At 70.8% G+C, this 114,138-nt stretch carries 103 protein-coding genes, 1 tRNA gene and 4 pseudogenes (1 of these 108 only partly in view); 68 read left to right on the top strand and 40 right to left on the bottom strand.

Going from position 1 to position 114,138, the window contains the following annotated elements:
* Positions 1–437, bottom strand: partial view of a hypothetical protein gene (locus tag AC07FV_RS17515; protein ID WP_479088181.1) — the 5' portion only. Its footprint begins 325 nt before the window's first position; the window shows 437 of its 762 coding nt (coding positions 1–437); its start codon is at positions 435–437; the stop codon falls past the left edge of the window.
* 66 nt (positions 438–503) lie between these two features.
* On the opposite strand from AC07FV_RS17515, the gene AC07FV_RS17510 reads away from it, so the two are divergent.
* Positions 504–1,958 (top strand): hypothetical protein, encoded by a 1,455-nt coding sequence (locus tag AC07FV_RS17510; RefSeq protein WP_479088179.1) that lies wholly within the window; start codon positions 504–506, stop codon positions 1,956–1,958.
* Positions 1,948–3,693 (top strand): GTPase, encoded by a 1,746-nt coding sequence (locus tag AC07FV_RS17505; RefSeq protein ID WP_479088177.1) that lies wholly within the window; start codon positions 1,948–1,950, stop codon positions 3,691–3,693. The genes AC07FV_RS17510 and AC07FV_RS17505 overlap by 11 nt, the downstream gene beginning before the upstream one ends.
* A 474-nt stretch (positions 3,694–4,167) precedes the next feature.
* Here the strand turns inward: AC07FV_RS17505 and AC07FV_RS17500 are convergent, their stop codons facing one another.
* From AC07FV_RS17500 to AC07FV_RS17475, 6 genes and pseudogenes are all read right to left on the bottom strand, one after another.
* On the bottom strand, positions 4,168–6,261 hold the full coding sequence (locus AC07FV_RS17500; RefSeq protein WP_479088175.1) for an ATP-binding protein: 2,094 nt from the start codon (positions 6,259–6,261) through the stop codon (positions 4,168–4,170).
* 33 nt (positions 6,262–6,294) lie between these two features.
* A complete protein-coding gene (locus AC07FV_RS17495) occupies positions 6,295–7,443 on the bottom strand; it encodes a hypothetical protein (RefSeq protein WP_479088173.1) in 1,149 nt (382 codons plus the stop codon).
* Positions 7,444–7,460: 17 nt separating this feature from the next.
* Positions 7,461–8,339 (bottom strand): hypothetical protein, encoded by an 879-nt coding sequence (locus AC07FV_RS17490; RefSeq protein ID WP_479088616.1) that lies wholly within the window; start codon positions 8,337–8,339, stop codon positions 7,461–7,463.
* A gap of 48 nt (positions 8,340–8,387) precedes the next feature.
* Positions 8,388–8,534, bottom strand: a pseudogene (locus AC07FV_RS17485) (DNA methyltransferase); the annotation flags it as partial.
* An 808-nt stretch (positions 8,535–9,342) separates the two neighbouring features.
* A complete protein-coding gene (locus tag AC07FV_RS17480) occupies positions 9,343–9,534 on the bottom strand; it encodes a hypothetical protein (RefSeq protein WP_479088171.1) in 192 nt (63 codons plus the stop codon).
* Positions 9,531–10,619: a DUF1152 domain-containing protein gene (locus AC07FV_RS17475; protein ID WP_479088169.1), complete on the bottom strand. Its 1,089-nt coding sequence runs from the start codon at positions 10,617–10,619 to the stop codon at positions 9,531–9,533. The genes AC07FV_RS17480 and AC07FV_RS17475 overlap by 4 nt, the downstream gene beginning before the upstream one ends.
* A gap of 85 nt (positions 10,620–10,704) precedes the next feature.
* Between AC07FV_RS17475 and AC07FV_RS17470 the strand changes: the two genes are divergently transcribed.
* The 14 genes and pseudogenes from AC07FV_RS17470 to AC07FV_RS17405 all read left to right on the top strand — a co-directional run bounded on the left by AC07FV_RS17470 (position 10,705) and on the right by AC07FV_RS17405 (position 19,906).
* Complete coding sequence (locus AC07FV_RS17470; RefSeq protein WP_019527047.1) at positions 10,705–11,445, top strand: GntR family transcriptional regulator; 741 nt, start codon at positions 10,705–10,707, stop codon at positions 11,443–11,445.
* A gap of 280 nt (positions 11,446–11,725) precedes the next feature.
* A complete protein-coding gene (locus tag AC07FV_RS17465) occupies positions 11,726–12,163 on the top strand; it encodes an ATP-binding protein (RefSeq protein ID WP_479088166.1) in 438 nt (145 codons plus the stop codon).
* Between the two features lie 89 nt (positions 12,164–12,252).
* A complete protein-coding gene (locus AC07FV_RS17460; protein WP_479088164.1) occupies positions 12,253–12,981 on the top strand; it encodes a GntR family transcriptional regulator in 729 nt (242 codons plus the stop codon).
* A 126-nt stretch (positions 12,982–13,107) separates the two neighbouring features.
* Positions 13,108–13,458: an SCO3933 family regulatory protein gene (locus tag AC07FV_RS17455; protein ID WP_024884492.1), complete on the top strand. Its 351-nt coding sequence runs from the start codon at positions 13,108–13,110 to the stop codon at positions 13,456–13,458.
* A 5-nt stretch (positions 13,459–13,463) separates the two neighbouring features.
* Complete coding sequence (locus AC07FV_RS17450) at positions 13,464–14,837, top strand: FtsK/SpoIIIE domain-containing protein (protein ID WP_479088162.1); 1,374 nt, start codon at positions 13,464–13,466, stop codon at positions 14,835–14,837.
* Between the two features lie 80 nt (positions 14,838–14,917).
* Positions 14,918–15,547, top strand: coding sequence for a DUF2637 domain-containing protein (locus AC07FV_RS17445; protein ID WP_479088160.1), 630 nt, complete (start codon positions 14,918–14,920; stop codon positions 15,545–15,547).
* Between the two features lie 20 nt (positions 15,548–15,567).
* The gene (locus AC07FV_RS17440) at positions 15,568–15,759 is read left to right on the top strand and encodes a hypothetical protein (RefSeq protein ID WP_358873514.1); all 192 of its coding nucleotides are present in this window, start codon (positions 15,568–15,570) and stop codon (positions 15,757–15,759) included.
* A complete protein-coding gene (locus AC07FV_RS17435) occupies positions 15,759–15,956 on the top strand; it encodes a mobile element transfer protein (protein WP_479088158.1) in 198 nt (65 codons plus the stop codon). The genes AC07FV_RS17440 and AC07FV_RS17435 overlap by 1 nt, the downstream gene beginning before the upstream one ends.
* A gap of 10 nt (positions 15,957–15,966) precedes the next feature.
* On the top strand, positions 15,967–16,161 hold the full coding sequence (locus AC07FV_RS17430) for a hypothetical protein (RefSeq protein ID WP_358873513.1): 195 nt from the start codon (positions 15,967–15,969) through the stop codon (positions 16,159–16,161).
* Positions 16,162–16,175: 14 nt separating this feature from the next.
* On the top strand, positions 16,176–16,433 hold the full coding sequence (locus AC07FV_RS17425) for a SpdD protein (protein ID WP_479088156.1): 258 nt from the start codon (positions 16,176–16,178) through the stop codon (positions 16,431–16,433).
* A 131-nt stretch (positions 16,434–16,564) separates the two neighbouring features.
* A pseudogene (locus AC07FV_RS17420) lies at positions 16,565–17,886 on the top strand (replication initiator).
* Positions 17,859–18,053 carry a helix-turn-helix transcriptional regulator gene (locus tag AC07FV_RS17415; RefSeq protein ID WP_031039432.1) on the top strand — a complete coding sequence of 65 codons (195 nt, stop codon included), beginning with the start codon at positions 17,859–17,861 and terminating at the stop codon, positions 18,051–18,053. The pseudogene AC07FV_RS17420 and the gene AC07FV_RS17415 overlap by 28 nt, the downstream one beginning before the upstream one ends.
* The gene (locus AC07FV_RS17410; protein WP_479088154.1) at positions 18,050–19,423 is read left to right on the top strand and encodes a tyrosine-type recombinase/integrase; all 1,374 of its coding nucleotides are present in this window, start codon (positions 18,050–18,052) and stop codon (positions 19,421–19,423) included. The genes AC07FV_RS17415 and AC07FV_RS17410 overlap by 4 nt, the downstream gene beginning before the upstream one ends.
* A 300-nt stretch (positions 19,424–19,723) precedes the next feature.
* Positions 19,724–19,906 (top strand): hypothetical protein, encoded by a 183-nt coding sequence (locus tag AC07FV_RS17405; RefSeq protein ID WP_479088152.1) that lies wholly within the window; start codon positions 19,724–19,726, stop codon positions 19,904–19,906.
* A 487-nt stretch (positions 19,907–20,393) separates the two neighbouring features.
* Here AC07FV_RS17405 and AC07FV_RS17400 read toward each other — a convergent pair.
* Positions 20,394–20,465, bottom strand: a tRNA-Arg gene (locus AC07FV_RS17400).
* A gap of 230 nt (positions 20,466–20,695) precedes the next feature.
* On the opposite strand from AC07FV_RS17400, the gene AC07FV_RS17395 reads away from it, so the two are divergent.
* From AC07FV_RS17395 to AC07FV_RS17270, 26 genes are all read left to right on the top strand, one after another.
* On the top strand, positions 20,696–21,160 hold the full coding sequence (locus tag AC07FV_RS17395) for a response regulator (protein ID WP_479088150.1): 465 nt from the start codon (positions 20,696–20,698) through the stop codon (positions 21,158–21,160).
* Positions 21,161–21,249: 89 nt separating this feature from the next.
* Positions 21,250–22,290, top strand: a complete 1,041-nt coding sequence (nrtL, locus tag AC07FV_RS17390; protein WP_479088148.1) for an ArgS-related anticodon-binding protein NrtL — start codon at positions 21,250–21,252, stop codon at positions 22,288–22,290.
* Positions 22,291–22,308: 18 nt separating this feature from the next.
* Positions 22,309–23,700 (top strand): diaminopimelate decarboxylase, encoded by a 1,392-nt coding sequence (gene lysA, locus AC07FV_RS17385; protein ID WP_479088146.1) that lies wholly within the window; start codon positions 22,309–22,311, stop codon positions 23,698–23,700.
* A 164-nt stretch (positions 23,701–23,864) separates the two neighbouring features.
* Positions 23,865–25,157, top strand: a complete 1,293-nt coding sequence (locus tag AC07FV_RS17380; protein WP_383646477.1) for a homoserine dehydrogenase — start codon at positions 23,865–23,867, stop codon at positions 25,155–25,157.
* Between the two features lie 6 nt (positions 25,158–25,163).
* On the top strand, positions 25,164–26,222 hold the full coding sequence (gene thrC, locus AC07FV_RS17375) for a threonine synthase (RefSeq protein ID WP_479088144.1): 1,059 nt from the start codon (positions 25,164–25,166) through the stop codon (positions 26,220–26,222).
* Positions 26,223–26,540: 318 nt separating this feature from the next.
* Entirely contained in the window at positions 26,541–27,470 is a 930-nt protein-coding gene (gene thrB, locus AC07FV_RS17370) for a homoserine kinase (protein WP_479088142.1), read from the top strand.
* Positions 27,471–27,882: 412 nt separating this feature from the next.
* Complete coding sequence (rho, locus tag AC07FV_RS17365; protein ID WP_479088140.1) at positions 27,883–29,964, top strand: transcription termination factor Rho; 2,082 nt, start codon at positions 27,883–27,885, stop codon at positions 29,962–29,964.
* A gap of 210 nt (positions 29,965–30,174) precedes the next feature.
* A complete protein-coding gene (locus AC07FV_RS17360; RefSeq protein WP_479088138.1) occupies positions 30,175–31,941 on the top strand; it encodes a trypsin-like serine protease in 1,767 nt (588 codons plus the stop codon).
* 340 nt (positions 31,942–32,281) lie between these two features.
* Positions 32,282–33,427: an LCP family protein gene (locus AC07FV_RS17355; protein ID WP_479088136.1), complete on the top strand. Its 1,146-nt coding sequence runs from the start codon at positions 32,282–32,284 to the stop codon at positions 33,425–33,427.
* A 148-nt stretch (positions 33,428–33,575) separates the two neighbouring features.
* Positions 33,576–33,800: a 50S ribosomal protein L31 gene (gene rpmE, locus AC07FV_RS17350; protein WP_018571447.1), complete on the top strand. Its 225-nt coding sequence runs from the start codon at positions 33,576–33,578 to the stop codon at positions 33,798–33,800.
* Positions 33,801–33,908: 108 nt separating this feature from the next.
* Positions 33,909–34,985: a peptide chain release factor 1 gene (gene prfA / locus AC07FV_RS17345; protein WP_479088134.1), complete on the top strand. Its 1,077-nt coding sequence runs from the start codon at positions 33,909–33,911 to the stop codon at positions 34,983–34,985.
* Between the two features lie 51 nt (positions 34,986–35,036).
* Positions 35,037–35,882, top strand: coding sequence for a peptide chain release factor N(5)-glutamine methyltransferase (prmC, locus tag AC07FV_RS17340; RefSeq protein WP_479088132.1), 846 nt, complete (start codon positions 35,037–35,039; stop codon positions 35,880–35,882).
* A 50-nt stretch (positions 35,883–35,932) separates the two neighbouring features.
* Entirely contained in the window at positions 35,933–36,580 is a 648-nt protein-coding gene (locus tag AC07FV_RS17335) for an L-threonylcarbamoyladenylate synthase (protein WP_053137111.1), read from the top strand.
* On the top strand, positions 36,577–37,257 hold the full coding sequence (locus AC07FV_RS17330) for an arsenate reductase/protein-tyrosine-phosphatase family protein (RefSeq protein ID WP_053137114.1): 681 nt from the start codon (positions 36,577–36,579) through the stop codon (positions 37,255–37,257). Before AC07FV_RS17335 ends, AC07FV_RS17330 begins: the two co-directional genes overlap by 4 nt.
* A gap of 123 nt (positions 37,258–37,380) precedes the next feature.
* Complete coding sequence (locus AC07FV_RS17325; protein WP_479088602.1) at positions 37,381–38,637, top strand: serine hydroxymethyltransferase; 1,257 nt, start codon at positions 37,381–37,383, stop codon at positions 38,635–38,637.
* Between the two features lie 130 nt (positions 38,638–38,767).
* Positions 38,768–40,063, top strand: coding sequence for an MraY family glycosyltransferase (locus AC07FV_RS17320; protein WP_479088130.1), 1,296 nt, complete (start codon positions 38,768–38,770; stop codon positions 40,061–40,063).
* Positions 40,064–40,351: 288 nt separating this feature from the next.
* Positions 40,352–40,786 (top strand): Cg1360 family ATP-synthase-associated protein, encoded by a 435-nt coding sequence (locus tag AC07FV_RS17315; RefSeq protein ID WP_383646510.1) that lies wholly within the window; start codon positions 40,352–40,354, stop codon positions 40,784–40,786.
* Positions 40,787–40,996: 210 nt separating this feature from the next.
* Positions 40,997–41,836, top strand: coding sequence for a F0F1 ATP synthase subunit A (gene atpB, locus AC07FV_RS17310; protein WP_383646513.1), 840 nt, complete (start codon positions 40,997–40,999; stop codon positions 41,834–41,836).
* Between the two features lie 76 nt (positions 41,837–41,912).
* The gene (gene atpE, locus AC07FV_RS17305; protein ID WP_004925497.1) at positions 41,913–42,134 is read left to right on the top strand and encodes an ATP synthase F0 subunit C; all 222 of its coding nucleotides are present in this window, start codon (positions 41,913–41,915) and stop codon (positions 42,132–42,134) included.
* Positions 42,135–42,175: 41 nt separating this feature from the next.
* Positions 42,176–42,736 (top strand): F0F1 ATP synthase subunit B, encoded by a 561-nt coding sequence (locus AC07FV_RS17300; RefSeq protein WP_383646517.1) that lies wholly within the window; start codon positions 42,176–42,178, stop codon positions 42,734–42,736.
* Complete coding sequence (locus AC07FV_RS17295; protein WP_479088128.1) at positions 42,733–43,548, top strand: F0F1 ATP synthase subunit delta; 816 nt, start codon at positions 42,733–42,735, stop codon at positions 43,546–43,548. The genes AC07FV_RS17300 and AC07FV_RS17295 overlap by 4 nt, the downstream gene beginning before the upstream one ends.
* 162 nt (positions 43,549–43,710) lie before the next feature.
* A complete protein-coding gene (atpA, locus tag AC07FV_RS17290) occupies positions 43,711–45,300 on the top strand; it encodes a F0F1 ATP synthase subunit alpha (RefSeq protein ID WP_383646523.1) in 1,590 nt (529 codons plus the stop codon).
* A gap of 21 nt (positions 45,301–45,321) precedes the next feature.
* A complete protein-coding gene (locus tag AC07FV_RS17285) occupies positions 45,322–46,239 on the top strand; it encodes a F0F1 ATP synthase subunit gamma (RefSeq protein ID WP_383646525.1) in 918 nt (305 codons plus the stop codon).
* A complete protein-coding gene (gene atpD, locus AC07FV_RS17280) occupies positions 46,239–47,687 on the top strand; it encodes a F0F1 ATP synthase subunit beta (protein WP_383646528.1) in 1,449 nt (482 codons plus the stop codon). Before AC07FV_RS17285 ends, atpD begins: the two co-directional genes overlap by 1 nt.
* 130 nt (positions 47,688–47,817) lie before the next feature.
* The gene (locus AC07FV_RS17275; protein WP_271320396.1) at positions 47,818–48,192 is read left to right on the top strand and encodes a F0F1 ATP synthase subunit epsilon; all 375 of its coding nucleotides are present in this window, start codon (positions 47,818–47,820) and stop codon (positions 48,190–48,192) included.
* A 142-nt stretch (positions 48,193–48,334) separates the two neighbouring features.
* A complete protein-coding gene (locus tag AC07FV_RS17270) occupies positions 48,335–48,781 on the top strand; it encodes a DUF2550 domain-containing protein (RefSeq protein ID WP_383646530.1) in 447 nt (148 codons plus the stop codon).
* 70 nt (positions 48,782–48,851) lie between these two features.
* On the opposite strand, the gene AC07FV_RS17265 is transcribed toward AC07FV_RS17270, so the two are convergent.
* The 3 genes from AC07FV_RS17265 to AC07FV_RS17255 all read right to left on the bottom strand — a co-directional run bounded on the left by AC07FV_RS17265 (position 48,852) and on the right by AC07FV_RS17255 (position 52,632).
* Positions 48,852–50,675 (bottom strand): glycosyl hydrolase family 18 protein, encoded by a 1,824-nt coding sequence (locus AC07FV_RS17265; protein WP_479088125.1) that lies wholly within the window; start codon positions 50,673–50,675, stop codon positions 48,852–48,854.
* 122 nt (positions 50,676–50,797) lie between these two features.
* Positions 50,798–51,439, bottom strand: a complete 642-nt coding sequence (locus AC07FV_RS17260) for a response regulator (RefSeq protein WP_479088123.1) — start codon at positions 51,437–51,439, stop codon at positions 50,798–50,800.
* Positions 51,436–52,632, bottom strand: coding sequence for a sensor histidine kinase (locus tag AC07FV_RS17255; RefSeq protein WP_479088121.1), 1,197 nt, complete (start codon positions 52,630–52,632; stop codon positions 51,436–51,438). Before AC07FV_RS17255 ends, AC07FV_RS17260 begins: the two co-directional genes overlap by 4 nt.
* A 152-nt stretch (positions 52,633–52,784) precedes the next feature.
* On the opposite strand from AC07FV_RS17255, the gene AC07FV_RS17250 reads away from it, so the two are divergent.
* Positions 52,785–53,420, top strand: a complete 636-nt coding sequence (locus AC07FV_RS17250) for a hypothetical protein (protein WP_479088119.1) — start codon at positions 52,785–52,787, stop codon at positions 53,418–53,420.
* On the opposite strand, the gene AC07FV_RS17245 is transcribed toward AC07FV_RS17250, so the two are convergent.
* Entirely contained in the window at positions 53,417–53,989 is a 573-nt protein-coding gene (locus tag AC07FV_RS17245; protein ID WP_479088117.1) for a cob(I)yrinic acid a,c-diamide adenosyltransferase, read from the bottom strand. The genes AC07FV_RS17250 and AC07FV_RS17245 overlap by 4 nt on opposite strands.
* A gap of 319 nt (positions 53,990–54,308) precedes the next feature.
* Here AC07FV_RS17245 and AC07FV_RS17240 point away from each other — a divergent pair, with 319 nt between their 5' ends.
* The 3 genes from AC07FV_RS17240 to AC07FV_RS17230 all read left to right on the top strand — a co-directional run bounded on the left by AC07FV_RS17240 (position 54,309) and on the right by AC07FV_RS17230 (position 58,627).
* Complete coding sequence (locus tag AC07FV_RS17240; RefSeq protein ID WP_479088115.1) at positions 54,309–55,157, top strand: 3-hydroxyacyl-CoA dehydrogenase family protein; 849 nt, start codon at positions 54,309–54,311, stop codon at positions 55,155–55,157.
* Positions 55,158–55,335: 178 nt separating this feature from the next.
* Positions 55,336–55,659 (top strand): STAS domain-containing protein, encoded by a 324-nt coding sequence (locus tag AC07FV_RS17235; protein ID WP_003973611.1) that lies wholly within the window; start codon positions 55,336–55,338, stop codon positions 55,657–55,659.
* 271 nt (positions 55,660–55,930) lie between these two features.
* Entirely contained in the window at positions 55,931–58,627 is a 2,697-nt protein-coding gene (locus tag AC07FV_RS17230; RefSeq protein WP_479088113.1) for an ATP-binding protein, read from the top strand.
* A 78-nt stretch (positions 58,628–58,705) separates the two neighbouring features.
* On the opposite strand, the gene nucS is transcribed toward AC07FV_RS17230, so the two are convergent.
* Complete coding sequence (gene nucS / locus AC07FV_RS17225; protein WP_053137172.1) at positions 58,706–59,377, bottom strand: endonuclease NucS; 672 nt, start codon at positions 59,375–59,377, stop codon at positions 58,706–58,708.
* A 278-nt stretch (positions 59,378–59,655) separates the two neighbouring features.
* Here nucS and AC07FV_RS17220 point away from each other — a divergent pair, with 278 nt between their 5' ends.
* The gene (locus tag AC07FV_RS17220) at positions 59,656–60,048 is read left to right on the top strand and encodes an SCO5389 family protein (RefSeq protein ID WP_356604622.1); all 393 of its coding nucleotides are present in this window, start codon (positions 59,656–59,658) and stop codon (positions 60,046–60,048) included.
* A 72-nt stretch (positions 60,049–60,120) separates the two neighbouring features.
* On the opposite strand, the gene AC07FV_RS17215 is transcribed toward AC07FV_RS17220, so the two are convergent.
* Complete coding sequence (locus AC07FV_RS17215) at positions 60,121–61,149, bottom strand: LLM class flavin-dependent oxidoreductase (protein ID WP_479088111.1); 1,029 nt, start codon at positions 61,147–61,149, stop codon at positions 60,121–60,123.
* A gap of 254 nt (positions 61,150–61,403) precedes the next feature.
* On the opposite strand from AC07FV_RS17215, the gene AC07FV_RS17210 reads away from it, so the two are divergent.
* Positions 61,404–61,736 (top strand): ATP/GTP-binding protein, encoded by a 333-nt coding sequence (locus AC07FV_RS17210; protein ID WP_479088109.1) that lies wholly within the window; start codon positions 61,404–61,406, stop codon positions 61,734–61,736.
* A gap of 6 nt (positions 61,737–61,742) precedes the next feature.
* Here AC07FV_RS17210 and AC07FV_RS17205 read toward each other — a convergent pair whose 3' ends face one another.
* From AC07FV_RS17205 to mce, 7 genes are all read right to left on the bottom strand, one after another.
* Complete coding sequence (locus AC07FV_RS17205) at positions 61,743–62,612, bottom strand: ABC transporter permease (RefSeq protein ID WP_479088107.1); 870 nt, start codon at positions 62,610–62,612, stop codon at positions 61,743–61,745.
* Entirely contained in the window at positions 62,609–63,880 is a 1,272-nt protein-coding gene (locus tag AC07FV_RS17200) for an ABC transporter ATP-binding protein (protein ID WP_479088105.1), read from the bottom strand. Before AC07FV_RS17200 ends, AC07FV_RS17205 begins: the two co-directional genes overlap by 4 nt.
* 162 nt (positions 63,881–64,042) lie before the next feature.
* The gene (locus AC07FV_RS17195) at positions 64,043–64,819 is read right to left on the bottom strand and encodes an ABC transporter permease (RefSeq protein ID WP_356604632.1); all 777 of its coding nucleotides are present in this window, start codon (positions 64,817–64,819) and stop codon (positions 64,043–64,045) included.
* Positions 64,816–65,787, bottom strand: coding sequence for an ABC transporter ATP-binding protein (locus AC07FV_RS17190; RefSeq protein WP_479088103.1), 972 nt, complete (start codon positions 65,785–65,787; stop codon positions 64,816–64,818). The genes AC07FV_RS17195 and AC07FV_RS17190 overlap by 4 nt, the downstream gene beginning before the upstream one ends.
* A gap of 110 nt (positions 65,788–65,897) precedes the next feature.
* On the bottom strand, positions 65,898–66,833 hold the full coding sequence (locus AC07FV_RS17185; RefSeq protein ID WP_356604636.1) for a coiled-coil domain-containing protein: 936 nt from the start codon (positions 66,831–66,833) through the stop codon (positions 65,898–65,900).
* A gap of 207 nt (positions 66,834–67,040) precedes the next feature.
* Positions 67,041–71,021: a polarized growth protein Scy gene (gene scy / locus AC07FV_RS17180; protein WP_479088101.1), complete on the bottom strand. Its 3,981-nt coding sequence runs from the start codon at positions 71,019–71,021 to the stop codon at positions 67,041–67,043.
* Positions 71,022–71,254: 233 nt separating this feature from the next.
* A complete protein-coding gene (gene mce / locus AC07FV_RS17175; RefSeq protein WP_356604640.1) occupies positions 71,255–71,695 on the bottom strand; it encodes a methylmalonyl-CoA epimerase in 441 nt (146 codons plus the stop codon).
* Positions 71,696–71,844: 149 nt separating this feature from the next.
* On the opposite strand from mce, the gene AC07FV_RS17170 reads away from it, so the two are divergent.
* The 3 genes from AC07FV_RS17170 to AC07FV_RS17160 all read left to right on the top strand — a co-directional run bounded on the left by AC07FV_RS17170 (position 71,845) and on the right by AC07FV_RS17160 (position 75,628).
* On the top strand, positions 71,845–73,068 hold the full coding sequence (locus tag AC07FV_RS17170) for an acetyl-CoA C-acetyltransferase (RefSeq protein ID WP_383646579.1): 1,224 nt from the start codon (positions 71,845–71,847) through the stop codon (positions 73,066–73,068).
* Positions 73,069–73,116: 48 nt separating this feature from the next.
* Positions 73,117–74,073, top strand: coding sequence for a methylmalonyl Co-A mutase-associated GTPase MeaB (meaB, locus tag AC07FV_RS17165; protein WP_479088099.1), 957 nt, complete (start codon positions 73,117–73,119; stop codon positions 74,071–74,073).
* 163 nt (positions 74,074–74,236) lie between these two features.
* A complete protein-coding gene (locus AC07FV_RS17160; RefSeq protein ID WP_479088097.1) occupies positions 74,237–75,628 on the top strand; it encodes an MFS transporter in 1,392 nt (463 codons plus the stop codon).
* Here AC07FV_RS17160 and AC07FV_RS17155 read toward each other — a convergent pair.
* A pseudogene (locus AC07FV_RS17155) lies at positions 75,586–76,197 on the bottom strand (PepSY domain-containing protein); the annotation flags it as partial. The gene AC07FV_RS17160 and the pseudogene AC07FV_RS17155 overlap by 43 nt on opposite strands.
* Before the next feature lie 132 nt (positions 76,198–76,329).
* Between AC07FV_RS17155 and AC07FV_RS17150 the strand changes: the two are divergent.
* Positions 76,330–76,998 carry a response regulator transcription factor gene (locus AC07FV_RS17150; RefSeq protein ID WP_479088096.1) on the top strand — a complete coding sequence of 223 codons (669 nt, stop codon included), beginning with the start codon at positions 76,330–76,332 and terminating at the stop codon, positions 76,996–76,998.
* Complete coding sequence (locus AC07FV_RS17145; protein WP_479088094.1) at positions 76,995–78,443, top strand: sensor histidine kinase; 1,449 nt, start codon at positions 76,995–76,997, stop codon at positions 78,441–78,443. Before AC07FV_RS17150 ends, AC07FV_RS17145 begins: the two co-directional genes overlap by 4 nt.
* Here the strand turns inward: AC07FV_RS17145 and AC07FV_RS17140 are convergent, their stop codons facing one another.
* From AC07FV_RS17140 to AC07FV_RS17125, 4 genes are all read right to left on the bottom strand, one after another.
* Positions 78,444–78,920, bottom strand: a complete 477-nt coding sequence (locus tag AC07FV_RS17140) for a MarR family winged helix-turn-helix transcriptional regulator (RefSeq protein ID WP_383646591.1) — start codon at positions 78,918–78,920, stop codon at positions 78,444–78,446.
* A 101-nt stretch (positions 78,921–79,021) separates the two neighbouring features.
* Positions 79,022–79,798, bottom strand: a complete 777-nt coding sequence (locus AC07FV_RS17135) for an AIM24 family protein (protein WP_479088092.1) — start codon at positions 79,796–79,798, stop codon at positions 79,022–79,024.
* A complete protein-coding gene (locus AC07FV_RS17130; RefSeq protein ID WP_479088090.1) occupies positions 79,795–80,445 on the bottom strand; it encodes an AIM24 family protein in 651 nt (216 codons plus the stop codon). The genes AC07FV_RS17135 and AC07FV_RS17130 overlap by 4 nt, the downstream gene beginning before the upstream one ends.
* A gap of 2 nt (positions 80,446–80,447) precedes the next feature.
* Positions 80,448–81,080 carry an AIM24 family protein gene (locus tag AC07FV_RS17125; RefSeq protein WP_053137225.1) on the bottom strand — a complete coding sequence of 211 codons (633 nt, stop codon included), beginning with the start codon at positions 81,078–81,080 and terminating at the stop codon, positions 80,448–80,450.
* Positions 81,081–81,277: 197 nt separating this feature from the next.
* Between AC07FV_RS17125 and AC07FV_RS17120 the strand changes: the two genes are divergently transcribed.
* The 6 genes from AC07FV_RS17120 (at position 81,278) to AC07FV_RS17095 (ending at position 84,982) form a co-directional block, all read left to right on the top strand.
* Complete coding sequence (locus AC07FV_RS17120) at positions 81,278–81,622, top strand: DUF3817 domain-containing protein (RefSeq protein WP_356604660.1); 345 nt, start codon at positions 81,278–81,280, stop codon at positions 81,620–81,622.
* Positions 81,619–81,912 (top strand): MTH1187 family thiamine-binding protein, encoded by a 294-nt coding sequence (locus AC07FV_RS17115; protein ID WP_053137231.1) that lies wholly within the window; start codon positions 81,619–81,621, stop codon positions 81,910–81,912. The genes AC07FV_RS17120 and AC07FV_RS17115 overlap by 4 nt, the downstream gene beginning before the upstream one ends.
* Before the next feature lie 84 nt (positions 81,913–81,996).
* Positions 81,997–82,506: a MarR family winged helix-turn-helix transcriptional regulator gene (locus AC07FV_RS17110; protein ID WP_356604664.1), complete on the top strand. Its 510-nt coding sequence runs from the start codon at positions 81,997–81,999 to the stop codon at positions 82,504–82,506.
* Positions 82,507–82,562: 56 nt separating this feature from the next.
* Positions 82,563–82,904, top strand: a complete 342-nt coding sequence (locus tag AC07FV_RS17105; RefSeq protein WP_361016645.1) for a DUF3817 domain-containing protein — start codon at positions 82,563–82,565, stop codon at positions 82,902–82,904.
* Between the two features lie 92 nt (positions 82,905–82,996).
* Entirely contained in the window at positions 82,997–84,697 is a 1,701-nt protein-coding gene (locus tag AC07FV_RS17100) for an acyl-CoA mutase large subunit family protein (RefSeq protein ID WP_479088088.1), read from the top strand.
* 60 nt (positions 84,698–84,757) lie between these two features.
* Positions 84,758–84,982: a hypothetical protein gene (locus AC07FV_RS17095; RefSeq protein WP_479088086.1), complete on the top strand. Its 225-nt coding sequence runs from the start codon at positions 84,758–84,760 to the stop codon at positions 84,980–84,982.
* On the opposite strand, the gene AC07FV_RS17090 is transcribed toward AC07FV_RS17095, so the two are convergent.
* Positions 84,979–85,617, bottom strand: a complete 639-nt coding sequence (locus AC07FV_RS17090) for a TetR/AcrR family transcriptional regulator (protein WP_479088084.1) — start codon at positions 85,615–85,617, stop codon at positions 84,979–84,981. The two genes, AC07FV_RS17095 and AC07FV_RS17090, sit on opposite strands and share 4 nt — an antisense overlap.
* A 235-nt stretch (positions 85,618–85,852) precedes the next feature.
* Between AC07FV_RS17090 and AC07FV_RS17085 the strand changes: the two genes are divergently transcribed.
* From AC07FV_RS17085 to AC07FV_RS17070, 4 genes are all read left to right on the top strand, one after another.
* Entirely contained in the window at positions 85,853–86,827 is a 975-nt protein-coding gene (locus AC07FV_RS17085) for a tetratricopeptide repeat protein (protein ID WP_479088082.1), read from the top strand.
* Between the two features lie 655 nt (positions 86,828–87,482).
* Entirely contained in the window at positions 87,483–88,115 is a 633-nt protein-coding gene (locus AC07FV_RS17080; RefSeq protein WP_479082555.1) for a DUF6230 family protein, read from the top strand.
* Positions 88,116–88,234: 119 nt separating this feature from the next.
* Positions 88,235–88,873, top strand: coding sequence for a DUF6114 domain-containing protein (locus AC07FV_RS17075; protein ID WP_479088080.1), 639 nt, complete (start codon positions 88,235–88,237; stop codon positions 88,871–88,873).
* Positions 88,863–90,269: a hypothetical protein gene (locus AC07FV_RS17070; RefSeq protein WP_479088078.1), complete on the top strand. Its 1,407-nt coding sequence runs from the start codon at positions 88,863–88,865 to the stop codon at positions 90,267–90,269. The genes AC07FV_RS17075 and AC07FV_RS17070 overlap by 11 nt, the downstream gene beginning before the upstream one ends.
* 106 nt (positions 90,270–90,375) lie before the next feature.
* On the opposite strand, the gene pyk is transcribed toward AC07FV_RS17070, so the two are convergent.
* The 3 genes from pyk to pta form a co-directional block, all read right to left on the bottom strand.
* Positions 90,376–91,806 carry a pyruvate kinase gene (gene pyk, locus AC07FV_RS17065; RefSeq protein WP_356604680.1) on the bottom strand — a complete coding sequence of 477 codons (1,431 nt, stop codon included), beginning with the start codon at positions 91,804–91,806 and terminating at the stop codon, positions 90,376–90,378.
* 73 nt (positions 91,807–91,879) lie between these two features.
* On the bottom strand, positions 91,880–93,094 hold the full coding sequence (locus tag AC07FV_RS17060; RefSeq protein WP_479088076.1) for an acetate kinase: 1,215 nt from the start codon (positions 93,092–93,094) through the stop codon (positions 91,880–91,882).
* Positions 93,091–95,184: a phosphate acetyltransferase gene (pta, locus tag AC07FV_RS17055; RefSeq protein WP_479088074.1), complete on the bottom strand. Its 2,094-nt coding sequence runs from the start codon at positions 95,182–95,184 to the stop codon at positions 93,091–93,093. The genes AC07FV_RS17060 and pta overlap by 4 nt, the downstream gene beginning before the upstream one ends.
* 272 nt (positions 95,185–95,456) lie before the next feature.
* Here pta and AC07FV_RS17050 point away from each other — a divergent pair, with 272 nt between their 5' ends.
* Positions 95,457–96,482, top strand: a complete 1,026-nt coding sequence (locus AC07FV_RS17050; RefSeq protein ID WP_383646629.1) for an ATP-dependent 6-phosphofructokinase — start codon at positions 95,457–95,459, stop codon at positions 96,480–96,482.
* Between the two features lie 49 nt (positions 96,483–96,531).
* Here AC07FV_RS17050 and AC07FV_RS17045 read toward each other — a convergent pair whose 3' ends face one another.
* The 6 genes from AC07FV_RS17045 to AC07FV_RS17020 all read right to left on the bottom strand — a co-directional run bounded on the left by AC07FV_RS17045 (position 96,532) and on the right by AC07FV_RS17020 (position 103,016).
* The gene (locus AC07FV_RS17045; RefSeq protein ID WP_479088072.1) at positions 96,532–97,245 is read right to left on the bottom strand and encodes a helix-turn-helix domain-containing protein; all 714 of its coding nucleotides are present in this window, start codon (positions 97,243–97,245) and stop codon (positions 96,532–96,534) included.
* A 153-nt stretch (positions 97,246–97,398) separates the two neighbouring features.
* Complete coding sequence (locus AC07FV_RS17040) at positions 97,399–98,238, bottom strand: carbohydrate ABC transporter permease (RefSeq protein ID WP_479088070.1); 840 nt, start codon at positions 98,236–98,238, stop codon at positions 97,399–97,401.
* 1 nt (position 98,239) lies between these two features.
* A complete protein-coding gene (locus AC07FV_RS17035) occupies positions 98,240–99,184 on the bottom strand; it encodes a carbohydrate ABC transporter permease (protein WP_479088068.1) in 945 nt (314 codons plus the stop codon).
* A complete protein-coding gene (locus AC07FV_RS17030; protein WP_479088066.1) occupies positions 99,181–100,557 on the bottom strand; it encodes an extracellular solute-binding protein in 1,377 nt (458 codons plus the stop codon). The genes AC07FV_RS17035 and AC07FV_RS17030 overlap by 4 nt, the downstream gene beginning before the upstream one ends.
* Before the next feature lie 102 nt (positions 100,558–100,659).
* A complete protein-coding gene (locus AC07FV_RS17025) occupies positions 100,660–101,361 on the bottom strand; it encodes a response regulator (protein WP_479088064.1) in 702 nt (233 codons plus the stop codon).
* The gene (locus tag AC07FV_RS17020) at positions 101,358–103,016 is read right to left on the bottom strand and encodes a sensor histidine kinase (RefSeq protein WP_479088062.1); all 1,659 of its coding nucleotides are present in this window, start codon (positions 103,014–103,016) and stop codon (positions 101,358–101,360) included. Before AC07FV_RS17020 ends, AC07FV_RS17025 begins: the two co-directional genes overlap by 4 nt.
* Before the next feature lie 154 nt (positions 103,017–103,170).
* On the opposite strand from AC07FV_RS17020, the gene AC07FV_RS17015 reads away from it, so the two are divergent.
* From AC07FV_RS17015 to AC07FV_RS17000, 4 genes are all read left to right on the top strand, one after another.
* Positions 103,171–104,565: a cation:dicarboxylate symporter family transporter gene (locus AC07FV_RS17015; RefSeq protein ID WP_479088060.1), complete on the top strand. Its 1,395-nt coding sequence runs from the start codon at positions 103,171–103,173 to the stop codon at positions 104,563–104,565.
* Between the two features lie 168 nt (positions 104,566–104,733).
* Positions 104,734–105,132, top strand: coding sequence for a MerR family transcriptional regulator (locus AC07FV_RS17010; protein ID WP_479088058.1), 399 nt, complete (start codon positions 104,734–104,736; stop codon positions 105,130–105,132).
* A gap of 11 nt (positions 105,133–105,143) precedes the next feature.
* Positions 105,144–105,458 carry a thioredoxin family protein gene (locus tag AC07FV_RS17005; protein ID WP_479088601.1) on the top strand — a complete coding sequence of 105 codons (315 nt, stop codon included), beginning with the start codon at positions 105,144–105,146 and terminating at the stop codon, positions 105,456–105,458.
* A 140-nt stretch (positions 105,459–105,598) separates the two neighbouring features.
* The gene (locus AC07FV_RS17000) at positions 105,599–107,851 is read left to right on the top strand and encodes a HelD family protein (protein ID WP_479088056.1); all 2,253 of its coding nucleotides are present in this window, start codon (positions 105,599–105,601) and stop codon (positions 107,849–107,851) included.
* Between the two features lie 15 nt (positions 107,852–107,866).
* On the opposite strand, the gene glgB is transcribed toward AC07FV_RS17000, so the two are convergent.
* The 4 genes and pseudogenes from glgB to AC07FV_RS16980 all read right to left on the bottom strand — a co-directional run.
* Entirely contained in the window at positions 107,867–110,431 is a 2,565-nt protein-coding gene (gene glgB / locus AC07FV_RS16995; RefSeq protein ID WP_479088054.1) for a 1,4-alpha-glucan branching enzyme, read from the bottom strand.
* Between the two features lie 52 nt (positions 110,432–110,483).
* Positions 110,484–111,884, bottom strand: coding sequence for a maltokinase N-terminal cap-like domain-containing protein (locus tag AC07FV_RS16990; RefSeq protein ID WP_479088052.1), 1,401 nt, complete (start codon positions 111,882–111,884; stop codon positions 110,484–110,486).
* Between the two features lie 99 nt (positions 111,885–111,983).
* Positions 111,984–113,684, bottom strand: a complete 1,701-nt coding sequence (treS, locus tag AC07FV_RS16985; protein ID WP_479088050.1) for a maltose alpha-D-glucosyltransferase — start codon at positions 113,682–113,684, stop codon at positions 111,984–111,986.
* Positions 113,681–114,138, bottom strand: a pseudogene (locus tag AC07FV_RS16980) (alpha-1,4-glucan--maltose-1-phosphate maltosyltransferase); the annotation flags it as partial. The pseudogene AC07FV_RS16980 and the gene treS, both read right to left, overlap by 4 nt.

Genomic DNA, 114,138 nt, shown 5'->3' with positions numbered 1-114,138 from the left:
GCTTCGGCGGACCCCGTCCTGAGTGCGTAGGCGTACGCCAACATCGCGTCTCTGTAGTGACGATCACGAGCGTGCAGCTGAACGTAGCAGTTCCGGAGCCCATCGATTCTGCGCTGCTCGGCATCAACCCGCTGTTCTGCGAGGCGGGCCCCCCTCTCTCCCTCCAGTCTCCGTAACTCCGCCCGGTGCGCCAGCACTTGAGTGACCACTGCGGAAGCCAGCGTGCCGCCCACACCCACGATGGCGACGACTACAGAGATCATCGCTCCGGACATCCCTACCCCCTTCGTTCTCGCACGGGTCCCGCCGACGACGAGACGGTAACGAAGCTCGTACGGCTCATCACACCGGCACGAAGGCGGCCGTCGCTCAGCCTCTGGGTCGGCTCCGTCACGTACCTCGACACGCCCGGTGTCGCGGCCAAGGACGACGACCATGACGCCACGCACGCCCGGGCCGCCTGTGACGACGCCGACGCGGTCATATGGAACTACGCCGACACCTTGCGCGACGAGGAGTCCACCGAACTCGTGCGGCTGCTCCGCTCCGGGAAACCGCTGCTCATCGTCGTCAACGTGAAGAGCCGGGTCGTCGAACCGCACCGCCTGAGACGCTTCGCCGACGACCCGGCCAGGGAGTTCGAGCAGGTCGCGGGGCACACCGCCCGGATCGAACAGGTCTGCCGTGCCGCCGGAGCCGCTCCGCCCGCGGTTCTTCCCGTCCACTCGGGGGCCGCACACGAAGCGCTGTCCACGCCGGACCGTGAGCTGGGCGACCGGGCCCTCCGGGCCAGCCGGCTGCCCGAGCTGGAGCAGTCCCTCACCCGGCTGCTGGCCGAGCGGGCGCTTCCCCTGCGCGCCGTCCGGCTGGCCGACGGGGTCCGGGCGCCGGTCGCCGCCGTTCACGACCGGCTCGCCCGTGAACTCCGGGGGATCGATCTCGCGCTCGACGCGCTCGAACGCAAGACGGAAGACGACCGGACCGCGGTTCTCAGAACCCTCCGGACGGCGGGTCGGGACACACGCGACCGGCTCGAAGCCGCGCGGCACCGAGCCGAGGAGCGGTTGCCGGACGTGGTCGCGGGGTTGGGCGGCGCTGACGCCGCGCGCACGTGGAGCGACTTCCTCACCGGCCTGGAAGTGGACGAACTCCTCTCCGGTCTGCCCGACGCGTGCGAAAGGGAGGCGCTGAACCGGGGGCTCCTTCTGAGCACGGCGGCGGAGGTCCCAGATCACACGGGCACGGCGCGACCGCGGGTACGGCCGCGTCCCGACCTGAAGACGCAGACCGCGACTCTCGGTACGGGGGCTGCCAAGGGGGCGGCGACGGCCCTCCTGAAGTCCGTGGTCGCCAAGGGAGTTCCCAAGGCTGCCCTCCCCCCTCCCGCGACGGCGGCGGTCCACGCGGCGGGTGCCCTGGCCGGGGCGGCGAAGGCGGTGAGCGGCGAGATCCTCCGGATACGGCGGGCACAGGACCAGTGGGCGGACGCGACCGCGACCGAGGCCGCGGTCCGCCTCGACGCGCTGTTCGATGAGCTGGCGGCGTGGTCGGATCGGTTCACCGAGGCGGTCACGCAACAGACCGAGGCCCGGTTCGAAGCGTGGTCCGCGGACATCGCCGCCGCCCGGGAAAGGTGCGAACGGCTCGCCCGACTGCGGCCGGTCCTGCGGTCGGCCCTCGACGGGATCGACCTCGCCCTGGCACGACGGCTCCTCGCCCTCGCGGGCGGTGACCCGGCGGCTGTCCGCCGGGCAAGCCGGACACCCGGGGCCGAACTCCGGCTGTGGACCGACGCCTCCCGCACCGACGACGTACGGGCGCGCCTGCGCGACCGCTGCGTGGATGTACTCACCGAGCGGATCGAGATCCGTCCGGACCCCAGGGACGGGAAGGGCGAGGTGCAACATGGCAACCGGGACGAGAGTGACGAGAGGGACGAGGGACCCCATGACGACTGACGCGGCACCGGTCGACGCCTCCGAAAGCGCGGACCGGCCGAGCGCGCGGGTGCTCGCGCTGAGTGCCCGGGCCGAGGCGGTACTGAACGCCCACCCGCGCACCCGCCCGCTGGCCGCGGATCTGCCCCGTGCGGACACGAGCCCGCTGCGCATCGCCTTGCTGGGCCCGTACAGCGCGGGGAAGTCGACGCTCGTGGCGGCGCTCCTCCGGCTTCCCGCGGAAGACGTCGGCACACTCGTCGACGCGGCGCCCAAGACGCACGAGGCGACGCCGTACGACTGGGACGGAGCGACCCTAGTCGACCTGCCCGGGACCCTGTCGGGGGACGACGAACACTCCGGGGCGGCCCGGCGCGGCGTACGTGGCGCGGACGCGCTCATGATCGTGACGACGAGCGAACTGCCCGGCGAGGCGGAGACCGGAGCGATCCTGCAGGTACTCGGCCCCGACGGGTTCGCGGACCGGAGTGTCGTCGTCGTCAACAAGATGAACGCGGAGAACAGCGACCGCGACGTCGTCCTCGACGAGATCCGGGCACGCCTCGGGCCCTTCGCCGACCGCGTCCCGGTCGTCCCGACCGACGCACGCGACTACGTCGACGCCGTCAACGACCCGTCCCTGCCGGCGGCCGACCGTGCGGCACTCGTCACCGAAAGCGGCATCGACGCCCTCACGGCCGAACTGAGGCGCGTCGTCGCGCCCGGCGTCGGCGGTGTCCGCCCCCGGGCCCAGGCGTTCGAACTCCTCCGTGTCCTGGCGGACGCCGAGCGCCGGTGGGAGCTGGACGGTGAGGACCTCGATGCCGCGCGCACCGCGCTGAAGGCCGCGGAAGCGGTCACTGCCGCCAAGGATCTCGTGCTGAGCGCCCTGGACAGGGAGAGCGGCGTCGTCGCCGACAGGATCACGGCGGCCGGAGGCAGAGCCGCCGCCGGAATCTCCGACAAGGACGGCACCCTCCCCGACCGCGTCGCGGAAGCCGTGCAGGACGAACTGGAGGACACGATGGGAGGCTTCGACACGAGGTTCTCCTCATCGGTGCGGACGGCGTTCGACACCCTGGTCGCCGAGTACGGAACGTCTGTGCCGGAGCCGGAACCCTGGGCGAACGACCTCGAAGTCCTCGGGACGACGCCCGTCGCGGCACCGAAGGAAGCGTCCCCGCTGGCTCAGGGGACCAAGGAGGCAGCCAAGAAGGGCGCGAAGGCGAGCGCGGCGAAGGCGGGGGAGTGGCTCGGGAAGGTCAAGGACGGCGGCCAAGGATCGGGAAGCGCGGCCGCCACCGTCGTGGACAAGCTCAGCAAACACGGGGTGGGACGGAAGCTCCTCGACGCCGGAGGCAAGGTCACCGTCGGAGCAGGGAAGTTCAAGCCGTGGGGCAAGACCAAGGCGGCCGAGAAGGTGGTGGGTGCGGCGGGCAAGGTGCAGTGGGCGCTGGCAGTCATGGGACCGCTGACGGACCTGGCGGGCATCGCCCGGGAGCAACGCGAGTGGATGGCGGTCAACAAGCGCCGGCAGGAGATCAGGGACCACTTCGCCGACCAGGCCCGCGCACAGCGGAAGGCCCTTTCGGACGCCGGCACGCGGTACGTGAGCGCGTGGATAGCCCAGGTCGAGCAGTCGCTCGACGGCCTCACGGAGCGGGGCGCGAGCATCAACGCCGAGCGCGAGGCGGCGCTCAGCACCATCGCGAACCTCCGCGACGAGGCGACACGCCTTACCGGGCCGCCCCTGTAACCGACGGACCGAAGGATCTCGGCACCGGTGCATCGCCGCCCTGCCCCCTCGCGCGGCGGGCCGGCCCGACACGAGGCACTCCGATGCGACCCGGTGCGGCTGACCACGAGGCCATGTCCCGCCCGGACCGGGCGTCCCACTGCCGCCTCGTCAGCCTGTCGACATGACGGAGCGCGTCGTGCACCTTGGGGCGCTCCGACGCGGGTCTACCGTGATCAGTGCGGAGCAACGACAAAGAGCGGGACCCAGTGAGACTGGTTCCCGCTCTTCATACTTGGCCGCTACGCAGGTCAACCACATCATCGTGCTGGTCGACGCGAAGTGCCCCCGGCAGGATCCGAACCTGCGCACACGGCTCCGGAGGGCAGATGCGTGCACCGCTTCTTGGCAGGTCAGGGACACGGGGGCAGCGGGCCCACGGACTCTCGTCCATCCCTTGTCCACACCTACGCAGCAGACTTTGACGCGGGTGTACTACTCCTGCTTAGCGCGCACCCACGTGACCTCTACAGCCGGATTGCCAACCTTGGGTAGCTTGAAAGACTCCCAACCGGCGCTACCGAAGACACCGTCAAGGACTTGGGTTACGGCACGAGCCGCCCAAGTGTTCTGTTCCTTAGTGGTAGAGAAAGGCGCAAATGGTTCCAGAAACGTAATTACACCTCTCCAGGGTTTGCCTCGACCTGTGAGTTCAGCCATGAGTCGCTCATCCTGCTTAACGCGTTCAATGGCGCTCTTAATGACTGTGGCTGAGACGTCGATAGTTCCGTTATCGACATCTGCGGAGACGGCCTGACCGCCAGCATCCTGGACTGCCTTCTGCAACTGTTGATCCAGCTCACCTCGCAAAAGTGAGGCGTAAGTCTCAATGGGCTCAGTACCGCCCTTATCGAGCAGTTCGATGTCGCGTGCGAAGTCGAGAACGCGAACTGGAATCGGATACTTAGCGCCGCCTACGCTCGACCAAGTGACACCATGACCGACCAGTGGCTCGTTCAAAAGCGAGGAGAGCAGGTCATCGGAGAAATGAGCGTTGGCCTTCTTGAGTGCCGTAAGGTCCACTGCACTGAGCAGGTGGAATACGAACCAGTTGTCTCCCTGGCTTAGTAGGTCAGCCGAAAGACTGCCTGGCTGCTGAGTGATCAGCACAGCTCCGAGATCGTACTTGCGCCCCTCTTTGACCCAAGCGACGAACGGGCTGTCGCCCGTCATAGAGGCGCCGTTGAGAACGCTTTGAGCTTCTTCGAGAACTGCGATGGTGGGAATCGTTCGAGGTTCTGCAGCCGTAAACTCTTCTTGATTGTGCTCGAAAATGTGCTGCATGAGAACGCCAGCCAGGTTGAGCCCCTGTGATCCCCTCATTCGAGAGATGTCTACGATGCACAGCTTTCCGTCGCTGAGAGCGCGCAAAAGAGCGTCAAGCAGACGCGAAGACGGGTCGTGAAGTTGACGGACGACACGCACCATATTCGCACGTGCAGCCAGCGCTTCAATCTCTTGGTTACCCGTCAGACCAATAATCTCGCTGATGGTGTCAAGTGGTGTCTCATGCGCTGATCCATGAACAGCGTCTACGAGGCGCCTCCACTTATCGGCGCTTAGCTGCCTAAGTTTCTGAACGTTCTGCCGCTCCTGCTGCTCCGGACCAAGAACTAGCGAAATAACCTTGGCGGCAGAAAGTTGTCGAATGTCGAGCTTCACCCCGTCAACGACAAAGGAACCGTAGACACTGCTAGGCGCTTTCCGATCTGTGAACAGCGCTAGCCGATCACGGAGCCCCGGAACATCGCACAAGCCAGGTCGGCCTTTATCATCAGGCCAGAAGTACTCGCCATCAGGGTCAAAAACCACCGTTCCAACGGGGACCCTACGCCCGCCACGCTTCGGAACTGAGGGCGCTTCTTCCCCCGCATATAGCCCTGAGAAGAGGAGCTTGACCAGGTTACTCTTTCCGAATCCGGCTCGGGCAAATACAAAGCTACGTCGCGCAACGAGTTGGGCGATATCGAAGCGCACAACGACGTCGGGTTTCTGAACAACCATCCATGGCTCGTGGGAAAGCCGAGGGTCGGAGCCCGACCAGATAAATTCACCCAGGGCGAAGAACCCCAAGTCGGCACCAACTATGTCGGAGCCGGCAACGGCTCGAAGTACATCTGGCGAGAGAAAGGCTACCTTGGAACCAACGTGTGGCACACGTCGGTGGCTCGCTACGACATCGAGCCCGTCGCCTCTGGCACGAACGACACCGAGGATTCGGATGTCGATTTTGTAGCGGAGGTACTGATCACGAAGATCTTCGGGGATAGGGCGATCGTCCTGAACGGCGCGAACCGCATAGTCTTCTCCAGAAGTAGAGGCCAGTCGCCCCTGAGCGCTCACAGACGTGACTCGTCCCAGGACTGCCTCATGCTCAGTCTCCAGTGCAACTAGCACAAACTGTCCGTGCATCGCGCTCGATTGAAACTCGCTACGATAGGGGAGGACCAGATCGGCGTGAAACTCCAAGCCGTTGCCAGAGAATCCGCGAAAAACGCCAACGATGTGATCGCGATGAAAGAGCTGCATGTAAATGCTCCGGAAGTTGAGGTGAGGCCTGGTCTATGAGTACCTGCGCGAAGCAATGTCTGTATAGGCCAGCATCAAGCCGTCGAGGATCTTTTGTCGCGTTGCATCTCCTAGGAGCCCTCTGACTGCTGCAGCCAGTTCATCGCGCAAGATGTCCATGTCCAGGCCCACAACGTGGGCGTGCTCGTCTGCCCGCTGCAGGCACAGGGGGTAGAAGGGGACTGGAAAGCCTTCTACTGCATCGCCAAGAAGAAATCCGAAGATCTTCTGTGCATCAGCCGATTGTGCGTGAAGGAGGTCCGCGGTCCATACTGGGTCGCTTTGTGCAGATCCAAATCGAACGAAATGCATCGAGCCGATATTGAACTTCGGGTCCTCTTTGGAATCACCATCGGAATCTGCGACGGGTGCCCTAATGTATTCCGGCCACTTGTAGGCCTTCTGCTGCAGTTCCATCGGCACGGCGGCAAATAGTGGGTGTCCAGACGGGAACACCTCCTGGACACTCATGGCTGTGGCGTAGCGCTGCAATACCTCTGTTCTTTTAGCGATTCCTACGAGGAACACATCTCGTCGTCGACGCGACTTAGTTTCATCTATGGATTCCATGATGCGGTGATACATCTGCACGAACAGATCACCACGAAAGATCTTTGAACGCAGCAGACCGTCACGCACGATCAACGTGTCCGATCCCCACTTGGTCCTTGTGATGAGCTGATAAAGTACGGCCCATTCGCACAAGTCTCGGTAGACCAGAGGCCAGCCGGGACTCTTTTTCTCGGGATCATTGTTGAGCATCGGGCTCAAGGCGTACAGAGAGTCGCACCCGAGGTCGCGCATGAGAACGCCTAGCGGATCATCCGGCCTCGCGAGGTCAAGGTGCCAAGACGCTAACTCTGCCAGATCGGTGTAGGGGCTGACCACCTTGGTGAGGAGTTCCACTCCATGGCTATCCATTACGCGAACTACCTGAAGCTCGAATGGGTTGAACTCCGCGCGATTATTACCGCCGTCGCTAGCTACGAGCGAGATTGAGGTGGTAGTGCGTGGTTGAATTCTAACTGCGGCATGCCGCATCGGCTCAATCTCCGAGAGTAGCTGGTCGAGCAGCCAGCGATTCTCGATAGTCGTGCGTTTGACTTCCTCACGCAGCCTTGTAATCGACTCCGCATCGAACATAACCCCCCCAATACTTGTTACTTAGCCCTCTTTGCCCACACGTCTACTTCGCCAATGTATCCGCCAGTTGCCGAAAATTGATCCGCCTGCCGGCGCCCCGATGGAGCGACCCCCGCCGATTTTATGGTCGTGATGGTCCAAGATTCGGAAGCCCGCAGCGATTCCTTGATCAAAGCGGCGGGATCTCTCTTGAGGCTTGGTAGAGATCCGAACCTTATTACGAGCTTCGCTGATTCGTGGCAAGCCTCTGCAGCCTTCTGCCATACTGCTGACAAAGCTTCAATGAAATCATTTTCTCGCTTGCCTCCGATTTGCCCATTCTCCGAGTATTCGACATCTGGGGAGCCGCCGATGAACCAATTTCTCAACCATTGGTCGGGTACGTAACTACGCATGCCAAAATATGGAGGGCTAGTTACCACCCAGTCAAAGGGATTATCTCCGCGAATCTTCTTTCCCTCTAGGGCATCGCGGCTGTCGCCGTTCTCAACATGGGAATCGACTTGGGGAGGAAGATCGGCGAGTGTAAACAGTGCCCGACGTCGCACAAGGTCGATGACCGAAACTTCTTCCGGAGCCATTCCCCGCTTCTTCCAGAAACGTACTGCGGCCGCAGGCTTCGTCGCGTAGGTTCGTGGCATTTGATTGCTGAAATAGCTTGGTAGGTTTTTCGTTCGTGGTCCGTGCAATACACCCATCAGGAGTGCTCGAAGCAAATGCAGGGCATCTTCATCCTCCGGCAATGTTCCCAGATTGGATGAATCGAGGAGATGGCCTCTAATGCGGCAGATATCTTCTAGCGTTTGAGGTGCGTAAGCCCAATCCCAAAACTCCCCCTCAGGGACTGCCTCGCGGGGTGCCGGCGTATTGAGGGCTCTCTCCGCCAAATCCGTCACCGCATCGGGGGTAGCCCAGCTGACCTTCGCCTTGGATAGATGTGCTGCGACAGGTGAGCTATCTACTCCGGCACATTCCAGACCGAGTAGACGCGCCGCGAAAAGTGTGGTTCCTCTTCCGGAAAAAGGATCCAGTACCCTCTGCCCCTTGGCTGCAGATGCCAATACGCGAAGGGGAAAGCTGAGTGGAAACATTGTGTAGTAAGGACAGATCGCGTTCAGGCGCAAAGCCGGGTGTGTGGCTGGCAGAGCGTTTAGTTCTCTGCTCGTGCGGAACCGGTTCAACGCTACAGAGGCTTGTGGAAAGAGCGCCGGCGCAACGGCGCTGACTGGCGTCACCAGTGCCGCCGGAGAGGGAGAGAGCCGCGGGGCCCGCTGACCTCTCGGTGTAGGTATGGACGCGGCGAGCGCTGAGTCACGTGACTACCTCCTGGTCTGCCATGGCCAACGTGAGTCCAAAGGCTGCCAGTTGGCTTGTGTATTGCCAACATGACTCTGCGTGCCGGTGCTGTCGTTCACGATGCCATCAACTAGGTGAAGCCGCCACCAGTCCATCCAAGTTGCTCTGCATGGGGCTGGCGGAGACGGCTACGTGAAGGTCGGCGGAGCGGGTTTGGCCGGTGGCCTGCCCAGTCTGGGGTCGAGCATGATCAGGGGGCCGTTCGCTAGTTGGCAACTCGGGCAGTCTTTGGACCTGCCCGGAATTTGGTCGAGTGGCCCCCTGGTCTTGCTCGACGCGGGCCCCGGACTGGGGAGGTGGCTAAAGCCGTAGAGCCGACCGCCCCAACCACAGAGAGTGTCTTCTCCCCACTTTCGCCCGCAGCCGCCGAGCGCGCCGTCGGGCGCGGCCAGCCGGGGCGAAGACAGGAGGCGGGCCGCGCCGCAGAGGCGGCGCGTGCCCGCGCCGTGCGCGGGCCTTGAACCCGTGGAGAAGGTTGTAACTCAGTGGGATTCAGGTGCTGGTTGACCGGTCCGGTCCTCTGGTTGCTGTGATCCTGCGTGCTTATTCTGCTGCGTGCTGAAGTGCCTGGGCCACCTGGTCGGCGTCGTCGGCGTTCAGCAGGATCTCTTGTGTCCAGAAGATCGAGAGCCTGATGGTGCCGTCGTGCAGGTGCACGGCTACGTCGACTTCTGTGCCGTGGCCGGCTGCGTCACGGATGCCGTCCAGGCCTGGGTCGCTGGCGAACGCGCTCATGCTCCGATGCTCCACAGCGGGGCGTCGTACTGGCCCGGTCGGCTGTGGAGGAGAAGCCGGCGCAGCTCGTCCCGCTGGGAGCCGCTGAGGTTCAAAACCTCGGTGAGGTGGCGGAACGTCGTGTGGGTCGCTCCGCGGGCTCGGGCCTCACTCTGGAACTGGTCGAGTCGGGACAGTACGTCGTCGGGGTCCAGCTTCGTCGGTGGCCGCTCAGTGAGCCATGCTGCCTTGTTGCGTTCGTAGTCGATCTCCGAGAAGCCGCAGATCTCGCGGCTGTGTGACTCGGCCTCGTCCAGGGTGGCGGTCGTCATGATGGCGCGGGCCAGGCTGTTGCGGCTGACCGCGTCGTCCAGGTCGACTTCGTGGACCGTGGGTCCTTCGTCGGTGAGGGGGACGGGAAGGCCGGCGTCGCGCACCTCGCAAATGCCGCGGGCTCCTCGGGCTGTTGCGGCGAGCATGGCGGTGGCCTCTGAGGGGTGCCATTCCAGGATGCTGCCGATCGTCTCTACATCCTCGGCCGTGAAGGTGTGGACAGACGTGTCGAACAGGGGGCGCAGGTCGTCGGGGGAGATCTCACCGTCCAGACCGGGGCCTGTGACGAGGAGGCGGATCGGGGCGTTGACCTGGCAGCAGGCGGCGAGGGTGAGGGCGTCGGCGAGTGGGCTCTTGAGGGTGGGTTCGTCGCCCTGGGCGAGGATGTCGCCGCCGACGTCGAGCAGATCGATCGATGCCGGCGCCAGGTGGGACACCAGCTCTTCGAGTTGGCGGGTGATGCCCTCGGCGCCGTGGTGCGGGTCGAGCAGGGCCAGTGTGTGTGGGAGCTCTGCCGCGAGTCGGGGGAGTGTGGAGCCTGCCGGGGCGATCGGCTGGGCCTCGGCCGGCACCGACCAGACGGACTGAGTGACGGGTTCGAGTCCCGTGAAGCTGTCGGCTCCTCGTGGTCCCGGGAGTGGGTCGATCAGGAGGCGGTCCCACGCGTACGTGAGGATTACCGCCTGGTCCTCGTCGCCGTAGAGGGCGGCGTGAAGCATGGCGGCGGCGACTGCGTCGCCCCCTCCTCCTGCTGCGACGATCAACCGCGTCATGCGCTCAGAGTACGGGTTCAAGGGTTGGCCACTCACCCTATAGTGGCCAAAGGCCATAGCCACTTGGACGAGGAAGGGAGGGGAGATGCCGCAGATCGAAGAGGCTCAACCGAAGTATCTCCAGATCGCCCACTATATTCGTGACCAGATCCTTCGGGGTGACCTGCGGCCGGGGGACGAGGTTCCCTCGGAACGGCAGCTCGCCGCGGACTGGAAGGTGTCCCGGCCCACGGCTGCGCGGTCGTTGGAGGCGCTGAGTCATCAGGGCCTGGTCGAGAAGCGTCAGGGCTCGGGGACGTACGTGCGCAGCCTCGAAGTGAACCGGCGCGCACGCGAGTTGTACGGACGCGCACGGCAGACCGGGAAGATCTACACGCCCGGAGAGTACGCGGTGATCACCTCGACCGGGTGGCTGGAGGCTCCGGACTACGTCGTCGAGGCGCTGGGGCTGGTGAAGGATCGCCGAGCCGTGCACCGCCGGCGGGTGACGAACAACCAGGACGGCCCGATCAACCTGTCCACTTCGTGGTTCGCTGCGGATGTCGGCCAGCGGGCACCCAAGCTCTTGGACCCCGAGCGGATCCAGGAAGGCACGCTCATGTACGTCGAGCGGATGACGGGGCGTCAAGGCAGTTACGCGGAAGACCGGATGTGCGCTCGTGCTGCCACGGATGAGGAGGCGGACGACCTGCGGTTGGAGCCGGGGTCCGCGGTCCTCATCGTCCATCACGTCGTCTTTGACCTCCAGGACCGTCCCCTGGAGTTCGCCGAAGCCACCTACCCGCCGCACCGCTGGGCGTTCGAGCAGGGCTACCCGCTCACCTGACGACGACTCGCCAGTTCCGGCGAACCGCTTGCACCTCTCAAGTGGCTAATGCCACTATCCAGGAAGTGGCTAAGGCCACTTGAGGAGAAGGGGGCACGACGTGACGAGTCGGCGGCCGGTACAGGGCGCGCGGTTAGCTTGCCGGGGGTGTCGGGGGCGTGGATGGAAGCGCGACGGCTCCCGAACGGCGCTGGCGCTCTCCACGGCCAACGACCGCGACCGTGCCACGTCGAAGCGGCGCTGCCTCGACTGCGACGGCAGCGGCAAGGAGTGAGCACGCATGGCCTACACGATCGACCGCCACCCCTGTGAGGACTCACCGCGGCTCGGAGCGATGACCTTGCATCCGGAGCCTGAGTCCGTGTCTCGTGCGCGGCGCTGGTTCCGGAAGTTCATCGCCCCGTACAGCCCGGCCTGCTCGATCGACGACTGCACGCTGATGATCTCGGAGCTGGTGACCAACGCCATCTGCTACGGGAAGTCGGATGACCCGTGGTTGGTGCGGGTCGAGTGGTACCGCGAGGAAACCTCGCTCCGCGTCGACGTGCACAACCCGGGCTTCCCGGCGAACGTGCGGCTGAGGCATCCGGAGGCGAACGACGCTCACGGACGGGGGCTGCTCCTGGTCGACTCCATCGCGGATTCCTGGCGCTTCGGGCCCAGCGATCTCGGCGGAACGGTCGTCTCCTTCGTGGTCGCCGATGCCTGGCCGGCGTGACGGGATAGCTCACCTCTCCTACTGTCACTGTGAAAGTGTCGCTAGGCTGGTTGACCAGTTGACTTGGCCAATCCCGACAGGCGGCGTTCATGGCGTATGAAGTGGAGCCACCGAAGTACGTGCGCCTGGCGCAGACGCTTCAGCAGCGCATCGAGGACGGCACGTACGCGCCCGGCACCCGCGTACCGAGTGAGAACCAGCTGGTGCAGGCATTCGGAATGTCCCGCCCGACGGTCGTCCGAGCGCTGGAGCTGCTGAAGCGGGACGGCTGGCTCGAGTCCCGGCAGGGGTACGGCACGATCGTCCGCGGTCGACCGGAAGTCGTCGAGCAGAAGGACCGGCGGGGGCGTGAGGCGCTGGAGCGCGATGAGACGCAGGGTGCGGGGCGGCTGATCGAAGTCGGGCGTGTACCTGTCCCGGCTCGGGTCGCCTCGGCGCTCGGCCTGCCGAAGAAGACCGAAGTCCTCATGCGTCGCTTCCTGGTCGAGGAGGACGGTGAAGCTGTCGAGCTGGTCTCGTCGTACTTCCCCGCCGGCACGGTCGAGGGCACTGAGCTGGGGACCGACGAGCCTCTGAGCGAAAGTGTCCGCGAACACCTCGAAACGCGGAAGAAGGTCCGCTTCGACCACGTGGTCGAGCGTGTGTCGGCCCGGCTGCCCGAAGCGAGTGAAGCCGAACTGCTGGATCTGCCGGACGGTATGCCCGTGCTGAGTGTCCTGGTCGTCGCCTGTGACGCCTCCGGCCGGTCCTTGCAGGTCACTGACGTGCTCCTGCCTGCTGACCGGCAGGAACTCGAAGACACCTACCGCCTGAGCTGAGCCCCGTCCGGGAGTGAAACCCCGCGATAGCAGCTTGACAAGTCAACCTGGCATCCTTTGGTTCGGACTTGCTAAGTCAACTTGTCAGGTCGACGAGTTGATCAACTCTCAGAAGGAGCAATCCCTGTGCGTGTAATCCGCGTTGACGCCTCGGCCGCCACGATCCTGCTCACCGAAGCTCCGGCGCCGAAGGTGCGCGACCGGCAGACCGGTGAGATCGCCAAGGATGCGATGACCGGTGAGGCGCTGATGACCGTCGGCGTCGTCTACATCGATGAGGGCGAGTCGTCGCTGATCCAGGTCACCGTCCCGGAGAGCGGCGTGACCGAGGGCCTGACGGTCGGTGCTCCGGTCTCGCTTCCGGGACTGGTGGCACGGCCTTGGCAGAGCGTCTTCAACGGCCGGGAGCGGCACGGCATCGCCTACCGGGCGACCGCCGTCGCTCCGGGTGCCTTCTCGATGGCTCAGGCGGGCTGACCGCCGTGACGGATCTGGTGACGTGGGCCGAGCTGGGCGGTTCGCTCGCTGCGATAGGCGGCGCCGCCTACGCCCGGCACGCCCACCCGGCGGCGTACTGGTCCGCGGTCGGGCTGCCGCTCTCGGTGGTCCGGCTGCTGGCCTCGTACTCCTCGACCATGGACGCCTGCGGCCTGACCGTCGAGCCGTCCCGATGGCGGGTGCTGGCCGTCCGGGCGACCACCCGCCGTGAGGTCCGGCCGGTGCCTCCTCGCCGGGGCGTCATCCGCCCGACCACGACAGGCCTGCGCATGCGGCTGCGGCTGGCTCCGGGACAGGAGCCGGCGGACGTGGCGGCCTCCGCCGAACGCCTCCGGCACGCCTGGGGCGTCCACGCCGTCCACGTGCGGGACGTCAAGCCGGGCGTCGTTGAACTGCGGCTCGTCGGCTTCGACGTGCTGCGGAAGGTGCGGATGCCCCGTCGTCTCGACGGCGGCCCGCTTCGGATCCCGGTGGCGTTACGGGAGGACGCGACCGCGTTCGTACGGGACTACCAGGCCGTGCCGCATGAACTGGTGCTCGGCGCAACGCTCTCGGGCAAGTCCATGTACCTGCGGAACCTGTTGACCGGGCTCGCTGCTCAGCCGGTGGCCCTGGTCGGCATCGACTGCAAGCGCGGGGTCGAGCTGGCGCCCTTCGCGCCCCGGCTCTCCGCCATGGCGACCGACCCGGACCAGGCGGCCGAGCTGCTTCCCGCGCTCGTGAAGGAAATGGAGGACCGATACGACCTGATCAAGGCCCGGCAGGGCATCGCGCCCGGCACTCCGGAAGAACTGATCACCTCGGACGTCTGGGGACTGCCGAAGGGCGAACGCCCGGCCCCGATCGTGCTGTTCATCGACGTGGTGGCCGAACTCTTCCTCGTCGCCACGCGGAAGGAGGAGGTGCGGCGGGACGAGATGGTCACCCAGCTCATCCGGCTCGCCCAACTCGGCCGGGCCGCCGGGATCTACCTCGAAGTCTGCGGCCAGCGCTTCGGCTCCGAGCTGGGCAAGGGCGCGACCATGCTCCGCGCTCAGCTCACCGGCCGCGTCTGCCACCGTGTGAACGATGAAGCCTCGGCCAAGATGGCGCTCGGCGACATCGCCCCTGAGGCGGTCCTCGCGGCCTGCGCCATCGCCGCCGAGCTGCCCGGCCTGGCCGTCGTCGGCGATACCTCCGGCGGCTGGTCCCGCATCCGCACCCCCTACCTCTCCCTCGCCGACGCCGCGGCCACCTGCCGCGCCACGGCGGACCTCGCCCCCGACGTACCGGCACTCCACCCCTTCCGGCCGTACGTCCCGCCGATGCCGGTAGAGGCGTCCGGGCCCGTAGCCACGGCCCGCCCGGTCACCGAGTAAGCGCACCCACCCATGGCCGGCACGGCCGTTCCGTGCCACGTCCCTACCCCTCCATGCCTGGAACCGGAAGGAGCTGCGCTGTGCGTGCCCTGTCCGTCCGCATCGACGCCGTACTCGTCCAAGCGCTGATCGCTGCCGCGCTGTCCTTCGCCCACCTGCACGACCTGGCGCTGGCCGCCGGACAGGACGGTTGGAAGGCCTGGGCCTACCCGGTCTCCGTCGACCTGCTGTTGGTCGCAGCCTGGCGGCGGCTGCGCTCCGGTGAGGCGAAAACGGCCGGGTGGTGCTGGTTCCTCGTCGCCCTGACCGCCTCGCTCGGCGCCAACGTCGCCACGGCCGGACTCCTCGACCTCGACGACGTGCCGGACTGGCTGCGCATCCTCGTCGCCGGATGGCCCGCGATCGCCTTCCTAGGCGGAACGCTGCTCGCCCACGGAGCAACCGCGGACGCCTCGACGGGGGAACGCGGGTCGGCCCCGGAGCCCAGCGCGCCCGAAGCGCCCGCCGCTGCAGCTGAGTTGCCCGCTGCGAGGCCGGAACCGGCTCCGCCCTCCACGCCCCCGGTCCCGCCGGCGCTCGTCACGCTCGCACGCAAGGTCGCCGACGAACACCGCGCCCGCACCGGAACGCCCATCGACACCTCGACCCTTCGCGCCCGGCTCGGCGTCCCGCTGCCGCTGGCCGAAGCCATCTCCGCCCACCTGACCTGACCCGGAGGACTTCCCCCCCCGTGCGCCCGTCCACGCTCCGCGCGCTGAAGCGCGCCGCCGAGCTGACCCGACAGAACCGCCTCACCGAAGCCGTGCTCATCGCCGAGCCCGTGATCCTCGCCGCCGACGAGTACGAGGGCGACGAGATCTTGCGCTGGCTGGCCGAACACGTCACCGACTTCACCGGCGAAGGCCCAAAGGAGACCCTCTGATGACCACCAACCGCCGCTTCCGCCGCGTCGTCCGCATCGGCCCCGTGCAGGTCGCCACCTACTACGACGGCCGCGGCCGCGGCCGCGAGAAGCACACCGCAGCCTGCACGGCTCCACGCTGCGGCTTCGCCACGGACTACGACAGCCGCGCCGCCGCCGAGCTCGCCGCCCGTACCCACCGCTGCGCCATCCGCTGAGGGAGCTCCCGTGACCGTCTCGCTGCCGCTCGTCTTCGTCCTGGGCGTCATCGCCTGGGCCGCGATCAAGTTCCTCGGCGTCCGGCTCTGGGTCGCCATCGTGATCGCGCTCTTCGGCTTCTGGCTCTCGCACACCTTCCTCGCCCCCGCCATCGAGTCCGGCACCCGTTCCGGGGTCGACGTCGTCAATGGCACCCACGAGTGACAAGGAGATCCGTCGTGTTCCGTCCCAAGCTGCCCGACGTCCCGACTCTGCCGACGCCGACCGTTACGCATCAGCAGACACAAGCTTCGGTTGCCTCGGCCGGTCGTCCGATCGCCCCGTACGTGGGCATCGGTGCCGGCACGGTCGCCGCCGTGGTCGTCGTCGGGATCGTGCTCACCGCGCTCCTGGCGGCGGTCGCCGTCTCGGCCGTTTCCGTGGCCATCGCCGCCGTGGTCCTGCGCTCGCTCGTCAACGGCGCACACCAGCGCTGACCGGCCGCCGGGGCGGCAAACGCCGCCAAGCATCCCGCCGCCCCGGGGCCGTCCCTTCCGAACCGTCACGACAGCCGAAAGGAACTCCCATCATCACCCGGCAGACTCCGCCTCCGCTGGCGGAACTCTCCATGTTGGCCTCCCTCGGCAACCTGCCCGAGCTGGGCCGCCAACTGTCCGGCCTGGGCGGCTGCACCCGCCCGGTACGCCTCGACGGCCACCGCACCGAGTACGCGGTGGACCGGACGACCGGGGAGATCGGCCGCGTCCTGCACCACCTGGACTCGTCGGCCCTGCCCGCCGGTCAGCTGCTCGTCCGCTGCAACAACCGACGCGCCACCCGGTGCGCGGCCTGCGCCGAGACCTCCCGCCGCGACACCTACCACCTGATCACCGCCGGACTCCACGGCGGCTAGGGCACCCCCGAACGGGTCGCCACCCACCCGCGCGTTTTCGCCACCTTCACCGCCCCCGGCTTCGGCCCGGTCCACAACCGCCCCACTGGCAGGCGCCCCTGCCGCTGCGGATCAGCCACGACGACCAGGACCCGGCCCTGGGTACACCCCTCGACCCGGACACGTACGACTACGAAGCGGCCGTGCTTTGGAACGCGCACGCCGGTGCCCTCTGGCAACGCTTCTCGATCTACCTCCGCCGGGAAGTCGCCAAGCGAGCCGGCCTCACCCAGCGGGCCTTCCGCGACCATGCCCGGGTCTCCTTCGCCAAGGTGGCCGAGTACCAGAAGCGTGGCGCCGTCCACTTCCACGCGGTAATCCGCCTCGACGGCCCGGAAGGCGGTGAGACCGCGCCCCCGGCCTGGGCGACGGCCGAGCTGTTGACCGACGCCATCCGTGCTGCCGCCGCTGCCGCTCGCGTCGACGGCCCGGAGGTCGACGGCCGGCCGCACACCTTCGTCTTCGGCCGACAGCTCGACGTCCGTACGATCCGCTCTGCCGACTTCGGCGACGGCCAGGACCTGACCGAGCGGGCCGTAGCGGCGTACGTCGCCAAGTACGCCACCAAAGGCGCCGAGACAGCGACCGGCACCCTCGACCGGCCGATCCGCTTCCTCGCCGAGCTGGCACAAGCGAGGATCACTGACCACGCCCGGCGCATGATCCGCACCGCCTGGACCCTGGGCGCACGCACCGACCTGGCAGACCTCCGCCTGCGGGCCTGGGCCCACATGCTCGGCTTCCGCGGCCACTTCTCCACCAAGTCCCGCCGCTACTCCACCACCCTCGGCGCCCTCCGGGATGCCCGCGCCGCATGGCGCCGCGCCCAAGCCGATTTGGCCGTCGACACCCCCCAGGAAACGACTCTCGTCCTCGCGCACTGGGTTTTCGCCGGAACCGGCCTCTCCGGCGCTGAAAGCTGGCTCGCCGCCACCCTCGAACCCGCTCCCGGAACGGAAGGAGAACCGACATGGACCGCCGACGCGACGAACTCATGACCGTTCCGCAGATCCTTGCCGAGCTGGGTGGGGTGTCCCGGCGCACCTTCTACCGCTGGCGCGAATTGGGCCAGGGCCCCGCTGCGTTCAAGTTGCCCAATGGGGAGCTCCGGGTGTGGCGGAGTGACTTCACCACGTGGCTGCGGCAGTTGGAGGCGGCGGCGTGAAGTCCCTCGACGTGAAGGTCTGGAGCGTCCGTAGGCGGGACACCAAGACGCCCTCGTACGGGGTTCGCTGGTCTGTTGCGGGCAACGTCTTCTCGGAGTCCTTCCGGACGAAGGCGCTTGCCGACCACTACCGCACGAAGCTCATGCGCGCGATGCGCGACGGCGAGGAGTTCGACACGGAGTCGGGCCTTCCGGCTTCGATGGAAGAGAAGAAGTCGGCCGTGTCGTGGTACGCCTTCGCTCTCAGGTACCTCGCCATGAAGTGGCCCCATGCCGCCCCCAACACACGGGACGGCATCAACGAAGCCCTTACCAGCGTGACGCTGGGGCTCCTCGACGAGCGCGCCGGACGGCCGTCCGACGAGGTGATTCGCAGAGCACTGCGCAACTGGGCCTTCGTGCTGCCTGGGCCCGATGACCGGGAAGTCCCGGACGACGTGCGGAACGTTCTCCACTGGGTGTCCAAAGCGTCCCGGCCGCTCGCCGATCTTGCAGAACCGGCCACGGCTCGCGCGGTCCTCGATTCGCTGAAGCTCAAGCTCGACGGCACGGCGGCAGCGGCGGAGACGGTGCGGCGCAAGCGTCGGACGCTCGTCAACGCCGCGAATTACGCCGTCGACCTGGGGGAGTTGCGGGAGAACCCGATCACGGCTGTCCGCTGGCAGAAGCCGAAGGTGTCCAACCAGGTCGATCCGCGGGTCGTCGCCAACCCGGAGCAAGCACGAAACCTGCTGGCGGCGGTTTCCTACGTGGGCGGGTACCGGCGTGCCCGTGGTCGTCGCCTCGTGGGTCTGTTCGCCGCCATGTACTTCGGAGGTCTCCGGCCGGCGGAAGCGGTCGGCCTCGTCGAGACGGACCTGAACCTTCCCGGGCAGGGCTGGGGCTCGGCGCTGCTCCACCGGACCCGTCCGTCCGTTGGCAAGCAGTGGACCGACTCGGGGGAGACCCATGACGACCGCGGGCTGAAGAACCGGCCGACCGAGGACGTGAGGCGGGTGCCGATCCCGCCCCACCTCGTCGCCGTGCTCCGCGAGCACCTGGCTACCTTCGGCACGGCGGACGACGGGCGGCTGTTCTTCAGCGAGAAGGGCTCGGTCGTCCCGTCCTCGACCTACTACCGCGTGTGGCAGGAGGCCCGGCTCCTCGCGCTTCCGCCGGCCGTCGCGGCCTCGCCGCTCGCGAGTCGGCCGTCCGACCTCCGGCACTCGGCGCTGTCGACGTGGCTCAACGCCGGCGTCGACCCGACCGAGGTGGCCGAACGCGCCGGCAACAGCGTCGAGGTCCTGCTGACCCGCTACGCGAAGTGCCTCGACGGACGGCAGGACGTCGCCAACCGCCGCATCGAGGATTTGCTTCGCGAGTACGAGTGAGACAACCCGCACCCACACCGAGGCTCCAGGCATGCCGCCTGGGGCCTCCGCCTTGACCGTTTCCCCAAACACCGAGCCCGCGCCGAGATATGGTGGGATACGTGAGCAACTACTGGGGCTGCCCAGAGTGTGGGCACTTGACCCTCCGTCTTGAGGACAAGGACGGCCACTGCGATGTGGCGACATGCGAGTACGACCAGTGCGGCTACTTCGATGAAGGCGTCCCCGAGTAACTGTCAGGCCTCGCAATCCTGAGCAGCCGCGCTGTTACAGGGCGATCGCCTCTTGTAAGGATTATTCGTGACCTCGTATGTCTGCCCCAGTTGTGACGTTGACTTTGGCTACCCGCAGGGCCTGACCATCCATCAGGAGCTTGGCTGCGAGTGGGGCGACGACGGGACCGGCGGCGACACCAAGTACTGCTGCGGCATGATCTATGAGGATGGCGAGTCCACCTGTCGCAGCTGCGGGGAGCCGCTGTAGCTCTGCCCCGCTCAGCCGGATAGCCTCACTCATTCACAAGGAGCCTTTCTAGCGCCGTGACCGCATAGGTCCACCGATTGGGCGCGAATCGCTCCTGGACGCTTGCGTGCGCCTGACGTGATCGCTGACATGTTCGAGTAGGGGCTCGACGTGCTCTCGCGGATGGCGGCCGAACACCTCGTTGCCGTTCCCACCGGGCTGCGGCGTAGGCGTGGCAGTTGGGGCCAGTCCCTCATGTCGGCGATCTAAGCACTCGAGTGGCGCGGAGTTCACGGTTGGGACCGTGCCAGCTGCCTGCCTTGAAGGCAAGACAGGCTCAGCGACAGAAAGGGCCAGCGGCCTGCGACGATGCTCCAAGATCCCGTCCACGCCTCGTCCACAGACCCCGACATACGCCCGCTCCGAGCGGCACACAGCTGCACAAACGCGAAGACCCCGGCCTCAGCGTTTCCGCTGGTGACGGGGTCTTTGGGCGCCTAATCCAAGGTGCCCCCGGCAGGATTCGAACCTGCGCACACGGCTCCGGAGGCCGTTGCTCTATCCCCTGAGCTACGGGGGCGTGTCTGTCGCGGTGGGTGTTGCTCGCGGCGACGGGTAGAACACTACCAGCTCCGCCGGGGTGTTCATGAACGGGTTTTCGCGGGTCGCGCCGCCTCCCGGGGGTGGGGTGCTTCGCGGGTCGCGGCGCCCCCCCCCAGGGGCGTCAGGCGCGGGGGGTGTCGTCCCCTGCGCGGGGTGGAAGTGGGGAAAACCCGGACGCGGTGGCCGGTCCGGACCTACTCTCGAGTGGTGCCTAGGGCGTCCGGCCGGATTCTCGTTGTCGACGACAACAAGGTCATCCGGCAGCTGATCAGGGTCAATCTCGAGCTCGAGGGCTTCGAGGTCGTGACCGCGGCCGATGGTGCCGAGTGTCTTGATGTCGTCCATCAGGTGCGGCCCGACGCCGTCACGCTGGACGTGGTCATGCCTCGCCTGGACGGAGTGAGAACCGCCGCTCGGCTGCGGGCCGATCCGCGGACGCGGGACCTTCCGATCGCCATCGTCAGCGCCAGCAGCCAGTACGAGGCCGAGGCCGGGTTCGAGGCCGGGGTCGACGCCTTCCTGTCCAAGCCCTTCGAGCCCGCCGAGCTGGTCTCGCTCGTACGGCAGTTGGTGGAGCGGCGTACGGCCCGGGGGAGTGCGGCCGCGTTGCGGCCGGTGCTCGGCGTGGCCGGGGAGAGCGAAGCGTCTGCGCGGGCCAAGCCGGCCGGGTGAGCCCTCGCGCCCCTGCGGAGCGTCCACATCCCGGGACCGGGGCCAAACCGGCTCGCTCACCCACCCCCCTCCTCCCCTACGCTTGACCCGTGACCCCCGTAGAGCTCTCCCGCACCGTGCTGCACGCGGTGCGTCGTGCCGTCGACGCTGGTGAGCTGCACGTGAGCGTTCCGGCACGGGCCGTGGTCACCCCGCCGGGGCCCGGCGGATGCGGCGACTACGCCACCAACATCGCCCTCCAGCTGGCCCGGCCCGCCGGGCAGCCGCCGCTCAGGGTCGCCGAGGTGCTGCGGCCGTACCTCGCCGACGCTGACGGCATCACCGACGTCGTCCTCAGCGGACCCGGTTTCCTCAACATCAGCCTGCACGGCGCCGCTCCCGCCGGTCTCGTCGAGGAGATCCTGCGACGCGGGGCGCGGTACGGACACGCCGACGGGCCCGACGGAGGAAGGGCAGTACAGCTGCACTGTGCCGGTGACGTGCGTGCCGTCGTCGTGGGCGACGCCGCGGGGCGCGTCCTGCGGTCGCAGGGTGCGCTCGTGCGGGTCACCGCGGAGGCCGTCGAGCCCGAGTGGGCCGCCCTCCTCGGGGTGCGCGTCGACGCGGTCGGCCCGGCACCCGCCGACCTGCCGGTGACCGTGCGGCCCGTCCCCGCCCCGGCGGACCCGCTGCCCCTCGGCCGGGACGCCGCCCGCTGGGCGCTGCTGCACCCCGCCGCCCACGACAGGCCCCGGATCGGCGACGAGCACCTCGCCCAGCGCGAGGAGAACCCCCTCTTCCGCGTGCGCTACGCCCACGCCCGCTCCCGCGCCGCCGCGCGCAACGCCGCCGACCTCGGGTTCGCCGCCGAGGCGGGGCCGGTCGCGGACGCCCGGGAACTCACCGCCCTCCTCGCCGACCACCCCCGCGTCCTCGCCGCCGCGGCCGCGCACCGCGCACCCGACCGGCTCGCCCGGCACCTCGTCACCGTCGCCGACGCCGCGCTGCCCTTCCTGCCCACCGTGCTGCCCCGCGGTGCGGAGAAACCCTCGGCCGCCCACCGCGCCCGGCTGGCCCTCGCCGAAGCCGTCGGGGCGGTGCTGGCCGGCGGCCTGTCCCTCCTCGGCATCGACGCACCCGACCACCTCTGAGAGAGCACAGAAGACGCCATGAGCCGTTCCGCACACCCCGCCGGGCCCCGTCACGCCGACGTCCTCACCGAGGGGCACTACTCCGCCCCGCCCGCCGACCTCAACGTCCTCGACCCGAAGGTCTGGGCGCAGACCGTCGGGCGGGACGCCGACGGTGTCGTCACCGTCGGCGGGATGACCGTCACGCAGCTCGCCGAGGAGTACGGCACCCCCGCCTACGTCCTCGACGAGGCCGACTTCCGGGCCCGGGCGCGGGCCTGGCGCACCGCCTTCGGGGCCGACGCCGACGTGTTCTACGCCGGCAAGGCGTTCCTGTCGCGTGCCGTCGTGCGGTGGCTGGACGAGGAGGGGCTCAACCTCGACGTGTGCTCGGGCGGCGAACTCGCCACCGCGCTCTCCGCCGGGATGCCCGCCGAGCGCATCGCCTTCCACGGCAACAACAAGTCGCCGGAGGAGATCGAGCGGGCCGTACGCGCCGACGTCGGGCGGATCGTGCTCGACTCCTTCCAGGAGATCGTGCGCGTCGCCCACATCGCCCAGTCGCTGGGCAAGCGGCAGCGCGTGCAGATCAGGGTCACCGTCGGGGTCGAGGCGCACACGCACGAGTTCATCGCCACCGCCCACGAGGACCAGAAGTTCGGCATCCCGCTGGCGGGCGGGCAGGCGGCGGAGGCCGTGCGGCGGGCCCTGCAGCTCGACGGGCTGGAGGTCATCGGCATCCACTCGCACATCGGCTCGCAGATCTTCGACATGTCGGGCTTCGAGGTCGCCGCCCACCGGGTCGTCGGGCTGCTCAGGGACATCCGCGACGAGCACGGGGTCGAGCTGCCCGAGATCGACCTCGGCGGCGGGCTCGGTATCGCCTACACCAGCGACGACGACCCCCGCGAGCCGCACGAGATCGCCAAGGCGCTGACCGAGATCGTCACCCGGGAGTGCGAGCGCGCGCGACTGCGTACGCCCCGCATCTCCGTCGAGCCGGGCCGCGCCATCGTCGGGCCCACCGCCTTCACGCTGTACGAGGTCGGCACCGTCAAGCCGCTCGACGGGTTGCGCACCTACGTCTCCGTCGACGGCGGCATGTCCGACAACATCCGCACCGCGCTGTACGACGCCGAGTACAGCGTCGCCCTCGTCTCCCGCACCTCCGACGCCGAGCCCATGCTCACGCGCGTCGTCGGCAAGCACTGCGAGAGCGGCGACATCGTGGTGAAGGACGCCTTCCTGCCCGGCGACCTGGCCCCCGGTGACCTCATCGCCGTCCCCGCGACCGGTGCGTACTGCCGGTCCATGGCCAGCAACTACAACCACGTGCTGCGCCCGCCCGTCGTCGCCGTACGGGACGGTGAGGCGCGGGTCATCGTGCGCCGGGAGACCGAGGAGGACCTGCTGCGTCTCGACGTCGGCTGAGTCCCGGCAGGTCACGCGCGGGGGCGCGGCGGGGGCGGAAGATCTTTCGTCGTCCGCCCCTGCGAAAATGAAATAAACGTCTCACGATCCGGACGAAAGGCAGAAAATCCCGTCCGGTGCGTGAGACTGGTTCCACCGTAGACGGTATGAGGAAACGAGGTCGGATGATGCGTACGCGTCCGCTGAAGGTGGCGCTGCTGGGCTGTGGAGTGGTCGGCTCAGAGGTGGCGCGCATCATGACGACGCACGCCGACGACCTCGCCGCCCGGATCGGGGCCCCCGTGGAGCTCGCGGGCGTGGCCGTGCGCCGGCCCGACCGGGTGCGGGAGGGCATCGACCCCGCCCTCGTCACCACCGACGCCACCGCCCTGGTCAAGCGCGGTGACATCGACGTGGTCGTCGAGGTCATCGGCGGCATCGAGCCCGCCCGGACGCTCATCACCACCGCCTTCGAGCACGGCGCCTCCGTCGTCTCGGCGAACAAGGCGCTCCTCGCCCAGGACGGCGCCGCCCTGCACGCCGCGGCGGGCGCGCACGGCAAGGACCTCTACTACGAGGCCGCCGTCGCCGGTGCCATCCCGCTGATCCGGCCGTTGCGCGAGTCCCTCGCCGGCGACAAGGTCAACCGGGTGCTCGGCATCGTCAACGGCACCACCAACTTCATCCTCGACGCCATGGACACCACCGGCGCCGGGTACCAGGAGGCGCTCGACGAGGCCACGGCCCTCGGGTACGCCGAGGCCGACCCGACCGCCGACGTGGAGGGCTTCGACGCCGCCGCGAAGGCCGCCATCCTCGCCGGGATCGCCTTCCACACGCGGGTGCGCCTCGACGACGTCTACCGCGAGGGCATGAGCGAGGTCACCGCCGGCGACTTCGCCTCCGCCAAGGAGATGGGCTGCACCATCAAGCTGCTCGCCATCTGCGAGCGGGCGGCCGACGGCGGCTCCGTCACCGCGCGCGTGCACCCCGCGATGATCCCGCTCAGCCACCCGCTGGCCAACGTGCGCGGCGCCTACAACGCGGTCTTCGTGGAGTCCGACGCCGCCGGTCAGCTCATGTTCTACGGCCCCGGTGCCGGCGGTTCGCCGACGGCCTCCGCCGTGCTCGGCGACCTCGTCGCCGTCTGCCGCAACCGGATCGGCGGCGCGACCGGCCCCGGCGAGTCCGCGTACGCCGCGCTGCCCGTCTCGCCGATGGGCGAGGTCGTCACGCGCTACCACATCAGCCTCGACGTGGCCGACAAACCGGGCGTGCTCGCCCAGGTCGCGACCGTGTTCGCGGAGCACGGTGTCTCCATCGACACCGTGCGGCAGTCCGGCAAGGACGGCGAGGCATCCCTCGTCGTCGTCACCCACCGCGCGTCCGACGCCGCCCTCGGCGGTACGGTCGAGGCGCTGCGCAAGCTCGACACCGTGCGGGATGTCGCCAGCATCATGCGGGTTGAAGGAGAGTAACCAGCAATGACCCACCAGTGGCGCGGAATCATCGAGGAGTACCGGGACAGGCTGCCCGTCTCCGCCAGCACGCCCGTCGTGACGCTCCGCGAGGGCGGCACCCCGCTCGTGCCCGCGCAGGTGCTCTCCGAGCGCACGGGCTGCGAGGTCCACCTCAAGGTCGAGGGGGCGAACCCGACGGGGTCCTTCAAGGACCGCGGGATGACCATGGCCATCAGCAAGGCCAAGGAGGAGGGTGCGCAGGCCGTCATCTGCGCGTCCACCGGCAACACCTCCGCCTCCGCCGCCGCGTACGGCGTGCGGGCCGGGATGGTCTCGGCCGTCCTCGTGCCGCAGGGCAAGATCGCCCTCGGCAAGATGGGCCAGGCCCTCGTGCACGGCGCGAAGATCCTCCAGGTCGACGGCAACTTCGACGACTGCCTCACGCTGGCCCGCGCGCTGAGCGACAACTACCCCGTGGCGCTGGTCAATTCGGTCAACCCGGTGCGCATCGAGGGGCAGAAGACGGCCGCCTTCGAGATCGTCGACATGCTCGGCGACGCCCCCGACATCCACGTCCTGCCGGTCGGCAACGCGGGCAACATCACCGCGTACTGGAAGGGCTACCAGGAGTACGCCGCCGACAAGGTCAGCACGAAGGCGCCGCGCATGTGGGGCTTCCAGGCCTCCGGCAGCGCCCCGATCGTGCGGGGCGAGGTCGTCAAGGACCCGTCGACCATCGCGACCGCGATCCGGATCGGCAACCCCGCCTCGTGGGACTACGCCCTCGCCGCGCGGGACGAGTCCGGCGGCGCCATCGACGAGGTGACGGACCGTGAGATCCTGCGCGCCTACCGGCTGTTGGCCTCCCAGGAGGGCGTCTTCGTCGAGCCCGCCTCCGCCGCTTCGGTGGCCGGCCTGCTGAAGGCGGCCGAGCAGGGCAAGGTCGACCCGGGGCAGCGGATCGTGTGCACCGTCACCGGCAACGGGCTCAAGGACCCGGACTGGGCCGTCGCCGGTGCTCCGCAGCCGGTCACCGTGCCGGTCGACGCGGCGACGGCGGCCGAGCGGCTCGGCCTGGTCTAGGGGCCGGGCCCGTCCCGCCGGCGTACGAGGGCGTAAGCGACGCCCGAGCGGGAAAGCCACGTACAGGGGGTGCACGGGGGGCTTACGACACGCATCGTGCGCCTCCTGTGCGCCCTATGTCGCCGAAGAACCTTCCTTCGATAGGCTGTACCGAACCCGCCCGCCGCATATGCCGCGGCGCCGCGCCGTCTCCGCGGTCGCAAGGTGGCCGGCCGCGGTCGGCAGGGATCGGCCGTTCGACAGGCAGCGGCGACCCGGGTTCCGTACGTCATCGAATGTCATTCGACAGTCACGCAGCTCAAGGAGAGTCATCGAGCGATGGCCGGTCCAGCGTTCCGCGCCGCCGCCGTCAGGGTGCGCGTCCCCGCCACCAGCGCCAACCTCGGCCCGGGCTTCGACGCCCTGGGCCTGGCGCTGGGCTTGTACGACGACGTGGTCGTCCGGGTCGCCGACTCCGGGCTGCACATCGACATCGCGGGTGAGGGCGGCGAAACCCTCCCGCGCGACGAGAAACACCTGCTCGTACGGTCCCTGCGCACCGCCTTCGACCTCCTGGGCGGGCAGCCGCGGGGCCTGGAGATCGTCTGCGCCAACCGCATCCCGCACGGCCGCGGCCTCGGCTCCTCCTCCGCCGCCATCTGCGCCGGCATCGTCGCCGCCCGCGCGGTGACCATAGGCGGCGAGGCCCGGCTCGACGACGCCGCGCTGCTCGACCTCGCCACCGAGATCGAGGGCCACCCCGACAACGTGGCGGCCTGTCTGCTGGGCGGTTTCACCCTGTCCTGGATGGAGTCCGGCGCCGCCCGGGCGATCAGGATGGACCCCGCCGATTCCATCGTTCCGGTGGTTTTCGTGCCCGGGAAGCCGGTACTGACGGAGACCGCGCGCGGACTGCTCCCGCGCTCCGTCCCGCACGTCGACGCCGCCGCCAACGCCGGCCGTGCCGCGCTGCTCGTCGAGGCCCTGACCAGGCGCCCCGAGCTGCTGCTGCCGGCCACCGAGGACCGCCTGCACCAGGAGTACCGCGCCCCGGCCATGCCGGAGAGCGCGGCACTGGTGGAGAGGCTGCGCGGCGACGGCGTACCCGCGGTGATCTCGGGCGCCGGCCCCACGGTGATGGCACTGGCCGACGCCGACACGGCCGACAAGGTCGAGGCGCTGGCCGGCACGGAATGGGCGGCCAACCGGCTCAGCCTGGACCAGCAGGGTGCGTGCGTCCTGCCGCTGGCGACCTCCGGCGACACATAAAAAGCGTGCGGTTGCCGGATTTCGAGAGGGGGAATGTTTGTTGGATCCGGTAGTGTTAATCTCAAGTCTGCACCCGACCCCACCATGGCGAGGTGCCTCGTGTCCCCGTCCGGGACAGACATTCTTCCGGGAGCCCCCCAAGCCGCATTGTGTGGTGGACGCCGTACGTGATCAGTACGGCCGACACGGACACTGAGCGGCCCGTCGGGCACGTTTCGGAACCGGTGCGACCACGCCGCGTGACACAGACACTGGGTGCCACGGCCGGGGGGCGCGCCATCACCAGATATCTCTTCCGCCGTTCAGGCGGACCACCGCCCCGGCACGGTTCACACAGCAAGAACCGAAGCCGGACAGCACAACCGGTCGCCGAGCCAGACAGGCCGACGTCCGCTCCAGGGAAGGACCCTTCGTGAGCGACACCACCGATCTGATGGGCGCACGTGTCGAGGAGACCGCTGCCGCGCCCGCCACGGACGCCTCCGCGCCTGCCACCGGTGCCGGCTCCCGGCGGCGCCGTGGTACCGGCCTCGAGGGCATGGTGCTGGCCGAGCTGCAGCAGGTCGCATCCGGCCTCGGCATCAGGGGCACCGCGCGGATGCGCAAGAGCCAGCTGATCGAGGTCATCAAGGAGGCGCAGGCCGCCGGGGGAGCCCCCGCCAAGGCCGCGCCCGCCGCCGCGGACGCCGCCGGCGAGACCAAGCCGAAGCGCCGCAGCACCTCCCGGTCGCGTACGGGCGACGAGGCCCCCGCCGACAAGGCGGAGAAGGCCGGCAAGGCCGAGAAGAAGGCCGACAAGACGGCCGCCGACAAGGCCGCCCAGCAGCAGATCGACATCCCCGGTCAGCCGTCGCCCAAGGTCTCGGCCTCGGCCGAGCAGGCCGGCGCCCCCGCCGACGACGCCCCCTCCGAGCGCCGTCGCCGCCGGGCCACCGCCGACGCGGGCAGCCCGTCCGCGGCCACCGACGCCGTGGCCGTCGAGACCCGCGGCGAGCCCAAGGGCGAGTCGGCCCAGGGCCAGCAGCAGGGCCAGGGCGACGCCCGCACCGACGGCGAGGGCGGCGAGGGCCGCCGTCGCGACCGCCGGGAGCGCGGGGACCGCGAGCGCGGCGACCGCGACCGCGGCGACCGTGGACGCGACCGCGACCGCCGGGGCAAGGGCGACGACCAGCAGAACCAGGGCGGTCAGCGCCAGCAGCAGGGCGGGGGCCGTCAGGACCGCCAGCAGCAGCGGGCCGACGAGGACGGGGACGACTTCGAGGGCGGCCGCCGTGGCCGTCGCGGGCGCTACCGCGACCGCCGTGGCCGCCGCGGGCGCGACGAGATCCAGCAGGAGCCGCAGATCAACGAGGACGACGTCCTCATCCCGGTCGCCGGCATCCTCGACATCCTCGACAACTACGCGTTCATCCGGACCTCCGGCTACCTGCCCGGTCCCAACGACGTGTACGTCTCCCTCGCCCAGGTCCGCAAGAACGGCCTGCGCAAGGGCGACCACATCACCGGTGCCGTGCGCCAGCCCAAGGAGGGCGAGCGCCGCGAGAAGTTCAACGCGCTGGTGCGCCTGGACTCGGTCAACGGCATGGCGCCCGAACACGGCCGCGGGCGGCCGGAGTTCAACAAGCTGACGCCGCTGTACCCGCAGGACCGCCTGCGCCTGGAGACGGACCCCGGGGTCCTCACCACCCGCATCATCGACCTCGTCGCGCCCATCGGTAAGGGCCAGCGCGGTCTGATCGTGGCCCCGCCGAAGACCGGCAAGACCATGATCATGCAGGCGATCGCCAACGCGATCACGCACAACAACCCCGAGTGCCACCTGATGGTCGTCCTGGTCGACGAGCGTCCGGAAGAGGTCACCGACATGCAGCGGTCGGTCAAGGGCGAGGTCATCTCCTCGACCTTCGACCGCCCGGCCGAGGATCACACCACGGTCGCCGAGCTGGCCATCGAGCGCGCCAAGCGCCTGGTGGAGCTGGGTCACGACGTCGTCGTGCTGCTCGACTCGATCACCCGTCTGGGCCGCGCGTACAACCTCGCCGCCCCGGCCTCCGGCCGCATCCTGTCCGGTGGTGTCGACTCGACCGCCCTGTACCCGCCGAAGCGCTTCTTCGGTGCGGCCCGCAACATCGAGGACGGCGGCTCGCTGACCATCCTCGCCACCGCCCTGGTGGACACCGGGTCCCGCATGGACGAGGTCATCTTCGAGGAGTTCAAGGGCACCGGCAACGCCGAGCTCAAGCTCGACCGGAAGCTCGCCGACAAGCGCATCTTCCCGGCGGTGGACGTCGACGCGTCCGGCACCCGCAAGGAGGAGATCCTGCTCGGCAGCGACGAGCTGGCCATCACCTGGAAGCTGCGCCGCGTGCTGCACGCCCTCGACCAGCAGCAGGCGATCGAGCTGCTCCTCGACAAGATGAAGCAGACCAAGTCGAACGCCGAGTTCCTGATGCAGATCCAGAAGACGACGCCCACCCCGGGCAACGGCGACTAGGTTCACCGCAGGACGTCTCGAGGCGCGGTCCGAAGTCCCGCTCCGTCACACAGGTGACGGAGCGGGACTTCTGGCTTGTAAGATCAGCGCACTGCAGTGGGGGGGAACGTATTTTCGGATACGCCCACGGGGCGATCTGTGCTGCCTTCACGGGCCCGCGCCCCCGGGCCCTTTCTCTCCTGCGAGCATTCACCGCGACAGGAGACCTGAGTGACCTCAACCTCTCGAAGAGCCCGCCTGGCTCTTCCCGCGGCCACCGCCGCACTCGCCCTGTCGGGCGCGGTCCTCGCGGCCGCCCCCGCCCAGGCGTCCGGTACGACGCCCCTCCCGCCCCAGCGGGCCGCCACCGAGCGGCCCGCCGCCTCCCAGGCGGAGCTGCTGGAGCGCGTGCAGGGGTCCGGGGCGACGCTCCGGGACGCCGCCGCCGCCCCCGGCCGGCCGAAGCCCGCCCAGGGCACCGAGGCCCCGTCCGGCACCGTCGACCCGAAGATCATCGGCGGCACGAACGCGACCCTCGCCGAGGCCCCGTGGATGGTGCAGCTGCACTACTACGACCCGACCACGGACGAGGGCTACTTCTGCGGCGGCACCCTGGTCGCCCCGGCGAAGGTCCTGACCGCCGCGCACTGCGTGTACGGCCTGGACTGGGCCCAGAACGGGGCGGTCGTCGCCGGCACGGCCCAGCTGCCCGGCGACGACGGCGACCTGCACGGCGGCCGGGTCACCGGCGTGTACCGCCAGTGGGTCAACCCCACCTACCGCCCGAGCACGACGTCCGGCGGCGACCTCGCGGTGCTGACGCTGAACGAGGCACTGCCGTACAAGACGCTCCGCACGACGTTGAGCGGCGACACCGCCTCCTACGCCAACGGCACACCGGCGACGGTCTACGGCTGGGGGCGCACCAGCTCCACCAGCGAGGCCATCTCGCCGACGCTGCGCAAGGCGACCGTGCCCATGCGGTCGGACGCGACCTGCACCTCGTACTGGGGCTCCGACTTCGTGGCCGGTCAGATGGCCTGCGCCGGGAACCCGGCCTCCGGCCAGGACGCCGGCACGGTCTCCCCGTGCAACGGGGACTCCGGCGGCCCGCTGGTGGTCAACGGCCGGGTCGCCGGCGTCGTGTCCTGGGGCGTCAAGGACTGCGTCGCCTCGGGCGCCTACGGCGTGTACGCCAAGACCCGCACCTACGTCGGCGACATCAACGCCCGCGTCGACGACAGCGACCTCGACTTCGACGGTCTCGCGGACCTCTTCGTGCGCACGCCCGGCGGAGAGGCCTACGAGTACTCCTCGTTCGGCGACCGGGCGCCCTACCTGGGCGACCGCATCGGGCTGGGCGACTGGGGCGGGGTGAACCTGGTGCGCCAGGCGGACCTGAACCGCGACTCCTGGCAGGACTACCTGTACCGCACCACGGACGGCGTGCTGTACAACTTCGCGTTCAACGGTTCCGACGGCTACGAGGACATCCGCGTCGGCGGCGGCTGGAACGCGATGAAGGACCTCCGTGTGCCGGGCGACCTGTCCGGCGACGCCCTGCCCGACCTGGTCGCCAAGGACAAGGACGGCGTCCTGTGGCTCTACCCCGGCAAGGGCGACGGCACCTTCGGCACCCGCGCGCGGATCGGCGGCGGCTGGGGCGCGTACACGATCACCGGCACGGGTGACTACAACCGCGACGGCAGGGCCGACCTGCTGGCGCGGGACGGCTCGGGCGTCCTGTGGCAGTACCCGGGCACCGGCAAGGCCTCCCCGGCGCTCGGCACCCGCGTCCGGGTCGGCGGCGGCTGGTCCGCGTACAACGCCCTCGCCACCGCCGGCGACATCACCGGCGACGGCAGGCCCGACCTGCTGGCCAGGGACACCTCCGGCGTGCTCTGGCTGTACAAGGGCACCGGCGGCACGGGCGCGGCGACGTTCAAGGCCCGCGTCAAGGTCGGCGGCGGCTGGGGAGCGTTCAACCTCTTCGGCTGAGCCCACCCGGACCGCCTGCCCATCAGGGGCCGCCTCCTCTTCCGGAGGCGGCCCTTCGCGTTGCGATCTTCACCACACGCAGGGTTCCCGCGCCCGGCCCCGGGCACCCGGACGCGCTCCGGCGGCTTCCCAGGTCAGCGGAGCGGGACCCCGTCCGCCGAGCACGCTGCGTGACCGTTTCCCCACCCGGCCGCCACAGACCGTTGTGCAACCCTGTCCCGAGTTCCGCCGTCTCCACAACGGAGGGACGATGGTGAGGTACCGGCGGAAACCCGTCGGAACCGACCGACCCGACCCTGAGCGCAGGGGGTAACCGACCGGACGAACACCCGAGGAGCACATGTCCGCCGAGAGCACGCCCGAGCATCCGATACCCGGCCCCGGGGACCCCCACGGTCCCGCACCCCGCCGCCGGGGCAAGGGCCGCCGCCGCAGGCCGCGCGCCGGACGGCGCAAGGCACTGCTCGTCGCGGCCTGGAGCGCCGCGGGCATCGTGGTCCTGGGCGGCACCGGCGCGGGCGTCCTGTACTTCAAGCTCAACGGCAACCTGACCAGCGTCGACATCGACCAGGTCCTCGGCGCCGACCGCCCCGAGAAGGCCGACGACGGCTCCGAGAACATCCTGGTCCTCGGCTCGGACACCCGCTCCGGCGGCAACGGCGAACTCGGCGGCGGCACCGACGACGGCACCGCCCGCTCCGACACGGCGATGATCGTGCACGTCCACAAGGGCCACAAGAAGGCCAGCGTGGTCTCCGTACCGCGCGACACCCTCATCGACCGCCCCGCCTGCACCGGCACCGACGGCACCGAGCACCCCGCCGCCCACGAGGTGATGTTCAACTCCGCCTACGCCGCCGGCGGCGCCCCCTGCGCCGTGAAGACCGTCGAGTCGGTCAGCGGCCTGCGCATGGACCACTACCTCGAGGTCGACTTCAGCGGCTTCCAGAAGCTCATCGACGACCTCGGCGGCGTCGACGTCACCACCACCGAGGCCATCAGGGACCCCGACAGCCACCTCGACCTGGCCGCCGGCACCCACACCCTCGACGGCGAGCAGGCCCTCGGCCTGGTCCGCACCCGGCACGCCGTCGGCGACGGCTCCGACCTCGGCCGCATCCAGCTCCAGCAGGCCTTCGTCAAGGCCCTGGTCGCCCAGGTCAAGGACATCGGCCTGCTCGGCAACCCCAAGAAGCTGTACGACGTCGCCGACACCGCCACCAAGACCGTCACCACCGACTCCGACCTGGGCTCGGTGAACTCCCTGATGTCCTTCGCGAGCGGACTGAAGGGCATCGACGCCTCGAACATGAACATGGTCACGATGCCGGTCCGGTACGACCCCGCGGACGCCAACCGCGTCCTGGTCGCCGAGGACCAGGCCCGCCAGGTGTGGGACGCCCTGAAGAACGACCGCCCGATCCCGAGGGACGCCACCGAGGGGACGGCCACCGGCGGGGCGGAGGACGTCGTGAGCGCCTCCTGACCGCCCCCCGGCCGTGGGGGGAATAGACGGCCCCCGCCCCCGGTTTTGGGGGATGGCCCCAGTCCTGGCAGACTGGTACGTCGGCTCCGGTTCACGCTCCCGCATCCCGCGGCGGCGACCCGGCGCCCTCCCGAACCTAGGAGACACCTTGAAGCGCGACATCCACCCCGAGTACGTCGAGACGCAGGTCAGCTGCACCTGTGGCGCGTCGTTCACCACCCGCAGCACCATCGACTCCGGCACCATCCGCGCCGAGGTCTGCTCCGAGTGCCACCCGTTCTACACGGGCAAGCAGAAGATCCTCGACACCGGTGGCCGTGTGGCCCGCTTCGAGGCCCGCTTCGGCAAGGCTGCCGCCGGCTCCAAGAAGTAGCGAGCCCCCAATCGCCGGTCCACGGCCGCGCCCCCAGCCGGGGGAGCGCCGGGACCGGCGTTTTTGGTCGCCCGCCTTCCCCTTCCCAAGCAGTAGCAGGAGCCCCAGATGTTCGAGGCCGTCGAGGAACTCGTCGTTGAGCACGCCGACCTGGAGAAGAAGCTCGCCGACCCGTCGGTCCACTCCGACCAGACCAACGCGCGCAAGCTGAACAAGCGGTACGCCGAGCTGACCCCGATCGTCGCCACGTTCCGCTCCTGGAAGCAGACCGGCGACGACATGGAGACCGCGCGCGAGTTCGCCGCCGACGACCCCGACTTCGCCGCCGAGGTCAAGGAGCTGGACAAGCAGCGCGAGCAGCTCACCGAGAAGCTCCGCCTCCTGCTCGTCCCGCGCGACCCCAGCGACGACAAGGACGTCATCCTGGAGATCAAGGCGGGCGCGGGCGGCGACGAGTCGGCCCTCTTCGCCGGCGACCTGCTGCGCATGTACCTGCGGTACGCCGAGCGGGTCGGCTGGAAGACCGAGATCATCGACGCCACCGAGTCCGAGCTGGGCGGCTACAAGGACGTCCAGGTCGCCGTGAAGACCAAGGGCGGCCAGGGCGCCACCGAGCCCGGCCAGGGCGTCTGGGCCCGGCTGAAGTACGAGGGCGGCGTGCACCGCGTGCAGCGCGTGCCGGCCACCGAGTCCCAGGGCCGTATCCACACCTCCGCGGCCGGCGTGCTGGTCACGCCCGAGGCCGAGGAGATCGACGTCGAGATCAACCCCAACGACCTGCGCATCGACGTCTACCGGTCCTCCGGCCCCGGCGGCCAGTCCGTCAACACCACCGACTCCGCCGTGCGCATCACGCACATCCCGACCGGAGTCGTCGCCTCCTGCCAGAACGAGAAGAGCCAGCTGCAGAACAAGGAGCAGGCGATGCGTATCCTGCGCTCCAGGCTGCTCGCGGCGGCGCAGGAGGAGGCGGAGAAGGAGGCCGCGGACGCCCGGCGCAGCCAGGTCCGCACCGTCGACCGCTCCGAGAAGATCCGCACCTACAACTTCCCGGAGAACCGCATCTCCGACCACCGCGTCGGCTTCAAGGCGTACAACCTGGACCAGGTCCTGGACGGCGACCTCGACTCGGTGATCCAGGCCTGCGTCGACGCGGACTCGGCGGCCAAGCTCGCCGCCGCGTAGACGCCCCCGCACCACCCGCACCGGACCCCAGCTCAGCCCCGGAGGACCAGCGTGAACCTGCTGCTCATGGAGGTGGCCCAGGCCACCCGGCGGCTGGCCGACGCCGGCGTGCCCTCGCCGCGCACCGACGCGGAGGAACTCGCCGCGTACCTGCACGGCGTCAAGCGGGGCGAGCTGCACACCGTGCCGGACGCGGAGTTCGACGCCCGGTACTGGGAGGTCGTCGCCCGCCGCGAGGCGCGCGAGCCGCTCCAGCACATCACCGGCCGCGCCTACTTCCGCTACCTGGAACTGCAGGTCGGCCCCGGTGTCTTCGTGCCCCGCCCCGAGACCGAGTCGGTCGTCGGGTGGGCCATAGACGCCGTGCGCGCCATGGACGTCGTCGAGCCCTGCATCGTCGACCTGTGCACCGGCTCGGGCGCCATCGCGCTCGCCCTCGCCCAGGAGGTGCCGCGCTCCCGTGTGCACGCCGTGGAGCTGTCCGAGGACGCCCTGGTGTGGACGCGCAAGAACATGGAGGGGTCCAGGGTCGAGCTGCGCCAGGGCGACGCGCTGACCGCCTTCCCGGACCTCGACGGCCAGGTCGACCTCGTCGTCTCCAACCCGCCGTACATCCCGCTCACCGAGTGGGAGTACGTCGCCCCCGAGGCCCGCGACCACGATCCGCAGATGGCGCTGTTCTCCGGCGAGGACGGCCTCGACCTGATCCGCGGCCTGGAGCGCACCGCCCACCGCCTGCTCCGCCCCGGCGGCGTCGTCGTCGTCGAGCACGCCGACACCCAGGGCGGCCAGGTGCCGTGGATCTTCACCGAGGAGCGGGGCTGGGCCGACGCGGCCGACCACCCCGACCTCAACAAACGCCCCCGCTTCGCGACCGCCCGCAAGGCGCTCCCGTGAGCACCGCCCCGACTTCGACCCCGCAGTACGTGTACGAGGAGGCCCGCTAAATGGCACGGCGATACGACACCAACGACGCGACCGACCGTGTGACCGGTCTGCGCGAGGCCGCCTCCGCCGTCCGCCGGGGCGAGCTCGTGGTGCTGCCGACGGACACCGTGTACGGCATCGGCGCCGACGCCTTCACCGGGGAGGCCGTCGCCGACCTGCTGGACGCCAAGGGCCGGGGCCGCAACATGCCCACGCCCGTCCTCATCGGCTCGCCGAACACCCTGCACGGCCTGGTCACCGACTTCTCCGAGCTGGCCTGGGAGCTGGTCGACGCCTTCTGGCCGGGCGCGCTCACCCTGGTCGCCAAGCACCAGCCGTCCCTCCAGTGGGACCTCGGCGACACCCGCGGCACGGTCGCCGTGCGCATGCCGCTGCACCCCGTCGCCATCGAGCTGCTCACCGAGGTCGGCCCGATGGCCGTCTCCTCCGCCAACCTCACCGGCCACCCGGCGCCCGAGGACTGCGACGCCGCCCAGCAGATGCTCGGCGACTCCGTCTCCGTCTACCTCGACGGCGGCCCCACCCCCGGCAACGTCCCGTCGTCCATCGTCGACGTCACCCGCGAGGTGCCCGTGCTGCTGCGCGCGGGCGCCTTGTCGGCCGAGGAACTGCGCAAGGTGGTACCCGACCTCGAGGTGGCGAATTGACGGCCCCTGGGACGGGGCGTGGCATAGGCAGCGCAGAACGCGCCGCGGAGATCACGACGACGTTCGTCGGGCTTCCGCGCGACAGCTTCCGCATCCTCCACGTCAGCACCGGAAACGTCTGCCGCTCACCCATCACCGAGCGGCTGACCCGGCATTTCGTGACGGAGCGGCTCGGCGTGCTCGGCGGCGGCCTGATCGTGGAGAGCGCCGGCACCTGGGGCCACGAGGGCGCCCCCATGGAGGCGAACGCGGAGACCGTCCTCGCGGACTTCGGCGCGGACGCGGCCGGCTTCACCGGGCGCGAGCTGCTCGACGAGCACGTGATCCGCGCGGACCTCGTGCTGACCGCGACGCGGGACCACCGCGCCCAGGTCATCTCCATGGGGCACTCGGCGGGGCTGCGCACCTTCACCCTCAAGGAGTTCACCCGCCTGGTGAACGCCATCGACCCGGCCACGCTGCCCTCCCTGGACGAGGGCGTGGTCACGCGCGCACGGGCCCTGGTCCGGGCCGCGGCGGCGCTGCGCGGCTGGCTGCTGGCACCGACGGCGGAGGCCGACGAGGTCTACGACCCGTACGGGGCGCCGCTGCCCTTCTTCCGGTCGATCGGCGACGAGATACACCAGGCCCTCGATCCCGTGGTGACGGCGCTGACGGGGGTCGCGGCGCGGACGTGACGGGCGCCGCCGAGGACGGCCGCCCCGGCGGGAACCGCCTGGATGCGCGGCACCTCGGGCGGCTTCGGCGCCCCGGGCCTACATTGGTCGTACGTCACCGTCGACGCACGCCCGGAGCGCACCATGTCGGTCACCCACGACGTCCTCGAGGCCGATGACAGCGGGCTCGGTGTCCTGCTGCGCCAGGACCACGAGCTGGCCGAGATCCTGCTCGCCGAGGGGCGCCGCCAGTCGACGACCCTCCAGCTGATCGCCGCGGAGAACTTCACGTCCCCCGCCGTGCTGGCCGCGCTCGGCTCCCCGCTGGCCAACAAGTACGCCGAGGGCTACCCCGGCGCCCGGCACCACGGCGGCTGCGAGATCGCCGACGCCGCCGAGCGGCTCGCCGTGGACCGCGCCCGGGCCCTCTTCGGCGCCGAGCACGCCAACGTGCAGTCCCACTCCGGCTCCTCCGCCGTGCTGGCCGCCTACGCCGCGCTGCTGCGCCCCGGCGACACGGTCCTCGCCCTCGGCCTGCCCTACGGCGGTCACCTCACGCACGGCTCGCCCGGCAACTTCTCCGGCCGCTGGTTCGACTTCGTCGGCTACGGCGTGGACGCGGAGACCGGGCTGATCGACCACGACCAGGTGCGCGCCCTGGCCCGCACGCACCGCCCCAAGGCGATCGTGTGCGGTTCCATCGCCTACCCCCGCCACCTCGACTACGCCGCCTTCCGCGAGGTCGCCGACGAGGTGGGCGCCTACCTCATCGCGGACGCCGCCCACCCCATCGGGCTGGTCGCGGGGGGAGCGGCGCCCAGTCCGGTGCCGTACGCCGACATCGTGTGCGCGACCACGCACAAGGTGCTGCGCGGTCCGCGCGGCGGCATGATCCTCTGCGGGAGCGACCTGGCGGAGCGGGTCGACCGGGCCGTGTTCCCGTTCACCCAGGGCGGCGCGCAGATGCACACCATCGCCGCCAAGGCCGTCGCGTTCGGCGAGGCGGCGACCCCGGCCTTCGCCGCGTACGCCCATCAGGTGATCGCCAACGCCCGCGTCCTGGCCGCGCAGCTGGCCGCCGAGGGCCTGGCCGTCACCACCGGCGGCACCGACACCCACCTGCTGACCGTCGACCCGGCGCCGCTCGGGGTCGACGGCAGGACCGCGCGGGGACGGCTCGCGGCCGCCGGCATCGTCCTGGACTGCTGCGCGCTGCCGCACGCCGACGCCCGCGGGCTGCGCCTGGGCACGGCGGCCCTGACCACGCAGGGCATGGGGGAGCGGGAGATGCGGGCGGTCGCCACCCTGCTCGCCGAGGTGCTGCGGGGCGGCACGGACGCGGTCACGGCGCGGGACGACGTACGGCATCTGGTCGCGGAATTCCCTCCGTACCCGGAGTGAGGCAGGGTAGGGGCACGCGTGTGCACAGCCACACGTGCAACCATCGTCGCTACCCGGAAGTCCTCAACCGTATGCGCTCATCGCTAGGGTGTGGGGCTGGGAATGGCCAGCGAGACCTGTGGGGAAGCCCGTGCGTGAATACCTGCTGACGCTCTGCGTCACGGCCGCGGTGACGTATCTGCTGACAGGGCCGGTACGGAAGTTCGCGATCGTGGCGGGGGCGATGCCGGAGATCCGGGCACGTGACGTGCACCGGGAGCCCACTCCGCGCCTCGGCGGGATCGCGATGTTCTTCGGGTTGTGCGCGGGCCTGCTGGTCGCAGACCACCTCACCAACCTCAGCGAGGTCTTCGAGAACTCCAACGAGCCGCGCGCCCTGCTCTCCGGCGCGGCGCTGATCTGGCTGATCGGCGTCCTGGACGACAAGTTCGAGATCGACGCCCTGATCAAGCTGGGCGGGCAGATGATCGCTGCCGGCGTGATGGTGGTGCAGGGTCTGACGATCCTGTGGATCCCCGTCCCCGGCGTCGGCAACGTGGCACTGACCCAGTGGCAGGGCACCCTGCTGACGGTGGCGCTGGTCGTCATCACCATCAACGCGGTCAACTTCGTCGACGGCCTGGACGGCCTGGCGGCGGGCACGGTGTGCATCGCGGCGGCGGCGTTCTTCATGTACGCCTACCGGATCTGGTACTCGTACGGCATCGAGGCGGCCGCCCCGGCGACGCTGTTCGCGGCCATCCTCATGGGCATGTGCCTGGGCTTCCTGCCGCACAACATGCACCCCGCCCGGATCTTCATGGGTGACTCCGGCTCGATGCTGATCGGCCTCGTGCTGGCGGCGGGCGCGATCTCGGTGACGGGACAGGTCGACCCGGACGCCATGCGGCTGTTCTCCGGCTCCGAGCGCAACACCGTGCACCAGATGGTGCCGGTCTACATCCCGCTGCTGATGCCGCTGACCATCATCGCCATCCCGGCCGCCGACCTGATCCTGGCGATCGTGCGGCGCACCTGGCGGGGGCAGTCGCCGTTCGCCGCGGACCGGGGGCACCTGCACCACCGGCTGCTGGAGATCGGGCACTCGCACAGCCGCGCGGTGCTGATCATGTACTTCTTCTCGGCGCTCATCGCCTTCGGCGCCCTGGCCTTCTCGGTGAACGCGGCTTCCATGTGGATCGTGCTGGGCGTCGTCTTCCTGAGCGCGATCGGCCTGGTCCTGCTCCTGCTGCCGCGCTTCACGCCGCGCGCCCCGCGCTGGGCCGAGCACTTCGTGCCGCCCCGCTACCGCCGCCGCGGGGCCGCCGTCGAGGAGGCGCCCGCCGTGGCCGTGGAGGAGGACGAGGACGAACGCGTGCCGGTCGTCGCCGGAGTCTCGGGCGTCAACGGGGCGACCGCCGTCGGCCCCCGTTCGCGCGCAAGGTAAGAATCTGACGAGAGCATTGCCAACGCGTGGGGGAACGAAGTACCCCATTACCAGACAAGTGGACGCAGTGACTGCACAGACGCGCACTGTCACTCTCATGTGTGACAGCAAGCACACCCACAGGTAAAGACCTCATCAAATAGTTTGTGATACGGTTCACGAGAACCCCCGGGTAGAGCCTAAGGACCGTAGTGCGACGGTCTCTTGGCCGTCAGGACCTCGTTCGGCCCGGGACTACGCTCGTCCATGACGACACCCTGCCCCCTGTGAAAAAGCGGAGTTGCCGCCATGCCGTCCAATGACGTCCGGACCTTGCTTCAGGCTGCCGTGCCCACGGCTGCCGTCGGCGCAGTAGCCGCCGTCGTCAGCGCCGTGGTCGCCGGCGGCAAGGGAGCGGTCGGAGCCGTCGTCGCGACCGTGGTGGCGATGCTGTTCATGGGAATCGGTCTCTACGTCCTTCAGCGCACCGCCAAATCGCTTCCGCACCTTTTCCAGGCGATGGGCCTGATGCTCTACGCGGCACAGATCCTGCTGCTGTTCGTCTTCCTGGCCGCGTTCAAGAACACGACGCTGTTCCACCCCCGGTCCTTCGCGATCACCCTGGTCGTCGTCACGCTCGCGTGGATCGCCGCGCAGACGCGGGCGCACATGAAGGCCAAGATTCTCTACGTCGAGCCCGAGTCTTCGAGCGAAAAGCCCGAAAAGACGGGCCGCTCGTCGTGAGGGGTAGGGCCGGGATAAAGAGGCATGTGAAGTCCTGCTATCGTCCGGTGCCAACTGCGGCATCGCGGGCGCGGGCATCCACGCTGACGCCTGCTCATTCGCGAGGCGAGATGCCCCACAGCCGCCCCCACACCCGTAACACCAGTCCCGTGCCGAACAGCGGTCACGCGCCGCGCCGACACAACGAGGTTGCCGTACCCATGCGCCACGATGAAGGAGCCCGCGGTGAGTGCTGACCCGACGCAGGTGCTCGCCTTCGAGACCGACTGCCACCTGTTCGACGGGTGTGGCTTCCCGGCTCCCGGCCTGCACTCGTTCCTCTTCGAGCCGCTCTGGGGCAACGCAGACGGCAACGGCCTTTACTTCAACAAGCCGATGCTGCTCGCCCTGCTCGGCTCCATCATCATCGTGGGCTTCTTCTGGGCCGCCTTCAGCAAGCCGAAGGTCGTCCCGGGCAAGCTCCAGATGGTCGCCGAAGCCGGTTACGACTTCATCCGCCGCGGCGTCGTCTACGAGACCATCGGCAAGAAGGAAGGCGAGAAGTACGTCCCGCTGGTCGTCTCGCTCTTCTTCTTCATCTGGATGATGAACCTCTGGTCGATCATCCCGGTCGCCCAGTTCCCGGTGACGTCGATCATCGCCTACCCCGCAGGTATGGCCGCGATCGTCTACATCCTGTGGGTCTCGCTCACCTTCAAGCGTCACGGCTTCGTCGGCTTCTTCAAGAACGTGACGGGCTACGACAAGTCGCTCGGCCCGGTGCTCCCGCTGGCCATGACGATCGAGTTCTTCTCGAACCTGATCGTCCGCCCGTTCACGCACGCCGTCCGACTCTTCGCGAACATGTTCGCGGGGCACACGCTGCTTCTGCTGTTCACGATCGCCACCTGGTACATGCTCAACGGCATCGGCATCGCCTACGCCGGCGTCTCGTTCGTGATGGTCATCGTCATGACGGCCTTCGAACTCTTCATCCAGGCGGTTCAGGCCTACGTGTTCGTCCTGCTGACCTGCACGTTCATCCAGGGCGCGCTCGCCGAGCACCACTGAGCTCCCCGCCCCTCGAACACCCCCAGTCGTCCGGTGGCCAACCCCCACCGGTCCGTAAAGAGAAGGAAGAACAAGCATGTCCAACCTTGCTGCTGTCACCGGTGACCTCGGTTCCGTCGGTTACGGTCTCGCGGCCATCGGCCCGGGCGTCGGCGTTGGCATCATCTTCGGTAACGGCACCCAGGCCCTCGCCCGTCAGCCCGAGGCTGCCGGCCTCATCCGCGCCAACCAGATCCTGGGCTTCGCCTTCTGTGAGGCGCTCGCCCTGATCGGTCTCGTCATGCCGTTCGTCTACTAAGACGAACCTGACGACCGTCCCTTTCGACGAAAGGCACTGATGTGACATCCGCCCTGGTTTTCCTGGCGGCTGAGGGGGAGAAGGAAAATCCCCTCATTCCGCCGTGGCCGGAAGTTGTCATCGGCCTCATCGCTTTCGTCATCGTCTTCGGCTTCCTCGCCAAGAAGCTGCTCCCGAACATCAACAAGGTTCTGGAAGAGCGTCGCGAGGCCATCGAAGGCGGTATCGAGAAGGCCGAGGCCGCGCAGACCGAGGCCCAGAGCGTCCTTGAGCAGTACAAGGCCCAGCTCGCCGAGGCCCGGCACGAGGCCGCGCGCCTGCGCCAGGAGGCGCAGGAGCAGGGCGCCACGCTCATCGCCGAGATGCGCGCGGAAGGCCAGCGGCAGCGTGAGGAAATCATCGCCGCCGGTCACGCCCAGATCCAGGCCGACCGCAAGGCCGCCGCGTCCGCGCTGCGCCAGGACGTCGGACAGCTGGCCACTCAGCTGGCCGGCAAGCTCGTCGGTGAGTCCCTCGAGGACCACGCCCGGCAGAGCCGTGTCATCGACCGCTTCCTGGACGAGCTGGACGACAAGGCGACGAAGGCCGAGGCCACGCGATGAACGGAGCGAGCCGCGAGGCCCTTGCCGCCGCACGTGAGCGTCTCGACGCGCTGACGGACTCCACGTCCGTGGACGCCGGCTCGCTCGCCGACGAGCTGGCCGCCGTCACCGCGCTGCTCCACCGCGAGGTATCGCTGCGTCGGGTCCTCACCGACCCGGCGCAGGGCGGCGAGGCCAAGGCCGAGCTCGCCCAGCGACTCCTCGGCAACCAGGTCAGCGGCCCCGCCGTCGACCTGGTGTCCGGAATGGTGCGTTCCCGCTGGTCGCAGTCGCGCGACCTGGTGGACGCGCTGGAGGAGCTGGCGAACACCGCCGACCTCACCGCGGCCCAGAAGCGGGGCCGGCTCGACAGCGTCGAGGACGAGCTGTTCCGGTTCGGCCGGATCGTCTCCTCGAACACCGAGCTGCGCGCCGCGCTGACCAACCGCTCGGCCACCACCGCGGCCAAGGGCGAGCTGCTGCGCAGCCTGCTCGGCGCCCGGGCGGAGGCGACGACCGAGCGTCTGGTGACGCGCCTTGTCACCGCGCCGCGGGGACGTAGCCTGGAGACGGGACTCGAGTCCCTGTCCAAGCTCGCCGCGGACCGGCGGGACCGGATGGTCGCCGTCGTCACCTCGGCGGTGCCGCTGAGCGACACGCAGAAGCTGCGCCTCGGCGCGGCCCTCGCGAAGATCTACGGCCGCCCGATGCACCTCAACCTGGACGTGGACCCCGAGGTCCTCGGCGGGATCCGGGTGCAGGTCGGTGACGAGGTCATCAACGGCTCCATCGCGGACCGTCTGGAGGACGCCGGCCGCCGCATGGCGAGCTGACGACCCCGCGCGACAACAGCACGACAAGCAGTAGCAGTACGTACTTACGACGGCCCTGGTTGGGCCGTGCAGAGGATTCACCTCTCATTGGGGGGAGTCCCGACTCGTGGAATACCCCCCCAAGTGAAACTTCGGGCCCAACAAGGAGAGCAGGGAACTCAGATGGCGGAGCTCACGATCCGGCCGGAGGAGATCCGGGACGCACTGGAGAACTTCGTCCAGTCGTACAAGCCGGACGCGGCCTCGCGCGAGGAGGTCGGTACGGTCACCGTCGCCGGCGACGGCGTCGCGAAGGTCGAGGGTCTTCCCTCGGCCATGGCCAACGAACTGCTGAAGTTCGAGGACGGCACCCTCGGCCTCGCCCTCAACCTGGAGGAGCGCGAGATCGGTTGCGTCGTCCTCGGTGAGTTCAGCGGTATCGAGGAGGGTCAGCCGGTCACCCGTACCGGCGAGGTCCTGTCGGTCGCCGTGGGCGAGGGCTACCTCGGCCGCGTCGTCGACCCCCTCGGCGCCCCGATCGACGGCCTCGGCGAGATCGAGACCGAGGGCCGCCGCGCCCTCGAGCTGCAGGCCCCCACGGTCATGCAGCGCAAGTCGGTGCACGAGCCGATGGAGACGGGCTACAAGGCCGTCGACGCCATGACCCCGATCGGCCGTGGTCAGCGTCAGCTGATCATCGGCGACCGCCAGACCGGCAAGACCGCCCTGGCCGTCGACACGATCATCAACCAGCGCGACAACTGGCGCACCGGCGACCCGAAGAAGCAGGTCCGCTGCATCTACGTCGCCATCGGCCAGAAGGGCTCCACCATCGCGTCGGTCCGCCGCGCGCTGGAGGAGAACGGCGCGCTGGAGTACACGACCATCGTGGCCGCCCCGGCGTCCGACCCGGCCGGCTTCAAGTACCTGGCGCCGTACACCGGCTCGGCCATCGGCCAGCAGTGGATGTACGAGGGCAAGCACGTCCTGATCATCTTCGACGACCTGTCGAAGCAGGCCGACGCCTACCGCGCCGTGTCCCTGCTGCTGCGCCGCCCGCCGGGCCGCGAGGCCTACCCGGGTGACGTCTTCTACCTGCACTCCCGTCTGCTGGAGCGCTGCGCGAAGCTCTCCGACGCCGAGGGCGCCGGCTCGATGACGGGTCTGCCGATCGTCGAGACCAAGGCCAACGACGTGTCGGCGTTCATCCCGACCAACGTCATCTCCATCACCGACGGCCAGTGCTTCCTGGAGTCCGACCTGTTCAACGCCGGTCAGCGCCCGGCCCTGAACGTCGGTATCTCGGTCTCCCGCGTCGGTGGCTCCGCCCAGCACAAGGCCATGAAGCAGGTCTCCGGCCGTCTGCGCGTGGACCTCGCCCAGTTCCGTGAGCTGGAGGCGTTCGCCGCCTTCGGTTCCGACCTGGACGCCGCGTCGAAGGCGCAGCTGGAGCGCGGTCAGCGCATGGTCGAGCTGCTGAAGCAGGACCAGTACCAGCCGATGGCCACCGAGGACCAGGTCGTCTCCGTCTGGGCCGGCACCACCGGCAAGATGGACGAGGTGCCGGTCGCCGACATCCGCCGCTTCGAGAAGGAGCTCCTGGAGTACCTGCACCGCAAGGAGCAGGGCCTCATGACCTCCATCCGTGAGGGCGGCAAGATGTCCGACGACACCCTGCAGGCCGTCGCCGAGGCCATCGTGGCGTTCAAGAAGCAGTTCGAGACATCGGACGGCAAGCTGCTCGGCGAGGACGCCCCGTCCGCCGCCAAGTGACGTAAGGAAGGGACCTGACTCATGGGAGCCCAGCTCCGGGTCTACAAGCGTCGCATCCGATCCGTCACCGCGACCAAGAAGATCACCAAGGCGATGGAGATGATCGCCGCCTCGCGCGTCGTCAAGGCGCAGCGCAAGGTGGCGGCCTCCACGCCGTACGCGCAGGAACTGACCCGCGCGGTCACGGCGGTCGGTACCGGGTCGAACACGAAGCACCCGCTGACCACGGAGGCGGACAACCCGACCCGTGCCGCGGTTCTGCTCCTCACGAGCGACCGCGGCCTGGCCGGCGCCTTCAACTCCAACGCCATCAAGGCGGCGGAGCAGCTGACCGAGCGCCTCGAGCGCGAGGGCAAGCAGGTCGAGACGTTCATCGTCGGCCGTCGCGGTCTGGCCCACTACAACTTCCGTGAGCGCAAGGTCGCGGAGTCGTTCACGGGCTTCACCGACGAGCCCTCGTACGCGGACGCCAAGCAGATCGCGGCGCCGCTGATCGAGGCCATCGAGAAGGACACGGCGGAGGGCGGCGTGGACGAGCTCCACATCGTCTACACCGAGTTCGTCTCGATGATGACGCAGACGGCGGTCGACTCGCGGCTGCTTCCGCTGCGCCTCGAAGAGGTCGCTCAGGAGTCCGCGGCGAAGGACGAGATCCTTCCGCTGTTCGACTTCGAGCCGTCGGCGGAGGACGTCCTCGACGCCCTCCTGCCCCGCTACGTGGAGAGCCGCGTGTACAACGCGCTGCTCCAGTCGGCCGCCTCGAAGCACGCCGCCACGCGGCGCGCGATGAAGTCGGCCACCGACAACGCGGGCGAGCTGATCAACACGCTCTCCCGTCTTGCCAACGCGGCCCGCCAGGCCGAAATCACCCAGGAAATCAGCGAGATCGTCGGTGGCGCCAGCGCCCTGGCCGACGCGACCGCGGGGAGTGACAACTAATGACCACCACTGTTGAGCCGACCGCTGCGGCGGGCGTGGCCACCGGCCGCGTCGCGCGGGTCATCGGCCCGGTCGTCGACGTGGAGTTCCCCGTCGACGCGATGCCGGAGATCTACAACGCCCTCCACGTCGAGGTCGCCGACCCGGCGAAGGCCGGCGAGCTGAAGACGCTGACCCTGGAGGTCGCCCAGCACCTGGGTGACGGCCTGGTCCGCACCATCTCCATGCAGCCCACCGACGGCCTGGTCCGCCAGGCCCCGGTGACCGACACGGGCTCGGCCATCTCGGTGCCCGTCGGCGACTTCACCAAGGGCAAGGTGTTCAACACCCTCGGCGAGGTGCTGAACGTCGACGAGTCCTACACCGGTGAGCGCTGGCCGATCCACCGCAAGGCCCCGGGCTTCGACGAGCTCGAGTCCAAGACCGAGATGTTCGAGACCGGCGTCAAGGTCATCGACCTGCTGACCCCGTACGTCAAGGGCGGCAAGATCGGTCTGTTCGGTGGTGCCGGCGTCGGCAAGACGGTGCTCATCCAGGAGATGATCTACCGCGTCGCCAACAACCACGACGGTGTCTCCGTGTTCGCCGGTGTCGGCGAGCGCACCCGTGAGGGCAACGACCTCATCGACGAGATGAGCGAGTCCGGCGTCATCGACAAGACCGCGCTGGTCTTCGGTCAGATGGACGAGCCGCCGGGCACCCGTCTGCGCGTCGCGCTGGCCGGCCTGACCATGGCCGAGTACTTCCGTGACGTCCAGAAGCAGGACGTGCTGTTCTTCATCGACAACATCTTCCGCTTCACGCAGGCCGGTTCCGAGGTCTCGACCCTGCTCGGCCGCATGCCCTCCGCGGTGGGTTACCAGCCGAACCTGGCCGACGAGATGGGCCTCCTCCAGGAGCGCATCACCTCGACCCGCGGTCACTCGATCACCTCGATGCAGGCGATCTACGTCCCCGCGGACGACCTGACCGACCCGGCCCCGGCCACCACCTTCGCCCACCTCGACGCGACGACGGTGCTCTCCCGTCCGATCTCCGAGAAGGGCATCTACCCGGCCGTGGACCCGCTGGACTCCGTGTCCCGCATCCTCGACCCGCGGTACATCGCGGCGGACCACTACCAGGCCGCGATGCGCGTGAAGAGCATCCTGCAGAAGTACAAGGACCTGCAGGACATCATCGCGATCCTCGGTATCGACGAGCTGGGCGAAGAGGACAAGCTCGTCGTCCACCGTGCCCGTCGCGTGGAGCGCTTCCTGTCCCAGAACACCCACGTCGCCAAGCAGTTCACCGGCGTGGACGGTTCGGACGTGCCGCTGGACGAGTCGATCGCCGCGTTCAACTCGATCTGCGACGGTGAGTACGACCACTTCCCGGAGCAGGCCTTCTTCATGTGCGGTGGTATCGAGGACCTGAAGAAGAACGCGAAGGAGCTCGGCGTCTCCTGAGCCTCGTGCTCGACGTGGGCCCCACGGCCCACACCGGAGGGGGCGGGCACGTCCCGCCCCCTCCGTCACGCCCCTTAGACTTGTAACCAACACCCGGCTCTCCCGCCGGGTGGTGACCCGAGGAGCCACCTTGGCTGCTGAGCTGCACGTCGCGTTGGTCGCGGCCGACCGAGAGGTCTGGTCCGGCGAGGCCACCCTGGTCGTCGCGCGCACCACGTCCGGCGACATCGGCGTCATGCCCGGTCACCAGCCGCTGCTCGGTGTGCTGGAGTCGGGCCCGGTGACCATCCGTACGAGTGACGGTGGGACGGTCGTCGCCGCGGTGCACGGCGGTTTCATCTCGTTCGCGGACGACAAGCTGTCGCTGCTGGCCGAGATCGCCGAGCTGTCGGACGAGATCGACGTTCAGCGCGCGGAGCGGGAGCTCGAGCGTGCGAAGGCGGAGGGCGACGCCCACGCCGAGCGTCGCGCGGACGTCCGACTGCGCGCGGCGGCGGGACGCTGATCCACAGCACTGTGCGATAGCGTCGTGCTATGACGTCACTCAGCCGCGGCTGGGACCGGAGCGATCCGGACCCGGCCGCGGCTGAGGCAGATCCGGGTGTTTTTTCCGTTCCGTTACCTAGGAGACGAGGAGGTCGGTGTCGATGGTCCTCGCTCTGACCGTGTGCGGAATTGTCGTCGCCCTGGTGGTGATCGGCCTCTTCGTCTTCGGTCTGCGCAGGCGGCTGATCCAGCGGTCGGGCGGCACCTTCGACTGCTCCCTGCGCTGGGACGCCCCCGAGGAGGGCGACGCCGGCGGCAAGGGCTGGTCCTACGGAGTGGCCCGCTACAACGGCGACCGGGTCGAGTGGTACCGCGTCTTCTCGTACTCCCCGCGCCCGCGCCGCGTCCTGGAGCGCTCCGCGATCGAGGTGGCCGGCCGCCGGGTACCGGACGGCGAGGAGGAGCTGGCGCTGCTCTCCGACGCGGTCGTGCTCGCCTGCGTCCACCGGGAGACACGGCTCGAACTGGCGATGAGCGAGGACGCGCTGACCGGGTTCCTCGCGTGGCTGGAGGCGGCCCCGCCCGGACAGCGGGTCAACGTGGCGTAGCCGCGTCCACCCGTGCCCGTGAGAACGCCCCCGGACGTGAGTCCGGGGGCGTCGGCATTGCTCAGCTGTCCTACTGGAGACCGCTGTTGATGGCGCTCACCAGCTCGCCGTTCGCGGTGTCACCGCTGAACTCCCAGAAGAAGGCGCCGCCCAGGCCCTGGTTCTTGGCCCAGGTCATCTTGCCCGCGATGGTCGACGGGGTGTCGTACGACCACCACTGGTTGCCGCAGTGCGCGTACGCCGTTCCGGCGACCGTGCCGGTGACGGGGCAGGCGTTCTTCAGGACCTTGTAGTCCTCGATGCCGGCCTCGTAGGTGCCGGGTGCCGCGCCGGTCGCCGTGCCGCCGGGGGCGGACTGGGTGACGCCGGTCCAGCCGCGGCCGTAGAAGCCGATGCCGAGCAGGAGCTTGGCGGCCGGCACGCCCTTGGCCTTGAGCTTGGCGATCGCGTCCGCGGAGTTGAAGCCCGCGGTCGGGATGCCGGAGTACGAGGTCAGCGGGGAGTGCGGGGCGGTCGGGCCGGTGTTGGCCCAGGCGCCGAAGTAGTCGTACGTCATCACGTTGTACCAGTCGAGGTACTGGGAGGCGCCGCCGTAGTCGGCCGCGTCGATCTTGCCGCCGGCGGAGCCGTCCGCGGTGATGGCGGCGGTGACCAGGTAGTTCGAGCCGAACTCGTTGCGCAGCGCCTGGGAGAGGGTCTTGAAGGCCGCGGGACCGGAGGTGTCGCAGGTCAGGCCGCAGGCGTTCGGGTACTCCCAGTCGATGTCGATGCCGTCGAAGACGTCGGCCCAGCGCGGGTCCTCCACCACGGCCTTGCAGGACTTGGCGAACGCCGCCGCGTTCTGCGCGGCCTGGCCGAAGCCGCCGGAGTAGGTCCAGCCGCCGAAGGAGTACAGCACCTTGATGTGCGGGTACTTGGCCTTCAGCTGGCGCAGCTGGTTGAAGTTGCCGCGCAGCGGCTGGTCCCAGGTGTCGGCGGTGCCGCTGACGGACTGGTCGGCGGTGTAGGCCTTCTCGTACGCGGCGAAGGTGTCGTCGACGGTGCACTGACCGTTCTTGACGTTGCCGAACGCGTAGTTGATGTGGGTGATCTTGGAGGCGGAGCCCGAGGTCACCAGGTTCTTGACGTGGTAGTTGCGCCCGTAGACGCCCCACTCGGTGAAGTAGCCGAGGTTGACCTTGCCGCTCGGGCCGGGTTCGCCCCCGCCGCCGCCGGTGGTGCGGACCTTGACGGCGCCGCTGGCCGGGCCGGTCTGGTCGGCGGTGTCGCGGGCCTGGACGGTGTACGAGTAGTCGGTGCCCTTCGTCAGGCCGGTGTTGGTGTAGGTGGTGCCGGTGACCGTGGCGACCTTGGCGCCGTCGCGCAGGACGTCGTAGTTCTTGACGCCCTTGTCGTCGGTCGCCGCCGACCAGGACAGCTTCACCGAGGTGTCGGTGACGTCCGAGGCGGTGGGCGTGCCGGGGGCGGAGGGGGCGGCGTCGCCGGGAGTGGACCCGCCGTCGCAGCTGCCGCCGTTGAGCTTGCAGTTGGAGGGGGAGCCCGGGCCGCTGCCGTTGAAGCCGAAGGAGACCGAGGCGCCGGGGGCGAGCGTCCCGTTCCAGCCGACGTTCTTGGCGGTCCAGTGGTCACCGGAGTTGGTGACCGTGGCGTCCCAGGCGGAGGTGACCTTGGTACCGGAGGGGAAGTCCCACTCGACGGTCCAGGAGTTGAGGGTGGTGGTGCCGGTGTTCTTCACCGTCCAGTTGCCGCCGAAGCCCGTGCCCCAGTCCGAGGTCTTGGCGAAGGTGGCCGTCGCGCTCGTCGCGGCCTGGGCCGGACTCGCGAGGCCCACCAGACCGGCCAGCGGGAGCGACAGGGTCGCGAGCAGTGCCGCGGCTCTGTGTCTGAAGCGCATGCTGCGCCTCCTTATGTGGGGTTGTCGGCGCGGGCCGACTGAGCCATCGGCCCGCAGTGCCGCGAGAATAGAAAGGTCTGGACCTTAGGTCAATAGGTCTGGACCAGTGTCCCGATGGCCCGTTAGATCCCCAACTCCTGCGCGAGCATCGCCGCTTGCACCCGGCTGCGCAGCCCCAGCTTGCCCAGCAGGCGGCTGACGTGCGTCTTCACCGTGGCCTCGGCCATGTTGAGCCGGGTCGCGATCTCGGCGTTGGGCAGCCCCTCGCCGAGACACGACAGCACTTCCCGCTCGCGCCGGGTCAGCTCCTCCAGGACCGCCGGGTCGGCGCTCGACTCCCGCACCGGCTTGGCGGCGAACTCGGCGATCAGGCGCCGGGTGACGGCCGGGGCGACGATCCCCTCCCCGTTCGCCACCGTGCGCACGGCCGTGAGCAGGTCCCGCGCCTCGGTGTTCTTGAGCAGGAAACCGGCCGCTCCCGCCCGCAGCGCCCCGAAGACGTACTCGTCCAGGTCGAAGGTGGTCAGCACCAGGACGTCGGCCAGCCCTTCGCCGACCACCGTCCGGGTCGCCGACACCCCGTCCAGCCGGGGCATCTGCACGTCCATCAGCACCAGGTCCGGCCGCAGTTCCCGGGCCAGCGCCACCGCCCGCTCGCCGTCCGCGGCCTCCCCGACCACCTCGATGTCCGGGGCGCTGCCCAGGATCAGCACCAGTCCGGCCCGGACGGCGGACTGGTCCTCGGCGACGAGGACGCGGATCATGCCGGGTCTCCTTCGGTCAGCGGCAGGGCGGCGCGTACGTCCCAGATACTGCCGCCCGCCGAGTCGGGGTCCGCGACCGGCCCGGCCTCGAAGGTGCCGTGCAGCAGCGCGGCCCGCTCCCGCATGCCGACCAGGCCGGCCCCCGATCCGGGGGCGCGCGGGGCGTCGTGGTCGCCGTACGGGCTGGTCACCCGGACCCGCAGGACGTCGTCGTGCCGGGTGAGCCCGACCCGTACCGTGCCCCGCGGGGCGTGCTTGAGGGCGTTGGTGAGGGACTCCTGCACGATCCGGTACGCCGCCAGCTCGACCGGCGCGGGCAGTCCCTCGCCGGGCGCCGCCTCCAGGACGACGTCGAGCCCGTTGGCGCGGGCGCCCTCGACCAGGGCGGCGAGGCCGTCCAGGGTGGGGGCAGCGGCCGGTTCGGTGTCCCCGCCGGTGTCCCGCAGGATGCCGATCAGCCGCCGCATCTCGGCCAGCCCCTCGACGCTGTTCTCACGGATGACGCCGAGCGCCTGCCGGGTGGTCGCCGGGTCGTCCAGGGAGAGCGCGGCGGTGGAGTGGATGGCGATCGCGGAGAGGTGGTTGGCGACCATGTCGTGCAGCTCGCGCGCCATCCGGGAGCGTTCCGCGGTCACCGCCTGCACCCGGTCCATCTCGGCCAGCAGAGCCGTCTGCTCGGCCCGCAGCCGGGCGGCGTCGGCGGCCTCGCGGTGGCTGCGCACGATCAGCCCGGTGGAGGCGGGCGCGAACGACACGACGCCGACGGCCACACCGACCAGCAGCGCCTCGGGCACCCGCCACACGGCGAACGGGACCAGCGTCGCGGCCACGGTGAGCAACCCGGTGATCCACGGGATGCGGCGGGCCGAGGCGGGCGGGCCGTACAGGACGGCGGCGTACATCACGTCGGTGTACATGATCACCGTGACCAGGCTGCCCTGGGTGACCGTGTCCGCGGTCAGCGCGGCGGTGCCGATCAGCAGGCCGGTGCGGGGCGCGGTGCGCCGCAGCAGCTCGCAGCCCGCCATGACGGCCAGCGGGACCAGCAGCGGCCAGCGGCCGTCGAACAGCACGATCGGCTCGTCGGCGGGGCGGACCCCCAGTCCGATGCCCCACAGCAGCAGTCCGCCCAGCAGGCCGGCCGACGCGACGTACACGTCGAAGCGGTGCGGGCGGGGGAGTCGTACGGCCATGCCACCATCCAACACGGGCCGGGCCCCGCCCGCCTGATCCCGCGGGAGGGTCCCGTACTGCACCTTTCGATGTAGCGCGGGTTCGTCACCGGCGACGACGCTCCGGGCCGCCGCGCGGGAGAGCCTGGAAGGGCGATCGAGAGGAGCGCACCGTGATCGTCACTTTGATCGTCGTCTGCGAGATCGGCTTCTGGGTCCTGCTGGCGGCCGGACTGGCCACCCGCTACCTGTTGCGGATGCCGCGCACGGGCATGGCACTGCTGCTGTGCGAACCGCTGCTGGAGGTCGTGCTGCTGGTCGTCACCGCGCTGGACCTCAAGAACGGCGCCGACCCGAGCTGGAAGCACGGCCTGGCCGCCCTGTACATCGGCTACACCGTCGGCCACGGCCACCGCACCGTGCAGTGGCTCGACGGCCACGCCGCCCACCGCCTCGGCGGCGCCCCGAAACCGGCCGGACCGCCCCGCTACGGCATGGCCCGCGCCCGGCACGAGGGCACGGTGTGGCTCGGCACGCTGCTCGCCGCCGCGGTGGCGACCGGGCTGCTCCGGCTCGCCATGTGGTACGTCGACGACCCGGGCCGCACCGGCTCCCTGGAGAACTGGCAGTACACCGCCTGGCGCGCCGCCGGCATCCACGGCCTGATCGCGCTGACGTACGCGATCTGGCCGAAAAGGGCACCGGCCGAGACGCGCCCCGCAGGGGCGCGGGGAACCGCGCGACCGGCCACGGAGGAGCCGCAGACGAACGACACCGCCGGTCCCCGGCACGCCGAGCGGAGCGTCTAGCGCTCGCCGCCCGGCACCCACAGCACGTCCCCGACCTCCTTGTTGGCCACCCGGGCCAGGATGAAGAGCAGGTCGGAGAGCCGGTTGAGATAGGTCGCGGCGAGCGGGTTCATCGTCTCGCCGTGCACCTCCAGCGCCGCCCAGGTGGAGCGCTCGGCCCGGCGGACCACCGTGCACGCCTGGTGCAGCAGGGCCGCGCCGGGCGTGCCGCCGGGCAGGATGAAGGAGCGGAGCTTCTCCACCTCGGCCAGGAAGCGGTCACAGTCCGCCTCCAGCTTGTCGACGTAGAACTGCTCGACCCGCAGCGGCGGGTACTCGGGGTCCTCCACCACCGGCGTCGAGAGGTCCGCGCCCACGTCGAAGAGGTCGTTCTGCACGCGGACGAGGACCTCGACGACCCCCTCGTGCAGGCCGCCGAGGGCGATCGCCGTGCCGATCACGGCGTTCGCCTCGTTCGCGTCGGCGTACGCGGAGATCCGCAGGTCGGTCTTGGGGGTCCGGCTCATGTCACCGAGGGCGGTGGTGCCCTGGTCGCCGGTCCGGGTGTAGATGCGCGTCAGGTTGACCATGGGACCAGCGTAGTTACGCCCCGGCGGTACGGAAGACGCGGTGGCGGAACGGCACGGGGTGCGGGAGCACGTCCGGCCGGGCAGGGTCGGGCAGGGCCGGGCCCAGGGTCGGCGGGAGCATCGGGCCGGACGGCGATGTCGAGCGACAAGGTGCTCAACTACGCCGTACGGGGCGCGGCCTGACACCCGGATGACACACCCCGGTGTGATGTCCGTCATCTGAGACGTGACGCGCGTTACTAACCGGTCACACAGCCCCTCACGGCCGCTAATCTCCGGCCGAGAGAAGAGAAACAGCGCGTATCAGGGGAGTCGCACAGTGGCACGGAAGCTCGCCGTCATCGGAGCCGGTCTCATGGGGTCCGGCATCGCCCAGGTCTCCGCCCAGGCGGGCTGGGAGGTCGTCCTGCGCGACGTCACCGACGAGGCGCTCCGGCGCGGCACCGACGGCATCAGGGCCTCGTACGACAGGTTCGTCGCCAAGGGGAAGCTCTCCGCCGACGACGCCGAGGCCGCCCTCGCCCGCATCACCGCGACCACCGAGCTGGAGGCCGTCGCCGACGCGGACGTCGTCGTCGAGGCGGTCTTCGAGAAGCTCGAGGTCAAGCACGAGATCTTCCGCGCGCTCGACAAGCTGGTGAAGGACGGGGCGATCCTCGCGTCCAACACCTCCGCCATCCCGATCACCAAGATCGCGGCCGTGACGGAGCGCCCCGAGCGCGTCGTCGGCACCCACTTCTTCTCACCGGTCCCGATGATGCAGCTGTGCGAGCTGGTGCGCGGCTACAAGACCAGCGACGAAACGCTCGCCACCGCACGGGAGTTCGCCGAGTCCACCGGCAAGACCTGCATCGTCGTCAACCGCGACGTCGCCGGCTTCGTGACCACCCGCCTCATCTCCGCCCTCGTCGTCGAGGCCGCGAAGCTGTACGAGTCGGGCGTCGCCACCGCCGAGGACATCGACCTCGCCTGCAAGCTGGGCTTCGGCCACGCCATGGGACCGCTGGCCACCGCCGACCTGACGGGCGTCGACATCCTGCTGCACGCCACCGGCAACATCTACACCGAGTCCCAGGACGAGAAGTTCGCCCCGCCGGAGCTGATGCGCCGGATGGTGGACGCCGGTGACATCGGCCGCAAGAGCGGGCAGGGCTTCTACAAGCACTGAGGTCGCATCAGCCCCGGGAAACGTCACACGCCGGGGTGAATTCGGTATCGGTTCGCTTACAGGCGGCAACCTCCGATCGTTTCGGCCAGTCAGAGGTTGCAACACCTGACACCGCGAGAGATCACACCGAGCATCGAAGAAACGCAGAGACGACGAAGACGCATCCCGGGGAGCGCATATGCACATCAGGGGCGACCACGTCGAGCTGGTCGTCGGGGGCCGCCTCGACGTCCGCAGCGCGGCGGACGCCCGTACGGTCCTGCACTCGGCCGTCGACGACGGAGTCGGCGACCTCGTGCTGGACCTGTCCGAACTGGACTCCTGGGACGCCACCGGACTCGGCGTGATCATGGGAGCCCACCGACGGGCCGGCCGCTGCGGCCGGCGACTGGTGCTGCGCGGGGTACCACCGCAGATGCAGCGCCTGCTGGTGGCCACCCGGCTGCACCGGATCCTGGCCATCGAGGGCGGCATCGGCGTGGAGACCCTGCCCAGGGTGTGACGCCCGCGGCGGGCGGGGGAGGGCGAAGACCCGGACACCGCTCGGCGAACAGCCCGACACACGCAATCCTCACGAGACTGTGACGTCTCGGACGGGGCGGCACCCCGCCCTGTCGGAGATACTGGGCGAAGGTTTAGGGTCTGGCTGCCCGCCGACCTCGCGAACCCACTGGCGGGCCCGGACCAGAAGCGACAGCGCGGTGTGCGGCAAGGCCGGGAGGGGTGGTCCCGACCGGGGCCCGGCACACGACGCTTTTGGGGGGCTTGAACCTATGGACCCGAACAACCTGGGGCCCGAGGAGTACGGCCAGGACGGCGACCACCAGGCGCCGCGCCCGCGCCCGCCCAGGGACCCCCTCACCACCGACTTCGGACAGCCCGCGCCCGCGCTCGCCCGCACGGTGCAGCTGGTCGCCGGCGACTTCCTGCTCACCGTCAACCCGGTCGACGGCAGCGAGATCGAGGTCCGCCCGCCCGGGGGCGTCTCCCGCTCCGGCGAGTTCGACGGCGGGGCGGACCGAGCCGCCCGGCCCGAGAAGCTCACCGCGGCCGAACGCGCCGAGGTGGGCCGCGCCGCCCGCCCGCCCGTACCGCCGGGGCCGACCCGCACCGTACTGGGCCTGCTGGCCCGCGACGACGAACGCGAACGCCTGGTCCGGCTCCTCGCCCGCGGCCGTTCCGTCCGCCTCACCGGCCCCGCCGGCTCCGGCCGCACCAGCCTCCTGGACCTCGTCGCCGAGGACTGCGCGGGCCTCGCACCCGACGGAGTCGTCCGGCTCAACGGGTTCCACCGCACCGCGGACGACCTGCTCCACGACCTCTTCCGTGCCGTCCACCGCGCGCCCCTGCACCGCCCGGACCGGGAGGAACTGCTCCGGCACCTCGGCGAGGTCGGCGCGGTCGTCGTCCTGGACGACATCGAGTTCGGCGGCGCCGCCCTGGACGAGCTGTTGGACGCCACCCCCGAGTGCGCCTTCCTCATCGGCGCGACCCCGGACGTGCCCGCCCCCTCGGCCGACTCGGCCGTGGAGGAGGTCTTCCTCACCGGCCTGGACCGCTCCGACGGCGTGGAGCTGCTGGAGCGCGCCGCCGGCCGGACCCTCACCGAGGACGAGGCCAACTGGGCCGGCGACCTCTGGTTCGAGTCCGAGGGCCTGCCGCTGCGCTTCGTCCAGGCCGGCGCCCTGCTGCGCCGTCGCGACCGGCAGCGGGCCGGCGCCGACGCCGTCGACGAGTTCGGCGTCTTCACCGACGCCCGCCCGGCCGACGACGTGCCCTACGACGCCGCCGAGAGCGACGAGGTGCCCCTGCCGTCCCTCGGCGAGGCCGCGGCGCCCGCACCGCTGCTCGCCTCCCGGCTGAGCGCCTCCGCCCGCGCCACCCTGGAGTTCGCCGTCGCGCTCGGCGGCGAGGTGCCGCACCAGGCCCACCTGCCCGCACTGGTCGGCGACACCCACGCGGACGCCGCCCTCGGCGAGCTGGCCGACTGCGGACTGGTCTCGCCGGTCGGCGCCCGCTACCGGCTCGCCGCCGGGGTGCTCGCCCAGCTGGAGAGCGCCGGGTACGCCGACGGCGCACCGGAGCGGGCCCTGTCCGCCGCCCAGCACTACGCCTGGTGGGCCGGACACCCCTCGGTCACCCCGGAGCGGGTCTGCGCCGAGGCGGACGCGGTCCTCGCCGCCCTCGCCGTGCTGCTGCCGACCACCACCCCGCCCGCGGACGACGAGGAGAGCCCCGCCGTCCAGCTGGCCCGCACCTCGGCGCCCGCGTTCGCCGCCGGGCTGCACTGGAGCGCCTGGGAGCGGGCGCTGCGCTCCGGCACCGAGGCCTCCCGGCTCGCCGGCGACGTCGCCGAACAGGCCTACTTCCACCACGAGCTCGGCGTCCTCGCCCTGTGCGGGGGCCAGCTGGACCGGGCCCGCGCCGAACTGGAGGCGTCCATCGGGCTGCGCGGCGCGCTGTCCGACAAGCGCGGCGCCGTCGCCGGCCGCAGGGCCCTGGCCCTGGTCGCCGACCGGACCGGGGACACCCCGGGGGCGGGCGGCGGCGCGGGCGTCTTCGGTGCCCTGGGGGCCGGTGCGGGGCTCGGCGCCGCGGGCGCCGCGGACCTGGGGCTCGGCCCCACGGCGGGGGAGGAGGTGCCCGACGCCCGGCACGAGGAGTCGGCGTCGCCGCCCGCGGGCGTACCCGCGCCCTTCCCGCCGCTCCAGCCGCCTCCCCAGTTCCCGACCCTGGTCACCAGCCGGGAAGCCGCCAAGGGGCCGTCCCGCAAGGCGGGCGGCGGCATCAGGGGCCTCGCGCGGCGCAACCTCGCGGCCGCCGGAGCGGGCGCGCTGCTCGTCGCCGTGCTCGGCACGGTGGTGACCCTCGGCGCCACCTCCGAGAACGACGCCGGCGACCCGTCCGACCAGGTCGGCGTCAACCCGTCGGCGAGCCAGGGCATCGACGACGGGAACCTGGGCGCGGACCGGCCGGCGGACGACGGGGCGAACCCGGGCGACACCGGCCGGCCGACGGACCCGGGCCCGGACGGCACCCCCGGCACCTCGGACGACCCGACGCCGAGCGAGTCGGCGCGGCCGTCGGACGGCGCGAGCGGTTCGAGCGGCACCGGCGATCCGCAGGACAGCGAGAGCCCGGACGACTCCGGCTCCCCGGACGAGTCGAGCAGGCCGCCGACCTCACCGTCGACCAAGCCGACGTCGCCGAAGCCCACGGACACCGAGCCCACCGACCCCGGGACGCCCACCGAGACCGAGGAGCCCACGACGCCCGCGCCCAGCGACACGGGCACGCCTCCGCCGCCCACGGCCCCGGAGACGTCCAACAGCGCCAGCGGCCCCGGTACGCCGCCCGCCACGGCCAGTTCCCCCGTCGACGGCACCGCGACCGCCTCGCAGAGCAGCACCGCGACCGGCGGCACGGGCACTCCGGGCGGCTCGGGCCCGGCGACGGAGCAGATCATCTGAGGCGCCGGCGACGGACGGGAGGGCCGGGTCCGTCCCGCGGACCCGGCCCTCCGTCTGTTCGCCGTGGGCGACGCCCGCTCAGAACAGCCGCAGCTTGTCGTCCTCGATGCCCCGCATGGCGTTGTAGTCCAGCACCTGGCAGCCGATCCCGCGGTCCGTGGCGAGGACCCGGGCCTGCGGCTTGATCTCCTGCGCGGCGAAGACACCGCGCACCGGGGCGAGGTGCGGATCGCGGTTCAACAGCTCCAGGTAGCGCGTGAGTTGCTCGACGCCGTCGATCTCACCGCGGCGCTTGATCTCGACCGCGACGGTCCGGCCCTCGGCGTCCCGGCACAGGATGTCCACCGGGCCGATGGCGGTCATGTACTCGCGGCGGATGAGGGTGTAGCCCTCGCCCAGCGTCTCGATGCGGTCGGCCAGCAGCTCCTGGAGGTGCGCTTCCACGCCGTCCTTGATCAGGCCGGGGTCGACGCCCAACTCGTGCGAGGAGTCGTGGAGGATCTCCTCCATCGTGATGATGAGCTTCTCGCCCGCCTTGTTGACGACGGTCCAGACGCCCTCCTCCTCGCCCGTGCCCTCCTTCAGCGTGCAGGGCGGCGACATCCAGTTCAGGGGCTTGTAGGCCCGGTCGTCGGCGTGGATCGAGACGCTGCCGTCCGCCTTGACCAGGATCAGGCGGGGCGCCGAGGGGAGATGGGCGGTGAGCCGCCCGGCGTAGTCGACGGAGCAGCGGGCAATGACGAGACGCATGGTCGGCAACGCTACTCGACGTGCCGGGCCCGACGCGATTCGCCCGTGCCGGGGTGGCCGCGCGGGCTGTCCCACTTCTCCCATTGACCCCCTCTTGCGCACTGGCCGATAGTGCGCCCAACGGATGGGGTGCATCTAGGCATTCTCCTGGTGTCGTCAGGATCGGTTGCTTACGGTATTGAACGGGAGGTCGCGAACTGTGTACGCAGCGTGTTCAACATCGCGCTCCCCTAACTGTCCGGCAACCCCTGCCCGTCGGGGGTGCGAGAGGAGAACCCATGTCGCTCGACGTCTCACCGGCCCTACTCGAACAGGCCGAGCGAGGCGAGGTCGACGAAGCAGCATTCGTCGACTGCGTCCGGACTTCCCTGCCCTACGCATGGGAGATGGTCAGCAGTCTGGTGGCACAGCTGAAGGTCGACGGCGGAGCGTTCGCCGACAACCAGACGCCCCCGCCGGACGAGCAGGCGCGTGGTCAGCTGCTGCGCGCGCTCGCGAGTGACGCCATACGCGGTGCACTGCAGCGGCACTTCGGGGTGCGGCTGGCCTTCCAGAACTGCCACCGGGTGGCGGTGTTCCCGTTGGACTCCTCCGTCGAGGAGACGCTGACCCGCTTCACCTCGGTACGCAGCCAGGTGCTGAACCAGTCACCCGAGTTCCGCGACTGCTGAGGCTACGGCCGTCCGCTTGCCGCTCCGTACGAGGGAGGTGCGTTCCGTACCGGGGTGGCAAGCCCCGCGCCCTCAGCGGAGCTGGGGGAGCACCTCGGCCCCGAGCCGGCGTACGTTCTCCTCGGTCGCCGCGAGGTCGCCGGAGCCCTCGACGAGCAGGGCGAAGCGGGTGATGCCGGTCCGCTCGCCGGTCGCCGCGAGCCGGTCGGCGCACAGCCGGGGCGGCCCCACCGGGTGCAGTCCGCAGAGCAGTTCGGTGTAGGCGTGCGGGTCGCGCATCCGCCGCTCGCGGCCGTCCACCGTGATGTGGGCGTCCAGACCCTGCCGGAGCCAGCCCGGCATGGCCTTGAGCAGGGTCTCCGCCGCGTCGGTGCGCCGGTCCGCGATCTGGCAGACGCCGGCCGAGACATGGGCCGCGTCGTGGATCTCCGCCGACGGCCGGCCGGCCGCGCGGGCGTGCCGCCGCCACAGGGCGACCATCTCGGCCTTCTCCTCGTCCCCGACGTGCATGCCGAGCAGCATCGGCAGTCCCCGCTCGGCGGCCATGCGCACGCTCGCCGGTGACGTGCAGGCGACGACCACCTCGGGGCCGGGGGTCTCCGACAGCGCCTCCGAGGGGCGGGGGACGACGGGCACCTCACGGAACCGGAAGCGCTCCCCCGAGGCGCCGACGGCCGGTTCGCGCAGCCAGCGCAGCAGCAGGTCGAGCGATTCCGGGAAACCCTGCTCGTACGCCTCCAGACCCGCGCCGAACACCTCCAGGTCCACCCACGGGCCGCCCCGGCCCACGCCCAGCGAGAACCGGCCGCCGCTCGTGATGTGCAGCAGCGCGGCCTGCTCGCCGAGCGCGACGGGGTGGACGGTGGGCAGCACGCTGACCGCGGTGCCGACCCGCAGGCGGCGGGTGCGGCCCAGCAGCAGCGCGGCCAGCGTGACGGCGGACGGGCACGTGCCGTACGGCACGAAGTGGTGCTCGGCCAGCCAGACCGCGTCGAGCCCCGCCTCCTCGGCGACCTCGGCCGAGCGGACGGTGCGGTGCAGCGCCTCCCCGTGGCCCTGGCCCGGGAACTGGGCGCCCAACACGAAACTTCCTACGCGCATCGCTCTTCCTGCTTCCTCGGCTCCGACGCGGAGCTCCCCCACAGGGCATAACCGCCTGACACGTGCCGAGGACACGGCCGGGCGGAGGGATTTGCGGATTGTCTGCAGAATCGGCCGTCGCGGAGGGGGTGGGACGGCCCTCGGAGAAGCCTGCGCGGGGGAGTTGTGGTGGTTGGTGCCGTACGCGTACCCCGGCTCGCGCCGCGTAGGCTGGAAGCGGTCCGTACTTCCTGTATAGCTCCGTGAGGTGTCCTGTGTCCCCGCGTCGCAACCGAGCCAAGGGAGCCGGTCCGTCCGGCCGGAGCGCCGAGGACGACGGCTCGGGCCGTTACGGCGGCTGGCAGTCGGCGGAGAGCTGGCAGGGCGAGGACTGGAGCGTACGGCACGTGGCGGGCGCGAGCGCGCAGGGGAAGTCGTACCGGTGCCCCGGCTGCGACCAGCTGATCCCGGACGGGGTCCCGCACGTGGTGGCCTGGCCGGCGCACTCGGGCGTCGACGACCGGCGGCACTGGCACAAGTCCTGCTGGAGCGCGAAGGACCGCCGCACCACGCGGGTGCAGCGGTCCCGGAACGCCCCGAGGTTCTGAGTCCTCCTACACGTCCCGCTTCTCCAGCAGCGCGAAGGCGCCGGCGAACGCGACCGCCGTCACGCCGAGCATGATCCACAGCGGGTCCCAGCCGGAGGGGCCGGACTCGGTGAGGGCGTTGGCGTAGAAGATGCTGAGCTGGTTCGGGATCGAGTACTCGAACAGCGCCTGCTGCACGCTCTCCAGGGACGACGAGAACATGAAGAGCGCCACCACCAGCGGGGCGAGCACGGCCCCGATCATGATGGTGATGGCGCCCGCCGAGTGCCGGATGACCGAGCCCATGGCGAGCGAGAGCAGTCCGAGCAGCGCGATGTAGAGCGCCACGCCCACGGTGGCTTTCAGCCACTCCCCGCCGTCGGGCGCGCGGACGCCGCTGTCCTCCAGCAGCGCCACCTGCACGAGGGCCACGAGTGTGGCGGAGACCAGCGTCACGACGAAGGCCACCAGGAAGAAGACGATGGCCTTCGCGGCGAGCACCCGGCCGCGGGTGGGGCAGGCGACCATCGTGGTGCGGACCATGCCGGTCCCGTACTCGGACGCGGTGGTCAGCACGCCGAGCGTGATGATGCACATGCTGCCCAGGAGCAGGCCGAAGAAGCCGAGGCTCAGCGCGTTGTCACCGGTCTGGTCCGGCGAGGAACCGGCGACCACGAAACCGGTCAGCAGACCGATGCCGATGACCAGGAAGACGAACACTCCCATCGTCCACAGTGTCGAGCGCACCGACCGCATCTTCGTCCACTCGCAGGCGACCGCGTGCGCCAGGTGCGTACGCACCACCGGGATCGGCGAGGTGTAGGCGGGGTACGGCGAGCCGGGCGCCGCCTGCCAGTCGGGTGCGGCCTGCGGCATCGGGGGCTGGGGCGTGCTCATCGGACGTCCTCGGGCTTGGTCGGGTCGGTGACGGGCGCGGGGGCGGGCGCGGCGGCGGTCGAGGGGGCGGGGGAGGGCGCCTGCGGGGCCGGCGGCACCTGCGGCGCCTGCGGGGCCGCGTACGGGTTGGCGGCCCGGTCGGCCGGCGCCGTCCCGGGGGCGGCCGGGGCACCGTACGGTCCCGCCGGGGCCTGGCCCGACGCACCCTGCGGCGGCGCCGGGAAGGGCTGCGCCCCCTGCTGGGGCGGCGGCGGGGCGTACCAGCCGGGCTGGCCCTGTCCGGGGACCGGCATCGGCATCGGCGGCTGCGCCCCGGGCGGCAGCGGCTGCTGGAGCCCGGCCCGCTGGTCGGCGGTCGACCGGTAGTCGACGGCGCCCTGCGTCATCCGCATGTACGCCTCCTCCAGCGAGGCCTGGTGCGGCGACAGCTCCCACAGCCGTACGTCGCTGTCGTGCGCGATGTCGCTGATCCGCGGGAGGGGCAGGCCGGTCACCCGCAGCCCGCCGTCCTGCTCGGGCATCACGTGCCCGCCCGCCTCGGTCAGCGCGGAGGTCAGCTTCTCGCGCAGCTGCGGGTCGGTGTCCGGGGTGCGCACGCGCGCGAAGTCGGCGGAGTTGGCCGAGATGAAGTCCTTCACGCTCATGTCCGAGAGCAGCCGGCCGCGCCCGATGACGATCAGGTGGTCGGCGGTGAGCGCCATCTCGCTCATCAGGTGCGAGGAGACGAAGACGGTACGGCCCTCCGCCGCGAGCGCCTTCATCAGGTTGCGCACCCAGTGGATGCCCTCGGGGTCGAGTCCGTTGACCGGCTCGTCGAACAGCAGCACCTGCGGGTCGCCGAGCAGGGCGGCGGCGATGCCGAGCCGCTGGCCCATGCCGAGGGAGAAGCCCTTGGAGCGCCGCCTGGCCACGTCCTGGAGCCCCACCACGCCGAGCACCTCGTCCACGCGCCGGGCCGGGATGCCCGAGAGCTGGGCCAGGCTCAGCAGGTGGTTGCGGGCGGAGCGGCCGCCGTGCACCGCCTTGGCGTCGAGGAGCGCACCCACCTGGCGGGGGGCGTTGGGCAGCTTGCGGTAGGGGTGGCCCCCGATCGTCACGTGCCCGGCCGTGGGGTTGTCCAGGCCGAGGATCATGCGCATCGTCGTCGACTTGCCCGATCCGTTGGGGCCGAGGAAGCCGGTGACGGCTCCGGGCCGCACCTGGAAGGACAGGTTGTCCACAGCGGTCTTGTCGCCGTAGCGCTTGGTCAGGCCGACAGCCTCGATCATGCTCCGCACCCATCGAAAGGTTCAGGACAGCAGGGCACACGCCCCCGTAAGGGTTAGGAGGATATCGAGGGACTGACGGTTCCGTTCAAGGCGGGGCAAAATCCGACGCCGTTCGAAACCCTTTCGGCGGGCGTCGGCCCTGCCCCTCCTCCCGCGTTCCTCCTAGGCGTCCCGCCGCTTCAGCACCAGGTAGCCGCCGACCAGCGCGGCGATCACCCACAGCGCCATGATCCCGAGGCCGCCCCACGGGCCGTACGGCACGTCGTCGTCGATCGGCGTCACCACCTGCATGATCTTGCTGCCGGCCTGGTCGGGCAGGAAGCGGCCGACCTTCTCCGTCGCGGGGACGTTGCCCAGGATGTTGGAGATCAGGAAGAAGAACGGCATCAGGATGCCCAGCGACAGCATCGGGGAACGCAGCATCGAGGCGACGCCCATGGAGAACAGGGCGATGAGGGTCATGTAGAGCCCGCCGCCGATCACCGCGCGCAGGACGCCCGGATCGCCGATCGACGCCTTGAGGTCGCCGAGCATCATCTGCCCGAGGAAGAAGGTGGCGAAGCTGGTGATCATGCTGACGAGCAGCGCCAGCGCGGTGGCCACCGCGATCTTGCTGAACAGGAAGGTGCCGCGCCGCGGCACGGCGGCCAGCGAGGTGCGGATCATGCCCGAGCTGTACTCGTTGGCCACGACCAGCACCCCGAACACGATCATCGCGAGCTGGCCGAGGCTCGTCCCGGCGAAGCTGATGAAGGTGGGGTCGAAGGTGAGCTGCTCCTCGCGGCCCAGGTTGTCGAACTCGCTCTTCGACAGCGCCGCGATCAGCATGCCGAGGGCGATGGTGACGACCACGGCGAGGCCCAGCGTCCAGACGGTGGACGCGACCGACCGGATCTTGGTCCACTCGGACCGGACGACCTGTGTCGCCGCCATGCTCATCCCTTCCTCCAGTCGCTGCCCCACGGCTGCTGCTGTTGCTGCGGCACCGGTCCGGGCGGCTGCCCGTCGTGCGCGTGGTACTCCACCGACTCCGCGGTCAGCTGCATGAACGCCTCCTCCAGCGAGGCCCGCTGCGGACTCAGCTCGTGCAGCACCAGCTGGTGCCGCGCCGCCAGCTCGCCGATGGCCTCCGCCTTGTCGCCGTCCACCTCCAGGACCTCGGCGCCGCTCTCGACGACGGTGATGCCCTCGGTGTGCAGGACGTCGAGCAGCCGCTCGCGCTGCGGGGTGCGGATCCGGACGTAGCTGCGCGAGTTCTCCGCGATGAACTCGGCCATCGAGGTGTCCGCCAGCAGCCGGCCCTGGCCGATGACCACCAGGTGGTCGGCCGTCAGCGCCATCTCACTCATCAGGTGGGAGGAGACGAAGACGGTACGGCCCTGGGAGGCCAGGGACTTCATAAGATTGCGGATCCAGTGGATGCCCTCGGGGTCGAGTCCGTTGACCGGCTCGTCGAACATCAGGATGCGCGGGTCGCCGAGCAGCGCGCCGGCGATGCCGAGCCGCTGGCCCATACCCAGGGAGAAGCCCTTGGTCTTCTTCCGGGCGACCGCCGTGAGCCCCACCGTGTCCAGCACCTCGCCCACCCGGCGCTCCGGGATGCCGTTGCTCTGCGCGAGCCACAGCAGGTGGTTGCGGGCGCTGCGCCCGCCGTGCCAGGCCTTGGCCTCCAGAAGGGCGCCGATGTACGTCAACGGGTCCTGGAGCTGGTCGTAGTGCTTGCCGTCGATCCGGACGTCCCCCGCGGTGGGGCGGTCGAGCCCCAGCACCATCCGCATGGTCGTCGACTTGCCCGCACCGTTCGGACCGAGGAAGCCCGTGATGATGCCGGGTCTGACGGTGAAGGAGAGATTGTTGACCGCCACCTTCTCGCCGTACCGCTTGGTCAGCCCCTCGAGCTCGATCATGGCGCCCACGCTAGAACGTGACGAGGCCCTCTGCCACCCCAGTGACAGAAGGCCTCGTCCTTGTTACGCACTTGTCCGGCCGACGCCCCTCCGACGGGTCGGTCGACGGGTCAGCGGGACTGCTGGGCGGGCACCCCGCGGGAGACCGACTCGTCCTCGGCCGGCGTACCGGCGGCGGCCACCGCGGCGCCCGTGAGGGTCGCCAGCATCTCGCGCACGTTGGTGAGCTGCGCGTTGATGGAGTCGCGGCGGTTGGTGAGGGCGGCCAGCTCGCGCTCCGACTCCGAACGGATCCGGTCCGCCTTGGCGTTGGCGTCGGCCACGATGTCCTCGGCCTGGCGCTGGGCCGTCTCGACGGTCTGGCGGGCGCGGCGCTCGGCGTCCGTGCGCAGCTTCTCCGCCTCCAGGCGCAGCTGCTCCGCGCGGTGCTCGATCTCCGCGAGACGCTTCTCGGCCTTGGCCTGACGGGAGGCCAGGTCGCGCTCGGACTGCTCGCGGCGCTTGGCGAGGTTCGTCTCGAAGTCGGCGGCGGCCTGCGCGGCCTTGGCGCGGGTCTCCTCGAAGAGGGCGTCCGCCTCCTCACGCTTGGACTGCGCGTCCTTCTGCGCCTCGGAACGCAGCTGGGAGGCGTCGCTCTTGGCCTTCTCGACGATCCGCACGCCCTCGTCCTCGGCCTTGGCCTTGCGGTCCGCGGCGTACGACTCCGCGTCGTTGCGCACCTGCTGGGCGGCCGACTCGGCGAGCTCGCGGTGCTGCTCGGCCGCGCGCCGGGCCTCCTCGCGCAGGTCCTTCGCCTCTTCCTCGGCGAGCCGCAGGATCTTCTCGACCCGCGCACCGAGACCGGCGTACGACGGCTCGGCGTCGTTGACCTGGGCCTGGGCGTTCTGGGTTTCGAGGTGGAGCTCCTCGATGCGCTTTTCCAGAGCGGTGATGCGGGCGAGAGCGCTGTCACGGTCGGAGACGAGCTTGGAGATACGTTCGTCCACCTGAGCGCGGTCGTACCCACGCCGCACAAGCTCGAAGCCGTAGGGGGAAGTGTCGCTCATGGGGTTCCTGTCGAAAGAGACCGGGTGAGGTGATAGAGGGAATCCTAGGCGCCAATGCGGTGTGTCATCGAGCGGATGCGCGTTTGATACGGAGAATGACACCTCTTTTGAGTGGCTGACCCACGGAAGGCTTGCCAAAGTCTTGGGCAAGGGTTCGCACGGAGTTCGGCCAAAGATCTCCAGCAGACACGTAATCCGCCGTGACCGCTAGCCGTCTGACGCCTTGCCACCCGAACGGGGAGCACCCACCGTCGCCCCGGCCTTGACCCCGTTGTCCTTGCCGGCGGTCGGCGCCTCGAAGGACTCCAGGGCCTCCAGCACGTCCTGCACCCGGGAGATCTCGGTGTTGATGTCCTCGCGGCGCCGCACCAGGGTCTCCAGCTCGCGCTTGCCCTCCTCGACGGTGGCCCGGGCCTCCCGGACCGCCTCCGCCTTCAGCTCCTCGGCCTCCCGGACCAGCGTGGCCTTCTTCTGCTCGGCCTCCTTGAGCAGCGCCTCGGCCTTCTTGACGGCGGCGATGCGCACCTTGCCGGCCTCGGAGTTGGCCTCCGACACCAGCTCCTTGGCCTTCGCCTCCGCCTTGGCGAGCTGCTCCTCGGCGGCCTTGATGAGCGCGTCGCAGCGGTCGCCGGTCGACTTCATCGTCTCGGCGGCCTCGCGCCGGGCCCGCTCGTGCAGCTCCTCGATCTCGGAGGTGAGCCGCTCACGCAGCTCCTCCGCGCGCTCCCTGACGGCGGTCGCGTCCCGGCGGGCGCCGACGAGCAGCTCGTCCGCGTCCGTGCGGGCCTTCTCCACCCGGGTGTTCCCCTCGACCGTCGCCTCCGAGACGATCCGCTCCGCCTCCGAGCGGGCCGCGCCGACCATCGTGTCGGCCTGCGACTCGGCGTCCGCGGTGGTCTTCTGCGCCTGCTGCTGCGCCTCGGTGAGCAGCTTGTCGGCCTCGGCGGCGGTCTCCGTGATGAGCGTGTCGACCTGCTCCGCCGCCTCCGAGCGCCGCTTGTTGGCGTCCTGACGGGCCTCGTCGAGGGTGCGCTCGGCCTCCTCGCGGGCGGCCGTGGTGACCCGCTCGGCCTCCGCGGCCGCCTCGGTCCTGACCCGCTCGGCCTCCGTGCGGATCCGCTCGGCGTGCTGCTGGGCGGAGCCCACCGTCTCGGCGGCCTCGGCCCGCAGCCGCTCCGCCTCCCCGGTGGCGTCCGTGAGCAGCTGCTCGGCCCGGGCACCCGCCTCGGCCCGCACCCGGTCGGCCTCGGCGACCGTCTCCGTGGTGAGCCGCTCCGCCTCGGTGAGCGCCTCGGTCCGCACCCGCTCGGCCTCGTTCGCCGCCTCGGTGCGGACGCGCTCCGCCTCCGCGGCCGTCTCCGTACGGATGCGGTCGGTCTCCGCGGCCGTCTCCGTGGTCAGCCGCTCCGCCTCGGAGCGCGCCTCGGTGATCAGGGTGTCCGCCTGCGTCGCCGCGTCGGACCGGATGCGGTTGGCGTCCTCGCGGGCGTCCGCCCGGGTGCGGGACGCGGCCTGCTCGGCCTCGGCGATCGCGTCGGACGCCTCGGTGCGCACCCGCTGGGCGTGCTCGGAGACGTCGGTGCGGATGCGGTCGGCCTCCGCGATGGCCTCGGACACGGTCCGCTCGGCCAGCGCCTTGGCCGCCTCCGTCTCGTCCCGCGCCTCGCGCCGCAGTCGGCCGGCGTCCTCGCTCGCCCGCTCCCGCTCCGCGTAGGCGTCGGAACGGACCCGGTCCGCCTCCTCCTCGGCCTCGCGCCGGGTGCGCTCCGCCGCGTGCTCGGCGGCGCTGCGCAGCCCGGTGATCTCCTCCTGGGCCTGCTCGTGCAGCCCGGCGACCGACTCGCGCACCTGCTGCGCGTGCTGCTCGGCGGCCGACACCATCTCGGTCGCGCGCCGGTCGGCCTCCTCGACCAGCCGGACCGCCTCGGTCTGCGCCTCCTCCACGCGCTTGCGCGCCGAGGCCAGCAGCTCCTCGCTCTGCTCGCGGGCCCGCTCGCGCTCCTGGCCGGCCTCCTGCCGGGCGGAACCGAGCGTCTCCTCGGCCTCGCGGCGGCGCCGGGCGGCCTCCTCCTGCGCGGCGGCCAGCGCCTCCGACGCCTCGGCGGCGATGCGCTCGGCGGCGGTCTGCGCCTCCGCCCGCACCCGGTCGGCGCTCTCCTGGGCCTCCGTCTTCAGCCGCTCGGCCTCGTTCGACGCCTCGGACCTCAGGCGTACGGCGACGGCCTCGCCCTCCGCGCGGGAGGCGGAGGCGTCCGCGGCGGCCTCGGTGCGCAGCCGCTCGGCCTCCGTCTCGGCCTGCTGCTGGAGCGTACGGATGCGCTCCGCGGCCTCCGCGCGCAGCCGCTCGCTCTCCTCCGCGGCCTCGCGGCGGATCCGCTCGCCTTCCTCGCGGGCCTCGGTCAGCGCCTGCTCGGCGGCGCCGCGGCGCTCCTCGGCCTCGGTGTGCAGCCGCGTCAGCTCCTCGGCGGCCTCCGCCCGCCGGGCCTCGACGGCGCGCTCGGTCTCCTCGCGCAGCTCGCGGGCGGCCCGCTCGGCCTCCGCCTGGAGCTCCTCCACGCGCTCGGCGGCCTCCGCGCGGTGCCGCTCGGCCTCCGCGCGGGTGCGCTCCAGGGTCTCCTCGGCCTGCCGGCGCAGCGTGGTCGCCCGCTCGATGGCCTCGGTGCGGACCTTCTCGCTGTCCGCCGTCGCGGTCTGCCGCAGCTCGTCCGCGTCGGCCTTGGCCTTGGCGAGCAGCTCCTCGGCGGTCTTCGCCGCCTCCTCGATCTGCGCCACGGCCTCCTTGCGGGCCTCGGCGCGGATCTTCTCGCCCTCGGCGACGGCGTCGGCGCGCAGCTGCTCGGCCTCGCCCCGCAGCCGGCGCGCCTCCTCCTGCAGCTCGACCGTCTTGGCGCGGTACTCCTTGGTGTCGTCCTTCGCCGCGCCCTTGAGCTGCTCGGCGATGTCGTGCGCCTCGGCGCGCAGCCGGTCCGCCTCGGCCTCGGCCTCGCCGCGGATCCGCTCGGCCTCCTCGGTGGCGGCCTTCGTGGTGCGCTTGGCGTCCTCCGACGCCTTGTTCAGCACGTCCTCGGCGGTCTTGGCGGCCTTGGACAGCTGGGTGGCCGACTCCTCGGCGGTGAGCGTGCGGGCCTTCTCCGCGGCCTCCGCGACGATCTTCTCGGCCTCGGCGCGGGCGTCCGCGACCAGCTGCTCGGCCTCGGACCTGGTCGACTCGGCGTCCTTGGTGGCCTCGCCGACCAGCCGGGCGACCTGCTCCTTGGCGGTGCGGGTGCGCTGCTCGTTGGTGGCCTCGGCGCTCGCCAGGGCCTTGGCCGCGGACTCCTTCGCCTCGGCGACCAGCTTCTCGGCCTCGGTCTGCGCCTTGCGCAGTGCCTCCTCGGCCTCGGACATGCGCTGCTCGGCGGCCCGGCTCAGCTCCTGGACCTGGCGCCGGGTGGACTCCGACTCGCTCGCGGTGGAGCTGCGCAGCTGCTCGGCGTGGTCGGTGGCCTCCTGCGCCTGGGTGGAGGCCGCGTTCAGCAGGCGTTCGGCGTCCGTGCGGGCACGGCGCAGGATCTGCTCGGCCTCGCCGCGCGCGCTCTCCGCGTCGCTCCGCAGCCGCTGCCTGGCCTCGGAGGTGAGCCGCTCCGCCTCCGCGCGGGCCGCGGCCAGGGCCTGCTCGGCCTCGGCGCGGGACTCGTCCAGCAGCCGGCGGGCCTGCTGCTCGGTGCGGGCCCGCAGCTGCTCGGCCCAGGCCACGTTCTCGTTGACGTGCGACTCGACGGTCTGCCGGCGCTCGGCCAGCTCCTGGTCGAGCTGCTGGCGCCGGGTCACCGCCTCCTGGTGCAGCTCCGCCTGGAGCCGGGCCGCCTGCTCGGCGTGCTCCTGGAGGATGCGCTGCGTCTGCGCCCGGGCCTGGCTCAGCTCCCGTTCGGCGTCCGCGCGCAACTGGTCGGCCTGCGTCTGCGCGTTGCGCAGCAACTGCTCGGCCTGGTACCCGATGTCTCCGCCGTCGAAGGCGGGCCGGGACATGATGGTGCGCCGCGCCTCGTGCAACTTGGCGCGCAGCACCTCGACCTGGTAGCCGAGGTCCTCGGCGTGCTGGATCGCCTTTTCCCGCTCGGTCTTCAGCCGCTTCATCTCGGCCTCGAACCGAGAGAGGTGGTCGACGTCAGCCGCCGGCTCTCGCTCCTGGCTCTCGTAGCCCCGCACTGCGCGGTCCCATCCGTCCCCTGGTCGCAAATCTTCCCGAACGGGCTCCGTCCGTCCGCCGGACGGGGCCCCCGGGGAATGGTGTCAGATCAACGGCGGAGCAGACGCTTCTGCCCCGGCGTCCGCCCCCCGAAACACGACCCCGGCGGTCCCGCCACCACTGACAGCAGGACCGGGTCACCCTGGACTGAGCGGCGACCGCACCCAACCCTACCGGCCCCTATGTACGAGGGTCAGTGCTCAGGTGACTCAACGGCCGCCGATGTGACCAGTTCTGTCAGTACGCCATGGCAGTCCTTGGGGTGCAGGAAGGTGATCCGCGACCCCATGGAACCGCGCCGGGGCTCGTCGTACAGAACGCGTACGCCCTTCTCCCGGATGTCCGCGGCGTCCGCGTCCACGTCCGCCGTACCGAAGGCGATGTGGTGGACGCCCTCGCCGTTCTTGGCGAGCCACTTGCCGACCGCGGAGTCCTCCCGGGTCGGCTCCAGGAGCTGGAGGTACGAGGCGCCGCCGTCCGACGTACCGTTGATCCTGAGCATGGCCTCGCGGACGCCCTGCTCCTCGTTGACCTCGGTGTGGAACACCTCGAAGCCGTAGGTGGCACGGTAGAACTCGACGGTGGTGTCCAGGTCGCGGCAGGCGATTCCGATGTGGTCGATTCGCGTCAGCATGGATTCAGTGCAGCGCCCCGGAGGTGGTTACGCAACGTGCGCGCGATCACACCGACGGCCGGGTGACGGGCGGCATACCGCTCAGTACATTCGAGTAAACCCTCGTTCACTCCTCGGCCTGTGCGGGCCGGAAAAGGGGATCGCAGCTCATGTCTTCTGGAACTCCCGGCACCTCTGGAACGAACGGCACGACCTCCGTCATCGTCGCGGGTGCCCGCACCCCGATGGGGCGGCTGCTCGGCTCCCTGAAGTCCTTCTCCGGGGCCGACCTCGGCGGCTTCGCCATCAAGGCCGCCCTCGACCGGGCGGGCATCACCGGTGACCAGGTGCAGTACGTGATCATGGGCCAGGTGCTCCAGGCCGGCGCCGGCCAGATCCCGGCCCGCCAGGCCGCCGTCAAGGCCGGCATCCCCATGAACGTCCCGGCCCTGACGATCAACAAGGTCTGCCTCTCCGGCCTCGACGCCATCGCCCTCGCCGACCAGCTCATTCGCGCCGGTGAATTCGACGTGATCGTCGCCGGCGGCCAGGAGTCCATGACCAACGCCCCGCACCTGCTGCCGAAGTCCCGCGAGGGCTACAAGTACGGCGCGGTGCAGATGCTCGACGCCATGGCGCACGACGGCCTGACCGACTCCTTCGAGAACATCGCCATGGGCGAGTCGACGGAGAAGCACAACACCCGCCTCGGCATCGAGCGCGGCCCGCAGGACGAGATCGCCGCGCTCTCCCACCAGCGCGCCGCCGCCGCCCAGAAGAACGGCGTCTACGAGGCCGAGATCGCCCCGGTCGAGATCCCGCAGCGCAAGGGCGACCCGGTCGTCTTCAGCCAGGACGAGGGCATCCGCGGCGACACCACCGCCGAGTCGCTCGGCAGGCTGCGCCCCGCCTTCTCCAAGGACGGCACGATCACCGCGGGCTCCTCCTCGCAGATCTCCGACGGGGCCGCGGCCGTGGTCGTGATGAGCAGGGCCAAGGCCGAGGAACTGGGCCTGGAGTGGATCGCGGAGATCGGCGCGCACGGCAACGTCGCCGGGCCGGACAACTCTTTGCAGTCGCAGCCCTCCAACGCCATCCGGCACGCCCTGAAGAAGGAAGGGCTGGAGGTCGGCGACCTCGACCTGATCGAGATCAACGAGGCGTTCGCGGCCGTCGCCGTGCAGTCAATGAAGGATCTCGGCGTCTCCACCGAAAAGGTGAACGTCAACGGTGGCGCCATCGCCCTGGGGCACCCCATCGGCATGTCCGGTGCCCGGCTCGTGCTGCACCTGGCCCTGGAGCTGAAGCGGCGCGGCGGCGGGACCGGCGCGGCGGCGCTGTGCGGCGGCGGCGGTCAGGGCGACGCGCTGATCGTCCGGGTGCCGAAGGCCTGAGTGCCGCCCGGCACGACCACTGACGGAACGTAGCTGAACGGAGCTGTGATGCAGGACGTCTCCTCGCTGGTGGCCCAGGCCAGGGAAGGCCGGCCGCGGGCCGTGGCCCGGCTGATCTCGCTGGTGGAGGGGGCGTCCCCGCAGCTCAGGGAGGTCATGGAAACGCTCGCGCCGCTCACCGGCGGGGCGTACGTGGTCGGTCTGACCGGCTCGCCGGGCGTCGGCAAGTCCACCTCCACCTCGGCGCTGGTGACGGCGTACCGCAAGCAGGGCAAGCGGGTCGGCGTGCTCGCCGTCGACCCGTCCTCCCCCTTCTCCGGGGGCGCCCTGCTCGGCGACCGGGTCCGGATGTCGGAGCACGCCTCCGACCCGGGCGTCTACATCCGCTCGATGGCGACCCGCGGCCACCTCGGCGGCCTCGCGTGGGCCGCCCCGCAGGCCATCCGCGTCCTCGACGCGGCGGGGTGCGAGGTGATCCTGGTCGAGACGGTGGGCGTCGGGCAGTCGGAGGTGGAGATCGCCTCCCAGGCCGACACCTCCGTCGTCCTGCTCGCCCCGGGCATGGGCGACGGCATCCAGGCCGCCAAGGCCGGAATCCTGGAGATCGGCGACGTCTACGTCGTCAACAAGGCCGACCGGGACGGCGCCGACGCGACCGCCCGCGAGCTGAACCACATGCTGGGTCTCGGCGAGTCCCGCGGCCCGGGCGACTGGCGTCCGCCGATCGTCAAGACGGTCGCCGCGCGCGCCGAGGGCGTCGACGAGGTCGTCGAGGCACTGGAGAAGCACCGCGCCTGGATGGAGGAGCGGGACGTCCTGGCCGAGCGCCGCCGGGCCCGCGCCGCCCGCGAGGTCGAGACCATCGCCGTCACCACCCTGCGCGAACGCATCGGCGACCTGCACGGCGACCGCCGCCTCGGCGCCTTGGCGGAGCGCATCGTGGCCGGCGAACTGGACCCGTACCGTGCGGCGGACGAACTCGTGGCGGGCCTGACGACGGGCTGACCCGGGTGCCCGGAGAAAGCCGGCGCGGTCGCGGAACCGCGCTGGTACGTTGACCCACGTGTTCCTCCTCTTGGCCTAGGGCCCGCCCCGCACGCGACCGCCGCTGACCGGCCGTCGCGTGCCTCGGCGTCCCCTTCTCGCCTCTCCCTGAGGAACCTCTCGCATGTCCACGCACCCCGTGCGGCCCTCGTACGCCGCCGTCCTCCGCGTCCCCCATGCCTGCCGCACCTTCGTGGCCGCCCTCGTCGGCCGGCTGTCGTACGGCACGGTCTCCCTCGCGCTGATGCTCTCCCTGACCCGGTCCACCGGGTCGTACGCCGTGGCCGGCACGGTCATGGCCCTCTTCGGCGCCACGGGCGTCTTCCTGTCCCCCTGCCGTGCGGCCCTCGTCGACCGGCACGGCCCGCGCCGGGCCCTGCTCCCGATGGCGCTGCTGTACGCGGCCCTGCTCTGCGCGCTGGCGGCGGCGTGCTGGCGGCCGGGCACACCGGCGGCCGTCCTCGCGGTGACCGCCGCGGCGGCCGGCGCCGTCACGCCCCCGCTCGGCCCGACGATGCGCGCGGTGTGGGCGGAGGTGCTCCCCGACCGGGCCATGGTGCGACGCGCCTACAGCCTGGACTCCGTCGCCGAGGAGCTGCTCTTCGTCTCCGGTCCGCTCCTGGTCGGCCTGGTGGTCGGCGTCGCCCCGCCGGCCGCCGGCATCCTGCTCAGCGCGCTGCTGGTGGCCGTGGGCACCCTCGCGTTCGTCACGTCCCCGGCGGCGGGGGCGCTGCGTCCGGCGGGGCGGGACAAGGCCGGCGCCCCGGCGACCGGGCGGCACGACACGGGCCGGCGGCGGTCCCTGATGCAGCCCGTCGTCGTCGCGGCCGCCGTCGGCGTCTCGGTCAGCGCCGTCGACCTCCTCGTCGTCGCCTTCGCGGGACAGCGCGGCCTCGGCGGCGGCACCGTCGCCTGGCTGCTCGCGGCGCTGTCGGCGGGCAGCGCGGTCGGCGGCCTGCTGAACGGCGCCGTCAGCCGGGGCTCCAGCCGGGCCCGGCTTCCGTTCCTCACCGCGGGCCTCGGCCTGTCCCTGGCCGCGGCGGGACTGGCTCCCGGCGTCGGCACGCTGGCCGTGGCCGTCGCCTGCGCGGGGCTGTTCGTGGCTCCGGCGCTGACGACGGCGTACCTGATCGCCGACGAGGGCGCGGCACCCGGCTTCCGGACCAGGGCCGGTGCCTGGTGCAACACCGCCGTCAACGCCGGCGGCTCCGCCGGGGCGGCCACGGTGGGCCTGCTGATGGAACGCCTGCCGCTGCCGGTGTGCTTCGCGGTGTCCGGCGCGGTCGCCGTGGCGGCGGCGCTGGTGCCGGGTCGCCGCCGCGTCCGCTCGGCCGGGGCGGCCGGCGCGGCCGCTCAGTCGTCGTCGGAAGCGGTGTCGTCGGAACCGTCGTCCGAGCGCGAGTCGTCCGAGCGGTCGGCCGTGACCTTGCCGGTCCTCGGGTCGACGCGCCAGTCCCGCTCGTCGTCGCCCGAGGAGCGGGTCTCGACCTCCCAGGCGACCTCGCCGTCGCCGTAGTGGCCGTCCTCGTCCAGCTCCACGCCGGTCACGGTGCCGTGGCCGGCCGCCGCCCGCGCCGCCTCGGCGGCGTCCACGGACGTGCCCTTCAGGGCGGCCCGCACCTCGTCGGTGTCGTCGGCATCGTCGTCGTCGGTGTTCTCCTTCTCGGACCCGAGGACCTTGCCGGAGGCCGGGTCGATCCGGACGCTGTGCCAGGTGCCGTCGCCGGCGAGGACGTCCACCTCCCAGGCGGCGCGCCCGTCGTCTCCGTCGGCGTCGTCGAGTTCGGCGGAGACGGCGTTGCCCGGCGCCTTCTTCAGCGCGGCGGCGACGGCGTCGGCCGCCGTCACCTTCGCGGAGGCGGCGCGGGCGGCGTCGTCGCCGTCGTCTCCGCGGTCGTCGTCGCCGTCGTCGTCCCGGTCGCCCTCGGCGTCGTCGTCGCCGTCGTCGGACGAGGCGCCCTTCACGTCCGCCTGACGCGACGTCGTCCCCGGGTCGTCCTCGCCCGAGGTGGCCAGGGCCGTCGCCGTACCGCCCCCGATCAGTGCGGCGGCGGTGACGGCGGCGATCACGATGTTGCGCTTCATGCGGTTCCTCCCGAGTCGTACACGGTCGTCGAGTCGCTGTGCTGTCGACGCCTTCACTGTCCGGGACGGACGCTGAGGCCGAGCTGAAGCCGCCTGAAGGGATCTTCAGCTTCCCTTTGCGACTCTTGGGACATGCGCCTGTTGATCGTGGAGGACGAGAAGCGCCTCGCCGTGTCGCTCGCCAAGGGCCTCACCGCCGAGGGGTACGCCGTGGACGTCGTCCACGACGGACTGGAGGGCCTGCACCGGGCCGGCGAGGGCGGGTACGACCTCGTCATCCTCGACATCATGCTCCCCGGCCTCAACGGCTACCGCGTCTGCGCCGCCCTGCGGGCCGCCGGCCACGACGTGCCGATCCTGATGCTCACCGCCAAGGACGGCGAGTACGACGAGGCGGAGGGACTGGACACCGGTGCGGACGACTACCTCACCAAGCCCTTCTCCTACGTCGTCCTCGTCGCCCGGGTGAAGGCCCTGCTGCGGCGGCGGGTCCAGGGCGTCGGGGCGTCGCCCGTCCACGTCCACGGGGAGCTGAAGGTCGACACGGCGGCCCGGCGGGTCTTCCTGGGCGAGCGGGAGATCACCCTGACCGCGAAGGAGTTCGCGGTCCTGGAGCAGCTGGTGGTGCGGGCCGGACAGGTCGTGTCCAAGGCGGAGATCCTGGAACACGTCTGGGACTTCGCCTACGACGGCGACCCCAACATCGTCGAGGTGTACGTCAGCGCCCTGCGGCGCAAGCTCGGCGCCGCCCTCATCCGGACCGTGCGCGGCGCCGGCTACCGGCTGGAGGGCGAGCGGTGAGCCGGCTCCTCGGCTCGGTGCGGGCCCGGGCCACGCTCGGCGCCACCCTCGTGGTCGCCGTCGCCCTCGTCGCGGCCGGCACCGCCGTCCTGCTGTCCCTGCGCTCCAATCTGCTCGGCGAGGCCGGCACCCAGGCGGAACGCTCCGCGCGGGAGGTCGCCACCGAGCTGGCCGTCGGGACGCCGTACGGTGAGCTGTCGCTGGACGTCGACGACCGCCCGGTGCAGATCGTGGACGAGGACGGCACGCTGGTCGCCGCGAGCGAGGACCTGGAGCGGATCAGCGGCACCAGCGTCGGTGCCGTGCAGCCGCAGCCGACCGCCACCGGTGACGCGGACGGCGACGACGGTGACGACGGCGGTGACGACGCGGACGACGACTCCGGCGAGTCGCTGGAACCCGGGGAGATCGGGGCGCGGACCACCGTCAGCGACGGCTCGGCGACGATCGACGGCGACCCAAAGGACTACCGCTTCGCCGCCGTGCCCGTCGAGACCCCGGAGCAGGGCCGCCTCACCGTCTGGGCGGGCGCCCCGCTGTCGGCCGAACACGGCGCCGTGAACACCGCCCTGACCGTCATGCTGATCGGCTTCCCGCTGCTGCTCGCGGTCGTCGGGTGGGTGACCTGGATGGTCACCGGACGCGCCCTGCGCCCGGTGGAGGGCATCCGCCGGGAGATGGCCGCGATCACGGCGAGCGAGGACCTGGCGCGCCGCGTGCCGGTGCCGGGCACGCACGACGAGGTCGCCCGGCTCGCCTCGACCACCAACGAGACGCTGTCCGCCCTGGAGGCCTCGGTGGACCGGCAGCGGCGCTTCGTCGCCGACGCCTCGCACGAGCTGCGCAGCCCCATCGCCTCGCTGCGCACCCAGCTCGAGGTGGCGGCCGCCCACCCGGAGCTGCTCGACCTCGACGGCGCCGTGGAGGACACGGTGCGCTTGCAGCGGCTCGCCGCCGACCTGCTCCTGCTGGCCCGGCTGGACGCGGGGGAGCGGCCCGCCGACGCCCGTGTCGACCTCGCGGCGCTCGCGCGGGAGGAGGCCGGGGGGCGGGCCGGCGTCAGCGTGCGGGCCCAGGGCGGGGGCGACGTGATGGTGGCCGGGTCGCGAGGGCAGCTGGGGCGGGTGCTGGCCAACCTGCTCGACAACGCCCAGCGGCACGCCCGCTCCGCGGTGGAAGTCTCCGTGCGGCGGGACGGTGAGCTGGCCGTGCTCGCGGTGGCCGACGACGGGGAGGGCGTGCCGGCGGCCGACCGGGAGCGGATCTTCGAGAGGTTCGTACGGCTCGACGCCGCCCGCAGCCGCGACGACGGCGGGGCCGGACTGGGGCTGGCCATCGCCCGCGACGTCGCCGTGCGGCACGGTGGCACGCTCACGGTCCACGACGCACCGGCAGGCGGCGCCCTCTTCGAGCTCCGCCTGCCGGGTGCCCCCCAGGGGGTGTGATCAGGTGCGTCCCCGCTGCCCGCGCAGGTGCTCCGCGATGGGCCGGAGCGCCTTGTCCAGCTCCGTCAGCGCCTCGGGTGCCAGCAGGTCGATGAAGTGCCGGCGCACCGATGCCACGTGGTGCGGCGCGACCCTGCGCATCGTCTCCAGGCCGTGCGGGGTGAGGACGGCGTAGAGCCCCCGGCGGTCGGACTCGCAGTTCTCCCGCCGGACCAGGTCCGCGTTCTCCATGCGGGTGATCTGGTGGGAGAGGCGGCTCTTGGACTGCATCGTGGCCGTGGCCAGGTCGCTCATCCGCATTCTGTCTCCCTCCGACTCGGAGAGGTTCACCAGGATCTCGTAGTCGTTCATCGTCAGGCCGAACGGCTGCAGGTCCTTCTCGAGCTGGTGCGTCAACAGCCTGTTGACCTCCAGGTGGGTGCGCCAGGCACACTGCTCCGTATCGGTCAGCCAGCGGGTGGCCGTCTCGGTCTCCATGAATGAAGTCTACCTAAAATGTTGAAAGGCGAACTAGTGAAGGGGTCTCCGTGACGGTGACGGTGCGCACGCGTTCGATGTCACACTCCGCAGATTACCGCTCACAGCCCGAAGCGGCGCTGGAGGTCCCCCAGCTGTCCGGGAAGCCCCGGTACCCCGGACCGGCCGCCCGGCGCCCCGGACGCCCCGCCGCCGGGCACCCCCGCCTGCTGCGGAGTGGCACCCGTGGCCTGCTCCGCCATCAGCGCCTCGCTCGACTGCAACAGCACCGTCCCCGCCCCCACGAACTCGAACTGGTGCTCCTCGCCGGACGCGCCGCCGAGACCCGTCATCGCACGTAGACCGCCCATCAGGCCGGTCATGTACCCGTGATCGTAGTGATGGCACGGCGACGGGCAGTCGGCCCAGCCGGCCAGGGCCTGGGGGTCGACCCGGATCGGCGGTTCCATGAACACCACCGGACCGTTCGACGCGGCCACGAACTTTCCGGTTCCGATCAGCGTCAGGAAACCCGGCACGATCGACTGCTTGAGGGCCAGACTTGGCTGAAAAGCGAGCAAGTTGCCCGAGCGAATGGTCAGGTTGCCCTCTTCGAGGTCGAAGGAATTCACGTCGAAGGCCCGGTCGGCGAGGAGCATCTTGCCCGAGCCCTCGGCCACGACCCAGTCACTCGCGTGCAGAGGCGAATGGAAGGAAGTGCGCACCAGCCGGTCCAGCCGGCCGTGCCCGACCCCGTTGAAGTCGATCGTCCCGTAGTAGGCGATCATCTTCCCCTTCTGGAGGAACCACTGACCGCCCTTGAGCTCCACGCAGAAGGTGTAGGCGTTGACGTTGTCATCGGCCGGCAGTGTCGCCGGGTCGTGGTGAACCGTGCTCACAGCTTCTCCTCGGACGCCTGGACGAACACCGTGCCGCTGCCGCTCAGCTCCAGCTGGAACGCCTCGCCGGAGCCGCGCCCCACCATGTCCCGCCAGCCCATCGCGGTGGACAGCTTGTTGCGTACGTCACCGTGGTGGGCGACGTACGCCTGCGGGTCGACGCGCACCGGCCGCTGCGGGGTGACGGGGATCTCGAAGACGCCTCCGTGGGCCATCACCGCCACCGAGCCGTGGCCCTTGAGCGTGGTCGTGAACAGCCCCTGCCCGCTCACCTGGCCGCGCACCATGCCCATGACCCCGCCCTGAGCGCCCAGGAACACCGTGCCCTGCTCCAGGGTGCCCTCGAAGGCGAGGAGGCGGTCCGCCTCGACGTACAGCGTGTCCCCGGCCAGGCCGATCACCTGGACGTGGTGGCCGCCGTGCCCGAAGAGCACCGTGCCGCTGCCCTCGACCGTCATCAGCGGGGTGTCCTCGTTCGCCACCCGGCGGCCGATCATCGACATGACGCCGCCCTGGCCGCCCCGCAGGTTCGGGGTGAAGGTCACGTCGCCCTGGTACGCGAGCATCGCGCCGCGCTGACTGAACAGCCGCTGTCCGGGTGCGACGGTCGCCCGCACCATCTTGGAGTTGATCTCCTGGAAGGCCATGGTCAGACATCCCCCGCGATCGTGTTCCGCTCGCTCGGCTGCACGTAGACCAGCCCGTCGCCCTCGAAGCGGATCTGGAAGGCCTCCCCGCCGCCCTCGCCGAACAGCGTGCGGAACGTCACACCCGACTGGAAGGACTGCCGCAGGTTCCCCTGGTGCGCGACGTAGGCGCCCGGGTCGACGGTCAGCGGGTACTGCGCGCTGACCCGCAGCACCACCGGCGTGCCGTCCGACATGATCGCCGCCTGCCCGTGCCCCTCGACGGTCGTGGTGAACAGCCCGTTGCCCTGCGAGGCGCCGCGCGCCCCGGTGAAGCTGGTGCCGGTGCGCAGCCCGGCGTCGGCCGCCAGGAAGTTGCTCGACTCGACGTACAGGGTGTCGCCCTGGAGACCCACCAGGGTGATCTCCGACGCCCGGTCCGCGAACCAGCAGGTCCCGTGCCCCTTCACCTCCATCACCGTCATCTGCTCGCCGGTGATCCGCCGGGTCACCATCCCCCGGATTCCCTCACCGCCGCCGCTGAGTTTCTTGAAGGCCATCTCCCCGTCGTACGCGACCATCGAGCCGTTCTTCGCCTTGACGGCGTCTCCGGTCATGTCGACGGCGAGGACCTTGCTGCCTTGAAGTCGGAACATCGCCACAAATGGGAAGGTAGCCCGCCGGGCGGGCCCGCCGACAGGTCCCGCGGGAGGAGATGTCCCCGCCTTCGACCCCCTCACCCGGGCGCGCCGGGGGTTTGCCACAATGGACACGCGCTTGTGCGCCCGTTCACAAGGCGCGCGGCTCAGCCCAGCCCGCCGACGCCCGATGTCTCTCCCACCGAAGGTGACCCGTGGACCTCAAGACCGCCTCCGCCCTCCGCCGCCTCCGCCTGGTCTCCGGCCCCGAGGCGATCTCGTTCCTGCTCCTGCTGGTCTGCTCCGTGCTGAAGCGGACCACCGACTTCAACGCGGTGCCCGTGATGGGCGCGGTCCACGGCTTCCTCTTCGTGCTGTACGTGCTCTTCTGGGCGGACGCCTGGAACCGCGCCAAGTGGTCCCTCGGCACCGCCGCCTTCTACTTCGTGATGTCGGTCCTGCCGACCGGCGGCTTCTTCGCCGAGCGCAGGCTCAAGCGCGAGGCCGAGAGCGCGGTCATCGCCTCCCGCGCCCGCCGGGAAGGGGTCGTGGGCGCATGATCGTCGCCTTCTCCGTGACGCCGCTCGGCGTCGGCGAGGACGTGGGGGAGTACGTCGCCGACGCCGTCCGGGTGGTCCGCGAGTCGGGCCTGCCGAACCGCACCGACGCGATGTTCACGTCCGTCGAGGGCGAGTGGGACGAGGTCATGGACGTCGTCCGGCGGGCCGTCGCCGCCGTCGAGGCACGGGCCCCGCGCGTGTCCCTGGTCCTCAAGGCGGACATCCGCCCCGGCGTGACGGACGGCCTCACGTCGAAGGTGGACACCGTCGAGCGGCACCTCGCCGGCTAGCCGCGGGCCGCGGACCGCGGGCGGTGGTATCGAAAGGCGAGACGCGGCTGACCGGCATGTGACCGGCCGGTAAGGTCTGATGCCGTGCCGAAGCCCCTGAGTCTCTCGTTCGACCCCATCGCCCGTGCCGACGAACACTGGAAGCAGCGCTGGGGCGGCGTGCCTTCGATGTCCGCCATCACGTCGATCATGCGGGCGCACCAGATCCTGCTGGCCGAGGTCGACGCCGTGGTCAAGCCGTACGAGCTGACCTTCGCGCGCTACGAGGCGCTGGTGCTGCTCACCTTCTCCAAGTCGGGCGAGCTGCCGATGTCCAAGATCGGCGAGCGGCTCATGGTGCACCCCACCTCGGTGACCAACACCGTCGACCGGCTGGTTCGGTCCGGGCTGGTCGCCCGGCGCCCCAACCCCAACGACGGCCGGGGCACCCTCGCCACCATCACCGACAAGGGCCGCGAGGTGGTCGAGGCGGCCACCCGCGACCTCATGGCGATGGACTTCGGCCTGGGCGCGTACGACGCCGAGGAGTGCGGCGAGATCTTCGCGATGCTCAGGCCGCTGCGGATCGCCGCCGGGGACTTCGAAGAGGCCTGAGCGCGTCGCCGGGCCCGCCCGAAGATCGCGCGAAACGGACGGTTACGCTCGTACGCATGAAAAAGAGCGTGCTGACCCGCTACCGGGTCATGGCGTACGTCACCGGTGTGCTGCTGATCCTGCTCTGCCTCGGCATGATCGCCAAGTACCTGCTGGACATGGACGGTGCCGCCGACTTCACCCGCATCGTCAGCATCGCGCACGGCTGGCTGTACGTCGTCTACCTGGTCTTCGCCTTCGACCTGGGCGCCAAGGCGAAGTGGAAGGTCAGCAAGCAGCTGTGGGTGCTGCTGGCCGGGACGATCCCGACCGCCGCCTTCTTCGTGGAGCGCCGGATCAGCCAGGAGCTGGACACCAAGGTCGCCGCGGCCGAGGCACCCGCGCCCGCGAAGGCCTAGCCGGCTCGGTCAGCCCCTCCCACCGCCGTACGGACACCCGTACGGCGGTACCCCATCGACATTTACTTGGACGTCCTAGTAAATTCGTGGGTATGGACGCTGACGCCATAGAGGAGGGCCGCCTTCGCTGGCAGGCCCGGTACGACGCGGCGCGCAAGCGCGACGCGGACTTCACCACGCTCTCCGGTGATCCCGTGGAGCCCGTGTACGGGCCCCGGCCCGGGGACGCGTACGAGGGCTTCGAGCGGATCGGCTGGCCGGGGGAGTACCCCTTCACCCGCGGCCTGCACCCCACGGGCTACCGGGGGCGCACGTGGACCATCCGGCAGTTCGCCGGGTTCGGCAACGCCGAGCAGACCAACGAGCGCTACAAGATGATCCTCCGCAACGGCGGCGGCGGCCTCTCGGTCGCCTTCGACATGCCGACGCTCATGGGCCGCGACTCCGACGACCCGCGCTCGCTCGGCGAGGTCGGGCACTGCGGCGTGGCCATCGACTCGGCCGCCGACATGGAGGTGCTGTTCCAGGACATCCCGCTCGGTGACGTGACGACCTCCATGACGATCAGCGGGCCGGCCGTGCCCGTGTTCTGCATGTACCTGGTCGCCGCCGAGCGGCAGGGCGTGGACGCCTCCGTCCTCAACGGCACGCTCCAGACGGACATCTTCAAGGAGTACATCGCCCAGAAGGAGTGGCTCTTCCAGCCCGAGCCGCACCTGCGCCTGATCGGCGACCTGATGGAGTACTGCGCGGCCGGCATCCCCGCCTACAAGCCGCTCTCGGTCTCCGGGTACCACATCCGCGAGGCGGGCTCGACGGCCGCGCAGGAGCTGGCGTACACGCTCGCGGACGGCTTCGGGTACGTGGAGCTGGGGCTCTCGCGCGGCCTCGACGTCGACGTCTTCGCCCCCGGGCTCTCCTTCTTCTTCGACGCGCACCTCGACTTCTTCGAGGAGATCGCCAAGTTCCGCGCGGCCCGGCGCATCTGGGCCCGCTGGATGCGCGACGTGTACGGCGCGAAGACCGACAAGGCGCAGTGGCTGCGCTTCCACACGCAGACCGCGGGCGTCTCGCTCACCGCCCAGCAGCCGTACAACAACGTGGTGCGTACGGCCGTCGAGGCGCTGGCGGCGGTGCTCGGCGGGACCAACTCCCTGCACACCAACGCCCTCGACGAGACCCTCGCCCTGCCCAGTGAGCAGGCGGCGGAGATCGCCCTGCGCACCCAGCAGGTGCTGATGGAGGAGACCGGCGTCGCCAACGTCGCCGACCCGCTCGGCGGTTCCTGGTTCGTCGAGCAGCTGACGGACCGGATCGAGGCCGACGCGGAGAAGATCTTCGAGCAGATCAAGGAGCGGGGGCTGCGCGCCCACCCCGACGGGCGGCACCCGATCGGGCCGATCACCTCGGGCATCCTGCGCGGCATCGAGGACGGCTGGTTCACCGGCGAGATCGCCGAGTCCGCCTTCCGCTACCAGCAGTCCCTGGAGAAGGACGACAAGAAGGTCGTCGGCGTCAACGTCCACACCGGCTCCGTCACCGGCGACCTGGAGATCCTGCGGGTCAGCCACGAGGTGGAGCGCGAGCAGGTCCGGGCCCTGGGCGCACGCAAGGCGGCCCGCGACGACGCCGGCGTGCGCACCGCCCTCGACGGCATGCTGGCGGCGGCCCGTTCCGGCGGCAACATGATCGGACCGATGCTGGACGCGGTGCGCGCCGAGGCGACGCTCGGCGAGATCTGCGGAGTGCTGCGGGACGAGTGGGGGGTGTACACGGAGCCGCCCGGGTTCTAGGCGCCGAAGCCGGATGCGGAGGCGTGCGAGGCCGCGTCCCTCGGCCCGTCACCTCCGCCCGTGGCCTCCGCCCGGTCCGTGGCCTCCGCCCGGTCCGTGGCCTCCGCCCGGTCCGTGGCCTCCGCCCGGCCCTCGGCCTCCGCCCGGCCCTTGGTCTCCGCCCGGTCCGTGGTCTCCGCCCGGTCCGTGGTCTCCGCCCGGTCCGTGGCCTCCGCCCGGCCCTCGGTCTCCGCCCGGCCCTCGGTCTCCGCCCGGCCCTCGGTCTCCGCCCGGCCCTCGGCCTAGGCCCCGGCTCCGTGCTGGGCGGGGGTGGAGGCGAGGCCCCACAGCAGCACCTGCGTGAAGCCCCGCACCCAGTCGTCGTCCGCCGGTTCCGCGCTCACCAGGGTGCGGTGCACCACCGCGCCCGCGACCACGTCGAAGATCAGGTCCACGGTGCGGGCCGCCTCGGCGGCGTCGGGCTCGGGCGGCAGCTCGCCGCGGGTCTGGGCGCGCGCCCGGCCCTCCAGCACGAGGCGCTTCTGGCGCTCGACGATCGACGTGCGGATGCGCTCGCGCAGCGCGTCGTCGCGGGTGGACTCGGCGACCACCGCCATCAGCCCGCTCTTGGCCTCCGGGCGGGCCAGGATCGCCGCGAACTGGAGCACGACGCCCTCGATGTCGGCGGCCAGGGAGCCGCGGTCGGGGAGCCGGAGCTCGTCGAAGAGTTCGGCGACCGCGTCGACCACCAGTTCGTTCTTGCCGGCCCAGCGGCGGTACAGCGTCGTCTTGGCAACCCCGGCCCGTGCCGCCACGTCTCCCAGGGTGAGCTTCGACCACCCCAGATCGACCAGGGCCGCCCGCGTCGCGGCCAGGATCGCGGTGTCCGCCGCGGCGCTGCGCGGGCGCCCGGCACGGCCGGCGGGGGTGCTGCTTGGCATGCACCGACCTTAACCGGCGGGTAACGCGCGGTCGGCCGTGAGGCAGATCACCCGGGCGGGGTGTTCCGACGGTCCGTCATGGCATTACGCTACGAGGCGTAGCGAAAGCACGGGTCCGCCCGTGCCCCAGCGACGACCACGGGCGTGGGGTGGGGACCCGGCGCCAACAGGACACATCAGGGCGGGCTTTCACGCCGCTTTTCACACACGCGCGAGTACGGGGGAGGATAGACCCATGCAGCCACGGAACATGTCCATGAGCGGGGTCGTCGACCTCGCCGCGGTGAAGGCGGCCCAGGAGGCCAAGGCGAAGGCGGAGCAGGCGCGCGCCGAGGCGGCCCGCCACGGCGGGACGGGAGCCGTCTCCCCGGCCGATCTCGTCATCGACGTCGACGAGGCCGGCTTCGAGAGTGAAGTACTGCAGCGGTCCACCGAGGTCCCGGTCGTCATCGACTTCTGGGCCGAGTGGTGCGAGCCCTGCAAGCAGTTGAGCCCGGTCCTGGAGCGGCTCGCCGTCGAGTACAACGGGCGCTTCCTCCTCGCCAAGATCGACGTCGACGCCAACCAGATGCTGATGCAGCAGTTCGGCGTCCAGGGCATCCCGGCCGTCTTCGCGGTCGTGGCCGGACAGGCGCTGCCGCTCTTCCAGGGCGCCGCCGGCGAGGCGCAGATCCGCCAGACCCTGGACCAGCTGGTGCAGGTCGCCGAGGAGCGCTTCGGCCTGACCGGCATCGCCGTCGACCCGGAGGCGGAGCCGGGAGCCCGTCCCGACGTCGCCGAGCGGCCGGCCGGTCCGCACGACGCGGCCCTGGAGGCCGCCGTCCTGGCCCTGGACGCGGGCGATCTCGCCGGAGCCGTCCAGGCGTACAAGAACGTGCTCGGTGAGGACCCGGGCAACACGGAGGCGAAACTGGGTCTCGCCCAGGCCGAGTTGCTCCAGCGCGTGCAGGGCGCCGACCCGCAGAAGGTCCGCCAGGAGGCCGCCGACAAGCCCGGCGACGCCCGCGCGCAGATCGCCGCCGCCGACCTCGACCTGGTCGGGGGGCACGTGGAGGACGCCTTCGGGCGCCTCATCGACACGGTGCGCGTCACGGCGGGCGAGGAGCGGGACGCCGTACGGGTGCGGCTGCTGGAGCTGTTCGAGGTGGTCGGCGCCGATGACCCGCGGGTCGCCGCGGCGCGCCGGGCACTGGCCCGCGCCCTGTTCTGACGGGCGGTCCGGGCGTCGGTTCCAGGCCGGTCGCCCGGCGTTCGCCCGCGTGATACCCGTGGGGCAAGAGCTGTCGACGGGACGCCCATGCGGCCGCGCTTTGCCAAAACTTGGCAATCGCGGCCGCTGTTACTGCAAGTAAGTCAACGGCGTCGATCTGTCGGAATCTGTCCAGCGATCAATAGTTTTGTACCGCCCCTATGACGCACCCAGCGTCGCCGTTCGGGGCCGGTGCGTCGCCCCACGGTTATCCGCCCGTTACTAGCGAGTAACGAACCCCCTTGTGCCGACGGCGAGAATGCACCACGATCGGCGACGCTCGGTCCGTTGCCCGTACCCCGAAAGCCAGTCGGGTCGCGGGGGTTCCTGGGTCCCCACCGAGCAGAGCCGGCAGCAGTGGTGCCGGCTCTTGGGCAGGGGGGTCTTCGTCCACCCGGCGAAGCCTGCCCAGCAGGGTTGTGCGTGATGCGTGTCAGGCGCGACCAGTGGTTGTCGCTCGGGGGTGATCGCCGGTGATTCGGGCGCGTTCGTACGTGCCGCCGAGCGCGGGCGCTCTCCTTCCCGAGGACGTAGCACTTCTCCCATCCCTGCCAGGCGAGTCTCCGCACCGGAGACGGGCCGAGGCCAGGAGATGTACGTCCGAGAAGGAGGAAATATGGAGTCCCAGGTGCGTGGCGGGACCAGATGGAAGCGGTTCGCTGTGGTCATGGTGCCCAGCGTGGCCGCCACGGCTGCGATAGGCGTCGCGCTGGGGCAGGGTGCCCTGGCGGCGTCGTTCAGTGTCTCCGGCCAGTCGTTCAAGGTGACGGCGGAGCAGCTCGACGGTACGGGCTTCTCCCAGTACGGCGCCATCGACTCGGGTTACACGCTGAAGGGCGAGAAGACGGCTCACCCCGTCGCCGTCTCGGCGTTCAAGTCCGCGTCCATCAAGAACATGTGTCAGTCCGTGGTCACCCCGGACATTCCGCTGATCGGCTCGGTCAGCCTCATGCTCAAGGCGGGCGGCGGCAAGACCCCGGTCGAGGCCGAGAACCTGTACATCGACGTCGAGGACCTCGAGGCCGATGCCACCTTCCGCGGCATCGACATCGGTGTGGCAGCCAAGGACGCCGTCAAGGGTCCCGGCATCAAGAAGGGCGACACCGCGAACCCGTACGGATTCGCGCAGCAGGCCGACTCGGCCACGCTGAAGAACGTGAAGCAGACGGCGTGGGCGACCACCGCCGGAACCTTCAAGCTCAGCGGACTGAAGATGTCGCTGTCCAAGGGTGTCAAGGAGTGCTACTGAGCACCCCTTGACGGGCGGGGGAGCCACACCGGCGCCCCCGCCCGTCCCCTCTCCGGCCGCGCCTTCACCCGCGGCCCACATCTCCACCACAGCAAAGCCGTACCAGGGAGCTGTTTTCCATGAGCGCCGAGACCCCTGCCGCCGAAGGCCAGTTCACCCGCCGACGGTCGCAGTTCCGCGCCTGGCGAGGCGCGCGGCCCTTCTGGGCCGGCCTGTTCGTCGCGCTCGGCGGAATCCCCATCGCCTACTTCCCGTACGCGAACCTCCAGATCGGTCACCTGACGCTGGCGATGGCCACCACCGCGGGCGCCGGGTCCCTGATCATCGGCGTGCTGCTGGTCGTCCTGGGCGTCAGCCTGTGGTTCCAGAAGCACGTACGGGTCTTCGCGGGCGTCGCGGCGATCCTGCTGGCGCTGGTGTCCATCCCCGTCTCCAACCTCGGCGGCTTCCTCATCGGCTTCCTGCTCGCGCTGATCGGCGGGGCCATGGCCGTCTCGTGGGTGCCCGGCGAGCCGCCGCAGGCCGAGCCGCCGCTGGACGGCAGGGGAACGGGCGCCGCGCCCGAGGGCGTGGTCCCCGGGACCGCGGTCCCCGGCACCCACGCGCCCGGCACGCCGGCGTCCGACGCCGCGATGCCGCAGCCGCGGGACGGAGGGGACGGCGGGAGCCCCACCCAGGCCTTCGCGCCGCTGGGGGCGAACGATCTGTCAGGAACGAGCCCGGCCAACGGGGCGAACGGGAGGCACAGTGCCGGCTGACGAGGTGACCCGCGGGACTGACGTGGAGTCGTCCCGTGTGAGAACCGGGCCGCGCCACGCGGCACCCAAGAAGCCGTTGTTCACGAGGTTCCACGTGCCGGCCGGCAAGGCGATCGCCCTCGCGGCGATGCCCACGGCCGTCCTCATGGGGATGGGGTTCACGCCGACGCTGGCCCTCGCCGACGGCAACGACTCGGCGAAGCCGACCTCCAACAGCCTCACGGCCGACGAGTACAAGGACTGCGTGGCGGCCCTGGAGGACGCCGAGAAGGGCGCGTCCGAGTCGCCCACGCCGTCGCCCTCGGCGACCGACGGGGCGTCCGGCGAGGACGACACGAAGGAGCCGTCCCCCTCGGAGTCCGAGGACTCCGGCGAGGGCAGTGGCACGGACGCGGGCACGGACCAGGGTGGGTCCTCTTCGCCGGATTCAGGTTCCGACGACGAGGCCGACCCCGCCCCGAGCCCCTCCGCCTCCCAGGAGCCGCAGGAGTCGCAGGACAAGGCCCCGCAGAGCGGGGACGCGGCCGGCGGCGACGCCGCGGAGCCGACGCCTTCCGAGTCCGAGTCCCGCGCCGGTGTGCTGGAGGGGCTCGGCGACGCCATCGAGGGCATCTTCACCGGCGGCAAGAAGGACGAGGAGAGCCCGGCTCCCACACCGACCCCCTCGGCGTCCGAGGGTGCCGGGGAGGACGCGTCCGGTTCCGCCCAGGAGACGGCCGACAAGGGCACCGACACGGCGAAGGACGCCGCGGAGGACCCGGCCGACGCGGCGTCGGAGGCGGCCGAGGACACCGGGGAGCCGGTCGACCAGGCCACCGAGGAGGCCGTCGAGGAGGCGAAGGAGGCCGAGGACGAGGTCAAGGACGAGGCCACCGCCTCGCCCGCCCCGAGCGCCTCGGAGAGCACCGGCACGGACCTGGAGGACTGCCCGGTCGCCACGGACGAGGAGGGCGGCGTCGACAACCCGGTGCCGCTGCCCGACGACCCGTGGTACCTCAACGCCAGCTCACTGCTGCTGAAGGGCGCCTCCTACGAGGGCATAGTCGAGGTCAGGACGGCCAACGGCACCACCAAGAAGGTGCTGAAGTACGTCATATCCAACGGCACCGACATCGGCGACCTGCACCAGACGGTCAAGGACGAGCAGGCCGGCAAGACGTACCACGTGCAGGCGGCCAAGGGCTCCACGTCCACGATCCGCGACGGCGACACGGTGATGTACACCGAGAGCATCTCGGGCAACCTGCTCGGGCTGATCCCGATCACCTTCGACCCGGAGAACCCGCCGCCGCTGGACATCCCGCTCATCTACTTCACGAAGGTGACGGTCGTCCAGGCCGGTCAGTTCGGGGGCACGCTCCACATCCCGGGGCTGCACCAGTACACGACCGACTGAGCGCGCCCACGAGCCCGTTCGGGAGCCGCACAAGGCCTGAGGGCGCCCCCTGCACGCAGGGGGCGCCCTCAGCGCCGTTCACGGGCCCCACGACGGGGCCGGACCGTCAGTCGCGGCGGGTCTCGCCCAGGTGGAGGACGCGGACCATGTTGGTGGTGCCGGGGACGCCGGGGGGCGAGCCGGCGGTGATCACGACGACGTCGCCGTCGTTGAACCGGCCGAGCCGGGCCGTCTCCTGGTCCACCAGGTCGACCATCTCGTCGGTGGTGTTCACGAACGGCACCACGTGCGGCTCCACGCCCCAGCTGAGCGCCAGCTGGTTGCGGGTCGACTCGTCGGTGGTGAAGGCGAGGATGGGCTGGGCTGCGCGGTAGCGGGACAGCCGGCGGGCGGTGTCGCCGGACTGGGTGAAGGCCACCAGGCCCTTGCCGCCCAGGAAGTCGGCGATCTCGGCGGCGGCACGGGCCACCGAACCGCCCTGCGTGCGCGGCTTCTTGCCCGGCACGAGCGGCTGGAGGCCCTTGGAGAGCAGCTCCTGCTCGGCGGCGGAGACGATCTTCGACATGGTCTTGACGGTCTCGATCGGGTACGCGCCCACGCTGGACTCGGCGGACAGCATGACCGCGTCCGCGCCGTCCAGGATCGCGTTGGCCACGTCGGAGGCCTCGGCGCGGGTCGGCCGCGAGTTGGTGATCATCGACTCCATCATCTGGGTCGCCACGATCACCGGCTTGGCGTTGCGGCGGCACAGCTCGATGAGGCGCTTCTGCACCATCGGGACCTTCTCGAGCGGGTACTCGACGGCTAGGTCGCCGCGGGCCACCATGACGGCGTCGAAGGCCGCGACGACGTCCTCCATGTTCTCCACCGCCTGCGGCTTCTCCACCTTGGCGATGACGGGGACCCGGCGGCCCTCCTCGTCCATCACCCGGTGGACGTCGGCCACGTCCTTGGCGTCCCGGACGAAGGAGAGGGCGACCAGGTCGCAGCCCATCCGCAGGGCGAACCGCAGGTCCTCGACGTCCTTCTCGGACAGCGCGGGGACGTTGACCGCCGCGCCGGGCAGGTTGATGCCCTTGTGGTCCGAGATGACGCCGCCCTCGATGACGATCGTCTTCACCCGGGGGCCCACGACCTCGGTGACCTTCAGCTCGACGTTGCCGTCGTTGATGAGCACCTGGTCGCCCTTGGTGACGTCACCGGGCAGGCCCTTGTACGTGGTGCCGCAGATCGTCCGGTCGCCCGGCACGTCCTCGGTGGTGATGGTGAACTCGTCACCGCGCACCAGCTCGACGGGGCCCTCCGCGAAGGTCTCCAGGCGGATCTTCGGGCCCTGGAGGTCGGCGAGGACACCGATGGCCCGGCCGGTCTCCTTGGCGGCGGCCCGGACACGGTCGTAACGGCCCTGGTGCTCCGCGTGGGTGCCGTGGCTGAAGTTGAAGCGGGCCACGTTCATGCCGGCTTCGATCAGCGAGACGAGCTGCTCGTGGGAGTCGACCGCGGGGCCGAGAGTACAGACGATTTTCGAACGGCGCATGGGGCGATCCTATCGGTTTGTTTCGCTGCGGAATATTCCGTCTGGCGGAAAATACAAAAGGGCGGGATGCCGCTCAGGTGAGATTCCCCGAACCATTTACCAGCGCGTAGGTTTGTGTCGCGATCTCCATTTCCTCGTCGGTGGGCACCACGGCCACCGCCACCCGTGCGTCCGGGGGCGAGATCAGCCGCGCGTCGTCGCCGCGTACGGCGTTCAGCTCGCCGTCGACCGCCAGCCCGAGCCCCTCCAGGCCCGCCACGGCGGCCTCCCGCACCGGCGCCGCGTTCTCCCCGACCCCGGCCGTGAAAGCCACCGCGTCCACCTGCCCGAGAACGGCGTAATAGGCGCCGATGTACTTCTTCAGCCGGTGAATGTAGATGTCGAAGGCCAGTCGGGCCCGCTCGTCGCCGGCGTCGATGCGACGGCGGATCTCCCGCATGTCGTTGTCGCCGCACAGCCCGATCAGACCGCTCCTCTTGTTCAGGAGAGTGTCGATCTCGTCGGCGGACATTTCGCCGACACGCATCAAATGGAAGATGACGGCCGGGTCCATGTCTCCCGAGCGCGTACCCATCACGAGCCCCTCCAAGGGCGTCAGCCCCATGGAGGTGTCCACGCACCGGCCGCCGCGCACCGCCGAGGCGGAGGCCCCGTTGCCCAGGTGGAGCACGATGACGTTCACGTCCTCCGGGGACCTGCCCAGCAGCCGGGCGGTCTCCCGGGACACGTAGGCGTGCGAGGTGCCGTGGAAGCCGTAGCGGCGGATGCGGTGCCGGTCGGCGGTCTCGACGTCGATGGCGTAGCGGGCCGCGGACTCCGGCATCGTCGTGTGGAAGGCGGTGTCGAAGACGGCGACCTGGGGCAGGTCCGGGCGCAGCGCCCGGGCGGTGCGGATGCCGGTGAGGTTGGCCGGGTTGTGCAGCGGGGCCACCGGGATGAGCCGCTCGATCTCGGCGAGCACGGCGGCGTCGACCACGGTCGGCTCGGTGAAGTGCTTGCCGCCGTGCACCACCCGGTGCCCGATCGCGGCCAGCTCCGGCGAGTCCACGCCGAGGCCGTCCCTGGCCAGCTCCGCCGCGACCGCCTTCAGCGCGGCCTCGTGGTCGGGGACGGCCCCGTCGCGCTCACGGGTCTCGCCGCCCGCCGGTGTGTGCCGGAGCAGCGAGGTCTCCTCGCCGATCCGCTCGACGAGGCCGACGGCGAGCCGCTCGCCGCCGGGCATGTCGAGGAGCTGGTACTTCACCGACGAGGAGCCGGAGTTGAGGACGAGGACACGGCTGGGGCTCACTGGGCGGACGCCTTCTCGGTGGGGGACTGCTGGGCCTGGATCGCCGTGATGGCGACGGTGTTCACGATGTCCTGGACGAGCGCGCCCCGGGACAGGTCGTTGACCGGCTTGCGCAGGCCCTGGAGGACCGGGCCGACGGCGATGGCGCCGGCCGAGCGCTGCACGGCCTTGTACGTGTTGTTGCCGGTGTTCAGGTCGGGGAAGATCAGCACGCTGGCCTGCCCGGCGACCTCCGAGCCCGGCAGCTTGGTCGCGGCCACCGAGGGCTCCACGGCGGCGTCGTACTGGATCGGCCCCTCGACGCGCAGGTCGGGCCGGCCCGCGCGGACCAGCTCCGTCGCCTCGCGCACCTTGTCGACGTCCGCGCCGGAACCGGACGTGCCCGTCGAGTACGACAGCATCGCGATCCGCGGGTCCACCCCGAACCGCGCCGCCGTGGCCGCCGACTGAGTGGCGATGTCGGCGAGCTGCTCGGCGTTCGGGTCCGGGTTGACCGCGCAGTCGCCGTAGACGAGGACCTTGTCGGCCAGGCACATGAAGAAGACCGAGGAGACGATCGAGGCGTCCGGCTTGGTCTTGATGATCTCGAAGGCCGGGCGGATCGTGGCCGCCGTCGAGTGCACCGAGCCCGACACCATGCCGTCGGCGAGCCCCTCCTGCACCATCAGGGTGCCGAAGTAGTTCACGTCGGAGACCACGTCGTACGCCAGCTCCACGGTCACGCCCTTGTGGGCGCGCAGGGCGGCGTACTTCTCGGCGAAGGAGTCCCGCAGCTCGGAGACGGCCGGGTCGATCAGCTGGGCGCCGTCGAGGTCGATGCCCAGGTCGGCGGCCTTCTTGCGGATCTGCTCGACCGGGCCGAGCAGCGTCAGCTCGCACACGCCCCGGCGCAGCAGCACCTCGGCCGCGTGCAGCACCCGCTCCTCGGTGCCCTCGGGCAGGACGACCCGGCGCAGGTCGGAGCGGGCCTGCTCCAGCAGCTTGTGCTCGAACATCATCGGCGTGACGCGGTCGCTGCTGGGGGCGGAGACCCGCCGGCTCAGCTCGGCGGTGTCGACGTACCGCTCGAAGAGGCCGAGGGCGGTCTCCGCCTTGCGCGGGGTGGCCGCGTTGAGCTTGCCCTCCAGGGAGAAGAGCTGCTCGGCGGTGGGGAAGCTGTTGCCGGTCACCGAGAGGACCGGCGTGCCGGGCGCGAGGCGGGCGGCGAGGGTGAGGATGCCCTCGCCCGGGACCTCGTTCAGGGTGAGCAGGACGCCCGCTATCGGCGGGGTGCCGGCGCTGTGCGCGGCGAGCGTGCCGATCACCAGGTCGGCCCGGTCGCCGGGGGTGATGACCAGGCAGCCCGGGGTGAGCGCGGCCAGCAGGTTGGGCAGCATGGCCCCGCCGAAGACGAAGTCCAGCGCGTCGCGGGCGAGCCCCGAGTCGTCGCCGAGGACGATCCGGGCCCCGAGGGCGTGGGCGATCTGCGAGACCGTGGGCGCGGACAGGGCGGGCTCGTCCGGCACCACCCAGCACGGCACCGGCAGCCGGCCCCCGAGCCGTTCGGCGATCTCGTCCCGGTCCTCGCGGGCCACCCGGTTGGTCACCATGGCCAGGACGTCGCAGCCCAGGCCGTCGTAGGCGCGGAAGGCGTTGACCGTCTCGGCGAGCACCGACTCGGCGGTCTGCTTGCGTCCGCCCACCACCGGGATCACCGAGGCGCCGAACTCGTTGGCGAGGCGGGCGTTGAGGGACAGCTCGTCCGGGAACTGGGTGTCGGCGTAGTCGGTGCCGAGGACGAGGACCACGTCGTAGTCGCGGGCGACCAGGAGGAAGCGGTCGACCAGGGAGGACACCAGCTCGTCCGTGCCCTGCTCGGCCTGGAGCGCGGAGGCCTCCTGGTAGTCCATGCCGTAGACGGTCGAGGAGTCCTGCGTGAGCCGGTACCGGGAGCGCAGCAGCTCGAAGAGCCGGTCCGGCCCGTCGTGGACCAGGGGCCGGAAGACGCCGACCCGGTCGACCTGCCGGGTCAGCAGCTCCATCACCCCCAGTTCGACGACCTGGCGGCCGTCGCCGCGGTCGATACCGGTCACGTACACGCTGCGCGTCACGCGTGCTCTCCCCTTCGTTCTGATGGCTTCGCTCGGATGGCGGCTGGCCCGTGCACAAAAATCGCCCACCGGGGTGAGCGGACCCTCTTGACAATACCTCCGGCGATGGATAAGGCGCCCGTCAGTGTCCAGTCATGCCCGACCGCGCTCGGTCATGCTCGTCCATGCCCGTCCGGGGGTCTGCCGGGGTTCGCCCGTGCCCGCCAGGGGTCCGGTCGTGGAACAATTGGATCGGCTCACCGGTGTCAACAGCGAGCAGGAGACACAGCACGATGCGTATCGGAGTTCTCACCGCAGGCGGCGACTGCCCCGGCCTGAACGCAGTGATCCGGTCGGTCGTGCACCGAGCGGTCGACAACTACGGCGACGAGGTCATCGGCTTCGAGGACGGCTACGCGGGCCTCCTCGACGGCCGCTACCGCGCCCTCGACCTCAATGCGGTCAGCGGCATCCTCGCCCGCGGCGGCACCATCCTCGGCTCCTCCCGGCTGGAGCGCGACCGGCTCCGCGAGGCCTGCGAGAACGCCGGCGACATGATCCAGAGCTTCGGCATCGACGCGCTGATCCCGATCGGCGGCGAGGGCACCCTGACGGCCGCCCGGATGCTGTCCGACGCGGGCCTCCCGGTGGTCGGCGTGCCGAAGACCATCGACAACGACATCTCCTCCACGGACCGCACCTTCGGCTTCGACACCGCGGTGGGGGTGGCCACGGAGGCGATGGACCGCCTGAAGACCACCGCCGAGTCCCACCAGCGCGTGATGGTCGTCGAGGTCATGGGCCGGCACGCCGGCTGGATCGCCCTGGAGTCCGGCATGGCCGCCGGCGCCCACGGCATCTGCCTGCCCGAGCGCCCCTTCGACCCCGCCGACCTGGTCAAGATGGTCGAGGAGCGGTTCGCCCGCGGCAAGAAGTTCGCCGTCGTGTGCGTCGCCGAGGGCGCCCACCCCGTCGACGGTTCGATGGACTACGGCAAGGGCGCGATCGACAAGTTCGGCCACGAGCGCTTCCAGGGCATCGGCACGGCGCTCGCGTACGAGCTGGAGCGCAGGCTGGGCAAGGAGGCCAAGCCGGTCATCCTCGGCCACGTCCAGCGCGGCGGCGTGCCGACCGCCTACGACCGGGTGCTCGCGACCCGCTTCGGCTGGCACGCGGTGGAGGCCGCGCACCAGGGCGAGTTCGGCCGCATGACCGCACTGCGCGGCACGGACGTCGTCATGGTGCCCCTGGCGGAGGCCGTGACCGAGCTGAAGACGGTGCCGAAGGACCGGATGGACGAGGCGGAGTCGGTCTTCTAGACGCGGGCGTGGACGCACGGGCGGACACGGGGGCAGACGCACGGGCGGCCTACGGGTGCTTCTCGACGGCCGTCCAGAAGTGCTCCACGATCCGGTCGAGGAAGTCGCGTCCGGCCGCGCTGGAGTCACCGCTGCCGCCGCCCCAGCTGAGGGTGGCGGCCATGTGCCCCTGGTAGTCCTGGTGCAGCACCTGGAGCACGTTCTCCAGTACGCGCCGGTCCAGCGGTGCCAGTTTGGCGACCGGCCGGACATAGGCCTGCCAGCGGGTCGCCACGGCGCTCGACAGCAGCTCGGCGAGCTTCTCCTCACGTCCCGTGACGGCCACGAAGTCGGGCAGCGCGAGACCGAGCACGTCGGCGAGCGCGGCGGACTGGCGGTCGCTGCCGCGCCAGTCGTCCGTCTCCTCCATCCGCAGGTAGGCGGGGAGCGCGACACCGACGGCACGCGCCACGTCCTCCGGCGCCACCCCGCGGGCGATGCGGTGTTCCCGCAGGGTCTGCGGGCGGCCGATCAGATCACCGGGCGAGCACCACAGCACCCCGGCGAGGGCGGTCAGCTCGGAGGCCGCGGGGGCGGCGGTCCCCCGTTCCCAAGCGACGACCAGGTCCGGAGTGACGTACGGCAGCCCGTACGACACCCGCATGCCGTGGGCGACGTGCTCGGGCCCCATGTTCAGGGCGGCGCGGAGCCGGCGGGCGGCGAGGGCGTTGAACGGGGGACCCGACTGATTCGGGTGAGGTGAGGGTCGGCGCACGGCCCACACCGTAGGGGGCCGGGGAGGGCTTGACTACGGGCTGTTCGGCCAGCGATACGGATTGTACGAACCTACGGGCATAATTCGGGCGTAGTGCGGATGTTCGGATGCTCGGGGATGCCCTCGGAAATCTTCCGGTCTCCGTGGCCCCTACCGCCCGGCTCACCCCTTGACCGCCCCGCCCAGCGCGAATCCTCCGCCCAGCCGCCGGGAGATCAGTACGTACAGCAGGACGACCGGCGTCGAGTACACGATCGAGAACGCGGCCAGCTGCCCGTACGCCACCATGCCCCGGTTGCCGAAGAAGTCGTTGATGCTCACCGAGGCGGGCATCTGGTCCGGGGTGAGCAGCAGCATGAACGGGACGAAGAAGTTGCCCCACATCATCACGAACGAGAACACCGTGACCACCGCCACCCCCGGCCCCATCAGCGGCAGCACGATCCGCAGCAGCGACTGGAACGACGACGCCCCGTCCGTCCACGCCGCCTCCTCCAGCTCCTTCGGCACGCCGTCCATGAAGTTCTTCATGAGCCAGATGGCGAAGGGCAGCTGGGACGCGGCGAAGAAGAAGACCGTGCCGTGCAGGGTGTCGATCAGGTTCACCCGCACGAACAGCGCGTAGACCGGCACCATGATCGCCGTGATGGGGAGGCTGGTCGCGAACAGGATGGTCAGCAGGAACGGCCGGTTGAGTCGCGAGCGGAAGCGGGAGAGCGGGTAGGCCGCCAGCGCCGCGCACCCCACCGTCAGGAGGGTCGCCCCGCCGCACAGGAGCAGGCTGTTGAGCAGCGGGGTGAAGGTGATCTCCGGGGTGAGGATCGCGTCGAAGTGCTCCAGCGTGAGCCCGTCGGGGACCTTGACCCGCAGACTCGCGTGCGGGTCCAGGGCGGACAGCACCACCCAGGCCAGCGGCAGTACGAAGGCCGCGGCGACCACCAGCAGCCCGGCGTCGGCGGCCGTACGGCGCCGGTCGCGCCGGGAGGCGGGCGAGGTTGCCATGTCAGACCTCCGTCCGCAGCAGGCGCAGGTACACGACCGAGAACAGCGAGCCGATCAGCAACAGCAGCAGCGCCACCGCCGTGCCGTACCCGATCAGGCTGTTCTGGAAGGCCTGCTCGTACATGAACAGCGGCAGCGTCTGGCTCCTGCCGCTCGGGCCGCCCCGCGTCATCACCCAGATCAGCCCGAACACGGAGAGGGTCTGGAGGGTGTTCAGCATCAGGTTGGTGGCGATGGAGCGGCGGATCATCGGCAGCGTGATGTGGTACATCCGCCGCCAGCCGCTCGCCCCGTCGACCTCGGCGGCCTCGGTGACCTCCTTCGGGATCTCGTTCAGCGCGGCCGAGTACACCAGCATCGAGAAGGCGGTGCCCCGCCACACGTTGGCGAACGACACCGCCAGGATCGGCAGCGTGAACAGCCAGTTCTGGGAGGGCAGATGGAGCCAGTCCAGGAGGGCGTTGAGGGTGCCCTCGCGCCGGAAGAAGGCGTAGAGCAGGAAGCCCGCCACCACCTCGGGCAGCACCCAGGCCGTGACGACGACGCCGCCGGTGAACGTGCGCACCGGCTTCGAGGCCCGCCGCATCAGCGCGGCCAGCGCCAGGCCCAGGGTGTTCTGCCCGATCAGCGAGGACAGCACCGTGAACACCAGGGTCAGCCACACGGCGTTGAGGAACGCCTCGTCCGCGAAGGCCCGCCGGAAGTTCTCGAAGCCCACGAAGGACTCCTCGGCCTGCCCGGTGAGTTGCAGGTCGGTGAAGGCGATGACGACGCAGTAGGCGATCGGGCCGGCGAGGAAGAGCAGGAGCAGGACGAGGGCGGGGGAGACGGGCAGGGCCCGGAAGAGGGAACGGCGGACGGTGCCGGTCCGCGCACCGGAGGCGGCCGGGGGAGCCGGGGACTTGCCGACCCCCGGCCCGGCGTGCCGCGGCGCGGTCGCCGTCACCTGCTCACCACCTGGTCGTCGGTCGCCTCCCTGAGCGCCTCGTCGTAGTCGCGCGCCGCCTCCTCCACCGTCTTGTCACCGGTGGTCACGCCCTCCATGGCCTCCTGGATGGCGACGGAGACCTTCGGGTACGCCGGGTAGGCGGGCCGGTAATGGGTGTCGGCGACGAGGTCGGTGAAGAACGCGATGCCGGGCTGGGCCGCGACGTAGGCGGGGTCGTCCGCGACGTCCTCGCGGACCGCGATGCCCGAGTTGGCGACGTACCACTTCTGGGCGTTGGCCTTGGTCTGCATGGTCTTGACGAACTCGAAGGCCAGGTCGGGGTTGCCCGCCTTGGCCGGGATCGACCAGGTCCAGCCGCCGGACATGCTCACCCGGCCGGGCGCCTGGCCGTTCTGGGTCGGCATCGCGGCCAGCCCCAGCTCCTTCGACCACTCGGGCCACTCGTGCCCGCTGCCCTCCAGCCAGTCCTGCGGCAGCCAGGAGCCGTCGAGCGCGATGCCGAGCCTGCCCTGGGGGAGCAGCTCACCGCGGACCTTGGTGCCGAAGTTGGGGTCGAGCGCGTCGGAGACCTCCGGGCCGAGCTTCTCCTCGTACACCGTCTCGACGAAGGCGAGGGAGTCCTCGAAGCCCTGCCCCGCCGTGATCCACTTCTTGCCGCCCTTGTCGTAGAGCGGGTCGGTGGAGCCGTCGTTCGTGCCGTACAGGAGCATCTGGAAGCCCTGCATCGTGGCGGCCTCGCCGGCCGGCTTGCCGGTGTAGACGTTGAGCGGGACGACGCCGGGGACCTTCTCCTTGATGGTGCGGGCGGCGGCGAGGACCTCGTCCCAGGTCTTCGGCTGCCAGTCGGCGGGCAGCCCGGCCTTGGCGAAGACGTCCTTGCTGAACCACAGGCCGCGTGTGTCGGTGCCGTCCGGCACGCCGTACGTCTTGCCGTCCTCGCCCTTGGCCGCCGCCTTCGCGGTGTCGATGAACCGGTCCCAGTCCTTCCACTCGGCCAGGTAGTCGTCGAGCGGCTTCAGGTACCCGCTGGTGATGTCGGAGTTGATGAGGAAGGTGTCCTCGTAGACCAGGTCGGGTGCGGTCTTGGGGGAGCGGAGCATCTGCTGGAGCTTGGTGTAGTACTCCGAGTCCGGCGCCTTGATGGGGACGAGCTCGACCTTCTTGCCCGGGTTTGCCTTCTCGAACTGCTTCTTGATGTCGCCGAGGTACGTGTCCATCACCTTGATGGAGTTGTCCGTGGACTGCTTGAAGGAGACCCTCACCGTGTCCGGATCGTCTCCGGAGCCGCTTCCGCAGGCGGCGAGGGTGGTGGAGGCGAGCGCGGTGAGGGTGACCAGGGCGGTGGACCGGACGGTGGGACGCACGGGCATGACCTCCTACGGGCGCACGACGCTGTGGCCGGGACGGCTGCTCGGCGAACGTAAGAGGAGTGGTCTAGTCAGGTCAATGCGTGTGCGGTGGACAACTCGTGTTCATCGCCCCCGCTCGGCCTCGCTGACCCACCGGTACACCAGCTCCGGCCGCCCCACCTGCCCGTAGAGCGGACTGCGCCCCGCGCGCCCCGCGTCCACCAGGTGCTCCAGGTAACGCCGGGCCGTGATGCGGGAGATGCCCACCGCCTCGGCGACCCCGGCCGCCGTGAGGCCCTCGGCCGCGCCGCGCAGCGTGCTCGTGACCCGTTCCAGGGTCGGGCCGCTGAGCCCCTTGGGCAGGGCCGCGGGGCCGGGGGCGCGCAGGGCGGCCAGCGCCCGGTCCACCTCGTCCTGGCCGCTCGCCTCCCCGGCGGCGGCCCGGAACTCCGCGTACCGCACCAGCCGGTCGCGCAGGGTGGCGAAGGTGAACGGCTTCAGCACGTACTGCACGACGCCCAGCGACACGCCTTCCCGCACGACCGTCAGGTCCCGCGCCGACGTCACCGCGATCACGTCGGCGTGGTGCCCCGCCGCCCGCAGCGAGCGGGCCAGCTGGAGGCCGTGCGCGTCCGGCAGGTGCAGGTCGAGCAGGAGCAGGTCCACCGGCGTACGGTCCAGCATCCGCCGGGCCTCGGCGCCGGTGTGCGCCTTACCGACGGCCGTGAACCCCGGGACCCGGCCGACGTACATCACGTGCGCGTCGGCGGCGACGGGGTCGTCCTCGACGACCAGGACCCGGATGGGCTCCCCGGCGGTGCTCATACCGCGCCCCCGGTGCCCGGTCTGCCCGCCGCGGCGGCCGGCGGCGCGCCGGCGCCCAGCGGCAGCCGGGCCTCGAAGCGGGCGCCGCCGCCCTCCGCCCCCGTCACGGCCAGCGTGCCGCCGTGCCGCTGCACCGCCTGCCGGACCAGCGCCAGCCCCAGCCCCCGGCCGCCCTCGTCGGCCGGCTTCGTCGAGTAGCCCCGCTGGAAGACCAGGTCGGCGTGGGCGGGATCGACCCCGGCGCCGGTGTCGGTCACCCGCATCACCAGATCCGGGCCCGCATCTGCGGCCGCGTCGGTGTACGCCGCCACCGTGACCCTGGAGGGCACCCGGCCCTGGGCCGCGTCCACCGCGTTGTCGACCAGGTTGCCCAGGATCGTCACCAGGTCCCGGGCGGGCAGGGACGGCGGCAGCAGCCCGTCGTCCAGTCGGCTCTCCTGCGACACCACCAGCTCCACTCCCCGCTCGTTGGCCTGCGCCGTCTTGCCCAGCAGCAGCGCGGCCAGCACCGGCTCGCTCACCGCGGCCACCACCTGGTCGGTCAGCGCCTGCGCCAGCTCCAGCTCGGCCGTCGCGAAGTCCACGGCCTCCTCCGCGCGCCCCAGCTCGATCAGCGAGACCACCGTGTGCAGCCGGTTGGCGGCCTCGTGCGCCTGCGAGCGCAGTGCCTGGGTGAAGCCGCGCTCGGAGTCCAGCTCGCCCGTCAGCGACTGGAGCTCCGTCACGTCGCGCAGGGTCACCACCGTGCCCCGGTGCTCGCCGCCGGAGACGGGCGAGGTGTTGACCACCAGCACCCGCTCGGCCGTCAGGTGCACCTCGTCCACCCGGGGCTCCGACGCCAGCAGCGCCCCCGTCAGCTGCGCGGGCAGCCCCAGGTCGGCGACCGAGGCGCCCACCACCTCACCCGACACGCCGAGCAGCTCCCGTCCGCCGTCGTTGATCAGCGCCACCCGGTGCCGCCCGTCCAGCATCAGCAGGCCTTCCCGCACCGCGTGCAGTGCCGCCTGATGGTAGTCGTGCATCCGGCTCAGCTCGTCCGCGTTCATGCCGTGGGTGTGCCGGCGCAGCCGCGCGTTGATCACGTACGTGCCGACCGCGCCGAGCAGCAGCGCGCCGGCCGCCACCGCGAGCAGGGCCGTCAGCTGCTCCTGGGCCCGCTTGCTGATCTCCTCGACCTTGATGCCGGCGCTGACCAGGCCGGCCACCCGCCCGTCGTCGTCGACGGGCGCGACCGCCCGCACCGACGGCCCCAGGGTGCCGGTGTAGGTCTCGGTGAGGGTCTCGCCCCGCTGGGCGCGCTCGATGTGCCCGCGGAAGGGACGTCCGATCTGCTCGGGGTCGGGGTGGGTCCAGCGGATGCCCTCCGGGTCCATGATCGTCACGAAGTCGACGTCCGTGTCCCGCATGACCCGCACCGCGTACGGCTGGAGCCGCGCCGTCGGGTCCGGGGTGCGGATCGCGTCCAGCACGGACGGCGAGTCGGCGATCGCCAGCGCCACCGACCTGGCCTGCCGCCCGGCCGCGTCCTCGGCCTGCTGCCGGTCGCTGACGTAGGTGAACAGCGCGTACCCGGCCACCACGACCGCTATCAGCACCGCCTGCATGGCGAAGAGCTGACCGGCCAGGCTGCGGGGTCCGGGAACGGGGAGGCGCATGCCGCCAGTCTCCCCCTTGGATGATCGGTGAACTAAATGAACGCAAGGGTGACCGCGCTCACAGCCCGGGAGATAGTCACCGCGTCCCCGAAACAAACCCCCGGACGTGAGCCGCACGCCGGTGATGCCGACGACGTCGTCAAGGAGGGCCGCCGTGACCAGCGAAGCCGCTACGGCACCTGCCGCACCCAAAGCCAAGCGCGACCGCACGCACTATCTCTACATCGCCGTGATCATCGCGGTCGCCCTCGGTATCGCCGTCGGTCTCGCCGCCCCCGACTTCGCGACCGAGCTGAAGCCGCTGGGCACCGGCTTCGTGAACCTGATCAAGATGATGATCTCGCCGATCATCTTCTGCACGATCGTGCTGGGCATCGGTTCGGTCCGCAAGGCCGCCAAGGTCGGCGCGGTCGGCGGTATCGCGCTGGCCTACTTCCTGGTGATGTCGCTGGTGGCCCTCGCCATCGGCCTGCTCGTCGGCAACATCCTGGACCCGGGCACGGGCCTCGCGGTCACCGACGCCATCAAGGAGACCGGTCAGGCGCAGGTCGACGCGGAGGCCAAGGGGACCACCGAGTTCCTGCTGGGCGTCATCCCGACGACCATCGTCTCCGCGTTCACCTCCGGCGAGGTCCTCCAGACCCTGCTCGTCGCGCTGCTCTGCGGCTTCGCCCTCCAGGCCATGGGGTCGGCCGGGCAGCCCGTCCTGCGCGGCATCGAGCACATCCAGCGGCTGGTCTTCCGCGTCCTGGCCATGATCATGTGGGCCGCGCCGATCGGTGCCTTCGGCGCTATCGCCGCCGTCACCGGTTCGGCCGGCGTCGACGCGCTCAAGAGCCTGGCCGTGCTGATGCTCGGCTTCTACGTCACCTGCTTCCTCTTCGTCTTCCTGGTGCTGGGCGCGCTGCTGCGCTTCATCGCGGGCGTCAACGTCCTCTCGCTCTTCAAGTACCTGGGCCGCGAGTTCCTGCTGATCCTGTCCACCTCCTCCTCGGAGTCGGCGCTGCCGCGCCTGATCGCCAAGATGGAGCACCTGGGGGTCAGCAAGCCGGTGGTCGGCATCACCGTCCCGACCGGCTACTCCTTCAACCTCGACGGCACCATGATCTACATGACCATGGCCTCGCTGTTCATCGCCGACGCCATGGGCACCCCGATGTCCATCGGCGAGCAGATCCCGCTGCTGCTCTTCCTGCTGGTCGCCTCGAAGGGCGCGGCCGGTGTCTCCGGCGCCGGGCTCGCCACGCTGGCCGGCGGGCTCCAGTCGCACAAGCCCGCCCTGGTGGACGGCATCGGCCTGATCGTCGGCATCGACCGCTTCATGAGCGAGGCCCGCGCCCTCACCAACTTCGCGGGCAACGCCGTCGCCACCGTGCTGATCGGCACCTGGACCAAGGAGATCGACCGGGACCGGGTGGACGAGGTGCTCGCCGGGCGGGCCCCGTTCGACGAGAAGACGCTGCTGGACGACCACCACGGCGCCGACGGCGCCGACAGCGCCCCGGACCTGCCCGAGCAGGGCGGCGAGAAGGAGCTGGCCAAGGCCTGACCCGGCCGGCGCGGCGCCCGTACACTCCGGGCGGCCGAGGTGCTCCCCCCGTTGCTCGGCCGCCCGGTCCCCGAAACCCCGCGTCTTCTGGCGCGGGGTTTCCGCGCTCCGCTCGCCGGCGCCGGGCTCCTTGCCTTGACGTCCGCGTCAGGGCTTACGTTCGTCCGCATGCGAATCGGCGAGCTGGCCGCACGGGCCGGGACCACCACGCGGGCGCTGCGGTACTACGAGTCGCGGGGCCTGCTGCCCGCGCGGCGCGGCGCCAACGGGCACCGGACGTACGACGAGGGCGACCTGAAGCTGCTGCGGCAGATCAGGACGCTCCGCGACTTCGGGTTCGACCTGGAGGAGACCCGCCCCTTCGTGGAGTGCCTGCGCGCCGGGCACCCCGAGGGCGACTCCTGCCCGGCCTCCCTGGTGGTCTACCGGCGCAAGCTGACGGAGCTGGACGAGCTGATCGAGCAGCTCGCGTCCGTGCGCGCGCAGGTCGGCGCACAGCTGGCGCGGGCCGAGGCGGCGGTTCCGGGGGGTCCGGAACCGAAGCGCGAACTGGGAGGGCACGGATGACAGGCGACGGGGTGGCCGAGGTGACGGACGCCGGGTTCCGTACGGAGGTGCTGGGCAGCGAGCTGCCGGTGCTGGTGGAGTTCACCGCGGACTGGTGCCCGCCGTGCCGGCAGATGGCCCCGGTGCTCAGGGCCCTGGCCGCGGAGGAGGGCGAGCGGCTCCGGGTGGTGCAGCTGGACGTCGACCGGAACCCGGCGACCACGAACGCGTACAAGGTGCTGTCCATGCCGACCTTCATCGTGTTCCGCGACGGTGAGCCGGTGAAGTCGATGGTGGGCTCGCGGCCCAAGCGGCGGCTGCTGGAGGAGCTGGCCGACGTGATCTGATCCCCGCTCCCGAAACGAAGAAATCCCCCGGGCAATTGCGCTCGGGGGATTTCTTTGCGTATATTCGTTGATTCGTGACTTCAGGAGAATGAGGTCGCGAAGAAGTTCACTGAGCACAGTATATCCGGGCGGGAGTGGAATTGTCAAACACCGAATTTCCGGACGATGAATTGCGGCAGGAGCAGGAATTCATCGACGGACTCTACGCACGCGTGGACGCCCTGCGCGGCGACACCGAGGACTCGGTCACGGACGCCCTCGCGCGGGGGAACACGCCCATGCAGGCCCGGCTGGAGCGGGACATCCTGGTCGCCGAGCGCTCGGGGCTGCTCGCCGCGCTCAACGCGGTGGACGGCTCCCTCTGCTTCGGCCGGATCGACCTCGCCTCCGGCGCCGCCCACCGCATCGGCCGCATCGGTCTGCGGGCCGACGACGCCGAACGCACCCCGGTCCTGATCGACTGGCGGGCCGACGTCGCCCGCCCCTTCTACCTGGCCACCGGCCACACCCCGATGGGCCTGCGCCGGCGCCGGCACATCGCGAGCGAGGGCCGCCGGGTCACCGCCCTGCACGACGAGATCCTCGACCTCGGCGACGAGACCCGGACCGGCCACGAGGACCCGTCCGGCGACGCCGTGCTGCTGGCCGCGCTGAACTCCGCGCGCACCGGCCGCATGGGCGACATCGTGCAGACCATCCAGGCCGACCAGGACCGCATCATCCGCGCCCCGCACCGTGGTGTCCTGGTCGTCGAGGGCGGCCCCGGCACCGGGAAGACCGCCGTCGCCCTGCACCGCGCCGCCTACCTCCTCTACGAGCACCGCGAGCTGCTCGCCAAGCGCGCCGTCCTGATCGTCGGCCCGAACCCGGCCTTCCTCGGCTACATCGGCGAGGTGCTGCCCTCCCTGGGCGAGACCGGCGTGCTCCTCGCCACCGTCGGCGAGCTGTTCCCCGGCGTGAAGGCCACGGCGACGGACACCCCGCGGGCGTCGGCGGTGAAGGGCCGCGCCGCCATGGCGGACGTCCTCGCCGAGGTCGTCCGCGACCGGCAGGCGCTGCCCGACCCGGTGATCGCGATCGAGCACGACCGCGAGATCCTCATGCTCGACGACGACCTGGTCAACGTCGCCCGCGAGCGCACCCGCGCGGCGAAGCTGCCGCACAACGCGGCCCGCGAGCACTTCGAGGGCCACATCCTCAACACCCTCACCGACATGGTCGCCGAACGCATCGGCACCGACCCCTACGACGGCACCAACCTCCTCGACCCCAGCGACATCACCCAGATCCGCGACGAACTCGCCGAGAACCCCGAGGTCTGGTCGGCGATCGACCGGCTGTGGCCCCGGATCACCCCGCGGCGCCTGGTCGCCGACTTCCTCGCCGCGCCCGAGGCCTACCTCGCCGCAGAGGACGCCGCCGCCGTCCGCCGTCCGGTCACCCGGCGCTGGACCGTGGCCGACGTGCCGCTGCTGGACGAGGCGGCCGAACTGCTCGGCGTGGACGACCGCGTCGCCCGCTCCCGCGCCGAACGCGAGCGGGAGCAGCAGATCGCCTACGCGCAGGGCGTGCTGGACGTGTCGTACGCGTCGCGGACCTACGAGTTCGAGGACAAGGACGAGGAGGACGCCGAGGTCCTGTCCGCGCACGACATCATCGACGCCGAGCGGTTCGCCGAACGCCAGGAGGAGGAGGACCACCGCAGCGCCGCCGAGCGGGCCGCGGCCGACCGCACCTGGGCCTTCGGGCACATCATCGTCGACGAGGCGCAGGAGCTGTCCCCGATGGCCTGGCGGCTGCTGATGCGCCGCTGCCCGACCCGCTCGATGACCCTGGTCGGCGACCCGGCGCAGACCGCGGAGGCGGCCGGTGTCGGCTCCTGGTCGAAGATCCTCGCGCCGTACGTCGAGGACCGCTGGGAGCACACCCGGCTGGGCGTCAACTACCGCACCCCGGCCGAGATCATGGACGTGGCGGCGGCCGTCGTCCGCGCCGACGACCCCGCCTTCACCCCGCCCAGCTCGGTGCGCTCGACGGGGGTACGGCCCTGGATCCGCGCCACCGGCGACCTCCCGGCCGCCGTCGCCGAGGCCGCCCGGGAGCTGGCCCCCGAGGAGGGCCGCCTCGCCGTCATCGCCCCGCGCGAGCTGCACCGGGCGCTCGCGGCCCGGCTGGACGGCGTCACGGCGGACGCCGAGCCGGACCTGACCCACGGTGTCGTCCTCCTCGACCCGCGTCAGTCCAAGGGCCTGGAGTTCGACTCCGTCCTGGTGGTCGAGCCGGGCCGCTACGGCACGAGCGACCTGTACGTGGCACTCACCCGCGCCACCCAGCGGCTCGGCGTCCTGCACACCGAACCGCTGCCGAAGGGCCTGGTGGACGCGGCCGCTTAGCCGGGGAACCGGCCGTCAGGCCGGGCGCAGCCAGACCGTCGCCAGGGGCGGCAGGGTCAGCCGGATGCTCGCCGGCCGGCCGTGCCACCCCTGCGGCTCCGGCTTGACCGGGTCCGGGTTGCCCACGTCCCCGCCGCCGTACCGCGCCGCGTCGGTGTTGAGCACCTCGTGCCAGGCGGGGACGTCGTCGGGGACGCCGAGGCGGTACTCCGGGCGGACCACCGGGGCGAAGTTCGACACCGCGAGCAGCGGGGCGCCGTCGGCGTCCAGCCGCAGGAACGCCAGGACGTTGTCCTCGGCGGCGTCCCCCACGACCCACGCGAAGCCGGAGGGGTGGGTGTCGCGCTGCCACAGCGCGGGCGTGTCCCGGTAGACGGCGTTCAGGTCGCGGACCAGGTCCAGCACCCCCCGGTGGTCCGCCGCCGCCCCGTACTGCGGGTCGAGCAGCCACCAGTCCGGGCCGCGCGCCTCGGACCACTCCGCGCCCTGGGCGAACTCCTGCCCCATGAAGAGCAGCTGCTTGCCGGGGTGGGCCCACATGTAGCCCAGGTAGGCCCGCTCGCTCGCGCGCTGCTGCCACCAGTCGCCCGGCATCTTCGACACCAGCGACTTCTTGCCGTGCACCACCTCGTCGTGGGATATCGGCAGCACGTAGTTCTCGCTGTACGCGTACACCATCGAGAAGGTCATCTCGCCGTGGTGGTACTTGCGGTGCACCGGCTCGTGGCTCATGTACTCCAGCGAGTCGTGCATCCAGCCCATGTTCCACTTCAGCCCGAAACCGAGCCCGCCGAAACCGCTCGGCCCCTCGTGGTGGGTGGCCCGGGTGACGCCGTCCCAGGCCGTCGACTCCTCCGCGACGGTCACGACGCCGGGCACCCGCCGGTACACCGTCGCGTTCATCTCCTGGAGGAAGGCCACCGCGTCCAGGTTCTCCCGCCCGCCGTGCTCGTTCGGCGTCCACTGGCCCGGCTCGCGCGAGTAGTCCAGATAGAGCATCGAGGCGACCGCGTCGACCCGCAGCCCGTCGATGTGGAACTCCTCGCACCAGTACACCGCGTTGGCGACCAGGAAGTTGCGCACCTCGCGGCGCCCGAAGTCGAACTCCAGCGTCCCCCAGTCGGGGTGCGCGGCCCGCAGCGGGTCGGAGTGCTCGTACAGCGGGCGCCCGTCGAACTCGGCCAGCGCCCAGTCGTCGCGCGGGAAGTGCGCGGGCACCCAGTCCATCAGGACGCCGATGCCGGCCCGGTGCAGCCGGTCGACCAGGTACTTGAAGTCGTCGGGGTCGCCGAGCCGGGCCGTGGGCGCGTAGAAGCCGGTGACCTGGTAGCCCCAGGAGCCGCCGAAGGGGTGCTCGGCGACCGGCATCAGCTCGACGTGCGTGAAGCCCAGGTCCGCGACGTACGCCGGCAGCTGCTCCGCCAGCTCGCGGTAGGTCAGGCCGGGGCGCCAGGAGGGCAGGTGGACCTCGTACACCGACATCGGCGCCTCGTGCGCGGGGGCCTGGGCGCGCCGGGCCAGCCACGCGTCGTCCTCCCACGTGTACTCCGAGACGTGCACGACGGAGGAGGTGGCCGGCGGGACCTCCGTGCGCCGGGCCATCGGGTCGGCGCGGAAGGTGCGCGAGCCGTCGGGCCGGGTGATCTCGAACTTGTACAGCTCTCCCGCGCCGATCCCGGGCAGGAACAGCTCCCAGACCCCGGTGCCGCCCAGCGACCGCATCGGGTGGCCGGTGCCGTCCCAGAAGTTGAAGCCGCCGGCCACCCGGACGCCGCGCGCGTTCGGCGCCCACACCGTGAAGCGGGTGCCCGCGACGCCCTCGTGCGTCGCCGGACGCGCGCCGAGCGCCTGCCACAGCTGCTCGTGGCGCCCCTCGCCGATCAGGTGCAGGTCCAGGTCGCCCAGCGTGGGCAGGAAGCGGTACGGGTCCTCGACCTCCTGCTCGGTGTCCCCGTACGTCACCAGGAGCCGGTAGGCCGGGACCTCGCCGAGCGGCAGCAGGGCGGAGAAGAAGCCGCCCCCGTCGTCGTGCAGCGCGACCCGCAGCTCCCCGGACAGGACGGTCACCGCCCGCGCGTACGGCCGGAACGCCCGGAAGGCGACACCGCCGGGCACCCGGTGGGCGCCGAGCACGGCGTGGGGATCGTGGTGCGTGCCGGCGAGCAGCCGCTCCCGGTCGGCGGCGGCCGGCACGGGGGAGACGGCGACCTCGGCCGGTACCGCCTCCTTCGCGCTCCCGCGGGCGGCCCCGCCCGCCGCGGGCGCCTTCTTCGCGACGCCCTTCTTCCCGCCCGCCTTCCCGGCCCCCGGCCCCTTCCCGGCGGGCGGCTGCCCGGCCGTCTTCTCGACGGTCGCCTTCGTGACGGCCGCCTTCCTGGCCGCGGGCTTCTGCGCCGTCGCCTTCTCGGCCGCCTTCTTGGCCGCGGCCTTCTTCGCGATCGACTTCTCGGCCGTCGCCTTCTTCGGGGTCGTCCCCCGGGCCACCGCCTTCCGAGGCGGCGCCGCCTGCTGCTGCGCGGCGCTCTTCTCCTCGGCCGTCTTCTTCGGGTCGGGACCGCTGGACGAGGGGCGGGGGGTCACGGGCGGGGCCTCCTGGGCGAAGTGGGATCAGGAAGGGGGGCGGGCAGCGGCGTCACGCCGGTTCGGGCACGGACAGGCGGCGCACCGCGGACATCGGCACCGCCAGCCACTCGGGGCGGTGGCGTGCCTCGTACAGCACCTCGTAGACCGCCTTGTCCGTCTCGTGGGCGCGCAGCATCACGGGGTCGGTGCGCGGATCGACGCCGGCGGCCTGCGCGTACCCGGTGCAGAACGCGGCCCGGCAGCTGTCGGCCCAGCCGGGCACGGGCGCCTCGGCCGAGTGCGCGGCGTAGTCGAAGGAGCGCAGCATCCCGGCGACGTCCCGCACCGGCGGCTGCGGCATCCGCCGCTCGGCCAGGGGCTTCGCGGGCTCCCCCTCGAAGTCGATCAGCGACCACCGGCCGGAGGGCGAGCGCAGGCACTGACCGAGGTGCAGGTCACCGTGGACGCGCTGGGCGGTCCAGGTGCGGCCCTCGGCGGCCAGGTCGCCCAGCGCGGTGAAGGCGGTGCGCAGCGCGGGCGCGTAGGGCCGCAGCAGCGGCACCGCACGGGCGGCCTCCTCCAGCCGTCCGATCATGCCCTCGGCGAGCTGCCGCATCTGGGCGTGACCGAGGGTGACGGTCGGCAGGGCACGGGCCAGCGCGCCGTGCACCTCGGCGGTGGCCCGGCCGAGCGCCCGCGCCTCCGCGGCGAAGTCCTCGCCCTTGGCCAGTTCGCGCAGGGCCAGCTCCCAGCCGTCGCTCGCGCCCTGGACGTACGGCTGGAGGACGCCCAGCACCCAGGGCCGGTCGGCCAGGTCGGCCACCATCCAGCCGGCCGGTGCCGGCACCCGCGGGCAGCCCGCCCGGGCCAGCGCCAGCGGCAGCTCCAGGTCGGGATTGACACCCGGCACGATCCGGCGGAGCAGCTTGAGAATGAACGTATCTCCATACACGACCGACGAGTTGGACTGCTCGGCGGTCATCAGTCGCGGTACCAGGCCGCCGCGTATCTCCTGGTCCCGGTCCCGCTCGAAACGGAGACCGCCGATGCGGGCCCGGGTGCGCAGCGCCTCCAGGAGCACCTCGGCGGGCCTGGTGTCGTGGAGGGCGTCGTAGACGGTGCGGCCGGCCAGCGGGCCCTCGGTGACGTGTCCGATCAGCGCGGGCGCCAGCCGGGGCGGCAGCGCCTCGCGCGCGCCTATGAGGAGCTGGTAGCAGTCCCCGGGCTCCTCGGGCGCGCCGGAACCCGCGGCGAGCTGCTGGTGGGCACGGACCAGCACGTGGTGGAGCCCGAGGCGGGCGTCGGCCGGCAGCAGCTCGGTGGCGGCGACCAGCGAGAACCCGGTGACCGGGCGCCCCTTGCCCGCGAACCAGCGCTGCCGCGGCAGCCAGTCCCGCAGGAGTGGATCGAGTGACGCAAGGAGGCCTGGCGGGCTCGTGCTCGTGACGGTGCGTGTGACGGCTTCCGACATGGCGTCGCGTCCTTTCCCCGGGTCGACGGGGTGTTACTGATGCGTGCCCCGGGCGGGGCGGCAGAAACCGCCCCGCGCCGGGGTGAGGGCCCCTGGGGCCTAGACGGCGTCCTTGCGGAGCCGGAACCAGTAGAAACCGTGCCCGCCGAGGGTCAGCAGGTACGGCAGTTCACCGACCGCCGGGAAGCGGACCCCGCCGAACAGCTCGACCGGGTGGCGCCCCTCGAAGGCGCTCAGGTCCAGCTCGGTGGGCTGCGCGAACCGGGAGAAGTTGTGCACGCACAGCACCAGGTCGTCCTCGTACTCCCGCAGGAAGGCCAGCACGGCGGGGTTGGAGGAGGGCAGCTCCGTGTACGAGCCGAGACCGAAGGCCGCGTTCTGCTTCCGGATCTCGATCATGCGGCGGGTCCAGTGCAGCAGGGAGGAGGGCGAGGCCATGGAGGCCTCGACGTTCGTCACCTGGTAGCCGTGGACCGGGTCCATGATCGTGGGCAGGAAGAGGCGCCCCGGGTCGCACGAGGAGAAACCCGCGTTGCGGTCCGGCGTCCACTGCATCGGGGTGCGGACCGCGTCGCGGTCGCCGAGCCAGATGTTGTCGCCCATGCCGATCTCGTCGCCGTAGTAGAGGATCGGCGAGCCGGGCAGGGAGAGCAGCAGCGCGGTGAACAGCTCGATCTGGTCGCGGTCGTTGTCCAGGAGCGGGGCCAGCCGCCGGCGGATGCCGATGTTGGCACGCATGCGCGGGTCCTTGGCGTACTCCGCGTACATGTAGTCGCGCTCCTCGTCGGTGACCATCTCCAGGGTCAGCTCGTCGTGGTTGCGCAGGAAGATGCCCCACTGGCAGTTGGACGGGATGGCCGGGGTCTTGGCGAGGATCTCGGAGACCGGGTAGCGCGACTCGCGGCGCACGGCCATGAAGATGCGGGGCATGACCGGGAAGTGGAAGGCCATGTGGCACTCGTCGCCGCCGGAGGAGAAGTCGCCGAAGTAGTCGACCACGTCCTCGGGCCACTGGTTGGCCTCCGCGAGCACCACCGTGTCCGGGTACTGCGCGTCGATCTCCTTGCGCACCCGCTTCAGGAACTCGTGGGTGCGCGGGAGGTTCTCGCAGTTGGTGCCCTCCTCCTGGTACAGGTACGGCACCGCGTCCAGCCGGAACCCGTCGATGCCGAGGTCCAGCCAGAACTTCAGGGCGGAGATCATCTCCTCCTGCACGGCCGGGTTCTCGTAGTTGAGGTCCGGCTGGTGGGAGAAGAAGCGGTGCCAGAAGTACTGCTTGCGCACCGGGTCGTAGGTCCAGTTGGACGCCTCGGTGTCGACGAAGATGATCCGCGCGTCCTGGTACTGCTTGTCGTCGTCGGCCCAGACGTAGTAGTCGCCGTAGGGGCCGTCGGGGTCCCTGCGGGACTCCTGGAACCACGGGTGCTGGTCGCTGGTGTGGTTCATGACGAAGTCGATGATCACGCGCATGCCGCGCTGGTGGGCGGCGTCCACGAACTCGACGAAGTCGGCCAGGTCGCCGAACTCGGGCAGGACGGCGGTGTAGTCGGAGACGTCGTAACCGCCGTCGCGGAGCGGTGACTTGAAGAAGGGGGGCAGCCAGAGGCAGTCCACCCCGAGCCACTGGAGGTAGTCCAGCTTGGCGGTGAGGCCCTTGAGGTCGCCGACGCCGTCGCCGTTGCTGTCCTGGAAGGAGCGGACGAGGACCTCGTAGAAGACGGCTCGTTTGAACCAGTCCGGGTCCCGGTCCTTGGCGGGTGTGTCCTCGAAGGTGTCCGGCACGGGCTCGTTGACGATCATGTGGTGGGTGACCCTCCGATCTGCGGGTGGGACGGTCGCAGAACCGTGCAGACGTGCGCGGGCGAACGGCCCGGCTCCAGGCGCACATAGTTGGCCCTGCCCCAGTGGTAGGTCTCGCCGGTGAGCTCGTCGCGCACCGGCACCGACTCGTGCCAGTCCAGGCCGAGTTGCGGCATGTCCAACGAGACCGTCGCCTCCTGGGTGTGGTGGGGGTCGAGGTTGGCGACCACCAGAACCGTGTTCGACCCCTGCCGCTTCGAGTAGGCGATCACCTCCTCCTTGTCCGTGGCGTGGAAGTGCAGATCGCGCAGTTGCCGAAGGGCCGGGTTCCGGCGCCGGATGGTGTTGAGCTTGGTGATGAGGGGGGCGATGGTGCGGCCCTCGCGTTCGGCGGCGGCCCAGTCGCGGGGGGTGAGCTGGTACTTCTCGCTGTCGAGGTATTCCTCGGAGCCTT

Source organism: Streptomyces sp. NPDC045956 (genome assembly GCF_056430705.1).
This window is presented reverse-complemented; position numbering and strand designations above follow the sequence as displayed.

What these genes read in the sequence shown, in the direction of transcription:
- AC07FV_RS17505 (WP_479088177.1), top strand. Translation starts at nt 1,948, where the DNA reads ATGACGACTGACGCGGCACCGGTCGACGCCTCCGAAAGCGCGGACCGG.
- AC07FV_RS17500 (WP_479088175.1), bottom strand. Translation starts at nt 6,261, where the DNA reads ATGCAGCTCTTTCATCGCGATCACATCGTTGGCGTTTTTCGCGGATTC.
- AC07FV_RS17495 (WP_479088173.1), bottom strand. Translation starts at nt 7,443, where the DNA reads ATGTTCGATGCGGAGTCGATTACAAGGCTGCGTGAGGAAGTCAAACGC.
- AC07FV_RS17480 (WP_479088171.1), bottom strand. Translation starts at nt 9,534, where the DNA reads ATGAGCGCGTTCGCCAGCGACCCAGGCCTGGACGGCATCCGTGACGCA.
- AC07FV_RS17475 (WP_479088169.1), bottom strand. Translation starts at nt 10,619, where the DNA reads ATGACGCGGTTGATCGTCGCAGCAGGAGGAGGGGGCGACGCAGTCGCC.
- AC07FV_RS17470 (WP_019527047.1), top strand. Translation starts at nt 10,705, where the DNA reads ATGCCGCAGATCGAAGAGGCTCAACCGAAGTATCTCCAGATCGCCCAC.
- AC07FV_RS17465 (WP_479088166.1), top strand. Translation starts at nt 11,726, where the DNA reads ATGGCCTACACGATCGACCGCCACCCCTGTGAGGACTCACCGCGGCTC.
- AC07FV_RS17460 (WP_479088164.1), top strand. Translation starts at nt 12,253, where the DNA reads ATGGCGTATGAAGTGGAGCCACCGAAGTACGTGCGCCTGGCGCAGACG.
- AC07FV_RS17435 (WP_479088158.1), top strand. Translation starts at nt 15,759, where the DNA reads ATGACCACCAACCGCCGCTTCCGCCGCGTCGTCCGCATCGGCCCCGTG.
- AC07FV_RS17415 (WP_031039432.1), top strand. Translation starts at nt 17,859, where the DNA reads ATGGACCGCCGACGCGACGAACTCATGACCGTTCCGCAGATCCTTGCC.
- lysA (WP_479088146.1), top strand. Translation starts at nt 22,309, where the DNA reads ATGAGCCGTTCCGCACACCCCGCCGGGCCCCGTCACGCCGACGTCCTC.
- AC07FV_RS17380 (WP_383646477.1), top strand. Translation starts at nt 23,865, where the DNA reads ATGATGCGTACGCGTCCGCTGAAGGTGGCGCTGCTGGGCTGTGGAGTG.
- thrC (WP_479088144.1), top strand. Translation starts at nt 25,164, where the DNA reads ATGACCCACCAGTGGCGCGGAATCATCGAGGAGTACCGGGACAGGCTG.
- thrB (WP_479088142.1), top strand. Translation starts at nt 26,541, where the DNA reads ATGGCCGGTCCAGCGTTCCGCGCCGCCGCCGTCAGGGTGCGCGTCCCC.
- AC07FV_RS17355 (WP_479088136.1), top strand. Translation starts at nt 32,282, where the DNA reads ATGTCCGCCGAGAGCACGCCCGAGCATCCGATACCCGGCCCCGGGGAC.
- prfA (WP_479088134.1), top strand. Translation starts at nt 33,909, where the DNA reads ATGTTCGAGGCCGTCGAGGAACTCGTCGTTGAGCACGCCGACCTGGAG.
- AC07FV_RS17335 (WP_053137111.1), top strand. Translation starts at nt 35,933, where the DNA reads ATGGCACGGCGATACGACACCAACGACGCGACCGACCGTGTGACCGGT.
- AC07FV_RS17325 (WP_479088602.1), top strand. Translation starts at nt 37,381, where the DNA reads ATGTCGGTCACCCACGACGTCCTCGAGGCCGATGACAGCGGGCTCGGT.
- AC07FV_RS17315 (WP_383646510.1), top strand. Translation starts at nt 40,352, where the DNA reads ATGCCGTCCAATGACGTCCGGACCTTGCTTCAGGCTGCCGTGCCCACG.
- atpB (WP_383646513.1), top strand. Translation starts at nt 40,997, where the DNA reads ATGAAGGAGCCCGCGGTGAGTGCTGACCCGACGCAGGTGCTCGCCTTC.
- atpE (WP_004925497.1), top strand. Translation starts at nt 41,913, where the DNA reads ATGTCCAACCTTGCTGCTGTCACCGGTGACCTCGGTTCCGTCGGTTAC.
- AC07FV_RS17295 (WP_479088128.1), top strand. Translation starts at nt 42,733, where the DNA reads ATGAACGGAGCGAGCCGCGAGGCCCTTGCCGCCGCACGTGAGCGTCTC.
- atpA (WP_383646523.1), top strand. Translation starts at nt 43,711, where the DNA reads ATGGCGGAGCTCACGATCCGGCCGGAGGAGATCCGGGACGCACTGGAG.
- AC07FV_RS17285 (WP_383646525.1), top strand. Translation starts at nt 45,322, where the DNA reads ATGGGAGCCCAGCTCCGGGTCTACAAGCGTCGCATCCGATCCGTCACC.
- atpD (WP_383646528.1), top strand. Translation starts at nt 46,239, where the DNA reads ATGACCACCACTGTTGAGCCGACCGCTGCGGCGGGCGTGGCCACCGGC.
- AC07FV_RS17270 (WP_383646530.1), top strand. Translation starts at nt 48,335, where the DNA reads ATGGTCCTCGCTCTGACCGTGTGCGGAATTGTCGTCGCCCTGGTGGTG.
- AC07FV_RS17265 (WP_479088125.1), bottom strand. Translation starts at nt 50,675, where the DNA reads ATGCGCTTCAGACACAGAGCCGCGGCACTGCTCGCGACCCTGTCGCTC.
- AC07FV_RS17260 (WP_479088123.1), bottom strand. Translation starts at nt 51,439, where the DNA reads ATGATCCGCGTCCTCGTCGCCGAGGACCAGTCCGCCGTCCGGGCCGGA.
- AC07FV_RS17255 (WP_479088121.1), bottom strand. Translation starts at nt 52,632, where the DNA reads ATGGCCGTACGACTCCCCCGCCCGCACCGCTTCGACGTGTACGTCGCG.
- AC07FV_RS17245 (WP_479088117.1), bottom strand. Translation starts at nt 53,989, where the DNA reads ATGGTCAACCTGACGCGCATCTACACCCGGACCGGCGACCAGGGCACC.
- AC07FV_RS17235 (WP_003973611.1), top strand. Translation starts at nt 55,336, where the DNA reads ATGCACATCAGGGGCGACCACGTCGAGCTGGTCGTCGGGGGCCGCCTC.
- AC07FV_RS17230 (WP_479088113.1), top strand. Translation starts at nt 55,931, where the DNA reads ATGGACCCGAACAACCTGGGGCCCGAGGAGTACGGCCAGGACGGCGAC.
- nucS (WP_053137172.1), bottom strand. Translation starts at nt 59,377, where the DNA reads ATGCGTCTCGTCATTGCCCGCTGCTCCGTCGACTACGCCGGGCGGCTC.
- AC07FV_RS17220 (WP_356604622.1), top strand. Translation starts at nt 59,656, where the DNA reads ATGTCGCTCGACGTCTCACCGGCCCTACTCGAACAGGCCGAGCGAGGC.
- AC07FV_RS17215 (WP_479088111.1), bottom strand. Translation starts at nt 61,149, where the DNA reads ATGCGCGTAGGAAGTTTCGTGTTGGGCGCCCAGTTCCCGGGCCAGGGC.
- AC07FV_RS17205 (WP_479088107.1), bottom strand. Translation starts at nt 62,612, where the DNA reads ATGAGCACGCCCCAGCCCCCGATGCCGCAGGCCGCACCCGACTGGCAG.
- AC07FV_RS17200 (WP_479088105.1), bottom strand. Translation starts at nt 63,880, where the DNA reads ATGATCGAGGCTGTCGGCCTGACCAAGCGCTACGGCGACAAGACCGCT.
- AC07FV_RS17195 (WP_356604632.1), bottom strand. Translation starts at nt 64,819, where the DNA reads ATGAGCATGGCGGCGACACAGGTCGTCCGGTCCGAGTGGACCAAGATC.
- AC07FV_RS17190 (WP_479088103.1), bottom strand. Translation starts at nt 65,787, where the DNA reads ATGATCGAGCTCGAGGGGCTGACCAAGCGGTACGGCGAGAAGGTGGCG.
- AC07FV_RS17185 (WP_356604636.1), bottom strand. Translation starts at nt 66,833, where the DNA reads ATGAGCGACACTTCCCCCTACGGCTTCGAGCTTGTGCGGCGTGGGTAC.
- mce (WP_356604640.1), bottom strand. Translation starts at nt 71,695, where the DNA reads ATGCTGACGCGAATCGACCACATCGGAATCGCCTGCCGCGACCTGGAC.
- AC07FV_RS17170 (WP_383646579.1), top strand. Translation starts at nt 71,845, where the DNA reads ATGTCTTCTGGAACTCCCGGCACCTCTGGAACGAACGGCACGACCTCC.
- meaB (WP_479088099.1), top strand. Translation starts at nt 73,117, where the DNA reads ATGCAGGACGTCTCCTCGCTGGTGGCCCAGGCCAGGGAAGGCCGGCCG.
- AC07FV_RS17160 (WP_479088097.1), top strand. Translation starts at nt 74,237, where the DNA reads ATGTCCACGCACCCCGTGCGGCCCTCGTACGCCGCCGTCCTCCGCGTC.
- AC07FV_RS17150 (WP_479088096.1), top strand. Translation starts at nt 76,330, where the DNA reads ATGCGCCTGTTGATCGTGGAGGACGAGAAGCGCCTCGCCGTGTCGCTC.
- AC07FV_RS17140 (WP_383646591.1), bottom strand. Translation starts at nt 78,920, where the DNA reads ATGGAGACCGAGACGGCCACCCGCTGGCTGACCGATACGGAGCAGTGT.
- AC07FV_RS17130 (WP_479088090.1), bottom strand. Translation starts at nt 80,445, where the DNA reads ATGGCCTTCCAGGAGATCAACTCCAAGATGGTGCGGGCGACCGTCGCA.
- AC07FV_RS17125 (WP_053137225.1), bottom strand. Translation starts at nt 81,080, where the DNA reads ATGTTCCGACTTCAAGGCAGCAAGGTCCTCGCCGTCGACATGACCGGA.
- AC07FV_RS17115 (WP_053137231.1), top strand. Translation starts at nt 81,619, where the DNA reads ATGATCGTCGCCTTCTCCGTGACGCCGCTCGGCGTCGGCGAGGACGTG.
- AC07FV_RS17105 (WP_361016645.1), top strand. Translation starts at nt 82,563, where the DNA reads ATGAAAAAGAGCGTGCTGACCCGCTACCGGGTCATGGCGTACGTCACC.
- AC07FV_RS17100 (WP_479088088.1), top strand. Translation starts at nt 82,997, where the DNA reads ATGGACGCTGACGCCATAGAGGAGGGCCGCCTTCGCTGGCAGGCCCGG.
- AC07FV_RS17090 (WP_479088084.1), bottom strand. Translation starts at nt 85,617, where the DNA reads ATGCCAAGCAGCACCCCCGCCGGCCGTGCCGGGCGCCCGCGCAGCGCC.
- AC07FV_RS17085 (WP_479088082.1), top strand. Translation starts at nt 85,853, where the DNA reads ATGCAGCCACGGAACATGTCCATGAGCGGGGTCGTCGACCTCGCCGCG.
- AC07FV_RS17080 (WP_479082555.1), top strand. Translation starts at nt 87,483, where the DNA reads ATGGAGTCCCAGGTGCGTGGCGGGACCAGATGGAAGCGGTTCGCTGTG.
- AC07FV_RS17075 (WP_479088080.1), top strand. Translation starts at nt 88,235, where the DNA reads ATGAGCGCCGAGACCCCTGCCGCCGAAGGCCAGTTCACCCGCCGACGG.
- pyk (WP_356604680.1), bottom strand. Translation starts at nt 91,806, where the DNA reads ATGCGCCGTTCGAAAATCGTCTGTACTCTCGGCCCCGCGGTCGACTCC.
- AC07FV_RS17050 (WP_383646629.1), top strand. Translation starts at nt 95,457, where the DNA reads ATGCGTATCGGAGTTCTCACCGCAGGCGGCGACTGCCCCGGCCTGAAC.
- AC07FV_RS17040 (WP_479088070.1), bottom strand. Translation starts at nt 98,238, where the DNA reads ATGGCAACCTCGCCCGCCTCCCGGCGCGACCGGCGCCGTACGGCCGCC.
- AC07FV_RS17030 (WP_479088066.1), bottom strand. Translation starts at nt 100,557, where the DNA reads ATGCCCGTGCGTCCCACCGTCCGGTCCACCGCCCTGGTCACCCTCACC.
- AC07FV_RS17025 (WP_479088064.1), bottom strand. Translation starts at nt 101,361, where the DNA reads ATGAGCACCGCCGGGGAGCCCATCCGGGTCCTGGTCGTCGAGGACGAC.
- AC07FV_RS17020 (WP_479088062.1), bottom strand. Translation starts at nt 103,016, where the DNA reads ATGCGCCTCCCCGTTCCCGGACCCCGCAGCCTGGCCGGTCAGCTCTTC.
- AC07FV_RS17010 (WP_479088058.1), top strand. Translation starts at nt 104,734, where the DNA reads ATGCGAATCGGCGAGCTGGCCGCACGGGCCGGGACCACCACGCGGGCG.
- AC07FV_RS16990 (WP_479088052.1), bottom strand. Translation starts at nt 111,884, where the DNA reads ATGTCGGAAGCCGTCACACGCACCGTCACGAGCACGAGCCCGCCAGGC.
- treS (WP_479088050.1), bottom strand. Translation starts at nt 113,684, where the DNA reads ATGATCGTCAACGAGCCCGTGCCGGACACCTTCGAGGACACACCCGCC.